Below are 115,343 nucleotides of genomic sequence, written 5' to 3'. Positions count from 1 at the left end.
ATACTCATAGCCACATACGGGATACCTTCTTTAAGTTTCATATCCATATGACCGGACGCTCCGGGATAAAGCTGCTCTGTCTCGTTAGGGCCAAGAGGCTGCCAGCTTTGTGCGTAGGTCCTGGGTAAAGCAAGGGTAAACAGGCAGATTAACGCTGCAAAGAATACTATTTTCAAGGGAATACAGATATAATACGAGGAAAGGAACTATTAAGCTTATAAAAATAAATGTTTTTTTTGAAAACATGCCCAGTTATAATATATAAGGCTATTATAATACTCTTTTAGCAAGTAATGAGTATGTAAACAAGGCATCAAAAACTTGTTTCCGATTATACTAAGCAGGGAGGCAAGGTTACCGCATGGTTTGAAGAATACCTCTTCGTAGGAAACGCTTTTCTATGACTTAGTCCGGTCGTAAAATGGTAAATTCTGGAAATGAATTTGTGTATCCGCACACTGGCTAAGCATGCTCCGGCAATCGCCTTGCCTTGAATATCGTACCTATACCCATGGTAATGGCTTTCACCGGCACATTCTTCTTTCCGCCAAAATCTTTTGCCGCATCCCGCCTCGTGAGGTCAGCTAAAGTGACGAGCCGGCTGCCGGAATCAGGGCCAGAACCGGGTTCGTTGAACCCAATATGGCCGGTGCGTCCAATATCTGATAACTGTATGTCAATTCCGCCAAAGGCGCTGATTTTATATTCATACTAAAGGCAAAATAATTCTATCAGTTCCTTGGAAAGTGTTCCGTCCGGAATATGAATGTTTTCACGATTGATATCAATGTGGTTAAACAACTGCTCGTTCATAAACTGAACATAACTTTGTTCGGCATCGGGTTGCATAGGGTAATACTCATCCAGGTTAAATGTAACGACATTGCGAAAACTCAAGCCCTCATCCTTGTGTAACCGTATTAACTCGCTGTAAACGCCTACGGGAGTTGCTCCTGTCGCCAGGCCTAAAACAGCAGTTTCATTTTTTGCTGCTTTTCAATAACAATTTCCGTAATTCGCCGGGCAACCACGAAGCAGGCATCGGATGGAGTGGCAAATACTTTAACGGGAAGCTTTTCAAATCGCGTCTCTTCAAGGAGGTTTAGTCGTAACATAAACGTGTATACAAAAGTGTAGATTATTGCTGTGCTCTAGCAGGATCAGTAATTTGTTCAGGTGTAAGCGGTTCTGGCGTCAGTTTAGGGTTCTGCCTTTCATAATAATAGATCCCTGCTTCCCGATACAGCCTACTATGCATGGCTACACGGTTGTAAAAGTTTTGAAGGTCTTTTCGCGCATCCTGCGTCCAGCCTGTTTCGGCCAGGGCGGTGATACGCGGGAAAAGCATATATTGCAGTTTAGCTTTTGATGGAATAAATTCTGTCCAAATGCCGGCTTGCACACCTAGTATATGGGATTGCTGCTTTTCGCTTAGTTGCAGATCATTTAAGTTGAAACCATAAAGTTTATCCAGAGAAACGAAAGCCTTTCCCCATGTTCTTCCATAACGTTGCGTGCTGTCCTGCTTGAAGTCAAAATAAAACGGTAACCGCGGGCAAAGGACAGTCGCAAAACCCTTGTCAAGGGCCTTTTTCAGTTGCTCCGGGTGGTCGTGCCGCCACCAGAAAATTTGGGTTTTATCACGTGGTAAATTAGTATCAGCGGCTTCATCCCACAACAGAACTTTATTATTGAGCTTATACAGGGTATCTGCCATACGAGCACTAAAGTAATGCTCAACGGCAATTAAATCGCGCAAGCGCTGACTGTTCATAAGCTTTTTTACTTCGAGGATGCTATTCCATTTTTCATTTCCAAAGCTTACTTCATCACCGCCTATGTGCACCATGTTAGAAGGAAAAAGAGCATCTGCCTCCCTTAAAATGCTGCTTAAGTACCTGTAAGTTGTATCCAAGCCAGGATTAAAAGTAAATTCTGGATGTTTGGATGAACCACCACCGCTGAAAGCTGGATAGGCTCGGTTAGCGGCCGCTGCGTGACCCGGCATATCAATCTCCGGGATGACGTCAATGAAACGTGCGCCCGCATAAGCTACAATTTCTTTGATCTGTTCTTGGGTATAATAATTAGCTGGAGCCAACGGGTCGTCGAAACTACCTGTGCTGCCTACCTGTGTGAGTTTGGGATAAGATTTAATCTCAATCCGCCAAGCCGGCTCATCCGTTAAGTGCCAGTGAAACTTATTTAATTTATAAAAAGCCATCCAATCCAGCAGCTCTTTAACGGTGCTCATTCCAAAAAAATGCCTGGATTCATCTAAAAGGATGCCCCGCCATTCGAAACGTGGTTCGTCGTTAATTTCCCAACCCGCTATCCGGATAGTCTTTTTTCCCGCATTCTTCTGGCCAAGACGGATTAGTTGCAGGAAGGAGTTTATTCCGTTGAATAAGCCGTGGGAAGATGTAGCTGAAATGGTGGTTCCTTTTCTGCCAACGGTCAAGACATAGGCTTCGCCTGTCTGAGCCCGGAGCTTCTTGACCAATTCAAGGTGAATCCCGCCGCTAACTCTCAATTTCCCTATTATAGCTGTTTGCCCTACAGATTTTAACAAATCCGCCTGTAAGAAATTTGCCAACGGTTGAATTTCAACGCCATTGTAGCTGATGACGGTTCCTTCCGTTAAAGTAAATTCCTCTGTAATTGCTTTAGCCGAATTAGGTTGTGGAATGATAGGGCATGGCTGCGCAAGGGCAGCCATGCCAATCAGCATGTAAATAGAAAAGTAAAGGAACTTCATATTAATAGTTGCCTGAATTGGTAATGCCCGCTTTTAATAAGACATAGCCAGCAGCTGTATCATTGTTATAAACACCGCCACCGGCAGCGTTAAAATCAGTTATGTTGATCTTAGTATCATTAGCCACAATACTGCCGTTTGGCAAAATGTTGTCGCTGATCTTTATGGAATATTCTGAGTCAGTTGTATTATCCCGGTAATAGCCAATACCATGATAGAGATCACTGGCAGGACTGCTTACATTAATGGTATTGCTCATTACAACCACGTTTTTAAGAAAAGGAAAGGCTGGCAAGTTTGAGTATTCATACAGCAACACTCCTGATCCATTCATAGTATTATTACTGATCGTCACGTTTTGTCCATTACGTACTTTGACACTGCCGCCACTTCCATTAGTTGGCCAGCCGGTTATGGTGTTATTACTGATAGTTAGACCATTGAAACTATGTCCGTAAATACCATGATCAGTTAAGGCATCATTTGCATTTAAGGCTGTATTCCGATTGATAATATTACCGTCTACAAGGGAATTACTTTGGCTGTTATCATTAATGGCACAAACGAAATATCCGGTCGTTCCGCCATTGCCAAAGGTATTATTCAACACTTTAGTATCCGTCGCTCCTTTAACCCAAACACCTCTACCAGGGTCTGTTGAACGATGCATGAAATTGCAATTAGAAACTAGGGCGTTGTTCGTGTTGATATATTCCAGATAGTCATCTTTTAAGTTATTTGACTTATCAGTATTTGCCGCCCGCTTACCGTAATCGAACAGACAGTATTTCACTTGCGGCGCACTTGCACCACTAATCTGCATCCGGATATTCCAAAAGGTAATGCCTGATAAGGTCACATTGCTCATATCAGTTGTATAATTCAGGGTCAGAATTGAAGCTAAACTGGTTGCATCGAAAATAGGGTTGGTTGTTGTTTGCTTGACCAGTGAAACACCCGCTTTCATGTTAATTTTCCCGGTAATTGTATATGTACCGGGCTGTACTAAAACAGTTTGACCAGCCGTTGCACCGGCAATAACAGCGTTAATTTGCGCGAGCGTCATTCCCGTTTCAATAACATGGTCAGCAACAGAGCTACCTCTGACTTTCTCCGTTCCAGTTTGGTCTGATACATCTTTAGATTCCTGGTTGTTTTTCTTGCAGCTTGTAACCGCAATTACGCTTACCAGTGCAGCAATCATCAATTTGGTTTTCATAATGGTTATGTATTGGTTAATGGTTTGATGAAGGGTACTGTTTGATGAAGTCTTTGACAGCTTTCAGCCATCCGGCATTCTCATCTACAAATATTTTTGTTCCATCCGGATTACGGGTTTTGCTGCTCGTCCACAATAAGCAGCCGTCTGCGCCTAAGTCATATAGTACTTTGAGACGATACCACATTTGTTCATAGGTTAAGAATGTGGTTTGATCACCATTCCAAACCTCAGGCGTGATATACGGTAATATTTGCTTTCCGGAAAAGCTATACTTATGGCAGGCTTCTAAGTTGAAAACAGCAGCTTTGTACCAGTCCAGACTATCTACGCCTTTGTAATTGTAAAGGGAAGGACTGTAATAATCCACTACAGCAGCTACAGGTCGATAAGCCTTGTTTAACCGCTCATAAAGTTGCTGGTCTTTTGGAAAACCATAGGTGTCCTGCGGCACCGTGGCATAAAATCCAAGAGGTGAAACTTTGTTAATCCGGCGAAAAGATTTTATGGCGTCTAACATGCGGTGTACTGTTCTGGATGTGTCAAATCGGTTCCATCCTTCAAGGTCGAGGCTTACCAAACCAGTAGGTTCATTAACCGCTAATGCGGCTAATGAATCCATCCGATTTAGATTAATTGTTCCGTTCTTTTTATCTCCATTGGGATAATCCAGCACCTTATGTTCGTAAATCAAGTTATACTTTCCAATACCTATGGACTGCAAATAATTTTGCAGTTGCGACATTGAATTTTGTTGCTTCACACCTTGCTTAATATACCCTGCATAGACAATGAAGCCGTAGATGTTGAATGGGTGCCTCTTAGCATCCTGAGCGTTCCCGCTCTTGATACTCATCATGAAAAACAAACCAATCAGTAACAGTAACATCCCATAATTCCGCATGGTTCTCATTTTAAGGATTAACGGTTAAACTGGCTGTACGATTTAAGCTCCTGCTTTCGTCCGATGTAGCATTCACGGCAACAAACACAGCATTATATTTGCCTGGCGCAGCATAATTGTATTGATATGATGGCAGTTTCGCCGTTATATTTTTGATGCTGGTACCAGCATCTGGAGTCACGCGGGTCAAATCAATTGGTCCAGTGATTGCCCATGCTTCTACTCCGGCAGTAGCAGCGGCGGCTGTGGCGGCGCCAGTGATGACAAGTGATGTCTTGTCGGTATAAACCCATCCAATGTTATTAGTATTCTTGGCGGGGTCAAAGGAGACAGCCCAACCAGGGCCAAAGGTATTTACTCCATAGTTACTAATGGCGCTGGCAGGCCCATTTAGGTTAGCGATGGTGTAAGATGTATTGTCACTTAAAACGTTGGTAATAGCGAAATTGGTAATGGTCCATTTATTTTGAATAGAGCCGGGCGCAGCGGTGTATTTGAACGCCAAAAAAACCAGTTGGCCCTTTGAAAACTCTGAAAGGTTGATAGTGCCGGAAGATACAGCCGCAGCTGCACCTGTAGAAAGCGTCGCACGGCCAGTAATATCGGTCCAGGTAGCAGCGGCTATATTGGCGTTGGTTCCTGCCGTGTCGCGTGTAAAAACGCCATTGACTAACCCCGCTTTAGCTCCCTTGAAATCAGTAGAAATTAACAAGGACAAACTCCCTGCCTGAGAACCATTGGCACGAAGGCTACTGAACTGAAGCTGGGGAGTACCCGTTGCATTCGTACGGGAGATATACTCGTATCGTTTGCCGACCTCGCCGGAGTAAAAGGTAATCATATCAGGATTACCCGAAAATTTAAAAATAACTGTATCCTGCCGCCCGAAAGCAGAGGTTGAAGTGCCATTCACCTTTGTTGTGGTGACGTCAAAGCTTATAGGCTCTGCTTCGTTTTTCTTGCTACATCCATAGAAACCCAGCAAAAGCGCTGCCACCATAGGGGTAATGAACTGGAATATTTTTATTTTAATTGACATGATTGCATAGATTAATTACCAACCTGGATTTTGAGTAGCCGCATTATTTACCGTCAGCTCCGAAGCTGGAATTGGGTAAAGCAGATTACGGCTGGTTATGTTAGAGCCGGCTAAAGCGCCATATGCAAAAGACCCTCCGTTTGCCCGGATCTCCGCAGCCACGTTATTCATGGTCTGTACCCAAATACCCCAACGGATCAAATCCGGTTTCCGTTGGGCTTCATAACAGAGCTCCCGAGCCCGCTCATCCTGAAGCGCTAATTGAAATTGATCTTTTGTTAGACCGCCTAGGTCTACCGGAGATGAAGCAATGGTCACGGTTGCCGTTGCACGTTGGCCCGCGTAAGTAAATACGGCACCTGTAGTTGCAGCAGTTGATGCACCAGCTGTTTGCGTAGGGCCCATAGCCGTAGAAGTTCCTGACGTAGTAACTGTATAGAGGTTATTTCCATTATAAACCTGGGTTCCGGTAGTGTAGGCTGTATTGGGCTGCCAGGCGTTACCAATGTTGACGGTTGGTGCAGAAGTATAACCCGATCCCGGGTTTAGAATAGCAACAGCCGTAACCTTACCGGTGGTAGCCACAACGGCCATACCTGTTGCTCCGGTACCACCACCCCCGGTAAACGTAACAGGGATATTCACATTGGTGGTCAAATAGCCGGTATTTCCTGTGGTGGCTAAAGTCACAGTGTTTAACACGTTCTGCGTTACACCTGCAGTGGCGGGATCAAGGCCGAACCCTCTCCTTCGCACTTGATTAATGGCATCATAAGCAACTGCCGTCGGACCGTTAATATGGTTTTCAGCTTCCGCGATCATAAGCAGAACATCAGCATAGCGTAGAACCGGAAAATTAATTGGCGTATAATTTTTTGCTTTTACAGCAGACAGCTCATATTCTCTCCGCCATTTACTCGCATTCCGGTTATAGATCTGCGCCGGTGTAAAATAATTGTAGCTGACCGGATTTGTGGTAGTGTTATAACTGAATGGAGCAATATTCCAATCACGTCTGAGGTCACCTGGTTGGTATAAGTTAAATAATTTGGCGGTGGTGTTCACAAAACCATAACTATAACCCACTTGGTCAAAATTTGCCGAGAGGGCAATACCATTCGTATTTCCTAGGCGATTCTGATTACCTGAACCATCGGCACCCGTTCCCTTATAGTCCATTTCCCACATACTCTCCTTAATATCATACAAGTCCTGGTGCATGTTGATGAAAAGCTGGCGATAGCTTTTATTCAAAGCATGTTCACCCGATGCTTGTACCATTTTTGCCCATTTCAATGCCTCGGCATATTTGGATTCATCGTTCAAAGGATAACCAGCCATTTGCAAGCAGACTCTGGCGAGAATACCTTCTACTGTAGTTTTCGATACCCGGCTTGGAGAGCCCAAAACAGTCGCTGTGCTAACCTTTGCTTCTGCAGCCTGCATATCTGCCAATATTTGGTCATAAACTTGTTTCGAGGGCGTTCTTGGAATATTGACCCCAGAAACTGAAGGCGTTGGTTCTGTCTTAAGAGGAACATCACCAAAATAAGTGACCAACAGATAATAATAATAGCCTCTAAGGAACAGCGCTTCACCCAAAATAACCTGGCGCTTACTCTCGTCCATTTGTGCAATATTGATATTCTTAATTAGGAGATTAGCTCTTTCTACTCCTCTGAACAGGGTATTCCAAAAGTTACTGAGGTCTGCGTTACCATAGTCAAAGTTGTATACCATTGTTCCGGTTGTTTGCCCGGAACGAGCATAAAAACCTTCATCTGTTGGTGCACCTAGGGCGTCAAAAAGGGCATCGCCATAAACGCCTGGTGAGCTCAGCGGCTGATAAACACCTGCTAGTGCGTTGATTAACTTAGCTTCGGTATCATAATAATTATCCGGCACCAGTTGATCAGTGGGTACCGTATCTAAAAATTTCTTACAGGAAACCACACCCATACAGAGTACGGTTAATATGAGACAGATAATCTTTTTCATAATCATGTTTATTTTGTGGTTTAAAAAGTAACATTGGCACCAAAGGCGAGAGTCCGTGGACGCGGATAGGCACTATAATCAAATCCACCAGTTAATGCTGAATTATAAGTGCTTACTTCTGGATCCAAACCTGTGTACTTGGTCCATGTATAAAGGTTTTGCCCTGAAACATAGATGCGCAGCGAGGTTATTTTAACCTTATCGAGCCACTTTTTAGGAAGGTTATACCCGAACTGAACGGTTTTTAGCCGAAGGTATGAGCCGTCTTCAATTGTTCTTGTTGAATATCCACCGCCAAAGAAGCCATTGACACGGTAATTTGCAGAAGCTGTATTGTTTGGCATCCAATGATCTGTGTAGCTGTCAAATTGTTCCAAGAAGGTCTTATTAAGCGCATTTCCTTCAAAAACCATACGGCTGGTATTTTGCAGCTGATTGCCGTAAGACCATTGAAAAAAGACGTTTAGATCAAAGTTCTTATATACAAAGTTGTTATTGAAACCTCCAATATGCACCGGCAGGGAATGACCGATAATTGTATAGTCAGCGGTATTTACGACACCATCTCCATTGATATCCTTGTATTTGATGTCGCCTGGCTGTATAGAGGAGCGGGCATTGCCGTTAGACGGTACATTATCTCTAAGCAGGTAGGTATCAGTTGACGTCTTTGTAAAGTCACTGTACTGATAGTTTCCGTCCCATACATAACCATACATCAACCCTAGTGGCTGGCCAATCTTGGCAATGTAAGCTGGGATTCCAGACCAGTTGTTATCCCAAGAAATACCGGTTAATAAAGTCTGTTGGTTGTTAGCCAAGGATAATATCTTGTTTTGATTAAAAGATATATTAAAGCTTGAGCTCCATTGAAAATTTTGGTTACTGATGTTAACGGTATTCAGCGTAATTTCTAAACCTTGGTTTTGAACGCTGCCAATGTTTTCAATTGCACTGCCGTATCCGGACGAAGCAGGCAGGGTAGCATTTAGGAGCAGGTTAGACGTTTTTTTGCGGTAAATATCCACAGTCAGGTTAACGCGACTTTTTAAAAAGGCTAAATCTAAACCGGCGTCATACTGATCTGTGGTCTCCCATTTTAGATCCGGGTTGGCAATCGTTAAAGGCACAATAATAGGCACATAGGCGTTATTGAAAACATAGCTGGATCCCGGTTGAACGGCATATCTGGCCAGGTAAGAGAAGTCGCCAACCCTGTTGTTGCCTGTTCTACCGTAACTTGCTCTGATCTTACCGTCAGTAAGAATATTCTTATTTTTAAAAAATCCTTCTTCGGTAAAACGCCAGGCTAATGCACCGGACGGGAAATAGCTCCAATGATTATTACTACTAAACTTGGAAGAGCCATCCGCCCTGTAAGATCCTGTGAAATAGTACTTAGACTTGTAATTGTAGGCAACACGTCCCAAAAAGGAAGCAGCATTCCAGAGAGAACTGCTGGCACGTGTTGAGGCAGGAGCCAACGTTCCTTCATCCAATCCGCTAACGCCTAAAGATTCGTTCGGCAAAAAATTGGCGCCAAATCCCCTTACACTAGACGTGTTCCCCTGCTGTGTAAACCCAACCAGGACATTCAGGTTATGGGATTGGGCGAATGTCTTATTGTAAGTAAGTGTATTTTCGTTCGCCCAATTATTCACTTTCGTAGTCATGACAGACCCGTTCACGCCATTGGTCAAACCAGCGTTACTGGTTGGGCTACCATAGTAAGTACGTGTGTTGTTAAAATTTTCGTTCTCTGTAACCGTATTGTTGATCACACCAGTGGCCTTAAACACCAGTTCCGGGGTGATGTTGTAAGTTAAATACGTATTTACGTTTAGATTATTAGTATATACATCACGAACAAGGTTCATTTGATTCAACACGGGGTTGAACTTATAATCATTAGATGTATTAGTTGTAGGGTCTAAGCTATCATCCTCCGTGAAAGTACTTAAGGGACTATATCCCCAAACACTGTATAGAATATTCGTAGTCCCACTGTTGGTAGAGGTCGAGGCGGCATTACCATACTGCTTCAAACGGGCGTAATTGGCGTTGATCCCGACCTTTAGTTTAGAGTTGACCGTCTGATCGAGGGTAACCCGACCCTGATAGCGCTGATAACCGGTTGCGATGATCGTCCCGGTTTGATCATCAATAGAGCCGGAAACAGAATACAAGGTTTGCGCCGTTCCGCCTCGTAAAGCTAGGGAGTAATTACTTAATCTGCCTGTTTTGAAAAATGGCGACTGCCAGTCCGTAGATTCATAATTTCTGTAATCTGCAAGAGTCCTGTTCGGCTGAGTCAGATAAATGTAGGTGGGTGTCGGGTTCAAAGCATTGCCTAAAGTACCGTCACGTTCCAGGTTGTAGGACAGGAAATCGTAGGCATTCATTAACTTCATCCTTTTGATGTTGGCATTGTAGCTTTGAGTTGTAGTGAAGTTAATTTTAGGCGTACCGGTAACACCTTTTTTAGTGTTGATGATAACGACGCCATTAGCACCACGAGCTCCATAGATTGCTGTTGAAGACGCATCTTTAAGTACTTCAATTGATTGGATATCCTGTGGGTTAAAGGTATTCAGGTTGAACCCCTCAATTGGAAAACCGTCAACCACATATAAAGGCGAATTATCCTGAGTGATGGAATTAGGGCCACGAATTACGATATTCGCTTGCGAGCCGGGCTGACCATCACTAGAGTTAATTTGCACACCGGCCACACGTCCAGCAAGCGATTCATCAATTGACCGGACAGGTGCTTTGGTCATGTCAGTAACGGGAACTTGTCCAACTGACCCTGTCAAATCCTTTTTCCGGGCCGTTCCGTAGCCGATGACAACAACTTCATTCAGGTCAGACTTTTGTTCCACTAAGGCAACTGTGATCTGTTCGCGGTTACCAATAGCTTGTTCTTGTGTTACAAAACCGATGTAACTGAAAACCAATGTAGCTTGTGGATTTGGCACATTGATCGTGAACCTACCTTGTACATCGGTGACTGTACCGGCTGGTCCGTTCTTAACTTTCACTGTAACCCCTGTTAAAGGTTCGCCTTTAGCGCCTGTCACAGCGCCCGAAATCTTCCGAACCTGTGCAAATGCACTATAGAAACCGGAATTGAGCAAGAGGAAGAAGACAAGGAATCTTAAACAACTGCCCCGTCGGTAGGCATCAATATGAGAATGTAGAATTTTTTTCATAATGGTTTAAATTGGTTTACTGGAGCATTCGTCATGTTCATAATTGTTGGTTATTTATTGGTTATTGGCGCAACTAATACTATGTTGTTAAAAATGGCTGGTTATAGCTTTATGAATGATTTTTATGTTAGCTATTGGATCGTGAACTTTCCTTCCAGTCGAATATCCTGAGAAGAACTGCCGACCATAACCTTGAAGTCCCCGGGTTCAAGCACATATTTCATTTCTCGGTTGAAAAGTTTGAGATCATCTGCAACAAGGGAAAAACTAACCGGCTTGCTTTCTCCCGGCTTAAGCGTAATCCGGTCAAAGCCCCGAAGTACTTTCTCGTAAGTTGTAACCGAACTCAACAAGTCGCGTATGTACAACTGCGGTATCTCGTCGCCGCTCACTTTGCCATTGTTGGTAATTGTAAACGAAACAGTTACCTGCCCTTCGTCGCCACGCAGGTTATTTGTTAATTTCAGGTCTTTATATACAAATGAGGTATAGCTCAAGCCAAAGCCAAACGGGTACAGTAAGCCTTTAACTTTAGCCAATTCTCCTTCATCAGTTTGAGAATTAGGTTTAGCAGGAAAATTTAAGGGCAGCTGTCCTACAGATTTAGGAAAGGTTAGCGTAAGCTTGCCGCCTGGGTTGTAGTCTCCGAATAATACATCTGCGATAGCGGCACCTCCCTGAGCGCCGGGGTATCCAGCATATATTATTCCGTCAATCTGTTGGTCAATCCAATTGATTGTCATCGGCTGAGAACCAATCAATACCACTACAACCGGCTTGCCTGACGCTTTGATAGCTTTGACCAATCGCAACTGAAATCCGGGTAGATCCAGACTGGTTCGACTTTTATTTTCACCGGCAGTTAAAGTATTGCCACCCAATGCAACAACGGCAACATCAGCCTGACGGGCCACTTGAACGGCGCTATCTATGGCGGCCTGTTCAGCAGCTGTTGGGTCTACCGGCATGATCTCACTTTCGGGCCAGTGCTTGTCCACCAAGGTACAGCCTTGAGCGTAAGAAACATTAGCCCTGCCTATTTTAGCAATAATTCCTTGCAGAATATTTGTACTTTCTGACTTAAGGGGACCGTAGTGGCCGTGCGCATAGGCATCATTAGCCGCGTTTGGACCAATTACTGCAACTTTTTGCTGTTTAGCCAATGGAAGTACCCGGTTGCGGTTCTTTAGGAGGACAATGCTTTCTTTAGATGCTCTTAAAGCAACAGCCTGGTTGCCTTTACTATTGACAAGAAGAGCAGAAGCTTTTGCGTTTAACACATATGGGTGGTCAAATAAACCCAGCTTGAACTTGACGCGTAATACATCCCGTACCCTGCTATTCAGCGTATCTATAGGAAGGCGTCCTTCTTTCACTAATTCACGGGCATAGAGTATGATACTGTCAGGCTCTTTGAAAGTCGTCCGCACGTTCATTCCTGCCATAAATGCTTGATAAACGGCTTCTTTAAGATTAGCAGCAACATGGTGTTTACGATACAAATACTCCAGAGCATCACTGTCACTGACCACATAACCTTTGAAGCCCATTTCTTGCCTTAATCGCTGAATAAGCCAATAACTACTTCCCGACACAGGTATGCCATCGTAATCGTTATAAGAGCTCATGACTCCCATTATTCCAGCTTCCTTGATTACTTTTTTAAACGGGTAAAGCAAAATGTTTTCAACTTCACGAGGCGCAATCTGTGGGTCAGTTCGTGCCAATCCTTCTCTAGCTCCTTTATTGGCACTGTAAACGGCAAAATGTTTAGCTGTAGCAGCTATTTGGTTATTGTGTTGCATCCCGGTTGCCATTTCTACACCTAGACGTGCAACCAAGTACGGATCCTCACCAAATACTTCCTCCAAGCGCCCCCAGCGCTGATCGCGCGCCACATCCAGAATAGGCGCATAAACATTGGTATAACCCAGTGCTCGTGCTTCCATTCCGGTAATCAATCCTTCCTGCCGAACAAGTTCTTTATCCCATGTCATTCCCATATTCAGTTGTGTAGGGAAAGCGGTAGCCTGGTAAGCTTCTACACCTCTTATGCCTTCGTCTGTGAAGTCCGCCGGAATGCCTAACCTGGTTTGTTCAATAAAAAACCGTTGTGCTTCGTTCATCGCCCATACATGTTTTTCGATATCTGTTACATAAGGGCTGGAGGAGATTTTATCCCAATTAACAAAACCATTCAGGTGTTCATCAATATTGGCAATACCATCTTTCCAGATTTTCTCTTTCCATGCTGGTGTAGGAAGAGAATCCTTTAAGATACGATCGTATCCATACAGGGTGGCCATTTGGCAAGTTTTTTCGTTTAGATTCATTTGCGCTATGAGGTTATCAAGGCGCTGCTCAATCGGTTGCTCTGAATCTTCGTACAAATCTTTTTTGCCGTTTTTATTCAGGTCAATCCAACCTTTTTTATAAATGTTAGGCTTAGGTCGGAAAGCAATAGAGGTAAATAAGAGGAATAATAAAATTACACGTAGTAGAGTACGGGTCATATAAATAGTTTTGAATATAATCAGTTTTGGTTTTCATGCGCCGTACATGCATGCAAGATCAAACTGTCGATGCGTTCCGGCAAAGACGAAGATGGGATGCAATACACTTTTTTAGAGGGTAAAATGCCGCCGAAATAGGGGTAAGGAATCGGCTATGTTAAGAAATAAGAAAAGGAGGGTTAAAAATCAACTTAAACCTCGTGGGTAAGCACTTGGGCTACATAATCAGATGGAGACTTGCCAAACTGCTTTTTAAATTCCTTACTAAAATACTTCCGATCATTAAAGCCGACTGCATAAGCAACTTCTGCGATCGTCAATTTATTTTGCACAAGCAAGGCGGCAGCTTGCTTTAACCTTACCGATTTGATAAAATCAGAGATTGCCATTCCGGAAAGAGCCTTAATTTTACGGTATAATACAGTTTGACTCATGCCAGCCTTATCAACAAGCATCGCAACATCAAAGTCTGGGTTTTCAAGATGTGACTCGGTAATTCGCATTAATTTATTTAAGAAAGTTTCATCCGGTGAATCAATCACACGGCTAGTTGGCATCAGCAACATCTGTTGCGAAAATTTCTGGCGCATGGCCTGCCTCACCGACAGTAAATTACGAATATGCTGCTGCAGGATATTGACGCTGAATGGCTTCGTAATGTATACATCTGCTCCCCTCTTTAAGCCGTCTAGCTGGTTGTTTTGATCGGCTTTGGCGGTTAAAAGAATAACCGGAATGTGATTGGTACGTTCATCCGCTTTTATATTCCCACATAAGGCATAGCCGTCCATAATGGGCATAGCTACATCACTAATGACAAGATCAGGTATTGTTTTAAGCGCAGCCTCCCAGCCTTCCTTACCATTTTCACTTTCATGTATTTGATAGTCACGGCATAAAGTAACTTTTAAGAAATCGCGGACTTCCTGATTATCCTCAACAAGCAACAGCACAGGCTTTTCAACTTGCAATTCGGGTTCATGGCCCAGTGTAGGAAGGCTAACCGGACTCAGGATTTCCTCGTTTTCGATTTTCAATGAATTCAAAGACTTGGCAAACTGGTCTGCTGAAAAGTGGGAGAATCCGCGAGCAAGAATAACCTTGAAGGTAGTTGTACCGCTATGCTTTTCTGTAGCTTGTACACTATCGACAGTAATCTCACCTTTATGCAAGTCAACAATATTTTTTGCCAGCGCCAATCCTATACCCCAGCCTGATGCGTCGGCTGCGCCTTTATCCTGGTAAAAATTTTCAAAAATATGTTCCTGCCCCTCTTTACTAATACCGGGTCCATTATCAGTTATGTGGATTTCTACATTACTAGATCCCGTTTTTAAAGCAACAAGGACGGTACCGTTATCAGGCGTAAATTTAAAAGCGTTAGACAAGATATTGAAAAGTACCTTTTCCAATTGGGAAGCGTCGAAATACAATGGTATAGAATGCTCATCTGCTTCAAATAAATAAGTAATATTTCTGGAGGCAGCCAGACCAGCAAAAGACTCAAAAATATCTTTGCAGAAAGCTGAAATATCCTGCTCTGCTACCCGGAGCTTTAAAAACCCGTTTTCTGCTTTCCTAAAGTCTAATAACTCGTTCACCAGCCGCATCAGTCGGTTTGCGTTCTGCTTTACATATTGTAAATGCTGACGAAGAACTATATTTCCCTTTTCTGCCTCGAGTAAACTTTCTACAGGAGCTAGGATCAATGAAAGTGGAGTTCGTATTTCGTGAGAAATCTTTGTAAAGAAGTCCAATTTTAACTGATGTACTTCCTGTTGCCGCTCGTAATTCAGATGTTCATAATACAAGTCACGTTCCAGGCGTGCTTGCCGGCGAAAAAATCTTATTACTAGATAAAGTGTAACACCAAAAATAATGAGGTAAGCCAGGTAAGCCCACCATGTTAGCCAAAATGGTGGTAATATACGTATGTGCAGCTTCTTAATAGTTTTGCTCCAAACACCATCATTGTTGCTGCCACGAAGCAAGAAGTCATATTCTCCAGCTGGCAGATTTGTGTAAGTTGCTGTAGGCACACTAACATAATTCCATTTTTTTTCAAAACCATCCAATTTAAACATGAATCGGTTACGGTCGGGCTTGTCAAAATTGAGAGAAGTGAAGTCGATACTGAATACGTTCTGGTTGTGGTTAAAAGTAATTTCTTTAGTTAGACTTATATCTTGGTGAAGAAGACCAGTTTTGTCACCGATCGCTACGGGTTCGTTGAACAGCTTCAATCCCGATAGCTGAACAACCGGCTCAATCTCGTTGGATTTTATTTCTCGGGGATTAAAGCTAACTAGGCCGTTATAGGTACCAAAAAACAGGTTACCCCTTTCATCTTTGAACGAAGAGTTATAGTTAAATTCATTTGTCGGCAAGCCATCTTTTACCGTAAAGCTCTTGGATTTATATGAGCGTAAGTCAAAACTAACTAAGCCATTGTCGGTACTGATCCATAGCGTATTGGCATCGCCCTGTTGTATATTCAATACATTATCGCTCGGCAGCCCCTGTGAAATGCCGTAAGTTATGAAAGCCCCTTTGGAAGGAATATAACGGCTCAGGCCACCGTGAAAAGAGCCTACCCAGACGTTTCCCTGGCTATCTTCCTTTATGCAATTGATGTACCCGACCTTTAAACTGTTTGGATTACGTTCATTGGCCATGAACCATTTAAACGAAGCAGACGTTGGTCTAAGCAGATTTAATCCTACGGTTGTACCAACCCAAATATTATGTTTAGAATCTTCATAAATACATCGAACACTTTCTTTTGTCAGCCTGAATGGTTTAACCGGATCCGACAAGTACGTTCTGAACCTTTGAGACTGCTGATCTAATATATTCAACCCGTTTGAGGTGCCGACCCAAAAGCGCCCCCGACTGTCTTCAAGTAAACTGCTGACAATATCGCTGCTTATAGATGCAGCATTATTGGGATCGTGCCGGAAGTGCTTAAAATTCTCCCCTGCCGGCTGAAACAGTTCCAGACCGCCCTGATGCAAACCTACCCAAAGGTTATCCTTGCTATCGCGGTATACTGCTTTCACAAAATTTGTCGATAAGCTTTGCTTGTTGGCAGACTGGTTTTTGTAATGTTTGAATTCGCCAGAGACAGTGTTAAACTGGTTTAGGCCGTAACCCTCTGTTCCAATCCATAAGTTTCCTTTCGGGCCGGCAATTATAGCACTTATGATATTGCCACTAATGCTATTTTTGAATTTATTGGCTTGATAAACCTTGAAAGGTATATTGTCCGGATGAACCACATTTACACCACCATAGGTAGTACCAATCCAGATACTGCCATTTTGGTCCTGGTAAATATCTTTTATAGAATTATCACTTAAACTCCTACGATTTTCTGCATCATGCTCATAACGCACGAACGTTTGCGTTTCGGGATTCAGGATATTAAGTCCGTTAATTGTGCCGACCCAAAGCTGACCAGTTTTGTCTAGTATAATTTTCCTTACGTCATTGTGACTCAAGCTGTTTTGATTTAGCGGATCATGTTTGAAGTGCGTAAAAGAAGCAGTTTCCGGGTTATAAAGGTTCAGCCCCCCGGTTTCCGTGCCGAACCAGAGGCGGTGCTGGCGGTCTTCAGTTATCGTCCTCACGGCATTACCATGAAGGCTGTCGGGATCATTACCCGTACTAGGAAAAACTAAATACTGGTACTTCCCTTTTGCGTACGAAATTTTGGTTAGACCGTTGCTGCCACCTACCCATATATTACCGGCATAATCTTCATAGATGGCATATACCTGATTACTGGACAAGCCGGGTTGACCCATCTTCGCTTTGAAGAAGTGCATGAATTCTCGAGAGGCGGAGTTTGCCAAGAGATTCAAGCCGTTGTTCGTCCCAATCCATATTCTACCTTTTCGATCGTTGTAGATACAGTAAACATTATCATCACTGATAGAATGCTTTTTTGCTGGATTGTGCAGAAAATGTTCAAAGGAATTATTCTCGGGCCGGTACCGGTTTAGCCCTTTAACGGTGCCAACCCAAAGGTTCTTTTTGCTGTCTTCAATAATTGAGAACACATAATCACTGCAGCTGATGCTGCCTGGATCTTTGTAATCGTGGTTAAAGGTTTTAATCGAACGCGCGTCATAGCGGTTTAGGCGATCGCGGGTCCCGAACCACATATAACCTCTACTATCCTTGCATATCGAGATCACCGAACTTTGCGATAGTCCGTTAGCTACGGTCAGGTGATCAAAAGAAAGCTGAGGATAAGCTGCTGAACAGGCTAACAACAACAAAATCACGCACCAAAACTTCCTCATCGTCTATTAAATCCTAAATGTAACTTTTTTTTGCAGAAAATGTCAATCGTTAGGTGCCTAAAAGAAAGGGCATTACACTTCATGCTACCACTTGGCAACAGGCAAGTGTAAGCAGCTACTCTTGACGTATCCTTGCAAAGAAATTGTTTATAATCGGAATACAAATGAAGCAAGTATCTACAATATTATTTAGGGATAACACACTAAAGACTAATTATTACCCCTGAAATAACCGAAAATTACCCTCAAGAGCTATAAAAATGCCGGTAGTTTTGGACTTTAACTCATCACGTGATCATTACGAGGTGGGCTTTACAGACCAATTCATGTCCTCACAATTTTTGATGTAGGGTTTATTGCTGGTGAAAACCTTTGTAATAAAATAGTTGAAGAGAAAATTTCATTACCAGTCGTTCTACCTCAAACTAGGATTACTGCTATGTAGACAGCATGAGTGCAGAAATTATTATGAAGAACAAAAAAATATTTATTGCTCTTGTCACGTCCCTGTCTTTAGGAGTAGCACAAGCCAAAAATTTATCGGGTGGAGTTCGGGATTCTATGGATGTGTTGAAAACAGTGGCTCCTCTCATACCGCTAGACATGAAACGGGTTACGCAAATAGCAGAGCTGCTTCCGCCCGCACCTCAAGGTTTAGGTGAAAACTATCACAACCGTACAGTTTGGAATAAACTCTATCAAGATCCTGCTTATACTAGAGTTCTTGAAAAAGCAGTTTCGCTGTTAGGCAAACCGTTCCCCGCGTGGAATGATGAACGATATTTAATGTACTTCACGAAAGGTACACGCACCGAAGGTGAACGGATGATGAGCGCTAGGTCAAGCTGGCTAATACCATTGGTTTGGGCAGAATGCTTGGAAAATAAAGGGCGGTTCACTGGCACTATCCAGATGGTGTTAACCGAATTAATCCACCAAAAATCTTGGTCGCTGCCGGCACATGACAAAACCAAACAAAACATTGAGGGTCGCTATTACACGGTGGATTTAGGGGCATCCGTTCTTGCGCAAAACATTGCACAAGCCTTATATCTACTCGATGACAAAATACCGCCATCGTTGCGTAAGGAAGTCCTTGTTCAAATGAACAAGCATATTTTTGAACCAGTGCTGACCTCTTTAAGAACGGGAAACAATTACCATTACTGGCTCACCTGGACCAACAACTGGAATTCCGTTTGCCTGGCGGGCGTTACCGGCGCTGCATTGGCACTAATTCCAGAACCTAAAGAACGCGCAAAATTTGTCGCCATCGCAGAACGTTACTCGAAAAATAGTATAGCTGGATTTACAGATGAAGGTTATTGTACAGAAGGTCTCGGGTATTACGCATACGGATTTGGACACTATATACTTCTGCGTGAGAGTGTTTTCAAAGCAACTAACGGGCATATTGACTTGTTTGCAAATCCGAAAATCAAACGGATTGCCGCTTATGCGCCTAACTTAGAAATTATCAACGATGTTTATCCCTATATTGCTGATTGCCATGTTGGGCTTAAGGCTCCTGCGAATATATTGTGGTACTGCAGCCGCACTCTGGGACTTGGATTAACAAAATATGACACTTTAAGCTTTAAAGGGCAAACGGCTGACCTAATTGAAGATATCATGCAGGTTTTCCCAAACTCAGCTTCCGAAAGTCAGATTAAGGCGGTAAATTCATCACTATCGCCTGGCTTGAGGTCTTATTTCAAGGAGGCTGGCGTGTTGATCGTTAGACCGCTTCCTGGCACTCGTGGCAAAATGGGAGCCGCCCTCAAAGGCGGCAACAATAATGAAATCCACAATCACAACGATGTAGGATCGTTTAGCGTAGTTGTGGGTAATGAGATGCTCATGGGAGATCCTGGCGGCCCCTTCGTTTACTCAGCTAAAACATTTGGACCTGAACGCTATACTTTTAAATCCATTGGGTCATACGGGCACCCTGTTCCTTTAGTTGCTGGAAAGGACCAGCAAGCTGGAGCTGCAGCCCAAGCTGTCATCTCAAAAGCAAACTTTACGGATCAGCGAGATGAATTCACCATGGATATATCTTCAGCATACAAGGTGCCTAACCTTACTCAATTAAAGCGAACATTTCTGTACGACCGACAAGATTTGAGTTCTTTGACGGTAAAGGACGACTTTCAGTTCAAAGCTAAAGCAAACTTCGAGTTCGTATTGATCACGCGGGCCGGATGGCGTCAAACCGGACCTGACAGCATTGAGTTCGATGGTGAAAAAGAAAAGATGGTAGCCATCATCAAGACCCCAAAAGGCTTTCACATCACATCCGAAAAAATCGAAGAAAATTCACCATCATTCACCCGTATAGGAATTGTGCTGGACCCTTCGGAATCTGGCTCCATCACGGTCACTTTCAAGCCAATTACATCACTTTAACATGAGTATGCATAACAACTTCCATCATCAAAAAACCAATTATTTAAAAGTTAGCATGACTATATATTTTAAACGTTCTTTTCGCTTTTTTCTAACACTTGTTCTGTTATGGAGTACTACTATTTCATTTGCAAAAGAAAGTGTTGGGCCACTTTCTAAAGACAGTATAAAAAACATCATGCAACGCGTTGCTGACTGGCAATGGAGAGATATAGAAGTTCATGGCTGGAAAAATCCTCCCAAAGATTGGACAAGCGGTGCAATGTTTACCGGAATGGTCGCTTGGGCTAAAATTGCACCGGATAAGAAATATTGGAATAAATTGGTGCAGGTGGGTGAATTAAATCAATGGAAAATCGGTCCTCGACGTCGCTTTGCCGACGATTATTGTGTCGGACAAATGTATTCGCTATTGTACAAAAAATTCAAAAACCCAGACTATATTGCCGATTTCAGGTCATTAGCTGATACCTTAGCCATTATTCCTCACACAGAACCATTGCTTTGGGTGAACAGTATTTATTTGCGGGAATGGGCTTGGTGTGACGCTCTATTTATGGCGCCACCTGCTCTAGCTTACTTGTCAGATGCTACTAAGGACAAAAAATATCTGAATCTCGCCAGCCGATTGTGGTGGAAAACAAGTGACTACCTGTACAGCAATGAAGAACATCTTTTCTTTAGAGATAGCCGATACTTTACCCAAAAAGAGAAAAATGGGAAACCTGTCTTTTGGAGCAGGGGGAACGGCTGGGTATTAGGAGGCATAGCAAACGTGCTATCCGTTATGCCTGCAAGGCATCCTGACAGAGCCCGTTTCATCAAACAGTTCAAGGAGATGGCCGAGCGAATTGCTGGATTGCAACAGCCGGATGGTACATGGCATGCGAGCCTGCTGGATCCCGAAAGTTATCCGGTAAAGGAGACCAGCGGAACTGCCTTTTTCTGTTATGCTCTGGCTTGGGGAATCAATCATCACATTCTACCTCATGACAAATATTATCCCGTAGCAGTTAAAGCTTGGCAGTCACTTGTTGCCTGTGTACATCCCGACGGCAAACTTGGCTACGTACAGCCACAGGGAGTATCCCCAGAAAAAGTGACCTCCGACGATACCGAATATTACGGTGTAGGTGCTTTCCTGCTAGCAGGGACAGAGATGGTCAAATTGAAGAGCAAATAAATCTTTGTATAACGCTGTTCGTCAAGCTCACGATTGAAGACGTGCGGGCGTATTTTAAAGACAATAAGGATGCAGCAAGTAAAGTTGAACCCGATGTTAATAGCCTACGCGAGGCAATCGAAAAAGCTAATTTAATTTGTAACCTGGTTACTCCACTTTGGCGATGCACAGTTTTACATCAAGTAAAACACTTGATGTATGAAAGCAAAACGGGTAAAAAACAAATTGACTGTAATAATTAAAAAGAGAGACGAAACATTAGCTTGGGTATAGGTTCTTAGTCAGACTGCCATGATCTTGAAAGCTATTTGAAAAAGTTATAAAGCTATTAAATTGATAACGGCTCGTTTTGCGTGCCGCAAAACGTTCAATAACCAAGATATAGATATTGCCTTATTATCTTTTATTGTCGTATTTTTAATACATAAAAGGCGTTACACGGTGTAACGTCAGGCTGTCTTGGCCACATCGTTATTTTCCGTCTTGTTTAAACATTGTTCAACAGAAAAAGAAAGGCAGTTACTTGTTATTGTAACTGCTTTATCCTCAGGTAACGGCAGCAGGACTTAATTAAATTGCGTTAAGGCGAATAAATACCTTATTTGTAGTTCCATTTAAGTTCACTTACGCGAAAGTCAAACACGTATGTGGATCGGGCCGCGCTTCATGAAATGTATTAGCGCTCGTTTTCTCAATATTTTTTGGGAGGAGTAACCGTTAGAACACATTCAACTAACGCTGTGTCTGCCGACTTTAGTTTGGATATAAATGCATTTGCAGAGTCAATAAACATTGTATCATTATTCCCATCAGTTGTTGGTGAACAAGTAAACACTTGAGGTTCCTCTTTATCAAATCTTACACGGACTGTTAAATCATGATCATCTGCTATATAGAAAGCTCCACTTGCTGTCGGTATTGGAAAAGCTACTGAAACCATTACTTCATTAACATCGCCATTATTTCTGATCTGCAATTCAGGATATACACGTGTATAGTTGGCATAACTGAAATAAAATGGCTCCTCAGCTTCAAGAGTAGCATAATAAGTTTTTGAAGAAGACATAGCATCTTCTACTTCCTCATATTTCCATTAGAAGTAGTGCTTTCTTCAACGGTGTCCTGTTCTATGTTATCGCAGGAGCTTAAAACAAGTAATAAAATTATATACAATAATATTTTTTTTCATTTTGAGATTAATCAAGTACAACTTTTTATGAAAAAGGATTTAGTTACAATAAGAAGCCCCTGATTTTCATCAGAGGCTTCCTGAGTAGCGGGAGCATGGCAAAATAATCAAGCTTAATCTTTACTAATATGATGTATGCTTGTTAAAGGCTTATTAAAATAAAAAGTCCAGCTATGAGGCACTAATTCACCATCCGCGTTTTTTTGTTTGAATGAGTAGTCAAGTTTATATCCTGAAAATTTGCGGATTTTAATATTTTTAATATAATCTTCATATGACTCTTGACTTAATGACCTAAGTGCCTCCCCAACTGCGAGTGAATCTAAACTGATAAATACTGAATCTGGTCCAAATGAGCTTTCCTTTTCGTATGAATCACTACTAAAATGACCTTTCATATAATTGTTAACAAGCGAATGAGCTTTCCCTGTATTAGATTGATCTAATGCGTCACAACTACACAAAACAATTGATATTGCGATAAAGATTAATAAGGTTTTCATTTGTTAAACATAAGAAAATAAGTTTAAGTTATTTAGCTTAAGACATTTCGTCATACTATTAACAAATGTCTTAAAAAAGAAAAGCCTCTGATTTTCATCAGAGGCTTCATTTGTAGAAGGAAGCGGACTATACGATATTTGTTTTCCTGGATAGTATACTTAGGGTGTGCAGTTAACAAATTTGCTTTTTTAGTTTTAATTATTTTGTTTATTTATTTCGTTTACTGGTGGCAAGCCATTCGCCGGAAAGCATATTCGATGTTGGAGGAAATAGCAGAAACTATAACTATAAATTAACAAATTTCTAGTATATGCAAATGCCCTTCTACTACACAAATATGTCGGCTTGGTAGCACAGAGGCTTTGTATAACCATGATGATTTTCTCGCTCCAACACCACAAGCTGCGCTTATCTATTTGCTTGAAAGTAATCTTGCCTTTGCGTGTTGGATAAAGCCGTAAAAGGAATAGATGATATGTTCTCTGTTGATTTATCTAGTGATTTGCAAAATTGTCTAAATCAAAGCAATAGAAAAGAATAAAAGCATTCCCTGTTGTAAGCAATTACTCATTTGAAAAAGAGGCAAATACATGGGCACCAAATTACGCCGACAATCAGTCCTAAGAAGATAATAATAAGCCGTTTCATCATGCTGCTTAACGCGGTTGTTTTGTGTTCAACTTCTTCGATGTACTGCTTTGATATGCGGGCGAAGAAGTAATCTAACTGATTGATTTCCTCACCAACTTTAACCAGTTGGATCATCTTCGGTGGGTAAACAACGAAATTACTCATGCTATGATGCAATGATCCGCCTTTAAGTATTTCGGCTAATGAGCTTTTGATATTATAGAAGCCAATCATTTCCCGTATGAGGGCTATCGCTTAAAAGAATGGTTACTGGCTTGGTCTGCAAAAAGCCCTAAAACTTGGTTAAGGCAAAGAGAGTATGCGACGTAAAAATATTTTCATCCACCCGCTACATTTTAACACAATAACAGATGCGCAGTGTTGGTTGGCAAAGCTTCTACAGATCTTATCCACAACCTGTGGATAACTTAAACGCTAATTTTATTAGCATTTAAGTTAAGTCTAATTTAACTTTGAGTAAAATCCGAACTACCAATGGCAGCAAACAACATGCTGATTGAAGTAAGCGCCTACGCAGGTTTTGCAGGTGCTTTGCTCACGCAAATAATCAATGCAACAATTATCTACTTTACCGATAAAAGAAAATACCGAACAGAGGTCAAGAATTTATACCGGGACAAGAAGATTGACATCGGTGAGAACTTTTATTACTTGAGTGGTGAAAGTATGACTATGCTCAAGAAAAGCATCACTTTCTGGAAAAACAGAAGCAATGCACAAAGCGAAATGAGCCTTGCATTCTTGAATAAGGAAAGAAAAAAAATAGAAGAACAAACGTTAAAGCTGAATTCAGAGAATTGGCGGTACAACCTGATCAGTCTTTACTTTAATGTTTCCTTATCATTTAGCGATGTACAGGAATACAATGCCAAAGCGCAATCCTGCTTTCTAAAAATCCTTGACCTTGCTGATCGGTTAAATAAGGCAGGTGAAGAAGAAAAAGATTTGTTATGTGGCGTGTATGCCGTGCATGTCTTTGATTTATGTTCGTTGTACGAGGATATGTATAAACGAATTGAAAAAGACACGAATGTTGTCAGAGATGAGTTGCGTGAGGAGTTTGTGGCACTGCCCAAAAAGAAAAAACTTAAGCCGACCATTGTATCACCTCAAGTTTTAGGTTAGACAACAATCTTATGGTAGACAGTTCAATCTATTAAATACCCATGTTTTATAGTGCTTTCTTGAATTACTTGCTTCTCACTTTCTTAGACTGTATAAGGGTAATGATGATTGATGCAAAGCTTATTACAGAGCGAAATACCAATATTTTAACAAAAACCTCCAGTTTTTCTCTCAATTTGTTTCAGTCATTAGTTGATACCTTAAGGCTATATCGACTAAATAAGATAGTAAGGATAGTACAAAAACATTAATCGTTTGAGAAGTTAAAAATAATCTCAAGATGATTTTATTTGGTATAATCAATCGTACTTGACTCAGTGGCGAACAGCACTACAAACTACCATATAAATAGCTGATCTTAATCGCTTGAAATTAATACTTAATTAGGTCAAGATCTTATATAAGTATGATAGTAATACATACATATGTCATAGTAATTGTTAGCCTTTTTGAGCTTTAGTTATTGGCCCTATATTTTTTGTTGACGGCACTTTTAAGCTTCTCTATTTCCTCTTGCTGCCTGATTAGATACAAGGTAAGTTCCTCCACTTTCTTTAAAAGTAGCTTATTCATCTCACCTAATTTGACTCCGTTTTTTGCAACGGTTGTCTTTGAGGGCATTTCGGGCAGATGCTGGTTTTTATCAATGTAAGCCTTAACGGATGTAAGGGATGGTAGTTTATACGTTGGCTTAAAAACATAATCGGGCCATGGTCCGGCTTCTACTTTAATCTCTTGGGCCCTAATATTGCCGTTTACAGCAAGCCGGAAACCATGGGCATTTGTCGTTCCAATGGCAAGATTGCCATTACTTAAAAACGAGGTGCCACTGGCATTTTCAGTAAAAAATGCATATTTGCCAAGTAGGGTCCCTCCTGTAAAGTCACCATTATAATTTAGAGTGAGCCGGTTATCGAAATCATGTACGATTGCCCTGCCTCCTGTTCCTCTTTCACTAAATTTGAGCACCACATCTGCGGCGTTGTATAAGAAATAATTGCTGTTGTTATTAGTGAAAACTTTAAAGCTTCCATTTACCGTGAGGCTGCAGTCTGGTGTTGATGTCCCAATCCCAACAAGTCCCCCAGCTGTAATCCGCAAGCTTTCATGCCAGCCGCTTTCGGCGGCATTAAAGAATTGAAACTGCCCTTGATGGGATTGTATGAGTGCCCCATAGATGGTACTTTCCTCGCCGAACTGTATACATGGGCTATAGCCTACTACCGGACTTGTTGATGTCCTTCCAATAAAGAAGTCACTTCCCTGATAAGTTCCAGAGTTCCCCTTTATGCTAATGCCACCCAAATTATTAGTTAGAACTGATAATTTATTGATAGGCGTTTGGGTACCAATTCCCACATTATCATTTGTAGTAGTATTACCTAGCACTGCGGTGGAGAATTGTGCGTAAGATGAATTGCATGCAAGTACGAGTGCAATTAAGGTGACGTAAGTTTTAATCATTTTGTTAAATTGTGATAGTTGATTCGGTCCAATGGAACATTAAGATCCCATGCAGCCAAAAAGGCTGTTCCAGATTTAGAGGATTCCGCGGATTACTGGTTAAGTTGCGTGACGTTTCCAGTTGAGTTGATGAAGCATTGTGATAAATGTCGTATAGGTGAATTGATTACCAAGTTAATCACTTATTATTAAAAAGCAAATTTCTATTTATTAGTAATCATATTGCAATATGTCATGGAAGAACTGCAGGGATGGTCATCTCAAGTAAAATACTGCAATATATATCCACAGAAACCACATTTAAAAGTGCGGGCTTTTTTTCCCTTCTTTTTAGTACTAGTTTTATAGTTTAACATCTGTTCCTACTTAGTAATTTTTGATTGGTGTTCTATCAGAAAATACTAAACAAGGTGAGTGCAAGGTGCCACTATAAGCCCCCTGAGAGGTCCGCTACCGGAAAGCGTAGTTTTATATGATAGTGATAAGTTAGAAGACTTAGAGTTATCGTTAAGGCGAAAGCAATATAAATCCACAAATAAATAGCACAAAGCATATTAAATATTTTCAACAAGGCCTTCATCACATTAATACATAACTTTAGCGTACCAAACTATATTACATGATAAAATTAATAATCATCTCACTCTTAAGCATTTTAAGTTTATCCGCTTATGCTCAAAACACTAACTTTGGCGAGCCTGCCGCAGGATCTCAGGCATTGAGCGATGTATTTCATTACAACGGCAATACCGTCGGGCATTACAGCCTGGGCTGGTATTATAATCAGGGCCTGTACAATCCACCCACCGCTTATTTAGCCGGCTTCAGCGGGATCAACATGTTCACTGAAGGCCAGCTCCGTATGCTGGTAAGCCGGGCTGGGCATGTCGGTATCGGTACAAACGCTCCCCTTAGCCGTCTGCATGTCAGCACCCCGCAATCCGCAGATTTCAGCGCTGCGGCACTTCGCCTGGAACAACCTTATACAGAGCTAAGTGGCGCAAATCTATTGGGGCCATCTGCCCTGTTTTCAACTAATAATGGAAATACTGCCTGGCTGCTTGGTGCAGTAGCCGGTACAGTAGGTACACCCGGCAATTTTGGCGGCTATCCCGGTGGGCTTTCCTTTTATACTAAGGCAGGTGACGGAAATTCCGTTAGCTTACCACTGGAACGCATGCGCATCGACCAAAACGGCAATGTCGGTGTAGGCACATTTTCACCAGATGCCCGGCTGACTGTAAACGGCACTGTACATGCGAGAGAAGTAAAAGTTGATTTGGCCTTTCCAGCGCCTGATTTTGTGTTCGAACCTAAATATCGCCTGCCCACACTACAGGAGGTAGAACGATATGTTAAATTGAACAGACACCTGCCGGAGGTACCATCCGCAGCAGAATTGGCCGCAGGCGGCATGCAAGTAGGCGAAATGAACCTTAAATTGTTACAGAAGGTGGAAGAGATTACATTACACCTTATCGCCATGCAAAAAGAAAATACAACCAGTAAAATTCAGAATCGACGGATCATTCAAAAACAACAACAACAGATCAAAGCCCTACAGCAGAAAATAGCTTCCCTTCTGCAAAAATAAAGAAGAGAACCTTTGACTGCTAATCCCATAAATGGGGACAGTCCTGTCTTAGGGCAGCAACGTTCAAGTGGATATTAATTAACGCTTCTTTGTCTTTGTATAGCGTCTGAGCTGGTTAATTTCCTTTTGCTGTCGGTCATTTTCTTTTTTTAGGTCAATAACGTATAACGTGAGCTCTTCTATTTTTTGCAGCAGTTTACTGTTCATATCTCCTAAATTTATTCCATCGGCTTTCACTTCCTTTGCAGATGGCAAGTCTGGCAAATGGCGATTCATGGACAAGTACTTTTCCAGTCGACTTAAGGACCGTAACGGGTAGGTTGGTCGAAATACAAAGTCGGGCCACGGACCTGCTTCAACTCTGATCTCCTGTGCGCGGACATTGCCGTGTACAGCCAGTTTATAGCCGTAAGTATTTCCACCGCCGATGGCAACCTCCCCCAAACCATTAATCAGAAATTTAGTACCATCGATATTCTGATATTTAACAAAATTGTAATGGGCTCCGGATCCACCGACCGTCCGTATCCCTGAAATCGTTGCATTGCCACCATATGAGACATTAGTGTTGTCAATAAGTAAAAAGGACCCTTCGGAATTACTACCTTCGCCCATAACGGTCAGTTTACTGGTCGGTTCGGTAGTGCCGATGCCGACAGCCCCCTGAAAAAAGCTGCGGCCACCTACTGTAGCGCTCAGCGAAACATTTGGATTTAACGTGGCCCAAACTGAAAATTAAATATGTCGTTTGTATTAGAAATCCTTGAAGCACTGGCAGCAGACCACCACATGATACTGGCATCATGACGGACTCCCAGATTGGCATCGCTTCCGATCACAATATCGGCACCATAGGGATTTGAGATATTAATAAGATTGTTACCGGTAGTGACAACCTGCGGTTGACCGGATACACGAATACATATCCCGGTGATTAAGCAGAATGATAACAATGAAATTTTCATATGAAAGGGTTAAGGTTTGATTTGCAAATTTGGAAGGTGTGAATAGCCTCGGTATAAAGCCTAATGCTTGATGGAAGAGTGATGGCTTCTAGCTTTCATTGTTCGCTCCAGCTTTGCCAAACGATGCGCAAGGTCAGCATTTTTTTTATGCTCTTGTAATAAATATAGCGTCAGTTCTTCAATCTTTTTCGTTTGTAGCCTCACCATCTCACCTAGATTTACACCATTTTCAGCGAGTGCTTTCGCCGCAGGTAAACCCGGCAGGTGTTGGGTAGACCGGATATACCGCTGGAGACTTTCCAGAGGAAGCAATTTGTAACCCTGCGCAAAGACGAAGTCTGGCCACTGGCCCTGTAGTTTGACCGTTACCGATTCGGCAATCATATCTCCACCTACCGCCAGGCGATAACCATGAGGATTGGTTGTGCCAATGGCCACATTGCCAAGCGGGCTGCCATCAGTCTTAGTTGCCAATACGGTATTACCATTAAATGACTTGATGATATCAAGGTCGCCGCCATTCGCATTTAAGCTGACTCCGTTACCATGCTGATAAACGCCTCGGATAGCCCAATTTTGGGCACCGGTGATGCCTGAAGTACCGAGACCAACTAAAGTAACGACATTTTTCGCTGGGTAATTTTGATCCAGGATACTTTTTATATTGCCATTTACAACTAAACGCTGGTCAGGAGTGATCGTGCCTACGCCCAAGTAACCGTCTGAATTGATCATAATCTGCCCTCCTCCTGTCGTAAATCGGATTCCAGGAAAACCTGCCAGTTGAACGATATTTGTGTTGTTATTTAAAACGCCTAAACCATACCATGGCGCACCGTTGACATTATCGCCTAAACCGCCGGCAACTCTAAAAGCAGCGGCGCGTGTTTCGCCATTAATATCCAAGGGCGTTCCAGGCGAAGCCGTCCCAATTCCCACAAAACCAGTATTGATATGTATGGTATGATTACCGGAAGTTATCCATTGCGCACTAGCCGGTAACGTAACGAGCAGCAATAGCAGTAAAAAATAGGGTTTCATGTGTTAGGATTAAGTTTTTGCTTCTAAAATACTTATATTCTTTTGAATCTTACGACGTTGTTTAATAAAAGTAAGGCCTCCTTTGGCAACAAACGCACTTCAAGGCACATAACTATTGATCTGGTTAAATATAAAGATTAGTAAGCTTTACCATGCACTTTGTTACCTCTCCGGAAGACCAGTTTAATGAGTTGACTCACAGAATTTATAAAATTTCTAAGAGCTAAAAGTTAGAATATCTTTAAAAGTCGCTATCTTAGAACACCATGAAACCTGTCACCGTCATTAGTGTCTTTATTAGCTTATTGCTATCACTGTCCAGCCTTTCCGGCTGTAAAGATTTTATAGACCCCGACATCACTGACAGTGAACTGCAGCTACAGGCCCCTGCTGATCAGTTTCAAAGCAAATCCTATACTATTGGTTTTTGGTGGGAAGAGGTGGATGATGCGCTGACCTACCGGTTGCAAGTGGTGACGCCTGGTTTTGATAGTCCGGCAGGACTTGTTGCTGATACGCTCGTGAAAGGACATACTTTTTCGCTAAACCTTTCGCCTGGTGAATATGCTTGGCGAATGCGGGCTGAGAATGGTAGCACGAGGACTACCTGGTCTGCATCCCGGGAATTTTCTGTATTATTTTCTTCCATCAAGCAGCAAAAAGTACCGCTTGCCGCACCTGCTAATAATGCACAGACGACTACAGGCAACACAACGTTTCGCTGGGGCAGCCTGTATGGCGCCATCCAGTATCGTTTGCAGGTTGACACCAATAACTTTTCCAGTAATGGAAAGGTAGTCTACGAACAGGTCACACCAGCTTTGCAGTCCAGCTTTACGCTTCCAAAGGATCAAAATTACCAATGGCGCGTCCGGGCAGAGAATGATACGGCACAAGCACAATGGTCAGCTGTTCACGTATTGAGTTATGATCATACACCACCAGCCATCGTAGGTCTAACTGCTCCACAAGCGAATCAAACTGTAAGCTTGCCTGTGAGCTTGCAATGGAATGCTTCGGCCACCGCAACCCAATATAAATTGTATGTTTATAGAAGTGATATGGTCACACCTTATAGCAATACATTCCCCTTGCTCCTGAATACCCGCACCTATTCATTCAACACAGGCACTTTCGGTGAGCAGGTCTACTGGACGGTAACCGCAATAGATGCAGCCGGAAACGAAAGTACGTCTGCTCCGTTAAGAAGTTTCAACTTACAGTAATATGGCGGCTAAAAAAAATAAAGCACTCGTCTATGTTCTGGTCATCCTTGTGGCAGTGATCTGGGGTATTATTATCTACAAGGTAGTAGCTGCCTTAAGTGGAGACGATGATACTGCCTTTTACCCGGCTGCTCCCGTAGCGCGACAAAAGGTCGCTCTGAACGACTATGCCTGGTCAAGGGATACCGCAACGCTGACGCTTAATTATCCCGATCCTTTTGGCGCCGACAAAACCATCCCGGCATTAAAAGATACGCAACAGATACCCCTGAAAAAGCTTATACAGGTTCAGACGCCGTCAGCCCGAACGACGGTTCGCAAGCCCGTTATCAACTGGAACATCATTCGCTACAGCGGCTTTATACGTAACCCACACAGCAAGAAGCTATTGGCGCTCATTACCATGAATGGCAAAAGCCTCATGCTGAGTGAAGGCGAAACCGCAGGAGAGCTCAAACTCCTTAAGAATCTGCGTGACTCCATTAAAGTTTCCTACCATCAGCAAACTGCTTTTATACCTGTTAATCCCGGCTCATGACGAAAACTTATCTTACCTTACTGGCACTGCTGAGCACGCTAACCCTTTATGCGCAAAAATGGCCGGAATATGGCTTGTCCCAGGTACGCATCATTGAAGCAGACCGGACCATAGTTGCTCGTATTGAGCCCTCGGGTAAACCAGATATTTATACAGGCCGGCAGTACTACTGGTACAGTAGCAATACCATACAGACCACGCAGGGTGGGTTCAGCGGCCGCCTGCTGCATGGCATTTACCAGGAATTTTACATTTCGAAAAACCTAAAAACGCAAGGTTACTTCAAAAAGGGGCTTAAAGACGGTGTTTGGAAATCCTGGAACGAGAACGGTACGCTAATTGAAACGGAGACCTGGCAGCAAGGGTCAAAAAATGGTGAATTCACCACCTACGATGCACTAGGTCGGCAAAAGCAGCAAGGAAATTATAAGGATGGGTTCCGGGAAGGAAAAGTGCGTAGCTACCAAGGCCCGGATTCGGTGACGACTGTACGGTACAAGGCTGGGCAGCCTGTGAAAGCGGCACCTGCATCGCCGACCGTGTGGCAAAAACTGAAGGAGTTCCGTTTATGGAAGAAGCATAGTCCTAAAACAACAGCCTGACATGATCCGTGCTTCTGCACTATATATCGCAATCATCATCGCCCTGGTCATGGCCGTAATCTGCTCTTCGTTGATTACCGCTGCCTATTTTTACCGTTTGCAGTACCAGCGTACGTTCCGCTTTCAAGCCTTGCAGAACAACCTGGTTTCTGCAGAAAACCTGCTGCTGGAAAGTACCGGTGATTTTCAAGAGGTGCAGAAACGTACCCTTTTCGGGTTGGCTAATGATACGGTGATGCTGCAACGCCAGCCCTGGGGAGTATATGAAGTTGGCGTGGCACGCGCTTTTATACAAGCGGACACCCTATCGCGCGTGTTCTCCATGGGTCATGGCCTGGATTCAGCTAAATGGTCTGCATTGTATATCATAGACGAAGACCGCAACATCTCAGTAAGCGGAAAGACTAGCATTACCGGTACAGCATACCTGCCTAAAGCCGGTATCAAGGAAGCATATATCAACAGCCAGGCTTACCAGGGTGACAAGCGCCTGGTTGCAGGGGAAAAGCGCAATAGCAGCCGGACGCTGCCAGCCTTAAACGGCCTATTGCTAGCCAACTTGGAGCATTACCTCTCTCAAACTGGCCAAGCTAATTCTGGCGTATCCCAGCTGCAAGACAGCATTAACCGTTCTTTCTTGCAGCCTACACTAACGTTGAATCTTGGGAAGCAAGTCTATACGCTCCACCAACGGCTTAGCGGAAATGTGATTTTGCATTCCGACACCACTCTAATCATTGATAGTACAGCCCGGCTTGAAAACGTATTGGTTTTCGCCAAAGCCATCGTAGTTCGAAGCGGCTTTCGGGGAGCCTGCCAGCTTTTTGCAACGGATTCGCTGCGGATTGAACAGCACTGCCAGTTCAATTATCCTTCTACTATAGGTGTGATGAATTTCGATTTGGAGGCACGCGGTCAGCGGAAGCTCAGCCTTGGTCAGCACTCAACAGTTGGTGGCATACTGCTAACCTATGAGCGGGCTAAAAACGAACTGTTACCCGTTTTGGATTTAGGCAAAGGTACCACCATAACAGGGCAGGTCTATGCCCAAGGCCTGCTGAATTATCAAGATGGCACCGCAATTCAGGGCAGTGTTCACGCCAGCCGCTTTTTATACCAGACTGCCCACACCCGCTATGAAAACTACCTGATCAATATCCGTTTAGATGCCCAGGCGCTATCCCGAAATTATCTCACCAGCGAGCTGCTGCCCGTCAGTAAGCCCAATAGAAAACTAATGCAATGGCTAAATTAGGGTTAAAGAAATTACCAGCCTCCTCTATTTTGGAGGTGGTTGTTGCCCTGGTTGTTATTTTACTGGTGCTGAGCCTGTCGCTGACCATTTATAGCAATGTTATGCGGCAGTCGCTATCTGCCCGTAAGCTGCAAGCACAGTTCCGCCTTCAGGAAGCGCTTGTACAGTTAAAGCATGATCGCAGCTTGGATCTTCCAGTTCAGGATGGACTTGTGATCGAGAAGACTTTGGCTCCATACGAGAATAACAGCCGCTTAACCCTAGTGTATCTGAAGGCTTATGACGATACCCATCGGCTACTGGCGGAGACCCGGCAAATTATAATCCTAACCGATGAAAAATAAACACCGCTTTGCCGCCTTTACCATTATGGAACTCATGGTTGCCATGCTGATCTCAGCACTGGTTATCACGATCACTTATACAGCCTACGGTATTGCCAGCCGCGCGTACAGCAGCTACAATCAAAAGCATTTGGAAATGGCCGGACTGATACGCTTGGATGAATTGCTGCGCCGCGATACAGAGAAAGCAACGTTGATCCTACATGGTGCAGGTACCCTGCATTTTAGTAAACCAAAGGACACCGTCGTGTACCGCTTTGAGCCGGATAAGATTCTGCGGGTAGCTGGCATAACCGACACTTTTCGCGTAAAAGCAGATGGGTTGAGCTACCAGTTCGAAAACCAGCCACTGGCCAGTCAAGAGTCAATAGAAATAACGGACGAAATTTCTTTTTCGGTACAGCTTAGAGCGCGGATTTTTCCGTATCATTATCATAAGCGTTACAGCGCAGCAGACCTTTTAAATTTACCGCCTCATGCCCAGCATTGATATCAGCCGCTATGCTAACAAAAAGCCAGCCCGTCCGGCGGAGATTGGCACACCGTCAGCCGAAAACAAGTTACTAGCAATATTGAATAAAGACATCAGTTTTGGGAACCCCGAACTGAGCGATAAGAAGAAAGAATACCTGTACCTAGAATTAGGTTCGCTGCTTCAGGCCGGGATTAACCTGAAAAGCAGCTTTGAACTGATCCTGGCTGATCAGCGCAAGGCAAAGGATAAGCTGCTGTTTGAAACCATACAGCAAGCGGTGCTGGGTGGCACCACTTTTTCGCATGCACTAAAGCAAAGCGGTAAATTTTCGCTGTACGAGGTATACAGTCTGCAAATTGGGGAGGAAACCGGAAAAATGATCGAAGTACTGCAGGATCTGGCTAAGTTCTACCAAAACAAGATCAAACAGCGTCGCAAGATCGTTTCTGCGCTGACCTATCCCTGCATTGTGATGTCTGCTGCTTTGGGCGCGGTCTTTTTTATGCTCAAGTTTATTGTGCCCATGTTTGGCGAAGTATTCCGCCGGTTTGGCGGCCAATTGCCCTGGATCACAGAGAAGATTATTCGAATGTCGGAGGCTTTGGAAAAGCATTTCTTACCAGTGGTTCTGGGAGTTTCGGCTATTACACTTTTACTGATCAGTCAGCGTAAAAAAATATGGTTCCGTAAATGGTCGGCTAGGCTGCTACTGAGGCTGCCAGTAGTTGGTAACCTGGTGCAAAAGATTTACCTGGCCCGCTTTGCAAATGCCATGCGGCTGCTAATCAGTGCTCGTTTACCGTTGTTGCGGGCTATTGCCCTTATACGGGAAATGATCGGCTTCTACCCCATCGAAAGCTCTTTAGCAGAAATAGAGTCCGAGATACTTAAAGGCCGATCACTGTATCAGAGCATGAGTAGTTTCAGTGTTTACCCGCCGAAGATGGTCCAACTGGTTAAGGTCGGCGAGGAAACTAACCAATTAGATTACTTTTTCGCCCGCATATCAGAGCAATATATCGAAGAAGTAGAATATAGGACGACCTCGCTGAGCAGCATGATGGAACCGCTTATCATCATTTTTTTAGGACTGATTGTAGGAGTTATCCTGGTGTCAATGTATTTGCCCCTATTTCAGATGAGTAATAGCTTTCAGTAGCGCGTTAATAAAATCATTAACGTAATATTGAACAACTTCTCTAATCCGTACATGCACTGATACTGCATTTATGGTTGATTTATACGTTCATGAGCTTCGCCAATCCACTTACGCTATTTAAAAGTCGACAAGAACTATCACAGTCTGGACTTGCTGCAAAGGTTGGTATACATATTAACGTGTTAGGCAGGTATGAGCGTGGCGACGCTGTGCCCTCGGTAGAGGTTGCAGCCAAAATCGCAGGAGCCTTAAGCACTTCCTTGGACTATCTTACGGGCTTGACAGATATTGAGTTTGATTCCAATACCTTGAATCGGATCAATGAGATAGCATCCTTGTTAAACGAAGATCATGAGCACGTCTTCAAAGTAGTAGATGCACTCATTCGTGATGCCAAAGCTGAGAAATAGAAAAACCCAGCTTGTGGTCTGGGCTTATTAAGGCACAAGTAACTTAAGCACATCTCTGCCCAACATACCTTCATCAGGTTTGGACAGTCTTAGTATTGTTTGATTGAAATTAAATACTATTTTTTCTAAGCTCAAGATTTAATTAATATGGAATTATAAAAATGTGCTTTGTCAATTGCATTTTCAGTGTTTTGTAAATTCCAAAATTCAAACGCATATAAATTATCATTTATTACAAAAAAAACCGCGAAACGCTTTTGATTATAATTTATACCCTTAGTTGAAGATGAATAAGTAACCTCTCTTCCAATATACTTCCCTAACTTTAAAGTTTTGACAGATATACTGGTGTAATTTCCTGATGATATTTTACCTTTGACCACATCATCCAAAAATAAATCAACAACTTTTGTTTTGTCATATATATTTTGCTTAGATCTATAATCTATAAAATGTGTTTTAGAAATCCCAACCATTATTGCATATTTAAGGGACTTATAAAAATACATTTCCTTATCTTCAAACTCCTTTCTGACTGGCAGTTTAGGAAATTCCACTGAAACTTCATCATTTATTACCAATCTTTTCCAAGAATCAACGCTACCCCTCCAACAATTAGTAATTATTACAAGTATCATTATATTTTTCAATATCATTTTTGGAAAGTTATTTCTCTAAAGTATAAAGTTCATTCGGTTTAAGCCATTTTCTATTGTAGGAGGCTTCTATATCTCTTATGCCTCTATATCCCCATTTACCTAAGACCTGCTCCTGTATATTAAAATACCGATTATTATGGTCAACAACTTTTGTAAGAACAATTTCCGTTATAGGATTTAGTAATTGCTTAATTTTAAGTTTAGCCCAACTAATACTATCAGCACGATGTTTGTTTGAAATATAGCTTCCAACTAAAACTGTGAAGTTCAGTTTAAACTTTATAAATGTCTTCCTCTTTTTTAAAACCGAATAGACATCATCAATTTTGGATGAATCATCTAAATTATTCAAATCGCTTCCAATATGTTTAGATAGCTCTTCAATTAATATTTTTTCAAATTCCTTAATATTATCTATCTTTTCTTTATTACCGAAATAAAATTTGTTAACATCCTCGTCTGTTGGGAAATAACTGTCAAAAATCCACTTATCTAAAAGATCTCTATTTTTTGTGACCAGACATTTAGCAAAAGGATTAATAGGCATTACGACATATTTACCATCAATTAACTGATATACTACGCCATTGTTATACTCTATATTCATTACTATTTTGCTACCAGGTTGAGCCTTTAAGTCATTGGCAACAGGCCATTCTGTAATAGTATAATCGGACTGCATATTTAAAATATTTGAAGTTATTATCCCCCATATTGTTAGCAACAATAAGTTTTTCATTTCTTTGCTGGTGTATAATTTGTTTTCATAACTCCTCTTTCCATTCGGTATTGAGCCCAGTAATGAGTTAGCGAAATGCCATTGTTTTGTGCATATTTTTCCAGTTGTTTACTTAATTTCACACCATATGTTGTTACAAAAACAATTTCTTTAACCTTGGCTTTTTTTGCTGCTTGAATTTGAACTTTTAATTGACCATCAAACGCGCCTACGCCAATATTATTTTTAGTTGCCTTAAGCTCATAGAAACTTTCAAGTTCATAAAATGTAGTCACACCTGCGCCTGGCTTTCCCCTAATATCATACTTTACGCCTAAAAAATCCGGAACTGTATAGTCAAATTCTCCGGGAAACTTATTATTTAGAGGATTCTTTACGACCCTGATGTTATCAAAATTAAAATTCTCGTCTATGTATTCTTCAAATAGATCTTCAAATATTGCACCAGTTTTATTTTGTAAGCTACCAGGCCCACAGCCTGTGCAGTTGGTTATCTGTACATAATTTAACAGTGTTGACTTATATAATGGCTGCCATCTTATACCTGAAGATTGATCATTTTCTTCTTCCTCTTTAGCTTTATATACAGTTGTTAAATCATCATCGGTTACCCCATGGTCTTTCTTCCACTCTTCCGTAGAGTACATTCCATCAGGATCTACATATCTAATTGGATTATCTAGAGCATACTCATATGGTGACTGACGCCTACCTAACTCTGCTAATGGGTCAACACTCGTCCATCTGCCTATTACCGGATCATAGAACCTTGCGCCATAATCGTACTGGTTCAGGTCCAGCTCCGTCTGCAGTTCCTTGCCATTGTACTTATAACGGTTCTCGGGCGAGCTTGTTGTCTGGACAGCACGTGCCACCTGCAGACCGAACGGGTAATAGTCACTCGTTTCCAGTACCAAACCATTGTGCTTCAATTGAACACGGGTGTTACCCAAATGGTCTTTTAAGTAATAGTCATAAGTATAATTGCCTCCTCCTGCTGGTACGGCCCTGCCCTCCTCGGTCTGGATGAACTCGATCTGACCGTTGTTGTACTCAATGCCCCCTACATAGTCCCTGGTAATTCCGCCGCTTACTACTTTCCTGGTTTTTACACCACTGGCTAACCACTGGTTAGTCATCGTTTGTGCACCTTTGGTAATTGTCTGCGGCAGGTTGAGCAGGTTGTAGGCAATTGTGATACCTTTAGTGTTATCCTTCTTCTGGTTACCATTCTCATCATACTCATAAGTGCCATTGACAAAGCCATCAATGGAGGTCAGCTGATTACCGCCATAGTGGTAGTTGTTTGTCCCCATGGGGCTGCGCGTGAGCTGAGTAATGTTACCCATCACATCGTAACTCAGCTGCTCATTAAAGTTCTCATCAGAGGTGCCTTCAGTTAACCGGTTGAGCTTGTCATAGTGGTAATCATAGTGATGCTGACTGGTATTCGCGGCCGGTCCCCATACCTGGGCGCTGATATTGCCGTTCCACTGCTTATAGGCTGCATTAGGATGGTCCTGGTAGTTCAGCGACAGATTGAACCGTGGCGCGTTCTGACTTTTAAGCCAGCCCCGCTCATTATAGGCGTACTGCATTGTTTCCAACCCGTTGCCGATACTTTTAGTTTTGAGCTGACCAACCTCGTTGTATTCTAGCTTGGATAGTAGTACCTCGTTTGCAGCATTGTTGATCCATTGACGTGTTTCCAGCTTTCTGCCCATGTGGTCATAATTGTACGTATTGGCAATGGTCGTGGTGTTACTACCAACGGTATGTACCCGCGTGCTGCTTAACAGCTCATCCGTAAAGCTGTAGGTGTTATTGACAATGTCCGTGCCCTGCAAATGGTTCCGGCTCTTGCTCTGAACTACCCTGCCCTCCTCATCATAGTAATTGACCGAAAGCAGGCCATTTCCTGTGCCCAATATGTTGATCAATGTTCCCGTCAGCAGGCCTTTGACGTTCTTGCTTTGCGGACTTACCGGCGCTCCAAAGTTGCCGGTATTAAGAGCACTGACTGTAGGATTACCTAAAAAGGTATAATCGTCATAATAGTTTACCGTTAGCGCTTGACGACTGGCTCCGGTCGGGAAAGCCGTATTGGTGTAACCCAGGTCACCCGATGTCTGCGGCACCTCCCATTGCGTAAAGCCGGATTGTGGATTGTCGTACTGCTCATTAACCGCCTGCTGCAAGACCATCATCGAAGCTTCAGCATGCCCCGGCTCAATACCGGTCATGATCACCCGTCCCAGTGCATCATATTTGACGAAACTTACCTCCTGGCGGGCCTTCTGGTTGGCATCCTGTGAGAAGATCACCTGGTCGAGCTTATTATACACCATGCCCTCCCAGCCCTTGCCCGGCAGCTTCTTTTCGATTAACCGGTTTCGGTGGTCATAACGGTACTGGTAACAAAAAGCGTCCTGTGTGGCTTGGATGGGTACGGTGTTATCGGGGATACATCCAGGTGGCAGTACAAAGCTTAGGTTACCTAAATCGTCGTAAACGTAGTAAGTACTCAGCGTTTCTATTGTATTATCTGGAGCTGGCTTTTTGTTAAAGATACGTTTGAGCACCACCCGGCCTTCCTTATCTTTATACTCATGCGTCTGTCCGGCTAAACCATCTGCTGTTACCCAGTTCTCGTCCTTTAAAATATTAAGATAGAGCTCGTTCGCATCATAGTTCTTAATACTGGTCAGCTCCCGCTTGTATTCCTGCCCTGCAGCGTTTACTACCTTTGCATTGTACAGCTTTACGGTATGGAAGGCATCAGCGTTCGTATTGGTCCCATATTCCATCCTTACCGTATGGCCGCTTCCTGGCTGCCAATCGTTACCCGGCGCACCTTGTTCCACTGGGCGATTCAGCGGGGACGCTTCAAATACCGTTGCTGCATATGGCGTCGGAATATGAGGCAACCCGCCCGGGAGTTGCGTTACTGTTGCCGCAGTACCCACCGGGTGATAGAACGAGAGTTGGTCTGCGATCGCACTTTCCCGGTAACTACCGGCAATGCCTGCACTGGTAGTATAAGGTAGATATTTCACCGCTTCCCTGCCGAACTGGTCATAGGCCACAGGTTGTACCAGGTCTTTAGTAGCATCAGGGTTACCTTTCACCTGCACGGTTTGCATTGGTCTACCTAAGCCGTCAAAGTACTTAATAGTCTGCATTTCGTCACAAACCGAGGCAGTTGCTGCAGTAGGATCGAGTACGCCTGATTTTCGTGATGTATAAGTAATGACATAGTTCTGGTTATTACTTGGCGTTGCTGCAAGTGGGACGCAACCACTTATATACAGACGCAAACTGTTACCATGCGTCGCCGCAAAGTGAAAACCGTCTTGGAGCGTGATGCTCGAGGGATGGTAATATTCGCCCATAGTAGGTGTACCCGTCATCTGGCCGTTCGGCACCAACGTTTGAGCCCTAAGATTTCCATAACATAGCGTTATTATGCTGAAAACAATGAGGTACTTATATTTTTTTTCCATGAATGATTTTACCGATGTTTTTCAATTATTCTTTTGCTCATTCTTAAGACCGTGGACATTGCATATTTTGGATAGTCCTCAGATTACTGTTCAATGGACACCGTAACGTTAAAAGTGCTTAGATTTACGCTTACAAATGTGGCACTCGTGCCCGACATAGTAAGACCATCAGCACTGAAATTATAAACGGTACTCGTGTTGTACGGGTTGTAAATATTAATCGTGTAAGGTCCGGGTGGAATAGTTGCCAATGTTGCGGCTATCAGATCATACTCGTAAACTACATTGTTTTGAAGATTAGTGAGCTTAACCTTAAAGTTTGGAATTGCATTTGAATTACTTCCAATAATCGTTACAGAACCAGGTACACAGCCACGTTCATTCGCATAAGATTGAGCAAAATATCTCGCTCTTATATTTGCATCTTCTTTGGAAATTGCTGATTCATAAACATTCGCTGGAGAACTAACATAAACAGTTGTAGCATTGAAACCTTCAGGACAACCAACTGCTGTGTAATTCCCACTTTGATCATCGTTATAATACTTACAAGTCCCTATATTATTTACATATGATTGTCCGTAAGTATCTATGATACTTTGCGCACGGGCATCGGCCTCACCTGGTATATAAGAGCTGAACGTCTTCGCACTGACCGTATACCTAATTGTTTCTCCTGTTTGGCCTATTAAACAATTGCTTTTAGTAAAAGATCTTGATTTTTCAGAATTATAAATTAGTTGCTGATTACAGTTGATGGTTGCCGTATCAGCATAATTATATGCTATTCTTTTAGTGATATTGCCACTATTGTCTTTTACAATAATTAAACGCCCCAAAACGTCATATTCAAATGTTGTAACTCTGTTTGCTTCATCACAGGTTGAATTTATTCCGTATAAAGGGTGATAAGAAAACGTTTGCATGGTGCTATTTTCCGGATGTAGCCGCAGTTCGTCAATAAGTCCAGAACCAGTCACTGTACAAGATGAAGCACCTGAAATTTTATGTTCATATAAAGTCCAGCCGTTTATTGTATAAAGCGGATTGGCTGTACTCCCATTTACTTGATAAGCGCCAGCTTTACTCCAGTAGGTAATGATATAGCCTTTAGTTACATTAAGCCCACTTTTAGAAACTGAATAATTAGAAGAAAGACTAAATGATCGCTGCCCGGTTCTTGCAGAATCTATAACGATACTTGCATTATTGTACTGCCAATTACCAAAACCGTCAACCTCAAAAGAGGTATAAGCAATATCCTCTGGGTTTGCATTTTTAACTTCTGCTGTTGGCCTTAACGACCGATTGTCCCAGATATAACTTGTCTTAATTCCATTTTCCTTAGAAACAGATAAAATGCCACCATCGGCGTTTAGTTCGTGATACCTTACTCTTGCCTCTGGGGTGCCGTTTTCTTTAAATTTAGTTTTAATTATTTCTGGTGCGAAGACAGTCTGGTCGCCTAACCAATCTTTGTAAACGGTAAAGATAGAACTTAGCTCCGTTTCGTTTTTAAATTGCTTCGTTTCTATAACCGGAGTTAAAATATGGCGATCTGTCATATATGTATAGGGTGCGATTGAATAATTAAAGGGATAAGTGTAAGTGGTGGACATTGTGTCCCCTTTACTGCTTACTAGCGATTCTTTAATTTTGTATTTATGAAGCGGTTCATAATTATAGGTATATACCTGCTGCTGGCCTATGCTTTGCTGCTTATCAAAATTTGTGATAGTTTTCTTATCCAAACGACACCATCCATAAGGGACTTTATACAGTGCATAATAAAAATCCAGCTCCCTACGTTGTTCAAGAATAGCTAACGCTGGTACGTTACCAAGTTCTTCCATGGTATATTCGTATGCTTCAGATGTGAGAATTTTTCCGTATAGATCGCGCGAGTCCTTATTTATCAATAAACCGCGTTTCCAGTCGTTATCTTTCATTGGAAAATAAGGGTAGCTAAGATTAGATGAAAACAGCAATTCTCGCTCAACGATATAGTTTTGATAGAAAGGGTCTCTGAATATGTAGGTTAAATTTGTAGAATTATGTTCATCGGGATGCGAAAGCGGACTTGTATAGGTATATGTTGTACTTCCATTTCCAACCTCAACTTCTCTAACAATATTGTAACCTATTGAAGAACCTTTTGTAGCACCTGGAAATGTAAAGGAGCCTGGATTTATAGTTACATACAAATGTTTATCGATATATGGATCTCCATTGGGATTATTGGTACAAATTTGCATTACACCGGGCTGACTTCCGTTGGGCTCTCCTAACCCATTATTATACGTGTAAGTGCGGTATTTAGGAAAATGTGTCAGCCCACCTTCTGCATATTCATATTCTTTTTTGCTGAGAATTTCGTTACATGGGCTAAGCGATGTGATACTTTTGACTCTTAAACCTCCTACTATTCCTGAGTATTTAATGGTTACATCTTGACTTTCGAAACGACCATAGTGTGCTTCAAAATCAAACTCAGTTAGACCCCCTGTAGGATAGTGAATTGATTTTATTGTGCCAGCTCTCATTGATGGAAATGAAGAACTACGGTCACCGGTTAGGCCCGCGTATGAATAATCATAATTTTCTAAGTAATCATTTACTGAACATATTGGTAGAAATGCATCAAACTGCGGGTCATGCTCACCTGTCTGATAATTATAACCGAAAGGTCCATGGTATGCAGGGGTCAGGGATCCATTACTATTTTTACCATTATAATATCCCCAATGGTCCTGCGCAAAGGATACCCGATGTGGTAATAAATCTTTACCATTCGCATCTCTGTCAAAATAGGTAAAGATATAGGGCGGCTTTGAAAGCGCTTCATTAGCGCTCAACTCTGTAACACTTTTTAAATACAATCGCCAATTAATATATTCAGCGTTACCATAAGTGGGGTTATTAAGTGGGAATCGTATTGAGGTTTCAATATCTTCTGTTTCAAAACGAAATTTCTTTACCATTTCATTTTGAGAGGTGTATATTTCAATATCTTTTAATGCATAGGCATAAGTGCCGAGATCTTTTCTAGCTTGAGTCTGGGGAACAAATACAATCTTTCCTAAAGTATTCGTATTTATCTCCTTGAGTCTTTTCCCATGAATAACTGTTTCAGCATTATCCCAAGGGCGGATTGTTCCTGCACCTGTTCCCAAACTTGTGTAGATAGAGTGCCTTTCCGCTGTGTGGTAGCCAAATTGCTCATTTTCGTAAACTAAATTGAACACTTCTCTGCCTGAAGCTGAAGTTATTGTTGTTAGAAACCACGAACTCGGCTCTTCACTTTGAGAACTGGTTTCCCGCTCATTAAATTTATATACGGTACCATTACCTGTTGTAATGATAAATTGTCCATACCAGCCATGCCCTGGTACATTTACAGATCGCTCATATCTGATTTTTAAATCATCAAATTGGTTAAACCTTGCAACTCCCGAGCGGTCAAACACAAAACTTCCAGACTTTCCATTAAAATTATAATTAAAGACATCCGGTTCCATATCAACAACTCCTTTCATATAGCTATAATACTGAATGGTGTCGTATCTCATAAGATTTGATGCTGGTAATGGCAATATTGGACGCGATTGTAAACCGTTTTGAAAATCTGGTTTATCTCTTATAACTCGAGTTATTACACCACCTGCGTTTAGGGACCATCCCATCCCTACCCATGAGGCATTATCTTCTACCTTAACACCGGATGCCCTGTAACTTAAAGATACATCAAAATCGATTTCCCGGCCTTTTAAATTCCATAATGGTATACTGATATTTGGCAAGCCGGTATATAAACTTATAGGAATGTTGCCGTATTCTCCTAATCCTGCAGCATTGGGCGAGGTTGGCATTATTTTCGGTAGCTCTAGTGCATTTTGGGCCTGAATTGTATTAAAAGAACTCAGTAATATGGTAGTTATTAAGTATATTCTCCATATGAAATTTTGATGATGCATTGTATGATTTAACTTTATAAGTGTGGTTTAAGCGATTATTTTCTTTCTTACCTTCTATCAGGTATGGACGGTCATTGTGCTAGTAGTTCTCAAAATCTGTCTTGTTGTGCCCGGCTAAAACCCCAGCTTGTAGGACTGGGCTTAGTAGTATCAATCATCCGTAATTCGGGTTAAAGTCGCTAAAACATACGTTGAATTGATGGGAATTTTGAACTGCTTTGGGGTAAATATTGTAACTAAAGAGTCTTTATAATTTAAAAGCGATTTTAGATCAATAGCAATTTCAGAATTTTTGTCTTTGTTAAAGTATATAAATTCAGGTGGCTTTTTACATAAGTCAAATACATATGTGGTGTCGACATATTTTACTGTTTTGCAAACATATAGAGTAGCAATTTTTTTTTTAAATTACATTCTACTTCAACTGGATAGGTACTGATAAGTTCGATCGGCATATACCTTTCGACCGTATCTAAGGTTATCATCTTAAGATCAGTAAGTTGAATATTGGCTTCTCCACTATCGCTTCTATAGTAACACCCTAACAATAAAACGTTAAATACGCATCCTATCAAATAAGCTTTTACTTTCATTTTTCAAAAGGTTGAATATCTTTCCTATTTAACTGGCCAGACTTATATAATCTGTAGCAAACTCACCTCGGTAGCGGAGTAAAATGCAAATTCGGTACTGTTAATGCACTTTCTGTCTTGTAAGAATCAACTTTTTCAGTTGACGAATTTCCTTTTGCTGATTAATCTGCGTGCGCTTCATCTTGGCTTTCAATGCTTTCATCTCCTTGTCTTGATCGCATAAATACAATGTCAGCTCTTCTACTTTTCTTAATAGCACCTTATTCATTTCCCCCAAGTTGATACCCATCTCAGAGACTTCAACTGCAGAAGGAACATCTGGCAAGTGATAATTTTTATCAACGTAGGCCCTCAACGCTGCCAATGGCGGTAAATAATACGATGGCTTAAAAACGTAATCTGGCCAGGCAGACTGTAGCTTCACAGTAATGGATTCAGCAATGGCGTTGCCAGCTATAGCTAACTTATAACCCACCGGGACGCTTGCTGTATTCACGCCAACCGAGCCATTAGTAAAAACGAAAAAATTGTCGTTCGAATTAATTGCTTTATTAGCCACAGCACTGTTAAATCCTTGAATTCGTAGGATTCCCAGATCGGTTGACGGGTTCGAATAGATATTATTACCCATCCCACTATGTTTTAAAACCAATAAAGGATTATCACTGCCCCACCCATCGCTATTTTTCATTATACTGAGCGGTATATTCCACTTGTCTGCACCTGCGCCGATAATTGCATTAAAACTGACGTCGAGTGTAGCCTGCGGGGATAGCGTACCAATACCAATATTTCCGGTCTGAGGGAATGGAAATGTATTTTGGCCATGGGCGATTGAAGTGACCAATGAGGCTATAACTACTATTAAGAATTTCTTCATATAAAAACAATGCAGAGGTAAGCGCCTATATCTTTCATACATATGAACTGAAAATAGATATGGTTCATATATCTTTAGGATCCCACCCGTCTTGGAACCATTTAAAGAAGTTTAATTGATCAACCGCGATTTTATCGCCAACACCACCCTCGGCATTCCTGAGAAAATCGTCATGACAGCAGAATAAAATTTATACATACTTGAAATTTGACATAAGTTTCAAGCAATGCGATATTTTACTACCCAAGCCCGGTAGCATTAAATTTTCGTAAGTTTAGAGATGGGACTAGATGGTCAGCCAGAATAAGTGAAGACTAATTGCATAAGGTTGGGGCAGTTATTGATTTTTTTAAATTGTGAATTGATCCACAATTTAGCCAACTTAAAATTATTCTGCAATATTTAAAGCCCATTATTTTCAATTAACCATGCGGTCAATAAAGACACTTTAACGATAATAACTTTCCAGAAAATGAGCCTTTATAACTGAATTTCCAGGAAGAGGTCCAAGCGGAGTAGCCGGTCTGTTCCGTTGCTGGTACGCTGCTCCTTTACGCTGTACAGTGCAGAGCGTATGCGGCCTATCTTCGCTGTGGCCTGCAACTCATTGTACAAGCGCGTGACCTGTGCAAAGCTACCTTGCAGCCCGATTTTTTGTACCTGGTATACCGATGTGCGATTATAAGGGTTGTCGATATCCGATGGCAGTTCGATCACCTTTACCTGGTGCTTTTGCGCCAGTGCGGATAAGCTGGTCAGTACCTGGCTCCTGAAGGTTAGTGAATCTACCTGGTAGAGTGTAAGAATAGTGTCAAGATTGCGGCTTTTGCGGTGCAGGTAGGCCGGCGAGTAAGCCATCCCCACGGGGCTTTGCAATTGGGTGCTGAGCCGCTGATTGATCTGACGAGCCTTAAAAGTTGGCAGGAAGGCCAGCTTAATGCTCAGCAGGGACAGCAGAATCGTAATGCCTGCCAGCAAATACGCTTTTTTGATGGGAAGCAACTGTTGCATATTAATACTGTATGATCAGCGTAAAATCGCCGCTGTTGCGTTCGGGGTTGTAATTATATTGCTCCAAACGAACTTCTTTTACCCAGGGCAGTATCTTGACCCGGCCCATCCACTCATTTACCGGGGTGATCTGCGCCGAGGTTCCGCGTACACGTACGTGACGACTTTGAAAGTGGATGGGTTTTTCAGCGCCGCCACTAGCTTCCTCCGGATTCACTGCGAGTTCCTGCCAGCGTACTTCAGGCGGAAGTAGCCGGGCAAGCCGATCAACGCGGATACTTTGATTTATTCCGCCCTCCCAGCCCAGTGAGTCCAGCAAGGCTTCTTTCCTTTGAATCTGTGCACTAAGCTTTTCCAGTTCGGCTGAGTTTTGTGCGGTTTGCCCAGCCTGCATCGCTAGGCGCCCGTTCTCGCCGTTGTAATAAGAAAATAGCCCGAAATTAATCAGCAAGAGTATAAAAAGCACCCCGAGGCCCGCGATGCTCCAAACCGTAACTTTACGCTCGCGAAGTACGGCATCTCGCGTGGCCAATAATACAGCTACCGTCGCTTCTATCGGCGGAATTTCGGCTGCCAGAACCAGCCCAAGTGCTGCAGCGTAGGGCAGAATAAGCTTTTCGTCTAATTTTTCATTTTCGAGCTTTATAGGAAAAACAGCCGTTAGAACCGGATCGAAATGGTAAGCGGTCCAGTTGCCACCAGCATCCCGCCCAACCTGGTGCCCATCAAAAATGAGCTCCTCTCCATAGGAGTTAAGCTGACCCTGCACCTGGCTGACCGGAAAAGGTCCTAGACTGAGCATTAGCACACCCGGTTTCACTTTGGCGAGCAAAGCGAGCCACTTATCCGCTTCTGATTTCCTGATCACCGCGACATATTGCTGGCTACCCGATGTCCAGTTCTGCACGTAAAAGTCTTCTTCTTTGGCATTGGGCAATACCTGGCCGAAATCCAAAGGCTTCCCTTCCTGCTGAACTGGTATTTGTCTGATCAAAACGCCTTTGCCACTCATATTCAGCGCTACTGGAGCACCTTCGGGCAACGCTTTGATGAGGGCCTCTATAGTGGTGAGACCGGCTTTCTTGTCACTAATATCCAGCTGGTTTCCCTGTACTTTTAGGGCACACAGGTGGTAGACAGGCGTTCCATCCGCCTGGATCACTAAACTGACCCCTGCTGCGCTGCTTACCCGGAAAAATGGCTTGAGTAACTGCATTGTTTACCGGATAATCGTAGGTTTAATAAAGACCACCGTTACCACTTTGCCTTTTGTCTTCGTCCGGCTGCTGAATAACCATTTGAGTACAGGAATGCGGGAAAGCAACGGAATACCTGAGCCGTTTTCACTGCTTTCATTGCGTTCAATACCACCCAACACGATCATGTCATCGTTGTGCACCCTAAGAATGGACTCGAACTTACTGTTCGAAGTCGGTGGCGGTGCATTATTGGGTGGTATGCCGATAAAGTCTGATATATCCACTTTGATTTTAAGGGTTACCTGGTCATCGCCTGAGACGATTGGGGTAACCCCAATGGCCAGGTTGGCTTCTACTTCCTTAAATTGGTTAGTAAAGATATTGGTCGGATTTGACAGTGAGGGAATAACATTCTGTGTCCTGATTTCATAGTAGCGCTTTTGCCCGATACTGAATACTGCGGGGTGACCATTCAGTGTCGACAGTTTGGGTACAGAACGCACCTCTACGTTGTCGCTCGTTTCAAGGGCCGTTAGTGTTGCATAAAAGTTAGGCGTCACATGGCCCAGGTTGGTTGAGGTAATCTTACCTACCTTGTTCAAAAAGTCATTGATGGATCGTGAGCCGAAGGTATAGTCGATGCCAGGTAGCACCGTTCCTCCCGTTTTTATACTGTCAGATATGCCAGCCTTGATACCAGTCGAGGTCGTCCGGTTCTTACGGATGTCTAGTAGCGTCACTTCGATCAATACCATGGGCACCAATAAGTCGATCTGCTTGACCAGCGACTCGATCTCGGCAATCTGCGGGCGTGAGCCTGATAATAATAAAGTATTCTGTTCCCGGAACTCCTTGATCTCAACCCCTCTTTTCCATTCCGTAGGGATCATCGCCAGTACCGTGTCTATCGAGCGGTTCTGCAATTGAATAACTTTGTTGGTGCGCAACCCTTCCAGTTTACGTTCGCCGATCAGGTAAATGCCTTTATCCAGGCTGAAGGTGTACTCTGTTCCCTTAAAAAGTGCCGACAAAAAGTTCTCATAGGTTACATCGGTCACATGCATACTGATCGTCCCTTTCAGATCGGAATACAAAAAGTAGCTTTTACCCGTTTGCAGTGAAGCCGACTTAACCATGTCCAACACAGATGCGCCGCTGGCATCGGCCGAGATTAGCTTTTGACCGCCAGCTGCCGTGCGAACATTTAAACCGGCCTGACTCGCTGTATTGGCACCCGCAGGTTTGAAGGCGCGACGAACGGCTGTATTCTTATCCCCGTTCACGTACAGCTGCTCACCGTCTTCCAGTGGTTCAAACAGATAAAAATTATCGTTGGTACGTTGTAACTTTAATTCGTTGGCATAGGCCAGTTTTTCCAGCGCCTCGGCAAAAGGCGCATTACTGATAAAACCCGAGACCTGCTTACTTTGCAGTGCCACGGGCGCCACTACATTCTTGCCGGACACCTGGGTGATCTTACGGGCCACCGCAGTTAAGGTATCATTGTTCAATTCCAGGCTAAGCTGACCGGTTAGCTGGTTATATCGCGCCACAATCTCTTTGGTAGTAGGGCCTCTCAGCAAAGCGGGATCTTGGTAAGCACTCACCTGCAAAATAGAACCCACCGGCGTGATTTCCAGGTTATACTGCCTGGCTAGAAAAACCAATATGTTCTGAGCGGTCACATTATTGAAATTGTTGTTGACCCGGTAGTTTAGTTTTGGATCGACACTGATACTAAGGCCATTGGACTTGCTCAGGGCCGTCAAAAAGTCCTGCAGCGAAGCGCCTAAAATGGAAAGTTGTACCTGATCCTTTAGGCCCGGAACAATGGCCGACAGGTTCTCCAGCCTCTGCTCCAGTACCTGAATGCGGTCCCCGGTCTGCGCCAGGACACCAAATGGCACAGCTAGCAGAAAGGCCAGGAACAGTAATAACAGCGAATATCTTTTTGCCATAGTGGGCTTAGGTCAATAGTTCAATAATAAGGGATAAATTTCTTCCAGTGAGGTGAGCCCTTCGCTGAACAGGGCAAAGGCATTCTCCGCAAGCGTTCGCACGCCGCGCTCCTGCAAATGGCTTTGAATATACATGTTTCCGCTCTTAATTTCCAGTGCTAGTTCCTGATCCAGCGGAATAACTTCATAAACAGCTTTGCGCCCCTTATACCCGGTATAGTAGCACTGTTCACAGCCTTCCGGTGTATAATGCATCTCGACTGTCCCGAATGGCTTAAATTGCCGCGGGTATAACTTGCTCTCAAACGCTGCGCTTTGCTTACAATGCGGACAAAGTAAACGAACCAGCCGCTGTGCGGCGGTGGTATTGAGCGTACTGGCCACCAGAAATGGCGGAATGCCCATATCCATTAAACGCGATACCGTACCCCAGGCGGAATTCGTATGGATGGTCGATAGCACCAGGTGCCCGGTCAGGGCCGCTCGTATAGCCATATTAGCTGTTTCCGGATCCCGAATTTCCCCTACCATAATCACATCTGGGTCCTGCCGCAGAAACGTCCGCATGGCCGAGGCAAAACCTAAGCCAATGGATTCTTTGAGCTGCACCTGGTTAATACCTTCCAGCGTGTATTCCACCGGGTCTTCAATGGTCAATATATTCCGGGTCTCTTTGTTAAGCAGCTTGAGCGTTGCATACAGTGTGGTTGTTTTCCCGGAGCCGGTAGGTCCGCTGATCAGCAGGATGCCGTTCGGCCGCCTGACGCCCTGCAGATAATTATTCAGGTCGAACTCAGAAAAACCTAATTTATACAGGTCAATGTCCGTCGCGTCGTTATTTAGCAAGCGAAGCACAACTTTTTCGCCATGCAGTGTAGGCAGCACCGAAACCCGGATATCAAACTGTTGTTCCTGAACCTTGAAGTTGATCCGGCCATCCTGGGGCAGGCGCTTTTCGGCTATATCTAGATTCGATAAGATCTTGATTTTATTAATGAGCGCCGGGTAATCTTCCCGCTTCAACAGGTAGCGCTCCACCATCATACCATCAATGCGAATGCGTACCCTGCATTTATGCTCATAGCTTTCGATATGAATATCACTGCTGTGCAGGCCTTTCGCCTCAGCGATTAAACGTTGTAAAAAATCATCAGCATTAGTAGCGCCCTGCAACTGCACGTTGCCCTGAACGGCGTTGTCCTTGATATAATATTTGGACAACAGGCGCGCAATCTGAGTTGACGGCAAAGGCTCCAGCACAATTTCGTAGCCGGTCAGGATCTCCATCTCCTCGGCAAGCTGCGCTGGCGAAACGGATTGGTCATAATACAGGCGTAACCGGTTACCCACCTGCCCCAGCGGCAATATACGATAATGCCAGGCTTGCTCCTTGGTTAGCAAGTGTACCTGGTCAGGTGATAAAAGAATATCTTCGGTTACATCCATGTGGTCATCCAGCTCAGTAAAACAGTTTCATTGGTGAGGGCAAAGTCCGGGTAAAGCCCGCCGGTAATCAAAACGGCTGCAAACAGCAGTGCTTGTAATCCTGCCAGGGGAATCGTTTTCTCGCCAGCCGGTCTGCGCCGCCATACGATCCAGCCTAATAATATCAGCACCAGGCTGGCTACATAAAAAGCGATGAAATTCAAAAGCGGGAGATAGAGTGCCAGGCAGAACAAAAGCAGCACGTCACCCCAGCCCAGCAACCCTGCTGTGATATTCACCCATTGCCGGGCTTTGAGCGAAAAGTACAAGGAAACCAGCAGCAATTGAATAAGCAGAAAGCTGATGGAAAGGGCCCCCGACAGCCCGATGGCCGGCCAAGTATCTCCCTGTATCAAGCGGATAGCCATGAAGGCAACGGCCAGTACCGGAAACCAGAACCAGTGCACCGAACGGCTGCGCAGATCCTCCCACCCGATCACCAGCAACACCGACAGCGTGAATAATTGAACTAGCAACAAATTAATCCGGTGTAACTTCCCTGAGTGTTTTATTCTGATTGATTTCCCATACGTTAAACGTACCGTTGCCGTTGAAATCCACTACTGCAGACGCTTTGGCGGTAAAGCCGGTATTGGTAGCGCTGGTAATTTCGATGCGGTAGTTGGCCCGGCCATCCTTTGCCTCTGTCGTCAGCTTCTCCTGGATAAAGCCAATCTCAGTCAGATCTGTACTGTACTTGGAAAATTCATAGAAATGATTTTTCTCCATCGTATGCACGTGCTCCAATTGGAGTTTGGCTTCCGTACTTTTCGCCTTAGTGATCAGCGGTAGCAGGTTAGGTAAAGCGATCAGGACAATGATCCCGATGATCACTAGCACCACGAGAATTTCAGTGAGTGTATACGCGTCCAGGCGTTTTTGGAGTAGCGGTTCTTTAGGTTTCATTATGTGATAAAGCAATTCTCTAACTTAAGATTAATTTACAATGCCGTCAAGTAAAATTTACACACACATTTATGGCGATTTTCACTGCCTTTTATCTACCATTTAATTTATGTTTTGCATGATAACTTTTTTCGCAGATCACTTAATTCGGCTTGCTGCCGCTTTAGGGCTTTTTCCTGGCGGATACTGCGGGCTTTCTGTTCGAGGAGTTGCTTATTCTGGTCGATCAGGTATAAAGTAAGCTCTTCGATCTTTTTAAGCAGCAAGGCGTTGGTTTCTCCGACTTGTATCCCATTCTTAGCAACCTCTGCAGCAGAAGGCACCTCTGGCAGGTGCCCATTGGCCTTGATATGATCTCCCACTTCCTGGAGTGACCTCAGGCGATATCCCGGTAGAAATACGTAATCTGCCCATCCCGTCTCTACTTTGATTTCCTTTGCACGTAGCTTGCCATTAACAGAAAGTTTAAACTGATTGTCAGGGGTAGCCGTATTGATACCGATGTTGCCATCATGATCGGTAATAAAAACAGGCTGGATATTCAGCGGCGTAATTTCTGTCAGTCCTGATGGTAGATTAGCTGATACCGTATTTTCAACCAATTGCGTTGGGTTGTTGCCGATAACGCAGGACTTAACTGCAATTGCCGTCCAACTGTTGGTTTGCAAATAGAAATCCATGCCATTGTTTGCATTTGTATACCCTTTTAAGCTATAACGTCCAGCATTCATACTGCCTTGGGTGACTTGCTTAATGATTAGCTCATTACGATTAGCGATGAAGAAGGTTGTTTCACCTGATGCAAATGATTCCCAAGCACCTCCAAAAATGTCTACCTTAATTTTAGAATAGTTATTAGCGTCACTTTGAGGCAAAGTCCCCAGATAAACATAGACAGGGTCGCTTGGACCACTGATCACCTGCTTGCCGTATTGCGCTTCGGCAATAAATGGCAACATCAACAGACATAAAATCGATAGTTTTAAACGCATATTATTACCTTTTAGAATGTTTATTTATTTTGGAGTCTAGGTTTTGCAATCTTGCGGCTAGGGAACGGATCTGGCGCTTTTGCAACCGGTTCGTATTCTGCTCGGATTGCAATTGCCGGTCCTTCTCGATAAGGTAAAGGGTCAGTTCTTCCACTTTTTGAAGAAGTTTCATATTCATAACGCCCAGATCAAACCCTTCTCTTTCCATAACCTTAGCTGCAGGAACTCCGGGCAGGTGTTTATTTGATTTCAGGAATTTATCCAGCGCTGACAGGGACAACAATGCATACTTTTTTTCGAATACATAATCCGGCGCTGGAACGGAAAGATCGATCTTCACCTCCTCTGCATGGATCCTCCCCTTGACGGCGAGTTTGGCATCTGGAATTGTCGTACCGACGCCGACGTTACCTGAACCATCAACAACCAAATCGTCGCCGTAGTTCCAATCTTGACCAGTGCCTGTCCCTTTATTGAACATTCTTCGGGTACCAAGAATTAGCTTTCCAGTTGCATCGCCGCTGTTTCCATTTCCCGCAACAGTGATAATTCGTGCTTGTCCCCAAGGGGTTTCTCCGTCAGCATTGGCCGGAATAACGAATTCAATTGAGGCACCGGAATTAAAACTTCTCCCGCCCGAGTTTCCTTGAATGATCAAGTCGCCGCTAAAAGCATTTGTAGGATTAACTGAAGAGCTTCCTGAAACCAAGTGAAGTTTAGATTGTGGATTCTTTGTCCCTAATCCCAGGCTACCGCTGAACATGGATCTTACCGAATAAATCATCAATTCGTCGAGATTTCCGTCCACAGTACCATATTTGTCAATTACAAGTTTCGGCGCTGCGGCACCTCCAGCTTGCAGTAAGCATAACCTGTGGCATGTCCACCATGAATAGTGAAAGCTGGCATCACTGAATTTTGGAGGTCACCAACCATAAAGGTCTGACCACCTCCAAAGACATGCAAGCCAGCTAGGGGATTTGTTGTTCCCACGCCCACGCCACCGGCGTTAGTATTATAAATTATGTTTCCGGAATTTGCCCATTGCGCGAATGAGGGAAGTGCAGCTATCATAGCGTACAGGCACAGTAGAATTTTTTTCATGTGATAAGGATTAGGAATGCAATATAGCAGTTTTCTGCATTAGACACTTAAGTATACTAATATAACCATAAGCAAACCATTTCATCGTGGATCGAACTGCCTGCTGGCTTTTCAAATGCTAACTTACAGTAAGAATGACAACAATTAACTAATTCTGTCGGTGTACCGAATAGCGCACCAAATTCAATATGTTTCCAAAACAAAAAAGCCTCTCAGATTTCTCTAAGAGGCTTTTTACTTATTTGGGTAGCGGGAGCAGGACTCGAACCTACGACCTTCGGGTTATGAGCCCGACGAGCTACCAACTGCTCCATCCCGCACTATGTTTGTTTTTTTATTGGACTGCAAAGATATAATTCGTTTCTTTGTACTCCAAATTTTATTTTAAATATTTTTTCTATATGAGTCACCGGGCCGGATTTGTGAGCATTATTGGTAAGCCTAACGCAGGTAAATCCACCCTGATGAATGCGTTTGTAGGCGAAAAGATGTCTATCATCACACCTAAAGCACAAACTACACGTCACCGCATTATGGGTATTGTTAATGCCGACAATTACCAAATCGTTTTTTCGGATACTCCGGGCGTTATCAAGCCGCATTATTTATTGCAAGAAAGCATGATGCACCAGGTATCCGGCTCTATTGTAGATGCTGACCTGATACTGTTCGTAACTGACATTAACGAAGCACATGACGAAGGTGACGTGTTAGAGAAATTGCAAAACTCGCAGGCACCGGTAGTAGTGCTTATTAACAAAATTGATAAAAGTGATGCCGAAACGGTAAAAGCCAAGGTTGATTACTGGCAGGAAAAACTGAACCCTAAAGCCATCTTTGCCATATCGGCGCTAATGGACCATAACATACGCGGCGTTATGGATTTTGTAGTAGAAAACTTGCCTGAGCATCCGCCCTATTATGAGAAGGATTTTTTGACCGACCGTAATGACCGCTTCTTTGCTGCCGAAATGATACGGGAGCAAGTGTTTAAACAGTATAAAAAGGAAATACCCTATAGTACCGAGGTAATCATCACTGCGTTTGAAGAAAGCGATACGTTATACAAAATCAGTGCTGAAATTATTGTAGAGCGCGACTCGCAAAAAAATATCCTGATTGGTAAAAACGGCGAAATGCTTAAAATTGTTGGCACTTATGCACGCCGTAGTATGGAAGACTTTTTTCAACGTAAAGTTTTTCTGCAAACGTTTGTAAAGGTTATTAGCGATTGGCGCAGCAAGAAAAATTATCTGAAGCAATTTGGGTACGAAGACTAAAATTTAGATGTATGCTGTGTGATACGAGACTGGAACGTTATAGTATGTTCCTCTTCATCTCATAGCTCACATCTCATATCTTAACATACATATGAGTAATATAGTAGCTATTGTGGGCCGCCCTAATGTAGGCAAATCCACTTTATATAATAGATTAACTGAAAGCCGCAAAGCCATTGTAGATGACTTTAGCGGCGTTACGCGCGACCGCCATTACGGTATTGCCGAGTGGGTGGGTCGCACGTTTAACGTAATTGATACAGGCGGCTACGTGGCCAATTCTGAAGACGTTTTTGAAGCTGCCATACGTGAGCAGGTTGTTATTGCCATTGAAGAAGCCACGTCCATTTTATTTGTGGTTGATGTAACCACCGGCATAACCGATTTAGACGATGAAATTGCATCTATACTACGCAAAGGTAAAAAGCCTGTTTTTGTGGTAGTAAATAAGGTAGACAATAATTCGCAGCAAAGCGATGCCACTGAGTTTTACGCTTTAGGTTTGGGTGAGATTTACAACATTTCATCCATGACCGGATCTGGCACTGGTGAACTGCTGGATGAGGTTATTAAAACCTTTGATGAAGAACCGGTAGAAGAAAACACCTTACCCAAATACGCCATTGTAGGTCGTCCTAACGTAGGTAAATCTTCTATCATTAATGCCTTAATTGGTCAGGAGCGTAATATTGTTACGCCTATTGCAGGTACCACGCGCGATTCTATTCACATTCACTACAACCGCTATGGTCACGAGTTTATGCTGATTGACACCGCCGGACTGCGCAAAAAAACCAAAGTAAGGGAGAACATTGAGTTTTACTCGGTGATGCGTACCATAAAAGCGTTGGAAGAGGCAGATGTAGTTATACTGATGGTAGATGCGGTAGAGGGGCTAGAATCACAGGATATCAACATTTTTCACCTTGCAGAGAAAAACAAGAAAGGCCTCGTAATAGTGGTAAACAAATGGGATTTGATTGAAAAGAACAACAAAACCGTTAAAGTTTTTGAAGAGCAAATACAAGAAAAAATTGCGCCTTTTACAGATGTGCCTATTGTTTTCACCTCCGTATTAGAAAAGCAGCGCTTACTAAAAGTACTTGAAACTGCCCAGGAGGTTTATAATAACCGTAGCAAAAAAGTTCCTACCTCAAAACTGAATGATGTGATGCTACCTATTATTGAAAGCTACCCGCCACCATCTATCAAAGGCAAGCACGTAAAAATAAAGTATGCTACGCAGATAAATGGCACGTCGCCTATGTTTGCGTTCTTTTGTAATTTACCGCAGTACATTAAAGAGCCTTACCGCCGCTTTATTGAAAACAAGCTGCGCGAAAACTTCGACTTTGGCGGCGTACCCGTACAAATATTTTTCAGACAGAAATAAGCAATGGCAGATTAGAAATAATCTGCTGTTAGGATACTTTCATAAAACACAAAAGCCGCGTCTTTTAAGCAAGAAGCGGCTTTTGTGTTTTTAATATAATAAATTTAGCTTGCTACCAATATGTAGTAGCAAATTTTATTGGTATGTGTATTTAAGGAGGCTAACAGTCGGGTTAGCCTGGCCGGGTGCTGTAGTTTTCTTTTCAGCTTGTACAGGGTATCCATTGCTATTGTAGGTATAGATGTAAGTAGTGGTTTGAACTAAATTTCCTTCTTTATCGGTATGAGTATCTTTCACCGGGTTGTGTTTAGATGGTATTTCGAACGATACCTGGTATATTTCGCCCAGTGCTGCTAACGGATTAGTTTTAGTATCATACTCATAAGTATGCATTTCTGCTAACTCAAATTCTTCGGTTATAACATTAAACATGTATTCTTTCTGCACTTTTATATCGCCGTTGGCATAATATTCATACGCCAGTTTTACAATGGGCAAGGGTTCGGCATTACCCGGAAAATAAGCAGTAGTGATTATGCTGTTTAAAACATTGTTTTGATAGGCAAACACCATGTGGCCGGCAGCCGGCGTTTGCAGCGAACCATCGTGCAAATCCACCTTATCAAGCTGGTTGGCGGCATTGTAATTAAACTTCATGGCATTATTGGCCGATGCGGCGCTTGCTATCCTGTTATTTGCATAGGTCAAACTGATTTCTTTGGCTATGCCGCCTTCTACCGCTTTCATTCTATTGAGCGAGCCGTTTGCATTGTACTCAAACGTGGTATAATTACTGGCCGATTGCTCTAATTTAACAAGTTTAGAATTAGGTTCATCTGGCTTTTGCACCGGATCTTTTTTACATGAAGTGGTAAATAAAGCAGCCGAAGCCAGTGTAAGCGTTAAGAAACGATGGAAAATTGTGAATGATTTCATTGTGACTAATTGTGTGGTTTTAAGGTTTTTATTTTTTTGATGAAGTTGGCTTTGACATTAAAAGGGCAATACACATTCATGGCTATGCATAAGCAACACCTCAAGTAAATGCAAAGTCGGTAGCTTTAAATTACCAGCAGATTTTAAATAATCCAGGGAGGCAGCATGCTGGTTGTTGGAGCGCCGGTGTTAGCCGGCGCCTTAACAGGTGATATAGGGTTTAGATAAAGTGACAATTTTAGTATGTTTAGGTTGAGTGCTTAAATACAATATGAACACCAGACGTAAGGCCGCTTGTTTTTGTTACAAGCTGCATTTTGTTTTTAAGGCTGTTTGCATAGGCCCAAAGGCTCACATTATTCAAAAGCACTTTTTAGAGCCAGTTCTCTGTATAAGGTTTAATACTCAATTAAAAAAAGTATCTGATACATTACTTTCTGTGCGGTGGCTTTATGTTATATTTAGCTGCATACAGTTCCATTTATGAAGAAAGCCCTACTTTTTGCCCTCTTGTTCACACAAGTGTATTGCGCATTTGCCCAGCAGGGCGCCGAACTGGTTCAAGTAACCGACCTTACCCGCATCAAACAGATAAGCGGCCTCAGCCTTTCACACGACGGTAAGAAAGTGGCCTTTACAGTGAACGCCATAGTGCCCGACAAAAAGAATCCTCAAGATTACACCTACAAAACGCAGGTATGGGTAGCCCCTACCGATCATAGTTCGGCCCCACGCCTGTTGACCGATAGCGCAGCAAGTCAGGCGGCATGGTCTGCCGATGACCAGTGGATCGCCTTTATAAGTTCGATAAAAGGCAAGCCACAGCTTTTTGTAGTTGGCGCGTTTGGAGGCAAGCCCGTACAAATTACCAATAGCCAATACGGCGTATCTGCACCGCAATGGGCGCCCAAAGGCAGGCAACTCTTATACAGCAGCAATTTAAGCCTTACTGAGTTACTGAAAGATTCTCTTCTGAATGCCAGCAAGCAAGTACCGGCATGGAATACCGAGAAGCCCGGTTTTAACCGGTACACCAAGTATAACCATGTAAAGCCTTATGCAAATGGCAACATAGAAGCAATACGCAGTTATTTGGCCCAAGATGAAGCCGACCGTAAAGTGGTTAAAGTATTTAACAAGCTTAATTTTGAAGGCGAAGCCTCTACCGAGCCCGACTACCGCTTTACCCATTATTTTATTACGCAACCCGTTGCCGGCGCTGTTTCCAGACCCCTAACCAGTGGCTTTTACAGCTTCGGTAACGCCCAGTTTATGCCCGATGGACAGTCGGTTGTTTTAACGTCAGCCATGGACCCGGTGAACAACCCCGACCGTGTCATGCAATCGGCCATTTACAGCATCTCCTTAAAGGATGGCAACCTAACTCAACTAATAAGCCGGGCTGGGCTTTCGCTGGCTAATGCTGCTGTATCGGCGAACGGCCGCTACATGGTGTATACAGTAAGTAAGGGCCTGGAAATTAATATTCCGGCTATTTATATTCATGATTTTAAAGAGCCGGCAAAATCTATCACCATTCCGCTTGATCGCAACGCCTCCAACTTCACCTGGTCGGCCGATAGTAAGCACCTGTACTTTACGGCACAATCAAACGGTGGCATACCTATTTACCGGGTAAGTATTGCAACCCTTAAGCCTGAACGGTTAAGCACGTTTGATGCTGGCATGAGTGCGTTAGACGTAGGCAAAAACCTGCTGGCTTATGTTAAAACCGAGGTAGCCAACCCGTACGAGATTTATACCAGCGATTTAGCCAACAAGCAACCTAAACGCCTTACCTCGTTTAATTACGGCTGGGTGAAAAATAAAAAGCTCAGTTTCCCCGAAAAGAAATATTATACGAACAGCAAAGGCATGCAGGTGGAGTACTGGATAATGAAGCCCACCAACTTTGATCCGGCCAAAAAGCACCCCGTAATGTTGCAAATACACGGCGGACCAACCGCCATGTGGGGTCCGGGTGAGGCCAGCATGTGGCACGAGTACCAGTATTTTTGTGCACAGGGCTACGGAATTGTGTATTCCAACCCGCGTGGCTCGGGTGGCTATGGCATAAATTTTCTGAAAGGTAATTACCAGGACTGGGGAGCCGGACCAAGCGAAGATGTACTGGCCGCATTAGACGGCACGCTGGCCCAGGGCTGGGCTGATCCATCTAAAACTGTAGTAACCGGCGGTTCATACGCCGGGTATTTGACTGCCTGGCTGGTAGGGCATACCAACCGTTTTACAGCGGCCTCAGCGCAGCGCGGCGTTTACGATTTAAATACATTTTTTGGCGAAGGCAATGCCTGGCGCTTAGTGCCTATGTATTTTGGCGGTTATCCGTGGGATGAACAGGTAAAGCCTATTTTGGCCCGCGAATCGCCGTTTACGTATGTAAACAGGATTAGTACGCCATTTTTGATACTGCATGGCGAAACAGATTTACGCACAGGTATTGTGCAGGGCGAAATGATGTACAAAGCCCTGAAAGTATTAAACCGCCCGGTAGAATATGTACAACACCCCGGCGCTACCCACGAGCTTACCCGCTCGGGCAACATTAAACAGCGTATAGACCAAATGTTGCGTATTTATGAGTTTTTTGGAAGGTATGTAGAGAAATGATGCCAAACATGCCTCTTATAGATTATATTCCTTCATTGAATAATATTTTATCTTTATTATAATTTCAACCTATTCTTATTAAACGTCTTTATTATTTGTTAACATTATTGTTTTGCGTTTACGGCTGTAAGAATTATTGAGTCTGAAAATACAGTTAATGAGCAACCTGTACAAAAACAACTCGGTACAAAAACTTTCGGGCTGTACAGAAGAAAATCTGTATGTAGTTGTGAAGTTTACCTACGATGTAGAAACCGGTGAAATATTAAATATGCAAGTAATCGGCTTTATTTGCTTAGATAACGATCCTTATCTTCCGGGCGAAGGCGGCACAACACCGGTTAGCAATATTGCCCTGCACAAGGCACTTATGAAAAGCAACTCTTGCCTGGATAGTACGCAAACCCGTAAACTTGAAACGGCAGTAAATTCGTTTTATGATCAAGGCTGCATGAACCAGCTTATATACCGTTATTTAACCGGCAACGGCATTCAGTTCAAAATATGTGCCGACTCAACCAGTGCCGGTTGGACAACCAATGTATCCGCTGCCTACAACCCGTTTGATAAGTCCATCAATGTCCGTAACTCGCGGTTGGCCGATTTTGGCACTTTAGAGGAGGAGTTTTTTCATGCTTTTCAGGATTATACTTACACGGGGGGCACATCCCAATATGCCGCCACAGCCAACGGTAATTTAGAGTTTGAATATCGCTTTTGTGAAGACGTAATAACTGGAAACGGAAGCAATACTTTTACAGATCCTGAAATTAGACAGAAATACATAGCTTATATTGATGCTCTAACGCAAGAAGGCACAATTCTTTCCCAATCAGAACTTGATTTAGCAGTTCCAGGTCAGCAAAGTTATTATTACTTTGTAGAGAAGTAAATAGAAAAATTTAAACCAAGGTACGCAAAGCAATTTCTATCATTACAGCCCCCTTTGTGAAGCCCGAGGCGGCAGTATACATGTTCGACCATTATACACCTAACTGTTAAAATTTAAAATAATGAAACAAGCATTTACGTTGTCTTTTCTACTTTTGCTATACCTTTATACAGCGTATTCACAAAATGTCCCTAAACTTAAGGTAATCAAGAAAGATGTAATTAAAGCTAACCATTCTAAATATGATGTTACCTATTGGAGTATGGGAGGACTAGATTTAATCAATCACAATTTTAATCTACCAAAAATAAAAAATGAGGATCAAATTCTATTCGATCAAGAGTCCAGGAACGTACGTGTAGACAGAGACGCAATAGCCGATGCAGTAGCCCGGGTAATTACACAAAACAAGTCAAAAATAAATAAAAGCGAATTTAAGCGTGGCATGAACATTGGCATGCGTTTTTTTGTCGATAGCAATAATTTTGGGTTGCTATTTATTGAATTTTACGTTAAAGTTGACCAATATACAGACCTGCACTTTTTTAAGGAATTGGAAGATGGGCTCAAATCCGAACCAGTCGGCAAACTGATGCGTATCACTGGTAATATTATACCCCGCATCAAGGCTTACGGCTATTTAACTTCCGGTACCACTATTAGGTATGACATGCTTAAAGACAAAGTAGAACTGTGAAAAAGACACTTACATCAACTTTTCTGCTTTTGTTGAGCCTGTATACAGCATATCCACAAGGTGTTCCAGTACCTAAGATAGTCAAGAAAGACGTCATTAAAGCCAAACACACTAAGTATGATGCTACATACCTGAGCAGCGGAACTGCTTACCTGCTTGATCATAGTTTTAATTTGCCGGAAATAAAGAACGAAGACCAGATTTTGTTCGATCAGGAATCGAGGAATGTGCGTGTTGACAGATCTGCCGTTGCTGATGCAGTGGCCCGAGTAATGATGAAAAGCAGGTCAAAAATTAAGAAGAGTAAGTTTAAACCTGGTATGTACATTGGTATGCGCTTTTTTGTCGACAATAAAACCTCTAAAGTACTTTTTACAGAATTTTCAATTAAACATGATCAATATAATGATTTAGGTTTCTTCAGGGATTTAGAAGACGAATTCCAATCGGCCCAAGCAGGTAAGTTGATGCGTATAATTGGTAATGTTATACCCCGGATAAAAACTTACGGTTACCTGACGTCGAGCGCTACGGTCACCTATTATATGCTTAAAGACAAAGTGGAACTGTGAAAAAAATACTTATAGATACTTATATTATATTTTCTGCTTTTGTTGAGCCTATATACAGCAAAGCATAAAAAATGCATTTCTCGTGAAATAAATGGCTTGATTAATTCTCGTTAAATTAGTCTACTAAAAATAACATTTGTTAAACACCGTCTCCCGGTTGCCGGGCTTCAGGTAAATACCGATAGATATTTCGTGAGAGCCATAGTTGTAGTTTCGCAGAGGGGTTAACGAGTAATCGAACGCGTAACCCACGCGGAGCCTGTCTGTGGCAAATATTTCAATAATGCCAACAACGGCATTTGATTTTTGCAGCGTGTTTTGCAAATGCTGCTTTTTGTATAGAGGTACTGCCGTACGGTAAGTGCCTCCAATCCAAACCCGTTCGCCCAACAGGGTAAAAGCATTTACATCTAAACTGGTAGGTCCGCCTATATCGTCTTTTAATAAAATTGAGGGCTTAAACTTGGTTTGGTCATTAATATCAAACAAGGCCCCAGCCGTAAAGTACACATGCGGGACCGGTACAGGCGCTAAAGCAAATTTATCGCGCGTACCCGTCAGCTTACGGGCAAGCAAATTATCTGCCGATGCACCCACAAAAAAATGATCATTAGTGTATAAAACGCCAATCCGCGCATCGGGCACTAAATTACTTTGAAAGCCCGTGGGTATGTAGCTATCCCCTTCATCAACCGCATTAAGCTTCGAGCCATCTATACCATTTTGAACCAGCCCGGCGCCAATACCAAAAGCCAGGCGGCTGTTTTCGTTATACCCAATTTGTAAGCGATAAGCATAATTGCCATACACAGCCAAATTACTTTGCGCACCAATCCGATCATGCGAAATCAGAACGCCAAGCCCTACTTTCGCGTCGTTTACTGCTCCATCTGCCGCTAATGAGAACGTTTGTGGGGCACCTTGCAAACCCGCCCATTGTGAGCGGTAAAAGGCATTCACGTAAACATCCTGCTTATAGCCTGCGTAGGCCGGGTTAATGTATAAACCGTTAAATGTGTACTGGCTAAATTGCGCGTCTTGCTGCGCCTGTGCAGCAAAGCAAATGCTTATGCATAAAAAAGTTAACCAGCCCGCCTTTTTTCTAGTATATCTTCTCAATTTCATGTATGCTTCAGCTAAAATTTTATATTACGCTTATTGCTTAGTTCGCAGCAGGGTAACGTAACCCTTATATGCCTCCCATACATCCTTATTAGTCTTCACTCTGAATATGTAGAAGTAAGTACCTTCATTCAAACCCTCGCCGGTCCATTCGTTATGGTAATTCCTTTTCTCATACACACTATTACCCCAGCGGTTCACTATGGTAATTTCATTTTCGGCAAAGCCGTCCAGACCCGGAATCTCAAAAACATCGTTCTTACCATCACCGTTGGGGGTAAACACATTAGGAATACTCAGTCCCATTATCTGCTTGGTATCTGATGCACTATTATTGGCCAGATTCAGATCGGCCTCAGCCGAGTTTACCATAACCGAGTTAACGATGGTCCCATTTTGTACTGCTTTAACCAGCAACTTCAGTTCGGCATAACCGTTCAGGTCAACATCGCCAATCTCCCAGGTAAGCACCCGTGTAGCGGCATCAAACCGTGGATTACCAACCGAAACGCTTTTTATACTTACATATTCAAGCCCTTCAGGCAAAGCATCTTTGAGTTGTACACTGGTTGCTGGTGCCGGGCCTTTATTTACCACCCTAAGCAAATACTCAAACGGCTCACCGGTACGTACCTGCCGTGTTTCTGACTGCTTGGTAACAGCCAGATCTACCTGTATGGCGGCCAGCCTAACTACCATTTCATCTGACAAAGGTGATGGACACGACTCTATATTAAAAGCACGAACCGTGTACACTCCAGGCTCGCTGATCACATAAGTCCGGTTTGTAGCGCCCGATATTATTTTTCCGTTTTTATACCACTGGTAGGCCGCCGCTGCTGCACTGGCAGGTATACTCATGGTAACAGATTTGCCGGGTGCAATTGTTAATACTTGCTGCCCCCAGGCCTTACCCGGAAGCAGGGCAAAGCCTGTTACTACTAAAAGCAGTAACAGGCCTAACCTATATGTATTAAACTTTTGCAATTACAATAGCCTTAATTACCTACCGCCATTAGCCATCCGGCCGTATTAGTTACCAATTTGAATAGTTGGTTTAGTTGGAACTGGGATAACCGTAATTGGCTTATCGGCAGCTGTTTTAGTACACGAGGCATTTAAAGTGTAAGCCACTTTAACGGCATACTTATATGTTCCGGCTGTTTGTTCAGTAACTGTGTAAGTAGCGCTGGTAGCGTTGGTGGCTATGTCAGTACCCTCTCTGGTCCACTGGTAAGTATAGGTAAAGCGGCTATCCAATCCGGTTATCGATAATGCAGAATTGGTTTGCGCCTTCTCGCAGACAGAACCGTTACCATCAACAACTGGATTCAATGCCGGCAATACATACAAGTTGAATGGATCAGACGGGTCGGAAATACAGTTGTTAGAGTTTACCATAACCAATTGGTAAGTGTAGTAACCATCACCTGTTGATGTTTCTGAGTAGGCATTGTCTTTATTAATACCTTCTTTAACCAGCTTTTTAACACCTGCATTATCTGTTTTGTACCATTGATATTTAATAGTACCTGTAGCATCTGCCGGACCTTTAAGCAGTATTTGGCTGCCCGAGCACAGTACCTGGGCTACGGCAGTTGCCGTGGTGGGTGGCGCCGTAGTGGCATCGCTCGGACCTGAAAACGGCGTTTGGGCGGCCGCACTGAACGACAATGCCGAAAACAAGACGATGATTACAGTTTTGATTAGCGTAGATTTATTTTTCATATAATTATTAAGGCTATTTGTGCTTATAGTGAAATAGAGGGCTTTGGCGGGTTAGAATACAGGTTAACGTTAAACGTATTACGGCACACCGGGGAGAAAGTGATATCATCCAGGGCAAAGTCATTACCGTAAGCTATGGTGTTTTGGTTTACAATACCAATTACAGCGCTTGTGCTGTTACCCGAACTCCACCTCACCGTAAAATTTTTCCAGTCGGGCAAACCGGCTGTAAGCAGAATGGGATTTCCCAGCGATGTGTTATTGATAGAAAAGCTCAGTTGCCCCGGATTGGCTGAATTGGCAGAGGTAAACCAAACCGAAAAAATATAATCGGTATTAGGCTGTACGGTGATAGACTGACGCCATATTGTTTTTCCAGCAGTTGGTGCACCATTAACTACCATCATATTGCGGGCTCCGGTTGTGTTGGCTGTGTGGTCCGGAAAGTCTGCAAAATTGTTATGAACTGTTTTAGGGCTGGCAACAACGGAATAACGGCCCTCGGCAGTAAGGGCGCCAGCACCACCGGTAGAAGTGCCCGGGGCCTGGTAAATATAATCACTGGTAAAGCCGGTATTATCGTTAGTAAAGTCGCCGTTGGTTACTTTGTTATTGGTTAAGTCTGTAGTTTCCCACCAATAACTTCCAGAAGCGGTTACGGTAATAGAAGGTGTTGTAGCGCCTGTACTCCAACTATAATTAGGTTGGTTGGGCTCGGCGTTCAGCTGCATACTTGAGCTACAGGCCGATAAATTAGTAACAGTACCGCAGGCAGGAAATTGAAATGTAGAAAGTGCAGTACTTGTGTTGCTTTTCTTGAAATTATAAAGCGCACGGGTGTTTACTGTAACCAGTAAACCGGCTAAAGCAAAAAAGGCAAAATTTATAATAGGTATCCGTTTAATATAATAGCCCCACATATCAGCACTCTATAGTTTAATTCGCTAGGCAATAAGAATTAGGTAAGCGCTTTTACGAAAAACTATCTTATAGGTTGCTCCAATGTGCTATTATATAATATGTTAAAAATAAGCTTGTAGTTAAGAAAGCTAAAAAGATGTCGATATTTTATACAAGCGCTCTTTTAAAAGCCATCCCGAAAAATAAACCACAAAAAAAGCCGCCCTTTGGAGGCGGCTTAAATCTTTATAATTGAGTTATCCTTTCTTTACTTCCTTGGCCCAGGCGTCCTTCAATGTTACGGTGCGGTTAAACACCAGCTTGCTATCGGTTGAAAGCCTATCGAGCGTAAAGTAACCTTTGCGAATAAACTGGTAACCTTTGCCAGGCAAAGCAGTAGCCAGATCAGGCTCAACAAAGGCAGTTATCACCTGCAGGCTGTTAGGGTTCAAATCATCTTTAAAATCACCTTCTTCGGCCGAAGGATTTTCAGATTTGAACAGGCGGTCGTACAGTCTTACCTCGGCAGTTTTAGCATCAGGTACGCTCACCCAATGAATAGTACCCTTTACATTGATGCCGCTGGTATCCTGGCCTGATTTGGATTCAGGAATGTAAGTACAGTGCACCTCAGTAATATTACCATCGGCATCCTTTACAAAATCTTCGCATTTAACAATATAGGCATGCTTTAAGCGTACCATAAGGCCAACGCCCAAACGGAAAAATTTCTTAGGCGGAACTTCCATAAAGTCTTCGCGCTCTATATAAATTTCGCGGCTAAACGGAATATCACGGCCACCTTCGCCACCTTCGGCTTCGGGGTTGTTCTCGCCGTGCAATATTTCGGTTTGCCCTTCTGGGTAGTTGGTCACGATCAGTTTAATCGGATCGAGCACAGCCATACGACGCCAGGCGGTTTTATTCAGGTCTTCGCGTATACAAAATTCCAGCAAGCCTACGTCAATCAGGTTCTCGCGTTTGGCTACACCAATGCGCTCACAAAACTCACGAACAGAGGCCGGCGTATAACCACGGCGGCGCAAACCGCTAATGGTTGGCATACGCGGGTCATCCCAATCCTCCACATGGCCTTCATTCACCAATTGCAGCAGCTTACGCTTGCTCATTACGGTATACGTAAGGTTTAATCGGGCCATTTCATATTGCCGCGACGGAAATATTTCCAGCTTATCTATAAACCACTCATACAACGGGCGGTGTGGTATAAATTCCAACGTACAAATGGAATGTGTAATTTCCTCAATAGCGTCACTTTGCCCATGGGCAAAATCATACATAGGGTAAATGCACCATTTATTGCCGGTACGGTGGTGGTGTGCATGCTTAATACGGTACATGATAGGATCGCGCATGTGCATGTTGGGCGATGCCATATCAATTTTAGCACGCAGTACTTTAGCGCCGTCGGGGTATTTGCCGGCTTTCATTTCCTCAAACAGCTGCACGTTTTCTTCAATGCTGCGGTTTCGGTAGTCATTAGCTATACCCGGCTCGGTTGGTGTGCCTTTTTGTGCAGCTATTTCCTCAGGTGTGCTATCATCAACATATGCCATACCCTGCTTAATCAGGTTAAGGGCAAAAGCATATAATATGTCAAAGTAATCGGATGCGTACAACTCGTTGGCCCATTCAAAACCCAGCCAGCGTACGTCCTCTTTAATGCTTTCAACATACTCTGTATCTTCAGTAACCGGGTTGGTATCATCAAAACGCAAGTTGGTTTTACCATTGTAGCGTTGTGCCAGCCCAAAATTAAGGCATATGGATTTAGCATGCCCAATATGCAGGTAACCATTAGGTTCGGGCGGAAAACGCGTATGCACCCGGCCGTTATGCTTGCCTGATGATAAATCGTCTTCTACTATTTCTTCTATAAAATTTAACGCTCTTTCTTCGCTCATATGCAGTACTATCAAAACAAAAGTAGCAAAAAATAGCACTTTTGAGCGGTTAACATATGATATGTTTGGACAACAAAACGTAAAAATTGTACGTAAAAAGGGTATTGCGGGTAATGATTTTATTGTTTAAGCCCCTAAAATAAATGGGCTTACATTACTATTATGTTACAAAATTTACCATTTTTGTAACAATAGCTACCTGCTAAAAATAGCAAACCCTAAGAGTAATCTGCAGATATGAATAAAATACTCATCATAGATGATGAAGTGAATACCGCGCTGTTGCTGTCGAAATTTTTGACCAGAAACGGGTTTGAGGTCACTACGGCCTCTAGCGGTGGCAACGGGTTGGAGCAACTCAAAAGCAACGATTTTAACCTGGTTCTTTGCGATTACCGCCTGGAAGATACCGACGGCCGCGAAATACTGAAAACTATAAAAACGCAATATCCCAAAACCGGTGTAATTATTATAACCGGCTATTCGGATATTAAGATGGCTGTTGAACTGATTAAGATGGGAGCTTATGATTATATCACCAAGCCGCTTTACCCAGACGAAATCTTAACCACGATTAATAAAGCCATTGAAACGCACCACGCCTTGCTTGAGGCAGCTGAACAGGAAACATCTCCTGCCGCCAGCAGCAGCAAAACAGGCACTAAGGAGACCCGTAAACAGGTATTCTCGAACGAGTTTGTGAGTGGTAACAGCCGGCCGTCTAAAGAACTATCGCGCCAGATTGAGTTGGTTGCCCCTACCAATTACAGCGTAATTATTATGGGCGAAAGTGGTACCGGCAAAGAGTCGGTAGCTAAAAGCATTCACCTTAACAGCCCCCGCCGCGACCAGCCTTTTATTGCAATGGACTGTGGCTCATTAACCAAAGAACTGGCACAGAGCGAATTCTTCGGTCACGAGAAAGGTTCATTTACAGGCGCACTCTACACCAAAATAGGCCATTTTGAAATGGCCAACGGCGGCACCTTGTTTTTAGATGAGGTAGGCAATCTGTCTTATGATATACAGGCTGCCTTATTGCGTACCGTGCAGGAGCGTAAAGTAAAGCGTATAGGCTCAACCAAAGAGATTGACCTGGATGTGCGCATTATTGTAGCTACTAACGAGAATTTGCAGGATGCCATTCAAAAAGGGCGCTTTCGCGAAGACTTGTATCACCGCTTTAACGAGTTTAGCATATACATGCCGCCACTGCGTGAGCGTGGTAATGATGTCATGCAACTGGCTTCACATTTCTTAAAAAGTGCCAATCAGGAGTTGGGCCGCAGCGTATCTGATTTTTCGATGGAGGTAGTAGAGTGTTTTATGAACTACCGCTGGCAGGGTAACATACGCGAATTAAAAAACGTGGTGCGCCGTGCCACCCTGCTTACCGAGGGCGATGAGATACAGATGAAAGCCCTTCCGCTCGAAATGCTGGCCTACAGCAAAGCGCCAGCAACCGAAAGTTCACTGGACGGCAACACGGCTACAGTAGTAAGAGAAACCCGGCACGATCTAAAAAATGCAGCCCTGGAGGCCGAGTACGATACTATTTTAAAAGTACTGCGCGAGGTAAACTTCAATAAAACCAAGGCGGCCGAAATTTTAAAGATTGACCGCAAAACGCTTTACAACAAAATGAAGGCGATAAACTTAGGCAGATAATTTTATGGGATTGCCCGAAGAAAATCAATCCGCCCATGAACAGGCCCTGCATATGCTAAAGCACGATGTTAAAAATCAGCTATCTAACATACACCTGGCCATTGAGCAGTTGCGCTATGAGGTTGAAAACCCATCAACCGACTGCATTTTTTACATGGATACGATTGCTACGAGCTGTACCCAGATTAACAACCTGCTAAATACTATAGATTAGGTGCCTTAGCCTATAGCTAAAATATCATTGATAAAGCGCCGAACATTTTGGCGCTTTTTTGTTTATTAATTGTCCGCAATCAGCCATGTCCGTATTTAGCCATCAGCAACGTAATAACATTATACTGGTAAGCATTATTGTGCTGGGCTGCTTTTTGTTGTATGCACTGAGCGAAATTTTTAGCGCCATATTGGGCGCCATTGTGCTGTATGTGATGTTCAGGCCACTGTTTCTTTATTTAACCGAAAAGCGCAGGTGGAATGCAGCTATTTCAGCATTGCTCATTATCGTCCTCTCGCTCATTGTCATTGTAATTCCATTCCTTTTGCTGAGTTTTATGGTGATAGAAAAAATCATCAGCTTTAAAACCAGCACGCTGCCCATTGACTCATGGGTTGATAAAATTGACATGTTTACGGCCGAGCATTTTAACCAGCCCCGCTTTGCCGAAGAAACCTTACAAAAGCTAGGCGGCTACGCGGCCGATCTTTTCCCCTCATTGCTTGGTAGTGCAGCCAACATTATTTTAACGCTGCTGGTGCTCTACTTCATCCTGTACTTTATGTTTGCCCAACTGCGCGAGTTTGAGGCCGGCTTACTCCGGTATGCCCCTTTTAGCGAGCAACATGCATTAAAGTTTGCTGTGGCCCTGCGTAACGCAACGTATTCTAACGTGCTTGGCCAGGGTATCATATCGCTGGTGCAGGGCGTACTACTGGCCAACGGCTTTTGGATAGTAGGCATACCCGACGCTGTTTTTTGGGGCGTTATTGCCACTTTTATATCCTTCCTGCCCGTAGTGGGCGCACCAACGCTATCTATACCCGCCGGTATTTACCTCATACTGCTGGGCCGCAACTGGGCCGGTATCGGTATTATGATATACGGCCTTTTGTTTATCGGCAACCTCGACCATGTGTTGCGCATGGTAATTAACAAACGTATTGCCAATACGCATCCCATTATTTCTATAATAGGCGTGTTTATAGGCTTGCCGTTATTTGGTATCTTGGGCTTGGTATTTGGCCCGGTATTACTGTCATATTTTATACTGATGACAGAAATTTACCAAACCAACCGGCTGGCTGCCGACAGGCTGGAACGGGTACGCACAGCACCCGATGAGTAACAAAATTTTAAAGCCGCTAAACAAACCCTTAGCTTAGCCGTTAATTACTATAACTGATTACAACAACATAAATTTTAATCACCATGAGCACACAAGACGTTTCAAACCTGATCAAAAAAATACCAAGCCTAACCAGCAAATTTAAAAAAGATGAAGGGATGGGCGATGGCGCCAAAGTAGCCTTGGCCTTATTGGCCGGTTTAGCTGCAGGTGCTGCAATAGGTATTTTGTTTGCCCCAAGCAAAGGTACCGAAACCCGCGATAAACTATCAGAATCATTAAGCAACTTAAGCGATAGTATTAAAGAGACTGCTGCTGCCGAGATTGACCGCCTGGCAAGCTTAAAAACCAAAGTGGTTGACAACATTAAAACCAAGATAAGCGGTGAGGAGCCTGAATATCAGGACGATTTAGAACACGCATAAATAACCATTTAGTGGCGTAAGCTGCTTGCATTAATACCCAGTTAGATGGAAGAGACAAAAGAAGCTGAACAACCGCAACAACCAAACGTACTGGACCAGTTAAAGGAATACGCGGAAACCCGCTTTAAACTGGCCAAGTATAAAACGATTGAGAAGAGCACATCTGTAGCAGCCAGTTTAGTTACCGTTGTAGTTGTTGCTTTCAGCGCAATCATGACTTTCATGTTCTTCACCTTTACCATAGCGCTGCTGTTAGGCGATGTGTTGGGTGCAGCATGGAAAGGTTTTGGCATTGTAACCTTGTTTTATTTGCTGATTGCGATTATTGCGATAGCTGCTAAATCAACTATCGAGAAGCCGATTGTTAACTTGCTTATCAGCAAAATATTTAAGTAACCATGGATATACCCGTTAAAAACGTACTCGACCTGCAGTCAGAGATCATACGGCTGGAAAAGCTGAAGCAGGAGCAGGAGATGGTTTTAAAGCATCGCTTTAGCAGTCCATCGGCTATTTTCCAATCCATCAAATCTATCTTCCCTAAATCGCCAGAGGGCGAAGCAGGTGCTGGTGGAGGCGGTATCGGTTCGCTTTTCTCGCCTGATATTGTAAGCTTAATATCCCGCTTTGTATTACCCATTGCGCTTAACAAAACTTTGTTTAAACGTTCGGGCTTTATTGTAAAAACGGTGGTTGGACTATTGTCACAAAAGGCATCCACCTATATCAGCGAAGATTCTGTTACCTCGGTTTGGGGCCGTGTTAAATCGCTGTTCGGCAAAAAGCCTAAAACTGCGGTTAAGGCTGCTACTGTAAAAGAGCCCTTAGTAAGGCCTGTATAAAAAATCTGTTAAAGTGCTGCCGATCAATCCGGCAGATGAAGGTGACGTAGGGATACGTCACCTTTTTTATTTCGGGCGTATCAGGCGCTTATGTTAATTTACATCAGCTCCTTGTAGGGTTCCTCTTTTGATACTTGGCGCTTGATGCTCATTTAACTATTTTTGCAGCTTTAATTTTAAAAGTGGGAAAAGATAAATTAAGGCGCTTTGCTGAAATAGCCACCTTCAGCAACGTAGTTGAGTTACAAGCCGGTATACCGTATAAAGGCCAGTGGGCCAATACGTTTTTTAAGAACAGCAACCCGGTTGTACTCGAACTTGCCTGCGGCAAAGGCGAATACACGGTTAACCTGGCACAACTGTTTCCGGATAAAAATTTTATTGGTATCGACTACAAAGGCAACCGCATATGGCGCGGCGCTAAAACCGCCGTTGAGGAAGGTATAGCCAACGTAGGTTTTTTACGCATCCAGATAGAAACTTTAATGGATTATTTTGGCGAACACGAGGTAGACGAGATTTGGATTACCTTTCCTGATCCGCAGCCGCAAGACAGCCGGGAAAAGAAGCGCCTCACCTTCCCCCGCTTTTTAGAAAAATACAAGCACGTGCTTAAACCGGGCGGTTTCATTAATTTAAAAACCGACAATGATGACCTGCACGCTTACACGGCCGAAAAGATTGAACAGTTGGGTTTGAAATTGCATGTTAAAACTGAAGACCTGTATCACTCTCCATACGCCAATGAAGTGCTGAACATTAAAACTTACTACGAAAAGAAATATTTACAGGACAATAAGAACATTAATTACCTTAAATTTTCGTTTGAATAAATAATGACCGACGCCCTCTTTTACGAACACGTGTTTGAAGTTGTACGCCAGATACCGGTTGGCCGTGTAACATCATACGGCGCTATCGCTAAATTTTTAGGCGTGGGCAACTGGTCGCGTAAGGTAGGGCATGCCATGGGCGAGGTTGGCGGCGTTGAGCCTCCCGTTCCATTTCAGCGGGTAGTAAACAGCCAGGGCCTGCTCACCGGCGGCACCTCGGGTATTGAGCACCGCAAGGAGTTGTTAGCCGCCGAGGGCGTAACGGTTATTGGTAACAAAGTACAAGATTATAAAAACGTGTTTTGGGATCCGGCCAAAGAGCTGAATTATTAACAAATATTAATTCGTTCCCAAAATTTACGTATTCAAAACTCATTATTCACTCATTAAAACCATGGGCAAACTAGTAGATGATTTTAACGACTATCGTACCAAAATGAACGATAGGATCATGGAATCGGCCAATACCAATATTAAACGCTTTTTTGCATTGGATACCACCACTTATGCCGATGGTGCCCTTGATGTAAAAACCAAAGAAATGCTTGGCCTGGTAGCCAGCATGGTACTGCGCTGCGACGATTGCATTAAGTACCACCTGGGCAAATGCCATGAGGCTGGGGTAAACCATGCCGAAATGAACGAGATCTTTATGATTGCCAACCTGGTGGGTGGCTCTATAGTCATCCCGCATTACCGCCGTGCGGTAGAGTACTGGGATGAATTGAACGAGCAAGCTTAAGCCCTTTCAGCACATGTACGCATCCGCCCAGGAAACGGTAATCCCCAAATATCCCTTTGAGCCCGATGAGGCTACCGGGAATCCTATGTTCCGGGTTCAACAATATAATTGTGTTGTTAACTACAAGCAGTCTGACTTTTTAATACCCCACCGCAAAGACTATTATTTTTTGGCTTTGGTAAAGCGCGGCAGCAGCCGGGGTTGGGTGGATACAGTACCTTATGTATTAAAGCCCAATTCCTTTTATTTTACTGTTCCGCGCCAGGTGCTTTTAAAGGAAGACATCAGCGAGCTAACCAGTATAAGTATTAGCTTTACCGACGAATTTTTAGCACTTGATGAAAGCGGCTCGCTCAAGAATTTGCCTATTATTCAGAACCCTGATAACGGACATGAATTGGTATTAAGTGATGCTGATCTTATTTTTGTTGAAGACCTGCTTGAAAAAATACAGGCGGAGTACGAGGCAAAAAACAACTGGCAGCATAACATGTTACTGGCCTATACCAAGGTATTACTTATTTATTTAAGCCGGCTATACCAGCAGCAAATAAGCGCTGTTGCACCCCAGCCCAATAGGGTGCTTCTTAAAAGCTACCTTTCTAAGATAGATGAATGGTACACTCAGTTACATGAAGTTACGGCCTATGCCGATATCATGAATATTTCGGCCGGGCATTTAAGTGAGGTGGTGAAAGAACAGAGCGGCAAACCGGCCATTGTGCACATTCATGAGCGCCTCATTGTAGAAGCCAAACGCCTGCTTTTTCATACCAACCAATCTATTAAAGAAATAGCTTTTGCACTTGGCTTTGAAGATGCTTCGTACTTTAACCGCTTCTTTAAACGCCTTACCGACTATACGCCCGTAAGCTATCGCACCACCATCCGCGAAATGTACCATTGATTCCGATTAGAGTGCTGTTGAGATGAGCAAGTGGGCCATTACCTTTGCTTTTAAACAATGGAAAACATGAAAACAGTGCTCATAACAGGAGCTAACAAAAGCATTGGCTTTGAAACAGCCAGAATTTTAGCACAAAAAGGATATTACGTGTACGTAGGCAGCCGCGATTTAAGCAAAGGGCAGCAGGCAGTTGAGCTGCTTAAAGCCGATGGCTTAACTAACCTGGAAGCTGTGCAAATAGATGTTACCGATAAAGCATCCATCACTGCAGCACAAAACTACATCAGCCAAAAAGATGGCAGGTTAGATGTGCTCATAAACAATGCAGGCATCAGTGGCAGCATGCCGCAAAGCGCCGAATCGCTTGATGTGGCCGTTATTCGTGAAGTATACGATACCAACTTTTTTGGTGTGATTGAAGTTACCCAAACCTTTTTGCCATTGCTAAAACAGGCAGACGCTGCAGTTATTGTAAACGTAAGTTCTGGCTTGGGCTCGCTTACCCTGCATATCGACCCCACCTGGAAGTATTATCCGGTAAAATCGGCCGCATATGGTACATCTAAAACAGCGCTGAACGCCTACACTATAGTATTGGCTTATGAGCTGCGCGAAACAACGATACGAGTAAATGCAATAGACCCTGGTTACACCGCAACCGACTTTAACCACCACCAAGGCCCGCTAAAGGTAGAAGATTCTGCTGCTTTTGTGGCCCAATATGCTACAATTGGTGCTGATGGACCTACGGGCAAGTTCTTCAGTCATGATACCGAGACACCTAACAACGAAAGTCCTTGGTAGTCTTAAAATATCCATTCATAAGGCAGTTCTAAAAAGAGCTGCCTTTTTTGTTTTTGATAAAAATTTTAGCAATTTGCAACCTACCTTTCACGCTGTTTATGCACGCAACATCCAATAATCAACACCAACCCATTAAACGCTGCTCCTGGTGCGGAACCGACCCGCTTTACATGAAATACCATGATGAAGAGTGGGGCAAGGAAGTGCATGATGATAAAGTATTATTTGAGTTTCTGGTACTTGAATCGGCACAGGCCGGTTTAAGCTGGATCACCATTTTGCGCCGCCGTGATAACTACCGCCGCGCTTTTGCCAATTTTGATGTTCAAAAAGTTGCCGCTATGGGTGCTGATGATGTGGAACGCCTGATGCAGGACGAGGGCATCATTCGTAACCGTCTAAAAATTGCATCCACCATTACCAATGCACAACTCTTTATTGCGGTCCAAAAAGAGTTCGGTTCTTTTGATCAATACCTGTACAGCTTTATGCCTAATGGCAAGCCCATCAACAACCAGCCCGGCACAGTTCCGGCCCGTACAGAAATATCTGATGCCATCAGCAAAGACATGAAAAAGCGTGGTTTTAAGTTTTTTGGCACCACTATTTGTTACGCTCACATGCAGGCTACCGGCATGGTTAATGATCATGTGGTGGGGTGCGCGTTTAAGTAAGTGTTTTAAATCTAAATTCACTTAATTTTATAATTTTCAGAATTCAGTAAAGTATGTTGTATTTACATAACAGCTTTAAGCTTAAATTCTATTTTTGTGCTAAAGGATTTATAGTTGCCATATTCTGATAATTCTTAATCCTGTAAATTCTGATCAATGAAGAAATTATTCTTGTTAGACGGCATGGCCCTGATGTACCGGGCACATTTTGCATTGAGCAAAAACCCGCGCTTTACGTCGGGGGGCTTAAATACGTCGGCCGTAATGGGCTTTACCAATACCCTGTTAGATGTGATACGCAAGGAGAAACCTACACACATGGCCGTAGTGTTTGATACCGATGCCCCTACTGAACGGCATACCGATTTTACCGATTATAAAGCACACCGCCAGGCCATGCCGGAGGATCTCTCTATGGCGATGCCTTACGTTATAAAGTTGATTCTGGGCTTTAATATCCCTGTTATTACCTCTGATGGTTTTGAGGCCGATGACATTATTGGCACGCTGGCCAAAAAGGCCGAGCAGCGCGGATACCAGGTTTATTGCATGACGCCCGATAAAGATTTTGCCCAGCTGGTGTCACCCAACATCTTTATTTACAAACCGGCCCGCATGGGTAACGATATGGAAATATTGGGGGTTAAAGAGGTAAAAGAGAAGTGGGAGGTTGAGGATGTTTGCCAGGTAATTGATATTTTAGGCTTATGGGGAGATGCCGTTGATAACATTCCAGGAATACCGGGTATAGGCGAAAAAACCGCTAAATCATTAATAAAGCAATATGGTTCGGTTGAAAACATCATTAAAAATAGCCACGAATTAAAAGGCAAGTTGCGCGAAAACGTTGAAAACTTCGCGGAGCAAGGTATCATGTCTAAAAAGCTGGCAACCATTATACTGGATGCGCCGGTTGAACTGGATGAAGCCGGATTGGAACTATGTGGTCCGAGTCGCGAATTGCTGGAGCCGCTTTTTGCCGAATTGGAATTCCGTACGCTGGGCCGCCGCGTATTTAGCGACGATTTCAGCATTACCGAATACAAAGCATCACCTAATGGCCAGCAGGATTTGTTTGGAAACCCAGTGGCAGGTACCGTACGTACCCTAGCCGTTGATGTGACCGATATAGCCGAGCCTGAAGTACAATTGCCTGCCAAAAATATTAACAACGTACCACACGATTATCACCTGGTAGAAACCGCCGAACAACGCGCCGAGCTGCTTGCCCTGTTGTTACAGCAAACCGAAATTACCTTTGATACCGAAACCACCGGTATTGATGCAAATAATTGCGAGTTGGTTGGCTTATCATTTGCCATTAAACCTGGCGAGGCCTGGTATATACCGGTACCGGCAACATACGAGGAAGCTAAGGCTATCGCCCACGAGTTTAAACCAGTGCTCGAGAACGAAGCTATTGGAAAAGTAGGCCAGAACGTAAAGTATGATATACTGGTGTTGAAGTGGTATGACATTGAAGTAAAAGGTCAGCTGTTTGATACCATGATGGCCCACTATATTCTGGATCCGGATACCCGCCACAACATGGATATCCTCTCTGAAAATTACCTGGGTTACACGCCGGTATCCATCACCGAGTTGATTGGCCCCAAAGGCAAGAACCAGCTAACCATGCGCGATGTACCGGTGGAGAAAGTAAAGGATTACGCAGGTGAAGATGCCGATGTAACTTTGCAGCTTAAGGCGGTATTTGAGCCTAAATTACAGGCCGTTGAAGCCGAAGATTTAGTTAACAAAATTGAGCACCCGCTCATCTACGTACTGGCCGATGTGGAATTTGAAGGTGTGCGCATAGATGAAAACACTCTTAAAGATATATCAAAAGAACTGGAAACAGACATAAACCGGCTTGAACAAACCGTTTATGAGAAGGCAGGCGTAAAGTTCAATATTTCATCTCCAAAACAACTGGGAGAGGTGTTGTTCGAAAAACTCATGCTGGATCCTAAGGCCAAGAAGACCAAAACCGGCCAATACCAAACCGGTGAGGATGTGCTGCTGGCGCTGGCCAGCAAAAGTGATATTGTGCGCGATATATTGGATTTCCGCCAGCTGCTGAAATTAAAATCTACCTATGTGGATGCACTGCCACTTATGGTGAATCCAAAAACCGGCCGCATACACACGAATTATAACCAGGCCGTGGCCGCAACAGGACGTTTAAGCTCGCAAAACCCTAACCTGCAAAATATCCCGATACGTACCGAGCGTGGCCGCGAGGTGCGGAAGGCTTTTATACCGAGGGATGAAAACCACATCCTGCTATCGGCAGATTACTCTCAGATTGAGCTACGCATTATTGCTGAAATAAGCCAGGACCCTAATATGTTGGATGCCTTTGCCAAGAACCTGGACATTCACACCGCTACGGCGGCCAATGTATACGGCGTACCGCTGGAAGAAGTAACAAGCGATCAGCGCCGTAATGCCAAGGCCGTAAACTTTGGTATCATATACGGGCAGTCGTCATTTGGCTTATCACAAAGCTTGGGTATTCCGCGTAAAGAGGCTAATGATATTATTGAGCAGTACTTTGTGCAGTATGCCGGCATCAAAAACTACATGAGCGATACCATGAACTTTGCCCGCGAAAACGGCTATGTGAAAACGCTGATGGGTCGCCGCCGTTACCTGCGCGATATAAACTCGGCCAATGCAACCGTACGCGGCTTTGCCGAGCGAAACGCCATTAATGCCCCTATACAGGGCTCGGCTGCCGATATGATTAAGATAGCCATGATCAACATCCACCGGGAGTTTAAAGCCAAAAAACTGGATACCCGCATGACCATGCAGGTGCATGATGAGTTGGTGTTTGATGTACCCAAACACGAATTAGAAACCGTTAAACCCATTATTGCTCATCACATGAAAAGTGCCATCAAAACCGAGGTGCCCATCATGGTAGAAATGGGAACCGGCTCCAACTGGCTCGAAGCGCATTAAGATTATAGTTTAAACAAAAACGCCTGCTATAAGCAGGCGTTTTTGTTACTAGGCTTGCGTTTGATTACGCTCTAAAATAAACGCGAGCAGGTCATCAATAGGGTGCCTGATAACTTTGCCTACCGATACTCCATTTTCGGCGCACAACTCTTTTAGCTCATCGCCAAAAAAGTAGGCAATAGATCCCACAAAATGGCAGGTATACTGGTGGTATTCGGTGTATGATTTAACGTTGGTTTCAATAAACTCTAACATGCCCTGGCGTATAAGCTGCCGGCCGTAATCGGTGTGTTTAATATCGGTTAAAAAACGTGCAAACGAAGCCAGGTAAGAGTTAGCACCACGTTTCAAGTATACATTGTTAATCACATCGTCTTTGGTAAGGTTAAATGTGTTTTTAAAACGGCTGTACACATCGGCTGGCATATTACCATACATGTAATGTGTTACCAGCGCCTTGCCAAACCAAGTACCCGAACCTTCATCACCCAGTATATAACCCAAACCGTGTTTGCCCACTGTTATATCTTCGCCATCAAAAAAAGAGATATTTGAACCGGTACCCAACACGCAAACTATCCCTTTGCGGTGGCCACAGGTGGCATATGCCGATCCCAGCAAATCGCTATCAACACTGATAAACGCCCGGGGGAAAATCTGTGAAAGGGCATTAGAAACCATTTCGCGCCTGTCGGGGCTGGAACAGCCGGCGCCAAAGAAGTAAATTTCTTCAATTAAAGGAAAATGGTTCACCATCACAGGGGCTTCATCCTGAATGATTTTAATGATTTCCTTTTCAGATAAAAAATAAGGATTTAACCCTCCTGTACTAAACTTAACCGGCTTTTGTTTATCTGACGCCAGCACCCAATCGGTTTTAGAAGATCCGCTATCGGCAACTAATATCATGCAGTCAGTCCGTCCAGAATTTTTTGGGTAAGAGGTTTGTGTATAAACTGTGTAATGTATTTATTTTGATCAGAACGCTTAACGTCAACAGGGTCAAGTGAGGAAGAAAGCATGAAAATTTTAGCGGCAGTTTTATCCTGCTCCTTCAGCTTATCATACTCCTGCAAAAACTCAAACCCGTTCATTAAAGGCATGCGCAAATCCAGAAATATTACATCGGGCTTTAAAGAGCCTTCCCTTATAGCAGTGATTGCATCAGTGGCCGATTGCTGTACAATAATAGTTTCAGCAAAATGACTGGATTCCAGTATTCTGCGGGTAACGAAATTATCTATGTAATTATCGTCAATGAGCAAACATGTTTTAAAGCCACTATACATTACGTTCAAATTTAGGCTTTTAACCTTATAAAAAAAACAACCGTAAACAATTTACTGGATGTTTATACTGCCTGTTATTTGCTTTAACGTAGTTTCGGCTACTTTAGATTGATACTGGGCATTATAAAACACAGCCTGTGCATCCAGGTAGTTGCGCTGTGCTTCGCGTATCTCTAAAGGGGTAATGGTACCCAGTCTGTATTTCTCCAGAGAAATGTCGAGGCTTTTACGCGCCAACTCAACACTCGATTGACCAATTTTGATCAGTTGCAGACCCGAAAGGTAGCTGCTGAACAAGTTGGAAATCTGCGCTTCGACCTCTATACGTGTTTGCTCGGCATTAAGTTTCGAATTATCTATCTGTAATTTAGCATTGCGCTCGCGCCGCCATTGGTTAAAGCCGTCGAATATGTTAATAGTAGCTGCCAAACCATAGTTTAAGCCGTTAGACCGCTGCACACGGGCAAAGCCAGCCGGGTTAGTACTATTGCTCCACACATAGCCTGTATTAACTGATACCTGCGGGTAGCGGGTAGACCGTACCTGTTTTAATGTAAGCTCCGACAACCGCTGGCTTATGTTTGCCGAAAGGATAGCCGGGTTTTGAGTTTGTGCCTGATTGATGATGTTAGCCAAAATCAGTTTATCATCTACCACAATCGTGTCGGCCACGTTAAACTCAGTTTGAGGATCGCGAGACATAATGCGGTTCAATTCTATCTTACTGGCCTTAAACGTTTGCTGCTGTGCTATAAGGGCTGCTGTATCGGTATTTAAAGCCACCTGAGCGTTGTATACATCCAGCCGGGCAACACGGCCTACCTGGAACCGATCGTTAGCATAGCGAAGCTGTGTACGCGATATAGCAATTACACTTTGTAAAGCCTCAATTTGCTTTTGCTGATTAATGAGGTCAAAGTAAGTGTTCACAAGGCCGGCCACCGTGCGCTGGATGGTATCCTGCAAACGGATCTGCCCTAATTTGTTGCGCTCTTTTAAGGCATCATAAGTGGCAAACATGTTAAAGCCGTCAAAAATGGTCCAGTTAAGGCTTACACCATAGTTGCTGCCGGTGTTGTTAGCCCTGGTTATTTGGTTAACCGTACTGTCGGACCGGGTTTGGGTGGTACTTTGTATACTATTGCTTGCCGTATAGTTACCCGAAACACTTGGCAATATGCCTGCATTACCTAAGGTAACATTGTTACTGGCTATAGTTGATGTGTTTCTGGACAGCCGTATGTCATAATTGTTTTGAAGCGCAATTTCAACCGCCTCACGTAACGTTAAAACGGGTGCATTGGGCACCTTGTTATCTTGTGCATTTACAGTGTTGATTCCTATAAAGCATCCCATAACAAGGTATATTACTTTCCTTATACTCATTTGTTGCTTACAGGTTTTCAATTAATAAAGGTTCTTTTTTAGGTTCTTCTTCCTCAATTTCTTCGTCGGGGTTATGCCGGGTTTTGGAAGCCAGCAATACATACATCATAGGTATTACATAAAGCGTGAGTATGAGCGAGAACATCATACCGCCCATAATTACAATACCTAATGATACACGGCTTTTTGCACCTGCTCCTAACGCAAATGCAATAGGCACCGCACCCAACACCACGGCCAAGCTGGTCATGAGGATGGGGCGCAAACGAGCGGTAGCCGCTTCAACAACAGCCTCATATTTGGCCAGACCCTGCTCCATACGCTGGTTGGCAAACTCCACAATCAAAATACCATTTTTGGTTACCAACCCTACTAAGGTAATCATACCAATCTCACTAAAAATGTTGAGCGTTTGGTTAAACAGCCAAAGCGATACAAAGGCACCGGCAATAGCCAACGGTACGGTAAGCATCACAATTACCGGGTCCATAAAACTCTCAAATTGTGCGGCGAGTACCAGATATATCAATAACAGCGCAAAGCCAAATGCGAAAAGGATATTAGACGAGCTTTCGGCATAGTCACGTGAGGGGCCGCTCAGGGCGGTACTAAAGCTTGGATCGAGCATTTTATTTGATATGCGCTGCATTTCATCAATGCCATCGCCAATAGTATAGCCGGGGGCTAAGCCTGCCTGCACCGTGGCCGACTTATAACGGTTAAAGTGATAAATGGCCGGTGGAGCCGCACTTTCTTCAACCTTAACCACGTTGTCAAGCTGCACCAGGGTGCCCTTATCACTACGCACATAAACCGATTTCAGGTCAAGCGGTTGATCGCGGTTGGCGCGATCAACCTGTGCAATCACCTGGTATTGCTTACCGCTCATTAAAAAATAATCTAAACGGCCGGCACTATAATAAAGCTGCAAGGTTTGCGAAATAGCCGCTACCGATACACCCAAATCCCGTGCACGGTCGCGGTCAGTAGTTATGCGCAACTCGGGCTTGGTAAATTTCAAGTTCACATCGGAGCTGGAGAATACCGGGCTTTTGCTCACCTCAGAGAAGAACTCGGGCAGTACCTTACGTATTTTTTCAAAATCCTGATTCTGAATTACGAACTGTACCGGTAGTGATGTACGCGCTCCGCTACCACCACCGCTTATGGTTTGCTCCTGCACAACCAGGGCCCGTGCATCGGGCATACGTTTGAGCTTGGCGTTGAGCCAGTCAGCAATCTGGGCCTGTGTTCGGGTACGTTCATCAGGTGCAACCAAGCCTATACGGCCAAAGCCGGAGTTGGTTGAGCCCGCCCCACCAAAGCCCGGCGATACGATCTCGATATTAATTTTTGCTTCCGGAATAGAATCTTCCACCAGTTGAGATACCTTGTCCATGTACTTGGTCATGTACTCGTAGGTAGCACCTTCTGATGCCGTTGCGGTGTAACGCAATAAGCTGCGGTCATCCAACGGGGCAAGTTCTGAAGGGATTACTTTTACCAGCACGCCAACCAGCACAATAGAAACAACCAGTATCACTACCGATACCCATTTACGTTTCATGAACGTAATCAGCGTTTCGGTGTAGGCTGTGTTCATACGCACAAAAAACGGCTCAGTTTTTTCATAAAAAGCCGACTTTTTGTGGTTTTTGCGCACCAGTTTTACGTTCAGCATTGGTGTTAAGGACAGTGAAACAAAGGCTGATATTAATACCGCGCCTGCCACTACAACCGCAAACTCGCGAAACAGCCTTCCGGTAAATCCTTGCAAAAACACAATGGGTAAAAACACTGCAGCTAACGTTACCGATGTAGATATTACCGCAAAAAATATCTCGGCCGAACCCTCAAAAGCAGCCTTGCGTATTGGCATGCCCTCCTCTATTTTCTTGTAGATATTTTCTGTCACAACGATACCGTCATCCACCACTAATCCTGTTGCCAGTACAATGCCCAGCAGGGTAAGAATATTGATAGAGAAGCCACATACATACATGATAAAAAATGCCCCGATCAATGATACCGGAATATCTATCAGCGGACGGAAAGCAATGAGCCAGTCGCGGAAGAAAAGGTAAATGATGATTACCACCAGTACGAAAGAAATAATCAGCGTTTCTTCCACCTCCTCTATCGATTGATTAATGAAACGGGTATTATCCAGCGCCACCTGTACCTGAATATCGGGCGGCAAATCTTTTTTTACCTGCTCCAGGCGTTTGTAAAAGTCTTTGGCTATTTGTACGTAATTAGCGCCAGGCTGCGGTATAACAGCCAAACCCACCTGTGGTACGCCCGATTCCTTAAAAGCAGTTTGCTCATTGGCCGAACCTAAAACGGCATAACCCACATCGCTCAGGCGAATAACACGGTTACTATCCGACCGGATAATGAGGTTATTAAAATCTTGCTCGGTTACCAGTTTACCCAGGGCGCGTACGGTTACCTCGGTATTGTTACCCTCAATTTTACCCGCAGGCAGTTCCACGTTTTCCTGAGCCAGTGCGGCACTGATGTCTGAAGCGGTAAGGCTTAAGGCCGATAGCTTGTTAGGATCAATCCACAAGCGCATAGCATACTGGCGCTGCCCCTGCAGGTTGATGGCGCTTACCCCTGGTATGGTTTGCAGAGCTTCCTGTAATACGTTCTCAGCATAATCATTTATCTGCGTAATGTTACGGGTGTTACTGCTTACGGTAAGGGTAATAATGTTATCGGCATTGGCATCGGCCTTGCTCACTACCGGCGGGGCATTAATATCTTGCGGTAGCTGGCGCTGTGCCTGCGATACCTTATCACGCACGTCGTTCGCTGCTGTTTCAAGGTCGGCATCGAGGTTAAACTCTACCGTAATGTTACTTGAACCAACCGAACTGGTTGATGAAATATTACGGATGCCCTGTACGCCATTAATGGCCTTTTCGAGCGGCTCGGTAATCTGCGACTCAATAACATCAGCATTAGCACCCGAGTAGCTGGTACTTACACTAACAATGGGAGGATCTACGGACGGGAAATCGCGTATACCTAAAAACTTATAGCCTATGACCCCAAACACCACAATAATGACCGACATTACCGTGGCCAGTACCGGCCGTTTTATACTTACTGAGGATAAACTCATTGAATATGCTTAATGAAGAACTTTAATAATTTTTAACGGCACCTTAGGGCGCATCTGGATAATACCCGATACGATTAAGCTATCGCCGGGCTTTAAACCCTCGGTTACCTCAATGGCAACATCGGTACGGTTATCTGTTTTTACCGGTACTGCTATGGCCGTATCATTACGGGCAAGAAATACCTTGCTTGATTTAAGATCGGGCACTACGCACTGGGTAGGTACCATAATGGCGCGGGGCGATTGCTCCAGCACCAGGTTAATTTTTGCAAAACCACCGGCCGTGATCTCGTTGCGCGGATTAGCCGCCCGGGCCCTTACCGTAACGGTTCGGGTTGAGGGGTCAACGGAGGGGTCTATAGCATAAACCGTTGCCGAAAAGTTGTTGCGGGAACTGGCAATGGTAAAGTTCACTTTACTGCCTGGTTTTACAAACGACCTGTAACGCTCGGGTATCGAAAACGTCACCTTCATTGGATCGGTATTTACCAGCGTAGCAATCGCTGTTGAGGGCGACAGATAACCGCCCGGGCTTACATTACGCAAGCCAATTACACCGCTAAAGGGGGCTCTTACCACCGTACGGGCAATTTGTGCCTTTATGACATCGCCCTGTGCTTTTAATGTATTGTAACTCGATAAAGACGTATCATACTCCTGGCGGCTTACAGCTTCCTTTTGTAGCAAAACGCGGTTTCGGTATTCGTTTTCTTTTGCCAGTGCAATTTGATACTGGTTTTGCTTTAAAGTAGCCTGCAAATCCTGATCATATACCTTCACCAGTACCTGCCCCTTGGTAACGTGCCCGCCTTCGGTAAAGTAGATGCCGGTTATATTGCCGGCCGTTTGGCTAATTAAATTAACACGCTCGTTGGCGTCAACAGTACCGGTTAAATTAATGGTATTGGTCATTACCGTATCCTTAACTATTTGAACAGTTACCGGTATAGGGCCGCCTTTGCGCTTACCGTCTTTACCGCCGCCGGCACCACCGGTGGCTTGGCCCTGCCCCTCCTTACCCTTATCACCATGAAGTTTGTTGTAAACCAGGTAACCAACAATCAAAGCTATTGCTATATAAACTATGTATCTGATCTTCATGAACTAATAATTACCGGTATGCTTTTTTGTGTTTAATGATCTCAAAATTGTTTTAGCTAGGTAAATTCATACAACCTTCCGTTTTATAAATTTGGTAAATGCCATGTTTAGCTTACATGCTACATTTATATTGCACACAATTTATAATGAAAATAAATATGCGTACGAAATAAGGGCTGATTGTGTTTATACCTTAACTAACAGGCAAAATAAGCCGTTATTACTAACTCCCGATGTATGTATCAACCATTTTACAACTTGTATATGAAGGCTTAAACAAAGCTTAGCCACCAAATTTTTCTATTTTGGCGGCATGAAAAAGTGGCAACTGAATATTCTTGTTTTATTTTATTTTGTACTCATGAGCACAACAAGCCAGGCAGCGGGTACGCTGCAAATAGCCTATACCGTTAGTTTTCCCGAAGCACAGGCACATTATGCTGATATTGAAATGGAGATCAAGGGCCTGGCGCAAAGTAAGCTGAACCTGAAATTACCGGTATGGACACCCGGCTCCTACCTTGTCCGTGAGTTTTCTAAAAACGTGGAATCGTTTACGGCACAAAGCGGCAGCAAGCCAGTTAGTGTAACCAAAACCCGTAAAAATGTCTGGCAGCTAAACACCCAGGGCTTATCATCAGTAAAAGTAAAATATCGCTTTTATGCCTTCGAGATATCGGTACGTACGGCGTTTATTGATGTAACGCACGCATTCCTGTCTACCTCTGGCATGTTCTTTTACCCCGAAGGTGGTCTTAACCTGCCATCAACCATTAAAATTAAACCTTACAAAAACTGGAATAAAGTATCAACCAGTTTGGAGATGGTGAATAATGATCCGTTCACGGTTAAATCGCCCAACTATGATATTCTGTTCGACTCGCCAATTGAAGTAGGTACACAGGATGTATTTGATTTTAAAGTAGGCGATACGCACTACGAGGTAGCTATGTATGGAGAGGCTAATTATGACGCCGAACGCTTAAAGAAAGACATGGCCAAAGTAATTGCCGAGGAAGTAGCCATATTTGGCGAAAACCCTAACAAGCGCTATGTTTTTATTGTGCATAACTATGCCAAAGGCAGCGGAGGCCTGGAACATTTAAGTTCTACCGTTTTGGGTGCTGCACGTGATGGATACGCTAAAGAGTCGACTTATGAAGGCTTTTTAAGCCTGGTAGCGCATGAGCATTTCCATTTGTGGAACGTTAAGCGCCTGCGCCCAATTGCTTTAGGTCCGTTTGACTATGATAACGAGAATTATACCACCAACCTGTGGATTGCCGAAGGTTTTACCGCTTATTACGACAACCTAATAGTAAGGCGTACGCAGCTGTTCCCGGTTGATCATTACTTTACGGCACTTACCGGTGATTTTGGAATTATTGAAAACACGCCTGGCACTAAAATACAGCCCCTTTCGCAAGCCAGCTTTGATGCTTGGATAAAAAGTTACCGCCCCGATGAAAACACCATTAACACCAGTATTTCATACTACAACAAGGGCTCGGTAATTGGCATGATGATGGACCTGGAAATCATAAATGCCACTAACGGCAGGCAATCATTAGATGATGTGATGCGCTATATGTATAACGAGTATTACAAAGTAAAAAAACGCGGCTACACCGACGCTGAATTTAAAGCTGCGGTAGAAAAGTTTGCCGGCAAAAAAATGGACGACTTTTACCGTAAATACATCAATGGTGTAGAGCCGCTGGATTATAATAAGTATCTGGCATATGCCGGCTACCATCTCTTTAACGAAAACGAGAACCTGAACCAGCCTGATCTGGGTATTCGCACCGTAGCGCTGGCCGGCGGCCGATTAAAAGTAAGCGGAGTTTTGCGTGGTACATCGGCCTGGGTGGACGGCGTTAACGTGAACGATGAGCTGGTATCAATTGACGGTATACCTGCAACCGACCCTAAGAACCTGATACCGGGTAAGCAAGTTGGAGACCGAGTACAGGTAGCCGTAATACGCGATGGGCTTCCGCTGGTAATACCGGTAACCTTGTTAAAAAGCACTATTGTTAGGTACAACATACAAAGCCGCACCGACCTTACACCACAACAACTGGCGGTACGCAAAAAATGGCTAAAAATATAATTCGGCAAAAAAATTAAAATAATAGCAACCTGTTTAAGATTATGCCCGTACAATAGAGCATCTATCTATAAAAAACAAGGGGGCTATTATCATGATGAGAATATTATTTTTTTTAACAGCGGCTATATGCCTTACCGGATGGGCTGTTAGCGTATTTGTATATAATGCAACTGATTTGATTCACTCACTACTGGCATTTGCAGCCATATTTGGTGTAATGGGTGCTATGGGTACAGAGCAGGCCGGGCCAGTATCACGCCCAGAATTATTTTAGCATATTTTTTAGTTTAGTTAGTCATAGTTGCCCGGTTCTTATTGAGAGCCGGGCTTTTTTTTGTTAGGATCTTGGGCACCGATAAAATAATAGCAATTCACAGCTTACTAGGAAGGGTGAACCGTGATCGATTGATGCGTAACTGTCCATTATAATAATTAGGATCAAGCCTGCTTGAATTGTTCCTACCAATCTACCGCCTTTAGCGCAGTAATTATTCCGTTAATGCAGTTGTTCACATTCGCCATACTTTTAACCGGAAATGGTGTAACGGCAACATGCTCGATAGAGTTAACACCCGATAAGTGAATGGCTTCCCGGGCATACTTTTCTATTGTTTTTAATGAGATGATTACCAGGCGAGGTTGCATTTCAGCAATCCTGTCTGCCAGCGGCTGAACCCCTTTTTGCCGGGCAATAGTTTGCTCCTTAGGTGGCAGATATTTGATAGGCTCTACCGTTAGGCTATCAAAGTAGGCCCCCATTTCCTGAAAGGCCGTCAAAAATCCGTCATTAGAATCAAAGTCGCCAAAGGCCTGCGTAAAAGCGTCTTTTACCGCCCTGAACATACTAGAGTTTTTGAGGTAGAAATATCTGTTGTTAACCGGCATGCCATCGGCAATAAAAAGGATCTCTACCTTATTAGGTTTGTATTGTTGTTTCAGCGCTAAAAACTCCGTTTCGTTCATAATGTAAGCAACAAAATAACTCAGCTTTAGATTTATTTCAGACGACTATAAAAATCAAATTATATATAGACAAAAGCTATACAACATCAATTAAAAAAATACTGCAACCAACTAATCTTCCTTATATTTGTAAAAAATCTAACAAAAGATACATTATGATAACAGTTGGTGAAAAATTTCCTTCTTTTAATAAAAAAGCTGTAGTTAGCATTGAAAAAGGAAAAGAGTTTGAAGACATAACTTCTGATTTTTTGATAAACGATGATAACGTTTGGACTGTAATGTTCTGGTGGCCAAAAGACTTTACTTTTGTTTGCCCTACTGAGATCGCTGAGTTTAACAAAAATTACGGTGAGTTCCGCGACCGCGACGCTCGTTTAATCGGTGCTTCTACCGACTCTGAGTTTGTACACGCAGCCTGGAGAAAAAATCATGATGATTTACGTGACCTGAAATTCCCAATGCTGGCTGATACTTCTAAATCATTAGCTGAAGATCTGGGTATTTTAGAGCCTACCGAAAAAATCGCTTACCGTGCTACTTTCATTATCGATCCTACTGGTGTTGTACGTTGGGTTTGTGTTAACGACCTGAACGTTGGCCGTAACGTTAAAGAAGTTTTACGTGTATTAGACGGTTTACAAACTGACGAGCTTTGCCCTTGTAACTGGGAAAAAGGTCAGGAAACATTAACTGCATAACACTATAATTAATCCCCGTAATGTATCTCATTACGGGGATTGTTGTTTTTAATCCATTCTAAATTAAATACGAAAATGAGCGAAAGCACCGATATCATAGAAGAATTACTGCAAAGCGTTGCTGTAGACAAAGATTACCGTACAGAAAGTTTAACGCTGCTTGAGAAAGGCGAATCACGCTACCTGCGCGATTTAAAACTGAACCTGACCAGCACCTTAACTTCTGAGCATTTAAACACCAAAGAGTGCGCTTTAATTGCTTTAAGTACGGCTATAAACAATAATAACAAACCGTTAACCCAGTACTTCACTAAATACGCTGAAGAGCAGGGTGCTACAGCCGCAGAAACCGGTGAAGCCGCTGGCTGCGCATCATTACTGGCATCAAACAACATCTTTTACCGTTTCCGTCACTTCACACAAAAGGAGAAATACACACAGATACCTGCACGCATACGCATGCAGCTGATGATGAAGCCTGTAACCGGTAAAGAGTTTTTTGAGTTGATGAGCCTGGCTATTTCGGCTGTTAACGGTTGCGAAATGTGCGTTAACGCACATGAAGATTCGTTAATTAAGTTAGGAACTACCGAAGAGCGCATTTTTGATGCGGTACGTATTGCATCATTAGTTACTGCCACTGGTAAGATTATATTCTAAATATTTACAACTAAAATAAAAGGGCAGATAATTGATTTATCTGCCCTTTTATTTTTTATTTAAAAAAGTTTGCTTTTAATTAAAGGGTTCCTTAAATTAGAAGCAAGATTAAACACACTTAGGGCGCAAGGTAATTTTAAAATTCAACCCTCTAAAATTACTGCCTTAAGGGTAATACAAAAAACAATTTAATTGTACTTAAAGCCGTTCTGCTGACTCCAGAACGGCTTTTGTTATTTAGTGCACATCTGCAGCGGGCTTCAAATTCTTTTTGAATGGCTGCAGGTATAATAGCGGTATAGAGAACAACATTACTAAACCGGTAAGCCAATAAGCATCATCATACGTTAAAAGCATAGCCTGGCGGGTAATCGTTCCTTCCATTGAGGCATAAGCCATCTTGGTTGCATCCATCAACGAGCGGCCATGCGCCATGAAGTTATGAATCATACCTTGCAACCGCTCATTAAACGCCGGGTTATACTGATTAATGTTAATCAGTAAGTTATTACGATGCCCTTGCTGCCGTATGTGAATTAGCGTAGTTAATGCTGCAATACCGAATGAACCGCCTAATTGGCGCATCATATTGTTCAAACCAGCACCCTGTCCAATTTCGGCGCCTTTAAGATCTGATATAGCCAGTGTAGTTAACGGTACGAACAGTAACGCCATACCTACACCGCGTATAGCCAGCGGCCAAAAGAAATCACTTTCGCCGGTTTGCAGCGTTGAGTTGCTCAGGATGTGGGTAAACACAAAGAACAGGAACATACCAACCGTTGCCATAAACTGCGCCGGCACACCTTTATTTAACATCCTGCCCACAAAAGGCATCATAAATATGGTAAATAATCCACCTGGGAAGAGCAACTCCCCTGTTTGCTGGGCTGAAAAGCCTAACAATGCCTGACAAAATACCGGGAACACGAATACCGAACCATACAAGCCGAAGCCCAAAATGAAAGAGGTGAACATCCCAATGGAAAAACTCCGGTGCCGCATGATCTTAAAGTTCACAATGGGGTGGTCGGTACTCATTTCGCGCCATATAAACAGCAATACGCCAACTATTGAAGTTGCTGTAAGCGCTGTAATGTACGGTGTAGCAAACCAATCTTCCGATTCACCCTTTTCCAAAATGGTTTGTAAACTGCCAACCGCTATGGCCAACAATGCAATGCCCCACCAGTCGATAGGCTTATTGCGCCCCTCGGGTGCGGTGGGCCTTACATACATAATGGTAAATATGGCTGCCAATATACCTACCGGTATATTTACATAAAATATCCAGGGCCATGAGTAATGGTCGGTTATGTAACCACCAATGGTTGGGCCTACTGTAGGGCCAACAACCGCACCTAAACCAAACAAGGCAGTAGCCGTACCCACTTGCTCGCGGGGCCAGGTTTCTAACAAGATAGCCTGCGAGGTTGATATTAGCCCACCACCGGCCATACCCTGCAAAATACGGAACAGGATTAGCTCGGTTAGTGTAGTAGCGTTACCGCACAAAAACGAGGCGATGGTAAAGATGACGATAGAAGCCAGAAAATAATTTTTACGGCCAAAAAAGCTACCTAACCAGCCCGACATAGGCAGGATGATTACGTTAGCTACCGCATAACCGGTGGTAATCCAGGCTACGTCTTCTAACGTGGCACCCAAGTTACCTTGTATCGTTGGCAAGGATACGTTTACAATGGTGGTATCAATCAGCTCCAGTAGCGAAGCTGTAATTACCGTGATGGTAATGATCCACTTTTTAAATCCTACTTCTGCCATTATAAATTAGTCTTTTATAGAAACCGAAACGTTTACGCTCATGCCGGCGCGCAGCTTATCTAAAGTTTCTTTATTGCCGTTTATTTTAATTTTAACCGGTACACGTTGTACAACTTTTACAAAGTTACCAGTAGCATTATCAGGAGGCAGCAGAGAGAAACGGGCACCTGTGGCAGGCGAGAAGTTATAAACTGAGCCCTCTAATTCCAGATCAGGGAACGCATCAACTTCAATTTTCACTTTTTGTCCATTGCGTAAGTGCTCTAACTGGGTCTCTTTAAAGTTAGCGGTAACATATAAGCTGTTATCGTTTACTACCGAGAACAAAGTTTGACCTGCTTGTACCAACTGGCCCAATTGTACGCTCTTTTTAGAGGTGATACCGCTTGCAGGAGCTTTAATGGTTGTATAAGTTAACTGCAGCTTAGCAAAGTCAACGTCGGCCTGGCGCTGGTTAACACCGGTATTGGTAACTTTTAACTGGTTACGGGTTGTGCCTACTTGTTGCTGAGCAGCTTTATATTGGTCAACAGCTGCCTGATAGTTAGCGCGGGCTACGTCTAGATCAGATTTAGCCTGATCAAATTGTTGCTGCGTAATAGAGCCGTCTTTAATCAGATTAGCGTAACGGGCATAATCCTTTTGCATTTTCTCTAAACGGGCAGCAGCCGAAGTAACCTGAGCCTTAGCGCTTGCTGAATTAGCTGCAGTGGCATAAATCTGCGATTCGCTTACGCCTACAGTTGCACCTGCACCTTGTTGTGCGGCCTGTGCCTGCTCTAATTTCACGTTGTAATCGCGGTCGTCAATTTTAACCAATTCCTGTCCTTTTTGAACGTGCTGATTGTCTTCAAAATAAATACTGTCTACATAACCGCCTACACGGGCTACTACCGGGCTTATGTCTGCATCAATTTGCGCATCGTCGGTGTCTTCGTGTTTGGTAGAGTAGATATATTCTTTTACACCGAAAATTAATCCGGCTATTACGATAATGCCCAGTATAATAGGAATAACCCTATTAGGCTTTTTCTTTTCCTGTTGTTGGATGTCTTGTTCTTGTGCCATTGTTATAATAGTAGAGTTGTATTGAGTTATTATTTAGTAAGTTTTCCGGTTGCTTTAAGCAAATTGTAGTAGGCTAGTCCGGCATCGGCTCTTGCTAACTCCAGATTAATTTGTGCCTGGTATAGTAAAGTTTCGGCATCAGCACGCTCAGTAGCTGTTGCTGTAGCATTTGAATACCGGGATGCTTGCAAACGGTTATTTTCGGTAGCCTGCTCAATAGAGGTTTCCAGCAGCTTGATCTTGTTTACCGCAGTAAGATAGTTTTGATAGCTTTGATTCACCTCATTTTTAACATTATCGGTAGTAATCCCCTTGTCGATAATGGTTTGCTCGCGCTCTATACGAGCTTCAGCTACCTTGTTTTTGTTGTTCCATAACGAACCAAAGTTCCATGATAAGGCTAAGCCGGCGGTAAGCGGCGTAATAAACTTACCACTGTTAGGAAACGGATTAGCCGATGCATTAACATAATATAAACCAGCAGTTGCGGCTAGCGTAGGCAGTTTATTGGCCTCTGTATTTTTTATATTAGTTTCGGCAACACGCGTGCGCAAATCCAGTGTCCGCAATTCCTGACGGGCGGCCAGTGCCGTATCCTGGTAAGCCGATAAAGGCGCTACCTGTAAACTGGCGTTATCAAGCTGGTTGATATTGATTTGTGTAGTTTCAGGCAAGCCTAACAAAATGTTCAGGCTGTAATTAATAACCTGGCGGTTGTTCTCCAGTTCCAGGCCGTTAAGCTCCACGTTCGACCGCTGTAGCTGAAAACGCAACACATCGTTACGGGTAACCAGGCCCTGCTCAAAAAAGCGCTGTGATTGGTGTATTTGCTGGTCAATCGATTTTAAGTTTTGCTCAACCACGCGTTTGCTTTGCAATACCCTGTATAAATTATAATAAGAGTTTACTACGTTATAAGCAATCTGCTCCTTATCTCTATCAGCATCTAACCGGGCAACCTGTATAAGCAAATCGGTTGATTCTTTAGCGTAGCGCAAACGGCCACCACCGTAAATAACCTCTTCAACAGACACAATACCTAAGTTGGCATTGGCGCTTTTAGGCAGGCTGAATGATTGATCGGGGCCCAAGTCCAACTTATTGGCTGGAATTTGTGCGCGGCTATACATAAAGCTGGCCGAACCTGTTGGCAATGCCTGGTCTTTAGCCTGGTTATACTGTGATACCGCCCTATCAATTTTCGATTGCGAGTACTTAAGTGTTTTACTGTTTTCGACGCCGAGTTTAATGGCCTCGTCAAGCGTAATGGTTCTGTCTTGCGCGTTGGCAGCATTGCCTAACAACACAGCCGACAATAATGCTGCAACACCTAAACGCCATGGTTTAGGCCGCAGCCCTTTAAGGGTGTGTGAATGATTGGTTGTATTAATTAGCGTTGTCATTTTCAACAAGTAAATAAGCTTTTAGTAGTTTTTTAAGGTAGGTAGTAATTCTGGGCTTTAATTTTTCCTGAATATTCTGCGTATCCTGCGTATCGTAACCTAACATAAGGCTGGATATATGATGGGAATTAACTATTTGGGTTTTCAGGCCAAATACGGTAGCTACAGCCATATCGGTATCAATATCTCTTCCAAATTCGCCCTTTTCAATGCCTTCGTGTAATATCTTTCGGAATTCAACAACGTTCTGCATCACCATCTCAGTTATCTTATCCGACAATTCTCCGGTGCGCCTCACAGCCAATTCCTGGTAAATTACTTTTTGAAAACAGTTATTATTAAAAACCCTGTCCATATAGGCATCTACATATTCTTCCACCTTTTGCCAGGAAGTTGTATTTTCATTATTGCCAATACCTTTAATAAGACTATGAAATTTCGATGTTCTACGTTCGAAGATGGAAAGCAGTAACCCTTCCTTAGAACCGAAGTAATAATTAAGCATGGCCATATTCACCCCTGCTTCACCCGAAATCATCCGGGTGGAAGCACCGTCAAAACCATGTTCTGCAAATACCCTCTCGGCTACATCCAGAATATGATCTTTTTTATCAACTTTTTCCTTTTCCATTACTTTTTCGTTGTGCAAAATTAATCAAACGATTGATTAATTTTTAAAAATTATGTAATGAATATGTAAAATGCTTGTCATCAATATACATAAACCATCGGAATTAATTCAGTTTTAAAGGCTTAAGTGCCCGGTTTGCTTATTTGTTTTGAATATTTGTACATTCATCTGGTCAAAGCAGTGAAACTTTTATGAGAATAATTAAATTACTTATTACTATTCCCTTCATTATTAACTTAGCCCAGGCGCAAACCGCTCCACCTGCCGATATAGCCACCATAAAGCAAAGCTTTAAAAAGCTGAGTGTACTGGGTAGCGTGCTGTACGTTGCAGCTCACCCCGATGATGAGAACACCCGCCTGCTGGCTTATCTGGCACGCGAAAAAGGTTATCGTACCGGCTACCTGGCCCTTACCCGCGGCGACGGCGGCCAAAACCTAATTGGTAACGAACAAGCCGAACTATTAGGCTTAATTAGAACACAAGAGCTGTTAGCAGCACGCCGTGTTGACGGTGCCGAACAGTTTTTTACGCGTGCCAATGATTTCGGATTTTCGAAAGGACCGGAAGAAACCCTGAGATTTTGGGACCGCGACAAAGTTTTAGGCGATATGGTTTGGGTAATACGCCGGTTTAAACCCGATGTGATGATATGCCGTTTCCCAACAACTGGTGAGGGCGGCCACGGGCATCATACGTCGTCGGCTATTTTAGCGCAGGAAGCCTTTACTGCGGCGGCCGACCCTAAACGTTACCCCGAGCAATTAAAATATGTACAACCATGGCAGGCCAAGCGCCTGCTGTGGAATACCTTTAATTTTGGCAGCACCAATACCACCGCTGCCGATCAGTTTAAGATTGACGTTGGCGTTTATAACCCAGTGCTGGGCAAAGGCTACGGCGAAATTGCAGCCGAGAGCCGTTCCAATCATAAATCGCAGGGCTTTGGCACGGCCAAACAAAGGGGCCAATCGTTCGAGTACTTTAAAAACCTTTTGGGGGAGGCTCCGCAAACCGACCTGCTTGACGGGGTTACCGCCAATTGGAAACGGGTTAAAAACGGCGATGACATTGCTAATAACATTACCACTGCCGGCAAAAATTATGACAGTGAAAATCCGGAAAAATCTGTTCCTGCACTTATTCAACTCCGCAATAAGATTGAAAAAGTAACCGATGTTTACTGGCGTACTCAAAAGTTGAGAGAGCTGGACGACCTGATTGCTGCTTGTGCTGGCCTGTGGTTTGAAAGCTATGCTACTGAAGCTACTTATGCGCTTGGTGATAGCATAACTGTGAGGTCTCAAGTTTTAAACCGCTATAGTGATAAAGTAAGGCTTGCAGGCATCAGTACACAAAATTTTGCCAACGGTGGCCAGTCTTTGCCGGCTAATCAGCTTCAGCAGTTCACTTCGCATAGCTATGCTAACAAAATAACACAACCTTACTGGCTCAATGCGCCGCATGGTATTGGTGCTTATACTTTACCGAATGATACCCTTGCCGGAAACCCTGAGAATCCGGATGCGTTAAAGATCAACTATGATTTTATTATTGAAGGTAAACTATTGCGCTATGAACGCCAATTGGCCTACAAATATGTGGACCCGGTACGTGGTGAGGTTTACCAGCCGGTGGAGATAGCGCCGCCAGTAACTGCTACCATTGAAAGCAAGGCTTTAATATTTAGCGCCGGTAAGCCGCAAATGCTTCAACTTAAGTTAAAATGCTTTAAACTTACCACGGGCCGCATTTCTATTAAACCGGTTGGGGGCTGGCAAATAAGCCCGTCTTCAATTGATTTTAAAGACAAACGAAAAGGCGACGAATGGACGGCTGATTTTACCATAACGCCGGCACCAAATGCTAAGAGTAGCGTAGCCGAAGTGCAGGTAACTGCAGGTGGGCAAATTTACACCAACGGAATACAGCATATACAATACGAGCATATTCCTAACATTACCCTTTTCCCACCAGCACAAACCAGGCTGGTTAATCTCGATTTGAAAACTGCCGGCAAAAAGATAGGCTACATTACAGGTGCAGGTGATTTTGTACCAGATGCGTTACGCCAAATTGGTTATGAAGTGCATTTATTAACCGAGGGTGAGATCATGAATACTGACCTGTCAGTTTATGATGCTATAGTAACCGGTGTGCGTGCCTACAATGTTGATGCACGCCTGGCTTATGAACAGCCCAAGTTAATGGAATATGTTAAAAATGGAGGCAACCTGGTAGTGCAATACAACAATTTTGCCGGACTTGTAGTGCAGCAAATTGGCCCCTACCCTTTCCGGGTGGTTAATGAGCGCGTAACCGACGAGCTGGCTAAAGTAACATTTACCAACGCGCAAAGCCCTTTGCTAAACTATCCTAACAAAATTACACAGGCCGATTTTGATGGCTGGGTACAGGAGCGCGGCTTATATTTTGTAAGCGATATTGCACCAGAGTACCAGGCCACTTTTGAAATGAACGATGCTGGTGAATCCAGCAAGAAAGGATCTTTGATTACGGCCAACTTTGGCAAGGGTAGGTTCGTTTATACTTCGTTGGCTTTCTTTCGTCAGTTGCCTGCTGGTGTACCGGGCGCCTACCGGCTATTTGTAAATTTGCTGAGTAAACCTTTACGATAGCGTTAAGAGCCAGGATAATATCCGATTATAAAACCGTTTTCACCTCAAAATTTATAATGATGCCTTTTTATAAAAGCCCTCCCTTTAAGGGAGGGCTTTACGGGCCGCTAGGCGGTAAATGCGGTCAACCCTTTTTCTATTCTGGCAATAACCTCGTCTTTGCCTAACGCGGCGGCAATATCAAAAACATGTGGGCCAAACTTGCCCCCAACCAGCATAATCCGGAAAGGTAGCATGGCGTCGCCTGGCTTTAAGCCTTTCTCAGTTAGCAGCACTTTAAAGCTATTTTCCAAATCAACAGCATTCCAATCAGCAGTTTGCTGTAATTGGGTAATCAATGTTTGGAAAAATTCGGTTTTAGCTTCATTCCATTTTGGCTTTACCGAATTAAGGTCATACTCATCGGGTTGTTTAAAAAAGTACCAGGCATGCTCATATATATCGGTTAGCAATACCAAACGGTCTTTAACCAGTTCGGTTACCGTTTGCAGATAGCTGTTATCGGTAACAGTAACACCTTTAGCAGTTAAAACGGCCTTGGTTTCTTTTATTAATCTTTCGGCATCCAGCTTTTTGATCCACTCGGCGTTGTACCACTTGGCTTTTTCAAAGTCAAACTTAGCGCCTGCTTTGCTAATGCGCTCCATCGAAAATTTTTCAACCAATTCATCCAGTGAAAAGATTTCCTGATCGGTACCATCGTTCCAGCCGAGCATCGCCAGCAGGTTTATAAATGCTTCGGGCAAAAAGCCAATCTCGCGAAAGCCTTCTGTTTGTTCGCCGCTTTTAGCATCATCCCAGGTCATGGCATATACGGGGAAGCCTAAGCGCGCGCCATCGCGTTTGCTCAGTTTACCATGGCCGTCTGGTTTAAGTATAAGTGGTAAATGTGCCCATTGCGGCATGCTGTCCTTCCAACCCAGGTATTCCCACAACAGCATGTGAACCGGGGCCGATGGCAGCCACTCCTCACCCCTGAAAGCGTGCGATATCTGCATTAAAAAATCGTCGACCACCACGGCTAAATGGTATGTAGGCATACCATCGGCCTTCAGCAGTACTTTATCATCAACAGTATTGGTGTCAAAAGACACATAACCGCGTATCATGTCATTAAAGGATATGGTTTCATCCTCCGGCATTTTAATACGGATTACATGCGGCGTGCCGGCATCAAGCAACTGATCTACTTCATGCTCAGGCAGTGATAGCGAATTGCGCATTTCATTACGGTGTGCCATTCCATACTGAAAGTTAGGCACATCCTTACGCTTTTGTTCCAATTCTTCGGGCGTATCAAATGCATAATAAGCATGGCCATGCATTACCAGTTTTTCGGCATACTCGCGGTAAAGCGCCTTGCGCTCACTTTGGCGGTATGGGGCAAACGGACCACCAACAACCGGACTTTCATCTGCATTCAGTCCGCACCATTTTAAGCACTCTATAATATATTCTTCGGCACCTTCCACATAGCGGTTTTGGTCAGTGTCTTCTATTCTCAGTATAAATGTTCCGTTGTGCTTTTTAGCAAACAGGTAATTAAACAGCACGGTACGCACACCACCCAGGTGCAAACCACCAGTTGGGCTGGGCGCAAAGCGCACTCTTACATTTGGATTTAACATGCCGCAAATATAGTAAGTGGAGCAGTGAATGAGAGAATGAGTGTATAGTTATTACCTGGCAATTACCTGATTAATGCGCCAATTAGTATATAATTAACGCCAATAATCAGTCATAGTAAAACAGGATGAACGTTTTTGCACTTATTTAGTACTTTGATATGCGCAAAAACTTTCATCCACCCACTCATTCACTCATCCACTCACTATATTTGAGCAGTTTATGAGCAACCCCTACCAACGCAAAAAACGCTGGAAATACCTTTTACTTTTTTTTGCCGTAATTATAGCCGGCAGTTCGTTGCTGTACACCAAGTATCTGGTTAAAAACATAGCCAAGTCTGAACGTACCCGTGCTCAAGTGTGGGCACAAACCATGAAACAGGTTTTTTCTACAGTAGATGAAGATCAGCTCAATTACGTTTTTCTGGTGCGTGACAGCCTAACCGTACCTGCTCTGATAACCGATGAAAAAGGCGACTTTAAATTTCAGCGTGGTTTAGACTCAACCAAAACCTTCATAGAGATGCCGCCTGAGCCCGGTGTGGATAAAAAGAAACAGCCCGTATATGACCCAGCCTATTTTGAAAATGAGCTGGCTACAATGAAATCGCAACACGAGCCTATTAAAATTAACGTACCGGGCTTCAATAACAGTTATTGGCTGGTATATTATAAAGACTCTCCTTTATTAACCCAGCTACGGGTATTCCCTTATATACAGCTCACCATTATCGCTATATTTTTAATGGTGGCTTACTCTGCCTTCAGTTCATCGCGCAAGTCTGAACAGAACCAGGTTTGGGTAGGTTTGGCAAAAGAAACGGCTCATCAGTTGGGAACGCCCATCTCATCATTGCTGGCATGGATAGAGTTGTTAAAAGACAAATTTGATGCAGAAGATGATACGTTGATAAACGAAATGGCCAATGATGTAAAACGGCTGGAAGTAGTAGCAGATCGTTTTTCTAAAATTGGCTCAAAACCGGTGCTTGAGCCCCATTCCGTTTACGAGGTGGTAAAAGATTTTGTGGATTACTTTAAAGTTCGCGTGTCTGACAAGATCAGCTTTGAGCTTAACGGCGATCGCTACCTTAAAGCCGGCATTAACGTGCCGCTGTTTGATTGGGTGATTGAAAACCTGTTAAAAAATGCAGTAAATGCTATACAAGCCCCCGGCAGCATTAAGATAGATGTTATGGCCAGCAAAACACGAAGCCATATTTATATTGACGTAACCGATACGGGCAAAGGTATACCCCGTTCAAAATTTGTTACCGTTTTTAGGCCGGGCTACACTACACGTAAACGTGGCTGGGGCCTGGGACTTTCGCTCACCAAGCGCATGGTAGAAAATTACCATAACGGGCAAATTTTTGTTAAAGATTCTGAACTGGGCAAAGGCACTACTTTCAGAATTGTACTTAAAAATATAGAAGATGATAATTAAGCCTGAGCCTGGCGAGTACGCGCCGTTTTATGCCGGCTATGTAGAGAAGGCTATAGCGCACAGCGATGTTCTGCAAACGCTTACGCAATTAAAGGAAAGTACCTATCAGTTTTTTACAGCGCTGCCTGCCGAAAAGGAAAACTACGCTTATGCAGCAGGCAAGTGGACCATTAAACAACTGTTGAGCCATATGATTGATGCAGAGCGGGTATTCGCTTATCGTATTCTATGCTTCTCGCGACAGGATCAGAATCCTTTGCCAGGTTTTGATGAGAATGATTATGTAGAAAAGGCATTGTTACATACGAGAACGTTGGCCAACTTAGCTGCCGAGTTTAGGGCGTTAAGAGAAGCCAATTTGTTTCTATTCAGGTCTGTTACGGATAAACAACTATTATACAACGGTACGGCCAGTGGTCAAACGGTTTCAGTTAGAGCGCTGCTATACATTACCGCCGGCCACGAGTTGCACCACCTGGACATCATTAAACAACGTTACCTGTAAACAGCAAAAAGCCTCTCCGTTTACAGAAGATGCTTTTTTGTGATAAATGGGCTTGCTTTTTATATTTATACCACGTCTTTCTCGTGAATATAAGCAGCTGGGGCTTCTTTATCAATGGTTTCTTTCTTTTCGATACGATAAGATAAGAAAAGGCCCAGGCCGCCAAACATGGCTATCAAACCAAAGTAAACGGCTTCGTTATCTTTCATGCGGGCAAAAACCGTTGCATCCAGTACATAAGCTAAAAACAAACCCAAACCTGCACCTATAAGCAGTAAACCCCATTTAAGGTTCTGAAACGGAGCCGATTGTGGTTTATACCGGCGTGGATCCATACCACGCTCAATCATGGCCATTTTTTCACGTTTCTGTAAGTATACAATTCCAAAGATCATAGCAAATAAGCCAAGTGGTACTAAGATGGGTACTAATAATTGTGCGCCTTCCATGTTATTTAATTTTTAAAGTTATTGATTTGTTATCGAACGCCTCACCAACTGCGGTGATTTGTAAGCTATGACCACACGTTTTGTAAGCAGGTTACAGGTTTATCTTACTTTTTTTTAAAAAAAGGTAACAGGTTACCAAATGGACAGGCTAGTACAACATTTTGTACACCTCATATATATATAACTAATGCTTGCCACCAACAATAGGAAGTTGGGCACTCCGCTTATTTTTATAATTTTATTGCTAAACGCTGTAACCTGGTTTCAATTACTGTGGTCATAGTTATTGTAAAATGCAAAGCAAGCTTTCAGATATAGAACTAATTGAACAAACCCTCGCGGGCGACCAATCGGCTTATGCGCACTTGGTTAAACGGCATCAGAGGTTTGTATTCACGCTGGCTGTGCGTTTTACCAAAACCCGCGAAGATGCCGAGGAGGTAGCACAGGATAGTTTCATTAAGGCTTATCGTTCATTGCAAAACTTCGCAGGTAACAGCAAGTTCAGTACGTGGCTATACAGTATTGTATATACCACGGCCATGACATTTTTGCGCAAGAAACGGTTGGATACTTCATCTATTGATGATGAAACCAATCATATACAGGTTGAGAACCACAGCAGCGGGTTAGAAAACAACATGGCCGAAAATAAATCACGGTCGTTTTATGTGAACCAGGCCATTGAACAGTTATCGGCTGATGACGCCATGATCGTCACCTTATTTTATAAAGGCGAGCAGTCATTAGAAGAAATTGCCGTAACTTTAGGCATTGAGCCTAACAATGTTAAAGTGAAACTATTTAGAGCACGCCAGCGTTTGAAAGAGAAGCTTGAGCGTAATTTAAAGCATGAAGTTAAGGAACTGATATGAACAACATTGAGGAAAAACTGTGGAATTTTATGGACGGTTCTTGCTCACCAAAGGAGCACGAGGACATCGCCAGGCTTATTGCCACAGATGAAATTTACCGGCAGAAATATGAGGAGATACTGGCATTTAACCAGGAGCTGCAAAGCATAGAACTGGAGATGCCGCCCATGGCCTTCACCTATAAAGTAATGGAAGGCATACGCACCGAGGAGGCCAGCAAGCCATTAAAAGCCACAATTGATACACGCATTATTAAAGGCATTGCCGCATTTTTTATATTAACCATTGTAGCTTTATTAGGCATTGCCCTGGTTAATACCGATTGGAGCATTAGTAGCAATAATGGCTTTCAATTGCCTGCAAGCGCCAAACTGCCCGAAATTGAGCACTATTTTAGCGGGCCGGCTTTAAAGGCATTTCTGTTTTTTGATGTGGTGTTAGCCCTGTTTTTATTTGACGGTTACCTGCGCAAACGTCATAATACACAACAAGCCTAAAAAAACTGACACTTTTGTACACAATGCTGAACATTAGTGTCTGTCATCCCTGATAGCTTGTCATGAAACAAACTATCTTCATTAACTCACTCTATTTGAAAATCAGCCGAAAAGAAATTTTGTAAAAATATGTGTTCTAACACAATTTTTGGTACAACAATTGTGTTAGTATATATGAATTGGTAAACTTACCAATTTAATTGTGATAAGGTTTAGGTTGAAAGTCCCCCGGTGCAAGACTGGGGGGCTTTTTATTTATAGCCATTTTTCACTTTCTTTAACTGCTTCCCGAGCATATTACTTTTTTCTGGTCAATAAGTTTCGTCGTAACTATTTATACCTTTGGTGCATCTAATTATAGATCATCATGAAAAAAATTTACATCTTAATTTTAGCTGTTATAGTAGCAGGCAGCACCTTTTCTGCCCAGGCACAGGGCTTTAAAATGCCACAAGCCAGTTCGGCACAAACCCTTGTACAAGAATTTGGCTTAGGCAAGATCACTTTAAACTACTCGCGTCCCAATACTAAAGGCCGTAAAATATTTGGCGCATTAGAGCCATATGGTAAGGTTTGGCGTACCGGCGCAAACAATGCCACCGTAATTACCTTTACCGATGACGTTACGATTGAGGGCAACAAAGTGCCGGCCGGCGAATATGCCTTTTTTTCGATTCCTGATGCCAATGAGTGGACCATCATCCTGAACAAAACCACTAAACAATGGGGCGCTTATGAATATAAGCAGGCCGACGACTTTTTACGTTTTAAAGTAAAAGCTGCCAAAACTGCCGCACCTGTTGAAACTTTTACCATGCAATTTGCTAATGTTTTACCAACCACCGCCGAATTGCAATTAATGTGGGAACGTACTGCTATCAATTTGCATTTAGCAACCGATATTGATAGCCGGGTTATGGCCGGTATTGAAACCGCCATGAAGGGCGAAAAGAAGCCTTATTTTGCTGCTGTACAGTATTACTACGAAAACGGTAAAGATTTAAATAAGGCCTTGGAGTGGATTACCGAAGCTGAAAAAACAGCGCCCAAAGCCCCTTATTACAAATTATGGAAGGCGCGTATTCAATTGAAAATGGGAAACAAGGCTGCGGCTATTGCCACAGCTGAAGAAGGTGCACGCCTGGCAAGAGAAGAAAAGAATGATGAATACATTCGCTTAAACGAAGGAGTTATAAAACAAGCGAAGGGATAATTCTTTGCCTTAAGAAATACATCAAAGCCCGGCCTGAGTGTCGGGCTTTTTGTTTAAGAACGGATTGACAACCAGTGCTATTAACACCAATGCAATACAGCCCAAGGCATTAAGCCATAAATAAGCTACTTTATCAGTATACCCTACGTATACTACAACGGCTTCGGCCAGTATTGCTGCTAAGAAGACGGCACTGCCTTTAATATGTTTCAGGTAAAAGGCAACCACAAACACGCCCAATATAACGCCATAAATGTACGAACCCAGTTTATTAACCGCCTCAAGCAGGTTGCCCAATTGCCCGGCGTACAGCGCCATAATTAGGCAAATAACACCCCAAAAAACTGTAGCCCAACGCGAGGCGGTTACATAGCTCTTATCACTGGCATTTTTATTAATCACCCGTTTATAAATATCAACCACAGTGGTCGACGCCAGCGAATTAAGCGCACTGGCCGTTGATCCCATAGAGGCCAGGAACACAATAGCGATCAGCAAGCCGATTAACCCTTTAGGCAAATAATGCGTTACAAAATTCAGGAAAACGTAGTTGGTATCATTCACATCGGCCAGGGCATTGTTTTGCTTCATTAAAGCAATTCCTTGTTTTCGCAGCGTATCGGCCTCGGTAGTGGCTTGTTGCAGCCTGCTTTGGGCAGCATCTATCCCCTTTTTATCCTTGCTATCTAAAGCATTTAACAAAGCTTCACTCTTCTCCTTTTTACTTTTAAATGCCTGGGCATATTGGGTTTCCAGCCGTTGGTATTGCACAGCGTAGCGGCTGGTCTTTATTTGTTCAACCTCGTTACGGTTAAAAAACATGGGCGGCTGTGTAAACTGATAAAATGCAAACACCAGTATCCCAATAAGCAGTATCAGAAATTGCATCGGTATTTTAATGAGGCCGTTCATGAGCAAGCCAATGCGGCTTTGCCCCGCCGAACTGCCCGTTAAGTAACGCCCAACCTGGCTTTGGTCTGTACCAAAATAAGATAACTGCAAAAAGAATCCACCTACTAAACCGCTCCAAACACTGTACTGATTTTTAGGATCAAAATGCCAATCAATTACGTTCATGCGGCCAAGTTTGCCTGCCAGTTGCAGCGAGTTTTTAAATCCAACACCATCTGGCAGTAACATTACTACTGTCACCCCGGCTAAAAACATGCCGGCAAATATGATGCTCATTTGCAGCATTTGCGTGTAAGACACCGCCTTAGTTCCTCCGTAAACCGTATATACAATAACCAGCGTACCAATAAACAGTGTGGTATAAACCACATTAATTTGAAGGATAGCTGACAAAATTATAGAGGGCGCATATATGGTGATTCCTGTTGACAAGCCGCGTTGCAATAAAAACAAAAAAGCAGTTAAAGCACGGGTTTTCAAATCAAAGCGCTGCTCCAGAAACTCGTAGGCGGTATAAACTTTTAACCGATGAAAAATGGGTACGAAAGTGATACAGAGCACAATCATGGCCAGGGGCAGACCAAAGTAAAACTGCACAAAGCGCATCCCGTCTGAATAAGCCAGACCAGGTGCCGAAAGAAAGGTAATAGCACTGGCCTGTGTGGCCATAACCGATAAACCGATGTGGTACCACGGCAGCGAGCGGCCGCCTACCAGGTACTGATCCAGATTTTTGCTCCCCCTGCTTTTATAAATGCCGTAAGTAATTATTACAGACAGGGTAACAGCTAAAACAATCCAATCGGTAAGGCTCATTTAAAACTAATGGTAATGAGCCAAAATACAAAAATTAGAAGAACCAGCCATACGATAACAATACCGTAAAACTGGTTCCAGTTGCGTATAAATGGAGGCAGGTCTTGCCGATCAGGCACTTTGACGGCCTTTAACCAATACTTTTAAAAATAAGGCTGCAGTAAGTAAGCCCAACACACCGCCAATGGGAATGTAAATTAAGCCCTGGTTTACAACAGCGCCGGTGAACAAGCCAGCTACTAGGCCAATGATGTAAAAATATGAATCGTTGTTTTCTTCTTCTTTATGATGATGTGCCATAACGTTTATATATCTATATGCGCAAAAGTAGCTGATTAACCTTTGGATACAAAACTTTGTTCGGCATAACTTTCAAATAATGATGTATTAAAGCAGTGTAAAAACCATGTAAGGCTGTATATTTCTTATAATTGTAAACCAGTTACCTTAAATTTATAACACCATGCATAAAGCAGGTATATATATTCTGGCCATTGCTGCCTTTGTGATTGCCTTAAACGCCCGGGCACAAACCAATCCGGTATCCAAAACCTGGGTTGCCGATAAAGGCAATGGCACCTATCAAAACCCGATCTTGTATGCCGACTATTCGGACCCTGATGCCATACGGGTTGGCAATGATTACTATATGACGGCTTCCAGCTTTAACTGCACGCCCGGCCTACCCATTCTACACTCAAAAGATCTGGTAAACTGGCGACTGATTAATTATGCATTGCCTAAGCAAGTTCCGGCCGATGTATTTAGCCAGCCACAACATGGTAAAGGCGTTTGGGCGCCTTGTATCCGCTTTCATAACAACGAGTTTTATATTTACTATCCGGATCCTGACTTTGGTATATACGTTATTAAAACCAAGAACCCGGCGGGTGAATGGTCGAAACCGCAAATTGTATTACCCGGCAAAGGATATATTGATCCTACTCCACTTTGGGACGATGACGGCAAAGTTTACCTGGCCATAGGCTGGGCCGGTAGTCGTGCCGGTGTAAAAAGCCTGCTCACTGTTTTCAGGATGAATAGCGCAGGTACTAAGGTTGTTAATGATGGCCGCCATGTGTTTGACGGGCACGAAAGCCACCCTACTATTGAAGGCCCTAAGTTTTACAAACGCAATGGTTATTACTATCTGTTTGCACCTGCCGGTGGTGTAGGCACGGGCTGGCAGTTAGTACTTCGCTCTAAAAACGTATATGGCCCTTACGAAGAAAAAATTGTGATGGATCAGGGCAAATCATCTGTCAACGGCCCGCACCAGGGGGCCTGGGTGGAAACGCAAACCGGCGAATCGTGGTTCATTCACTTTCAGGACAAGGGCGCTTATGGCCGCATTACACATTTGCAACCCATGCGCTGGGTAAACAACTGGCCCGTTATAGGTGCCGACCCTGATGGCGATGGCAAGGGCGAACCGGTATTGGTTTATAAAAAGCCCAATGTTGGTAAAACGTATGCTATTGTTACACCACCAGAGAGTGATGAATTTAATACCGACAGTTTAGGACTTCAGTGGCAATGGCATGCCAATCCGCGATTAGAATGGAGTGCCAAAATACCAGGCAAAGGTTACCTGCGTCTCTTTGCCTACGCTACCGAAAAAGGGGCGCAAAGCCTGTGGCCAGTGCCTAATTTATTGATGCAAAAACTGCCTGCACCCGCTTTTACTGCTACCACCAAAGTTAAATACACCGTTGAGCAGGATGCCTGGCAAGATAAAAAAGCAGGTTTGCTGATGATGGGTAACGATTACGCCTATATAAGCATCAGCAAAGACGAAAAAGGCTATAAAATTAGCCAGGTGACTTGCAAAGGTGCGGTTAACGGTGCTGGAGAGAACACGATTGATGAAAAAAGGATAAGCAGCAATGCAGCCTGGCTGCGCATGCAGGTAATTGCCCCTGATGCCAAATGCAGTTTTAGCTATAGCGAGGACGGCATCAATTTTAAACCCATTGGTGAGACATTTACCGCCGCCCCCGACAAATGGATAGGCGCTAAAATGGGATTATTTTGCATTAGCAAACCGGAGGCACGCACCGGTGGATATGCCGATTTTGACTGGTTCAGGGTAGAGAAATAAATATGGCTTTATCATACCATCTATAAAAGAACACCTTACATTTGCAATGCACCTTTTACTATTAAAGAATAAACCAAACCATAATTATACAAGACCTTTTAACATGAAGAAATTTAGTCTAATTAATCTTGCTATCATTCTGCTCATGATCACCACTACCCTATCTTCTAAGGCACAAAAACAGCCAAGAGCTAATGCCAAAAAAGCTGTCGAAGAAGCTGTTGAAAAGCTGCGTACGCTAATGGTTAACCCCGATAGTGCAGCACTTTCAGCAATGGCGTCTGAAAAATTAACTTTCGGTCATTCGAGCGGTAAGATTCAAAATAAGCAGGAGTTTTTGCATTCATTCATCTCGGGCGATACTGATTTTACCAGCCTTGAATTTAGCGATCAAACTATAACAGTATCTGGAAGTACAGCTATTGTACGGCACACCCTAACCGGTGCCACAAATGATAAAGGCAAAGCACCTGGTACAGCTAAACTACTTATTATACTGGTTTGGCAAAAAGTAAAAGGTCAATGGGTGCTGTTAGCCCGTCAGGCAGTAAAACCTCCGGTTGCATAAATTAAAAGTATCAAACAATCAACAACAACACATGAGTAATTCATCTAACTTGTTTAATCTGCAGGGTAAAACGGCGCTGGTTACCGGCGGCAATAAAGGCATAGGTAAAGGCATGGCAATTGGTTTGGCCGAAGCTGGTGCCGATATTATTGTCGTATCGGGCTCAGTTGAACTGCAAGGCAGCGAAATTGAAAAGGAAGTAACCGCTTTAGGTCGCAAATTTAAGGCATACCAGGCCAACCTGGGCAACCGCGAAGGTTTGTACGACTTTGTGAATAAAGTACTGGCCGAGAATCCACAGATAGATATCCTGATAAACAATGCCGGCACCATTATGCGTAAACCAGCAGCCGAACATCCTGACGAATGGTGGGACAGCGTACTTTCTTTAAACCTCGACGCGCCTTTTATACTGGCCCGCGAAATAGGCAAGCACATGATTGAGCGTGGTAGTGGCAAAATTATATTCACCTGTTCGTTATTAAGCTTTCAGGGCGGCATTAATGTACCCGGTTATGCAGCCAGCAAAGGTGCATTGGCCAGCCTGGTTAAAGCGCTGGCTAACGAATGGGCATCTAAAGGCATTAACGTTAACGGTATTGCACCTGGCTATATCGCTACCGACAACACCGAGGCCCTGCGTAATGATCCCGACCGCAGCAAGAGCATTTTAGACCGCATACCGGCAGCACGCTGGGGCGAGTCTGAAGACTTTAAAGGGCCGGCTGTATTTTTATCATCAGATGCTGGCAGCTATGTAAACGGCCACCTGCTTACCGTTGACGGTGGCTGGATGGGAAGGTAAACCTACACCAAGAACCAGGACTTTAAACACATCGAATAGTCTGAATAAGGGCTTAATGCAAGTGGTCACAGACAACTGATAACAGAAACCGGCCTTAGGCCACATACAACTGAAAACTATGGAAATAAGATTTGAGCATAGCAAGAAAGAGGTAAGCCGCATGACCACCGAGGAGCTTAGAGAGGCTTTTTTAGTGGAGAACCTAATGCAAGCTGACAAATTAACCTCGGTTTACTCGCATTACGACCGCACTATTGTTGGCGGTGTAAAACCGGTTAACAGCGCCGTTACCTTAGACAATCATCCCGAACTACGTGCCGAGTACTTTCTGGAGCGCCGCGAAATAGGCATCATTAACGTGGGAGGCAACGGCGTTGTAATAGCCGACGGACAAACTTACGAACTGGATAAAATGAGCTGCTTGTACCTGGGAAAAGGCACTAAAGACGTAAGTTTTAAAAGCACAGATGGCAACAACCCTGCCGTATATTACCTGCTGTCGAACCCTGCCCATGCAAATTATCCTAACCGTTTAATGACCAAGGAAGAAGCAGCACCGGTACAACTGGGCGATATTACCACCTCAAACAAGCGCACTATTTACAAATATATTCACCTAGATGGCATACGCAGCTGCCAACTGGTTATGGGCTTAACTGTACTGGAAACCGGCAGTGTATGGAACTCGGTACCGCCGCATACACACACCCGCCGCACCGAAGTATATTTTTACTTCGATTTGCCCGAAAACCAACGCCTGTTCCATTTTATGGGCGAGCCACAGGCCACCCGTAATATTGTGATGCAAAATCATGACGCGGTGATATCTCCGCCATGGTCTGTACACTTTGGCTGCGGTACAAGCAACTACGCCTTCATTTGGGGCATGGCCGGCGAAAACCAGGTTTACACCGATATGGATCCGCTAGCGGTTGTTGAGGTTAAATAACTTCTGCTAAGACAAAAAAGCCGGCTAATTAGCCGGCTTTTTTTATACAGGTTTTTCTGCAGGTATAATTTCTGATCTTCGCCTAAATGGTGTAAGATTTGATAGCCTGGTTAAACTGCTGTTTTTTTAGATACCCTTTACTACTTATGCCCAAAAAAAGAACAACGTTGCCTAAAGATTTTGAAGAACTTTTAAGTAAAAAAAGTTTGCAGGAACTTAAAGACATTTTTAACCAATGCGAGGTTGATGCTCATGGAGGATATGAAAAGCAAACCGCGTTAGCTTTTGATAATTGCCCTCATGAATTGGCAGAATGGCTGATTGAACAAGGGGCCGATTTACAAGCAACCGATACCTGGGGAAATACGCCTCTTCATACAAGAGCACGTAGCACATCAGGCAATATAGAAAGCTTGTTAAAGTTAGGAGCCGACATAAACAACAAAAGCAACTCAACAGGCACACCCCTCCATGCAGCTGCAGATGCTCACAATGTTGAAAACACAAAGCTTTTGCTAGCCCACGGAGCGAAAGCTGATGAACTTAATGCCGATGGATATACACCATTAGAAGTAGCACTCAGCACCTGTAATAATATAGACATTGTTGAAACTGCAGAAATATCCGGAATTTACCTGAATGCAGGTGTGCAAACTACTTCAAGGATGAAGGATCTGGTTGCCAAAATAGGTAGCACTTTTGAGTTTCATAGAGCCAATTTTGATCAAGATACGGTAGCTGAAGTAAGTGAAGCTTTAGAAGAATTATACAGACTGTTCAATGTGGTACCGGTATCCAAACGTATTTTGCACGATGGTAAATCTCCGATAATTACCACCGCAGTAACCTGGCAAAAACAACATCAGGACCTTTGGGAACAACTGGTTCCTTCAAGTGGCCATGCCGCAACTATTCAGGGTGAAGTTATCCGCATTACAGGTCGGATTGCCCGTGAATTAGAAGACAACGGCGGTGTAAACTGGGACGGAGAATACAAAAAGATGACCGATGCGCTACTTGCATACTTGAAGCAAGGTAAGCAACTGCCTTCGATTGAATTGGCGGAAGTGGAAGATCTTGTTAAAGAAGTTAAACAAAAATCAGGCAATACCGCCCGGTTGTGCGAACTTAGCGTTAAGTGGGTAACAGAAAACACGCTGCCTTTAACGCTTTCCTCTATATCTTATAAGCGATAACTAATCTGTTTTTTGCCCTTAACTACATCAAACTATACACAAAGGTGTATAAAAAAGCCGTTTCGGTAGACTAAAACGGCTTTTCTTAGTCGGGATGGCAGGATTTGAACCTACGACCTCCAGCACGCCATGATTGCGATATACTGTCGTTAATGTTGTTAAATCTGTTAATAAACGCACTATTTGCAGTTATACGATAGTGTCAACCATATACATCACCGTATACAAAATGATGTCTGCTACTCAAAGATACTTGATTCATGTTATATGAGGTTAAGTGAATGAAATAATTATGATGCCCTCACACGCTTATAGCAATCAAGTGCAAGATGGAAAAGGAATAAATGGATAGTGCGGTTGTATTGAGCGTTTATGCCGGAAGCTCTTGCACGCTACAGCAGCTATGAGCGTAAATTTGCTGAATAATTCTATTCTTCGCTCTTCCTTCCAATTCAGAAATATTGAAATTCCTTAGTTTATAGAGGTGCTATAAATTCTGAATTGCTTATTGTTGAAAGGTGTATATATCTCCCGCACACTCATTATACATCCGTTTTGGTAATGAACTTAACAATACGTTATAAGTACAGTCATCCTTCACTGATTTGAAGACTAATTGATTATTTAGGAGTTTGATTGGCAAGTCCTCAATCGTTGTGACATTGTAGTTCCCAATGTACTTGTTGTTAGAGTTGTAAACCAAGATACGGTTTGTCGCTCTGTGAGACTGTCCCCATATCCACACTGATGTAAGTATTTTGTACTTCAGCCCGGTCTTTGTTTGAACGGCTCCTAAATACCTAAGGGAAGTTGTTGAGCCACCTTCGTTACTGTATTGATATTCCTTTCCTATATTAGCTGACCGCAAGACCCTTACAATTTGTTTAGTAGCCTTACTACTCTGTGCCTGTAGATTAGTATGCGCTTGTAAGCATAACATGATGAGCACACATATACGGATTAAAGGTCGAAGCATGTTTGCAATGATTTAATTCAGAAAATCTTAAATTCTTTACTTTATAGAGGCTACACAAATTCTGAATTAGGCAACTAAGCTAATGTGCTCTCGTGTAAGATATGGTATTACCATCATAGTCAAAGACGTATTTACTAAACTCAAAGTCAATGGCAACAATACTATCTTCTAGCAGTAAAAGATTACTGTCTCCATGTGGTGTTACAAAGATGTCTGCGCCGCTTTGTTGCCAAACGATGTTACCCGATCTGTCCAATCTTGAAAGCTCAACTTCTCCATGAATGATATAGTCCTGTTTATATTTATAGATTGCAAAGCAAGTAGCCCAGTCTGCTTTTGTTTTCCAAAGCAGCTCTAATGAGGTGGCACAAAGACAGAAGACTGAATCAGAACAGCAAGTAACTAGTCGGTCGCCATCTAACAAGGCTGTATTGGCATACACTCCTGTTCCTCCACCATTCGCACCCAGTACTATACTTTTTAGTAGTACTCCATCACTATGTAGATGGATAGCCTGCATTGAGGTAGGCTTGTAACCGTCATCATTGATATACACCACATCAAATCCTGAAAGGTTGTCCAAGTCTCGAGATATAGCATCTTTGACTGTTATAGTGTACTGATTGACATTAAAAGTTAGCATAGCGTGAACAGGCTTTCAATTCAGGAAAGTTAAGAATTTATGTTTTATAGAGGGTGTTGAAAGTTTGAATGAATGGCTTGACTTTTAAAAGAATAGTTACCTGTATCTTTAAAAGTTAACATAGGCAAGTCTGCACTCAAGTAGCTGCACATTTCTAATTCAATACTACTTATACTATACCATGTGTTCTGAAAATGTGCAGATTTTAATCGCCTGTTGTCACAGATTGGTACTTGCCATCTTTCCAGTAGTAAGTCTCTGCTGAAGCCTCAAAGTTTGAAACCTGTATGGCCTGATGCTTTAAATCCAGTGTCTTGATGTCATCTGCACCTTCATCCATACTTAGGTAGTTCAACTTGCCTTTATCAATCAACTCTAATCCTATCTTGAGCGGCAAAGTTGCCTCGTTAAGTTCTAACAACCGGACTGCCTTGCAATCATTACCATCTGACTGTAATACCCAAACAATGAAAGCCTATTCCTAAAACAAATTAACGTACACCAAGGTTTTGGTCATCAATCC

99 protein-coding genes, 1 tRNA gene and 1 pseudogene (2 of these 101 cut by a window edge) are annotated in these 115,343 nt (G+C 43.3%); 46 read left to right on the top strand and 55 right to left on the bottom strand.

Annotation, left to right across the window (positions count from 1 at the left end; all coding sequences use genetic code 11):
- The 10 genes and pseudogenes from ABDD94_RS00755 to ABDD94_RS00710 form a co-directional block, all read right to left on the bottom strand.
- Positions 1–176, bottom strand: the 5' portion of a protein-coding gene (locus tag ABDD94_RS00755; RefSeq protein ID WP_345954267.1) for an IPT/TIG domain-containing protein. Its footprint begins 5,068 nt before the window's first position; 176 of the gene's 5,244 nt are visible here — the first part of the coding sequence; the start codon lies at positions 174–176; the stop codon falls past the left edge of the window.
- A 307-nt stretch (positions 177–483) separates the two neighbouring features.
- A pseudogene (locus ABDD94_RS00750) lies at positions 484–1,115 on the bottom strand (6-phosphogluconolactonase); the annotation flags it as partial.
- Between the two features lie 23 nt (positions 1,116–1,138).
- Complete coding sequence (locus ABDD94_RS00745; protein WP_345954266.1) at positions 1,139–2,758, bottom strand: beta-N-acetylhexosaminidase; 1,620 nt, start codon at positions 2,756–2,758, stop codon at positions 1,139–1,141.
- A gap of 1 nt (position 2,759) precedes the next feature.
- Entirely contained in the window at positions 2,760–3,977 is a 1,218-nt protein-coding gene (locus ABDD94_RS00740; protein ID WP_345954265.1) for a right-handed parallel beta-helix repeat-containing protein, read from the bottom strand.
- 16 nt (positions 3,978–3,993) lie between these two features.
- Complete coding sequence (locus tag ABDD94_RS00735) at positions 3,994–4,890, bottom strand: hypothetical protein (protein ID WP_345954264.1); 897 nt, start codon at positions 4,888–4,890, stop codon at positions 3,994–3,996.
- A 1-nt stretch (position 4,891) separates the two neighbouring features.
- Positions 4,892–5,920: a DUF5017 domain-containing protein gene (locus ABDD94_RS00730; RefSeq protein ID WP_345954263.1), complete on the bottom strand. Its 1,029-nt coding sequence runs from the start codon at positions 5,918–5,920 to the stop codon at positions 4,892–4,894.
- A 15-nt stretch (positions 5,921–5,935) separates the two neighbouring features.
- Positions 5,936–7,918: a RagB/SusD family nutrient uptake outer membrane protein gene (locus ABDD94_RS00725; protein WP_345954262.1), complete on the bottom strand. Its 1,983-nt coding sequence runs from the start codon at positions 7,916–7,918 to the stop codon at positions 5,936–5,938.
- 20 nt (positions 7,919–7,938) lie between these two features.
- On the bottom strand, positions 7,939–11,130 hold the full coding sequence (locus tag ABDD94_RS00720; protein WP_345954261.1) for a TonB-dependent receptor: 3,192 nt from the start codon (positions 11,128–11,130) through the stop codon (positions 7,939–7,941).
- Positions 11,131–11,261: 131 nt separating this feature from the next.
- On the bottom strand, positions 11,262–13,643 hold the full coding sequence (locus ABDD94_RS00715; protein WP_345954260.1) for a glycoside hydrolase family 3 N-terminal domain-containing protein: 2,382 nt from the start codon (positions 13,641–13,643) through the stop codon (positions 11,262–11,264).
- A gap of 191 nt (positions 13,644–13,834) precedes the next feature.
- Entirely contained in the window at positions 13,835–17,950 is a 4,116-nt protein-coding gene (locus ABDD94_RS00710) for a two-component regulator propeller domain-containing protein (RefSeq protein WP_345954259.1), read from the bottom strand.
- Positions 17,951–18,400: 450 nt separating this feature from the next.
- On the opposite strand from ABDD94_RS00710, the gene ABDD94_RS00705 reads away from it, so the two are divergent.
- Both ABDD94_RS00705 and ABDD94_RS00700 read left to right on the top strand, forming a co-directional pair.
- Positions 18,401–20,359, top strand: coding sequence for a heparinase II/III family protein (locus ABDD94_RS00705; protein ID WP_345954258.1), 1,959 nt, complete (start codon positions 18,401–18,403; stop codon positions 20,357–20,359).
- A gap of 1 nt (position 20,360) precedes the next feature.
- The gene (locus ABDD94_RS00700; protein ID WP_345954257.1) at positions 20,361–21,542 is read left to right on the top strand and encodes a glycoside hydrolase family 88 protein; all 1,182 of its coding nucleotides are present in this window, start codon (positions 20,361–20,363) and stop codon (positions 21,540–21,542) included.
- A 691-nt stretch (positions 21,543–22,233) separates the two neighbouring features.
- On the opposite strand, the gene ABDD94_RS00695 is transcribed toward ABDD94_RS00700, so the two are convergent.
- The 3 genes from ABDD94_RS00695 to ABDD94_RS00685 form a co-directional block, all read right to left on the bottom strand.
- The gene (locus tag ABDD94_RS00695) at positions 22,234–22,608 is read right to left on the bottom strand and encodes a hypothetical protein (RefSeq protein ID WP_345954256.1); all 375 of its coding nucleotides are present in this window, start codon (positions 22,606–22,608) and stop codon (positions 22,234–22,236) included.
- Positions 22,609–22,844: 236 nt separating this feature from the next.
- Positions 22,845–23,234, bottom strand: a complete 390-nt coding sequence (locus tag ABDD94_RS00690; protein ID WP_345954255.1) for a hypothetical protein — start codon at positions 23,232–23,234, stop codon at positions 22,845–22,847.
- A gap of 568 nt (positions 23,235–23,802) precedes the next feature.
- On the bottom strand, positions 23,803–24,099 hold the full coding sequence (locus ABDD94_RS00685; RefSeq protein ID WP_345954254.1) for a type II secretion system F family protein: 297 nt from the start codon (positions 24,097–24,099) through the stop codon (positions 23,803–23,805).
- A gap of 261 nt (positions 24,100–24,360) precedes the next feature.
- Here ABDD94_RS00685 and ABDD94_RS00680 point away from each other — a divergent pair, with 261 nt between their 5' ends.
- The gene (locus ABDD94_RS00680) at positions 24,361–25,011 is read left to right on the top strand and encodes a hypothetical protein (RefSeq protein WP_345954253.1); all 651 of its coding nucleotides are present in this window, start codon (positions 24,361–24,363) and stop codon (positions 25,009–25,011) included.
- Between the two features lie 456 nt (positions 25,012–25,467).
- Here the strand turns inward: ABDD94_RS00680 and ABDD94_RS00675 are convergent, their stop codons facing one another.
- A complete protein-coding gene (locus tag ABDD94_RS00675) occupies positions 25,468–26,475 on the bottom strand; it encodes a hypothetical protein (RefSeq protein ID WP_345954252.1) in 1,008 nt (335 codons plus the stop codon).
- A 619-nt stretch (positions 26,476–27,094) separates the two neighbouring features.
- Between ABDD94_RS00675 and ABDD94_RS00670 the strand changes: the two genes are divergently transcribed.
- Positions 27,095–28,069 (top strand): hypothetical protein, encoded by a 975-nt coding sequence (locus ABDD94_RS00670; protein ID WP_345954251.1) that lies wholly within the window; start codon positions 27,095–27,097, stop codon positions 28,067–28,069.
- A 78-nt stretch (positions 28,070–28,147) separates the two neighbouring features.
- On the opposite strand, the gene ABDD94_RS00665 is transcribed toward ABDD94_RS00670, so the two are convergent.
- From ABDD94_RS00665 to ABDD94_RS00655, 3 genes are all read right to left on the bottom strand, one after another.
- Positions 28,148–28,684 (bottom strand): hypothetical protein, encoded by a 537-nt coding sequence (locus ABDD94_RS00665; RefSeq protein ID WP_345954250.1) that lies wholly within the window; start codon positions 28,682–28,684, stop codon positions 28,148–28,150.
- Between the two features lie 98 nt (positions 28,685–28,782).
- The gene (locus ABDD94_RS00660; protein ID WP_345954249.1) at positions 28,783–29,034 is read right to left on the bottom strand and encodes a hypothetical protein; all 252 of its coding nucleotides are present in this window, start codon (positions 29,032–29,034) and stop codon (positions 28,783–28,785) included.
- Between the two features lie 60 nt (positions 29,035–29,094).
- Entirely contained in the window at positions 29,095–30,075 is a 981-nt protein-coding gene (locus tag ABDD94_RS00655; protein ID WP_345954248.1) for a hypothetical protein, read from the bottom strand.
- A gap of 266 nt (positions 30,076–30,341) precedes the next feature.
- Here ABDD94_RS00655 and ABDD94_RS00650 point away from each other — a divergent pair, with 266 nt between their 5' ends.
- The 8 genes from ABDD94_RS00650 (at position 30,342) to ABDD94_RS00615 (ending at position 36,084) form a co-directional block, all read left to right on the top strand.
- The gene (locus ABDD94_RS00650) at positions 30,342–31,301 is read left to right on the top strand and encodes a hypothetical protein (RefSeq protein WP_345954247.1); all 960 of its coding nucleotides are present in this window, start codon (positions 30,342–30,344) and stop codon (positions 31,299–31,301) included.
- 49 nt (positions 31,302–31,350) lie between these two features.
- Positions 31,351–31,839 (top strand): hypothetical protein, encoded by a 489-nt coding sequence (locus tag ABDD94_RS00645; protein WP_345954246.1) that lies wholly within the window; start codon positions 31,351–31,353, stop codon positions 31,837–31,839.
- Complete coding sequence (locus ABDD94_RS00640; protein ID WP_345954245.1) at positions 31,836–32,441, top strand: hypothetical protein; 606 nt, start codon at positions 31,836–31,838, stop codon at positions 32,439–32,441. Before ABDD94_RS00645 ends, ABDD94_RS00640 begins: the two co-directional genes overlap by 4 nt.
- Position 32,442: 1 nt before the next feature.
- The gene (locus tag ABDD94_RS00635; protein ID WP_345954244.1) at positions 32,443–33,696 is read left to right on the top strand and encodes a hypothetical protein; all 1,254 of its coding nucleotides are present in this window, start codon (positions 32,443–32,445) and stop codon (positions 33,694–33,696) included.
- Positions 33,684–34,040, top strand: coding sequence for a hypothetical protein (locus tag ABDD94_RS00630; protein WP_345954243.1), 357 nt, complete (start codon positions 33,684–33,686; stop codon positions 34,038–34,040). Before ABDD94_RS00635 ends, ABDD94_RS00630 begins: the two co-directional genes overlap by 13 nt.
- A complete protein-coding gene (locus ABDD94_RS00625; RefSeq protein ID WP_345954242.1) occupies positions 34,030–34,530 on the top strand; it encodes a prepilin-type N-terminal cleavage/methylation domain-containing protein in 501 nt (166 codons plus the stop codon). Before ABDD94_RS00630 ends, ABDD94_RS00625 begins: the two co-directional genes overlap by 11 nt.
- Positions 34,517–35,674 carry a type II secretion system F family protein gene (locus ABDD94_RS00620; protein WP_345954241.1) on the top strand — a complete coding sequence of 386 codons (1,158 nt, stop codon included), beginning with the start codon at positions 34,517–34,519 and terminating at the stop codon, positions 35,672–35,674. The genes ABDD94_RS00625 and ABDD94_RS00620 overlap by 14 nt, the downstream gene beginning before the upstream one ends.
- 89 nt (positions 35,675–35,763) lie before the next feature.
- Complete coding sequence (locus tag ABDD94_RS00615; protein ID WP_345954240.1) at positions 35,764–36,084, top strand: helix-turn-helix transcriptional regulator; 321 nt, start codon at positions 35,764–35,766, stop codon at positions 36,082–36,084.
- A gap of 131 nt (positions 36,085–36,215) precedes the next feature.
- Here ABDD94_RS00615 and ABDD94_RS00610 read toward each other — a convergent pair whose 3' ends face one another.
- The 15 genes from ABDD94_RS00610 to ABDD94_RS00540 form a co-directional block, all read right to left on the bottom strand.
- Entirely contained in the window at positions 36,216–36,740 is a 525-nt protein-coding gene (locus ABDD94_RS00610; protein ID WP_345954239.1) for a hypothetical protein, read from the bottom strand.
- A gap of 10 nt (positions 36,741–36,750) precedes the next feature.
- Complete coding sequence (locus tag ABDD94_RS00605; protein WP_345954238.1) at positions 36,751–37,482, bottom strand: hypothetical protein; 732 nt, start codon at positions 37,480–37,482, stop codon at positions 36,751–36,753.
- Positions 37,479–40,985 carry a DUF6443 domain-containing protein gene (locus ABDD94_RS00600; RefSeq protein ID WP_345954237.1) on the bottom strand — a complete coding sequence of 1,169 codons (3,507 nt, stop codon included), beginning with the start codon at positions 40,983–40,985 and terminating at the stop codon, positions 37,479–37,481. Before ABDD94_RS00600 ends, ABDD94_RS00605 begins: the two co-directional genes overlap by 4 nt.
- 83 nt (positions 40,986–41,068) lie before the next feature.
- On the bottom strand, positions 41,069–44,854 hold the full coding sequence (locus ABDD94_RS00595; RefSeq protein ID WP_345954236.1) for a DUF5977 domain-containing protein: 3,786 nt from the start codon (positions 44,852–44,854) through the stop codon (positions 41,069–41,071).
- 798 nt (positions 44,855–45,652) lie between these two features.
- Positions 45,653–46,432, bottom strand: a complete 780-nt coding sequence (locus ABDD94_RS00590; protein WP_345954235.1) for a hypothetical protein — start codon at positions 46,430–46,432, stop codon at positions 45,653–45,655.
- Between the two features lie 480 nt (positions 46,433–46,912).
- Complete coding sequence (locus ABDD94_RS00585; protein WP_345954234.1) at positions 46,913–47,443, bottom strand: hypothetical protein; 531 nt, start codon at positions 47,441–47,443, stop codon at positions 46,913–46,915.
- 1 nt (position 47,444) lies between these two features.
- Positions 47,445–48,605, bottom strand: coding sequence for a hypothetical protein (locus ABDD94_RS00580; protein WP_345954233.1), 1,161 nt, complete (start codon positions 48,603–48,605; stop codon positions 47,445–47,447).
- Positions 48,606–48,662: 57 nt separating this feature from the next.
- A complete protein-coding gene (locus ABDD94_RS00575) occupies positions 48,663–50,600 on the bottom strand; it encodes a hypothetical protein (RefSeq protein WP_345954232.1) in 1,938 nt (645 codons plus the stop codon).
- Between the two features lie 12 nt (positions 50,601–50,612).
- Positions 50,613–52,046 carry a GspE/PulE family protein gene (locus ABDD94_RS00570; protein WP_345954231.1) on the bottom strand — a complete coding sequence of 478 codons (1,434 nt, stop codon included), beginning with the start codon at positions 52,044–52,046 and terminating at the stop codon, positions 50,613–50,615.
- On the bottom strand, positions 52,037–52,561 hold the full coding sequence (locus ABDD94_RS00565) for a hypothetical protein (RefSeq protein WP_345954230.1): 525 nt from the start codon (positions 52,559–52,561) through the stop codon (positions 52,037–52,039). The genes ABDD94_RS00570 and ABDD94_RS00565 overlap by 10 nt, the downstream gene beginning before the upstream one ends.
- Positions 52,562–52,565: 4 nt before the next feature.
- Positions 52,566–52,991, bottom strand: a complete 426-nt coding sequence (locus ABDD94_RS00560; RefSeq protein WP_345954229.1) for a prepilin-type N-terminal cleavage/methylation domain-containing protein — start codon at positions 52,989–52,991, stop codon at positions 52,566–52,568.
- A gap of 107 nt (positions 52,992–53,098) precedes the next feature.
- The gene (locus tag ABDD94_RS00555) at positions 53,099–53,983 is read right to left on the bottom strand and encodes a hypothetical protein (RefSeq protein WP_345954228.1); all 885 of its coding nucleotides are present in this window, start codon (positions 53,981–53,983) and stop codon (positions 53,099–53,101) included.
- A gap of 4 nt (positions 53,984–53,987) precedes the next feature.
- On the bottom strand, positions 53,988–54,791 hold the full coding sequence (locus ABDD94_RS00550; RefSeq protein ID WP_345954227.1) for a hypothetical protein: 804 nt from the start codon (positions 54,789–54,791) through the stop codon (positions 53,988–53,990).
- Between the two features lie 17 nt (positions 54,792–54,808).
- Complete coding sequence (locus tag ABDD94_RS00545) at positions 54,809–55,087, bottom strand: hypothetical protein (protein ID WP_345954226.1); 279 nt, start codon at positions 55,085–55,087, stop codon at positions 54,809–54,811.
- 243 nt (positions 55,088–55,330) lie between these two features.
- A tRNA-Met gene (locus tag ABDD94_RS00540) sits at positions 55,331–55,407 on the bottom strand.
- Positions 55,408–55,488: 81 nt separating this feature from the next.
- Here ABDD94_RS00540 and era point away from each other — a divergent pair.
- Both era and der read left to right on the top strand, forming a co-directional pair.
- Positions 55,489–56,367, top strand: a complete 879-nt coding sequence (era, locus tag ABDD94_RS00535) for a GTPase Era (protein ID WP_345949749.1) — start codon at positions 55,489–55,491, stop codon at positions 56,365–56,367.
- A gap of 91 nt (positions 56,368–56,458) precedes the next feature.
- Complete coding sequence (der, locus tag ABDD94_RS00530; RefSeq protein WP_345954225.1) at positions 56,459–57,760, top strand: ribosome biogenesis GTPase Der; 1,302 nt, start codon at positions 56,459–56,461, stop codon at positions 57,758–57,760.
- A 135-nt stretch (positions 57,761–57,895) separates the two neighbouring features.
- Here the strand turns inward: der and ABDD94_RS00525 are convergent, their stop codons facing one another.
- Positions 57,896–58,696 carry a hypothetical protein gene (locus tag ABDD94_RS00525; protein ID WP_345954224.1) on the bottom strand — a complete coding sequence of 267 codons (801 nt, stop codon included), beginning with the start codon at positions 58,694–58,696 and terminating at the stop codon, positions 57,896–57,898.
- A 483-nt stretch (positions 58,697–59,179) separates the two neighbouring features.
- On the opposite strand from ABDD94_RS00525, the gene ABDD94_RS00520 reads away from it, so the two are divergent.
- The 4 genes from ABDD94_RS00520 to ABDD94_RS00505 all read left to right on the top strand — a co-directional run bounded on the left by ABDD94_RS00520 (position 59,180) and on the right by ABDD94_RS00505 (position 63,488).
- Entirely contained in the window at positions 59,180–61,327 is a 2,148-nt protein-coding gene (locus ABDD94_RS00520; RefSeq protein WP_345954223.1) for a prolyl oligopeptidase family serine peptidase, read from the top strand.
- Between the two features lie 157 nt (positions 61,328–61,484).
- Positions 61,485–62,219 carry a hypothetical protein gene (locus tag ABDD94_RS00515; protein ID WP_345954222.1) on the top strand — a complete coding sequence of 245 codons (735 nt, stop codon included), beginning with the start codon at positions 61,485–61,487 and terminating at the stop codon, positions 62,217–62,219.
- 121 nt (positions 62,220–62,340) lie between these two features.
- Positions 62,341–62,916, top strand: coding sequence for a hypothetical protein (locus ABDD94_RS00510; protein ID WP_345954221.1), 576 nt, complete (start codon positions 62,341–62,343; stop codon positions 62,914–62,916).
- Entirely contained in the window at positions 62,913–63,488 is a 576-nt protein-coding gene (locus ABDD94_RS00505) for a hypothetical protein (protein WP_345954220.1), read from the top strand. The genes ABDD94_RS00510 and ABDD94_RS00505 overlap by 4 nt, the downstream gene beginning before the upstream one ends.
- 123 nt (positions 63,489–63,611) lie before the next feature.
- On the opposite strand, the gene ABDD94_RS00500 is transcribed toward ABDD94_RS00505, so the two are convergent.
- The 5 genes from ABDD94_RS00500 to ABDD94_RS00480 all read right to left on the bottom strand — a co-directional run bounded on the left by ABDD94_RS00500 (position 63,612) and on the right by ABDD94_RS00480 (position 69,163).
- Positions 63,612–64,613: a type IX secretion system membrane protein PorP/SprF gene (locus ABDD94_RS00500; RefSeq protein WP_345954219.1), complete on the bottom strand. Its 1,002-nt coding sequence runs from the start codon at positions 64,611–64,613 to the stop codon at positions 63,612–63,614.
- 30 nt (positions 64,614–64,643) lie between these two features.
- Positions 64,644–65,597 carry a gliding motility-associated C-terminal domain-containing protein gene (locus ABDD94_RS00495; RefSeq protein ID WP_345954218.1) on the bottom strand — a complete coding sequence of 318 codons (954 nt, stop codon included), beginning with the start codon at positions 65,595–65,597 and terminating at the stop codon, positions 64,644–64,646.
- A 45-nt stretch (positions 65,598–65,642) separates the two neighbouring features.
- Complete coding sequence (locus tag ABDD94_RS00490) at positions 65,643–66,338, bottom strand: hypothetical protein (protein WP_345954217.1); 696 nt, start codon at positions 66,336–66,338, stop codon at positions 65,643–65,645.
- Positions 66,339–66,361: 23 nt separating this feature from the next.
- A complete protein-coding gene (locus ABDD94_RS00485) occupies positions 66,362–67,258 on the bottom strand; it encodes a hypothetical protein (RefSeq protein ID WP_345954216.1) in 897 nt (298 codons plus the stop codon).
- Positions 67,259–67,495: 237 nt separating this feature from the next.
- Positions 67,496–69,163 carry a glutamine--tRNA ligase/YqeY domain fusion protein gene (locus ABDD94_RS00480; protein WP_345954215.1) on the bottom strand — a complete coding sequence of 556 codons (1,668 nt, stop codon included), beginning with the start codon at positions 69,161–69,163 and terminating at the stop codon, positions 67,496–67,498.
- Positions 69,164–69,400: 237 nt separating this feature from the next.
- Here ABDD94_RS00480 and ABDD94_RS00475 point away from each other — a divergent pair, with 237 nt between their 5' ends.
- The 13 genes from ABDD94_RS00475 to polA all read left to right on the top strand — a co-directional run bounded on the left by ABDD94_RS00475 (position 69,401) and on the right by polA (position 80,371).
- A complete protein-coding gene (locus ABDD94_RS00475) occupies positions 69,401–70,831 on the top strand; it encodes a sigma-54 dependent transcriptional regulator (protein ID WP_345954214.1) in 1,431 nt (476 codons plus the stop codon).
- 4 nt (positions 70,832–70,835) lie between these two features.
- On the top strand, positions 70,836–71,045 hold the full coding sequence (locus tag ABDD94_RS00470; protein WP_345954213.1) for a hypothetical protein: 210 nt from the start codon (positions 70,836–70,838) through the stop codon (positions 71,043–71,045).
- A gap of 85 nt (positions 71,046–71,130) precedes the next feature.
- Positions 71,131–72,174, top strand: a complete 1,044-nt coding sequence (locus tag ABDD94_RS00465; protein ID WP_345949764.1) for an AI-2E family transporter — start codon at positions 71,131–71,133, stop codon at positions 72,172–72,174.
- A gap of 83 nt (positions 72,175–72,257) precedes the next feature.
- Entirely contained in the window at positions 72,258–72,599 is a 342-nt protein-coding gene (locus tag ABDD94_RS00460) for a YtxH domain-containing protein (RefSeq protein ID WP_345949765.1), read from the top strand.
- A 45-nt stretch (positions 72,600–72,644) separates the two neighbouring features.
- Positions 72,645–72,995 (top strand): phage holin family protein, encoded by a 351-nt coding sequence (locus ABDD94_RS00455; RefSeq protein WP_345954212.1) that lies wholly within the window; start codon positions 72,645–72,647, stop codon positions 72,993–72,995.
- A 2-nt stretch (positions 72,996–72,997) separates the two neighbouring features.
- Complete coding sequence (locus ABDD94_RS00450) at positions 72,998–73,441, top strand: hypothetical protein (RefSeq protein WP_345954211.1); 444 nt, start codon at positions 72,998–73,000, stop codon at positions 73,439–73,441.
- 182 nt (positions 73,442–73,623) lie between these two features.
- Positions 73,624–74,274, top strand: a complete 651-nt coding sequence (gene trmB, locus ABDD94_RS00445) for a tRNA (guanosine(46)-N7)-methyltransferase TrmB (RefSeq protein WP_345954210.1) — start codon at positions 73,624–73,626, stop codon at positions 74,272–74,274.
- A 3-nt stretch (positions 74,275–74,277) separates the two neighbouring features.
- A complete protein-coding gene (locus ABDD94_RS00440; RefSeq protein WP_345954209.1) occupies positions 74,278–74,607 on the top strand; it encodes an MGMT family protein in 330 nt (109 codons plus the stop codon).
- Between the two features lie 61 nt (positions 74,608–74,668).
- Positions 74,669–75,016, top strand: a complete 348-nt coding sequence (locus ABDD94_RS00435) for a carboxymuconolactone decarboxylase family protein (RefSeq protein WP_345954208.1) — start codon at positions 74,669–74,671, stop codon at positions 75,014–75,016.
- Positions 75,017–75,029: 13 nt separating this feature from the next.
- The gene (locus ABDD94_RS00430) at positions 75,030–75,923 is read left to right on the top strand and encodes a helix-turn-helix transcriptional regulator (RefSeq protein WP_345954207.1); all 894 of its coding nucleotides are present in this window, start codon (positions 75,030–75,032) and stop codon (positions 75,921–75,923) included.
- 66 nt (positions 75,924–75,989) lie between these two features.
- The gene (locus ABDD94_RS00425; RefSeq protein WP_345954206.1) at positions 75,990–76,727 is read left to right on the top strand and encodes an SDR family oxidoreductase; all 738 of its coding nucleotides are present in this window, start codon (positions 75,990–75,992) and stop codon (positions 76,725–76,727) included.
- Positions 76,728–76,825: 98 nt separating this feature from the next.
- Positions 76,826–77,401: a DNA-3-methyladenine glycosylase I gene (locus ABDD94_RS00420; RefSeq protein ID WP_345954205.1), complete on the top strand. Its 576-nt coding sequence runs from the start codon at positions 76,826–76,828 to the stop codon at positions 77,399–77,401.
- Between the two features lie 156 nt (positions 77,402–77,557).
- Positions 77,558–80,371, top strand: coding sequence for a DNA polymerase I (polA, locus tag ABDD94_RS00415; RefSeq protein WP_345954204.1), 2,814 nt, complete (start codon positions 77,558–77,560; stop codon positions 80,369–80,371).
- 48 nt (positions 80,372–80,419) lie between these two features.
- Here the strand turns inward: polA and ABDD94_RS00410 are convergent, their stop codons facing one another.
- Genes ABDD94_RS00410 through ABDD94_RS00390 form a run of 5 tightly spaced genes read right to left on the bottom strand, consistent with a single transcriptional unit; the run spans position 80,420 to position 87,277 of the window.
- Positions 80,420–81,280, bottom strand: coding sequence for an N-acetylglucosamine kinase (locus ABDD94_RS00410; RefSeq protein WP_345954203.1), 861 nt, complete (start codon positions 81,278–81,280; stop codon positions 80,420–80,422).
- Positions 81,277–81,660 (bottom strand): response regulator, encoded by a 384-nt coding sequence (locus ABDD94_RS00405; RefSeq protein WP_345949776.1) that lies wholly within the window; start codon positions 81,658–81,660, stop codon positions 81,277–81,279. Before ABDD94_RS00405 ends, ABDD94_RS00410 begins: the two co-directional genes overlap by 4 nt.
- A 51-nt stretch (positions 81,661–81,711) precedes the next feature.
- Entirely contained in the window at positions 81,712–83,016 is a 1,305-nt protein-coding gene (locus ABDD94_RS00400; RefSeq protein WP_345949777.1) for a TolC family protein, read from the bottom strand.
- 37 nt (positions 83,017–83,053) lie between these two features.
- Positions 83,054–86,176 (bottom strand): efflux RND transporter permease subunit, encoded by a 3,123-nt coding sequence (locus ABDD94_RS00395; protein ID WP_345954202.1) that lies wholly within the window; start codon positions 86,174–86,176, stop codon positions 83,054–83,056.
- 9 nt (positions 86,177–86,185) lie between these two features.
- Complete coding sequence (locus tag ABDD94_RS00390; RefSeq protein WP_345954201.1) at positions 86,186–87,277, bottom strand: efflux RND transporter periplasmic adaptor subunit; 1,092 nt, start codon at positions 87,275–87,277, stop codon at positions 86,186–86,188.
- 313 nt (positions 87,278–87,590) lie between these two features.
- Here ABDD94_RS00390 and ABDD94_RS00385 point away from each other — a divergent pair, with 313 nt between their 5' ends.
- Complete coding sequence (locus ABDD94_RS00385) at positions 87,591–89,390, top strand: PDZ domain-containing protein (protein ID WP_345954200.1); 1,800 nt, start codon at positions 87,591–87,593, stop codon at positions 89,388–89,390.
- 91 nt (positions 89,391–89,481) lie between these two features.
- Positions 89,482–89,664: a hypothetical protein gene (locus ABDD94_RS00380; protein WP_345954199.1), complete on the top strand. Its 183-nt coding sequence runs from the start codon at positions 89,482–89,484 to the stop codon at positions 89,662–89,664.
- A gap of 185 nt (positions 89,665–89,849) precedes the next feature.
- Here ABDD94_RS00380 and ABDD94_RS00375 read toward each other — a convergent pair whose 3' ends face one another.
- A complete protein-coding gene (locus ABDD94_RS00375) occupies positions 89,850–90,353 on the bottom strand; it encodes a hypothetical protein (protein WP_345954198.1) in 504 nt (167 codons plus the stop codon).
- Between the two features lie 155 nt (positions 90,354–90,508).
- On the opposite strand from ABDD94_RS00375, the gene ABDD94_RS00370 reads away from it, so the two are divergent.
- Both ABDD94_RS00370 and ABDD94_RS00365 read left to right on the top strand, forming a co-directional pair.
- On the top strand, positions 90,509–91,054 hold the full coding sequence (locus tag ABDD94_RS00370) for a peroxiredoxin (RefSeq protein ID WP_345949783.1): 546 nt from the start codon (positions 90,509–90,511) through the stop codon (positions 91,052–91,054).
- 75 nt (positions 91,055–91,129) lie between these two features.
- Positions 91,130–91,714: a carboxymuconolactone decarboxylase family protein gene (locus ABDD94_RS00365; RefSeq protein WP_345949784.1), complete on the top strand. Its 585-nt coding sequence runs from the start codon at positions 91,130–91,132 to the stop codon at positions 91,712–91,714.
- 237 nt (positions 91,715–91,951) lie between these two features.
- Here the strand turns inward: ABDD94_RS00365 and ABDD94_RS00360 are convergent, their stop codons facing one another.
- The 4 genes from ABDD94_RS00360 to ABDD94_RS00345 are packed head-to-tail and all read right to left on the bottom strand — an operon-like array spanning position 91,952 to position 96,601.
- Positions 91,952–93,499, bottom strand: a complete 1,548-nt coding sequence (locus ABDD94_RS00360; protein ID WP_345954197.1) for a DHA2 family efflux MFS transporter permease subunit — start codon at positions 93,497–93,499, stop codon at positions 91,952–91,954.
- A gap of 6 nt (positions 93,500–93,505) precedes the next feature.
- Complete coding sequence (locus ABDD94_RS00355) at positions 93,506–94,567, bottom strand: HlyD family secretion protein (RefSeq protein ID WP_345949786.1); 1,062 nt, start codon at positions 94,565–94,567, stop codon at positions 93,506–93,508.
- A gap of 29 nt (positions 94,568–94,596) precedes the next feature.
- Positions 94,597–95,970, bottom strand: coding sequence for a TolC family protein (locus ABDD94_RS00350; RefSeq protein WP_345954196.1), 1,374 nt, complete (start codon positions 95,968–95,970; stop codon positions 94,597–94,599).
- A complete protein-coding gene (locus ABDD94_RS00345; protein ID WP_345949788.1) occupies positions 95,954–96,601 on the bottom strand; it encodes a TetR/AcrR family transcriptional regulator in 648 nt (215 codons plus the stop codon). Before ABDD94_RS00345 ends, ABDD94_RS00350 begins: the two co-directional genes overlap by 17 nt.
- Positions 96,602–96,792: 191 nt before the next feature.
- Here ABDD94_RS00345 and ABDD94_RS00340 point away from each other — a divergent pair, with 191 nt between their 5' ends.
- Complete coding sequence (locus ABDD94_RS00340) at positions 96,793–99,240, top strand: PIG-L family deacetylase (RefSeq protein ID WP_345954195.1); 2,448 nt, start codon at positions 96,793–96,795, stop codon at positions 99,238–99,240.
- Positions 99,241–99,347: 107 nt separating this feature from the next.
- Here ABDD94_RS00340 and gltX read toward each other — a convergent pair whose 3' ends face one another.
- Positions 99,348–100,868, bottom strand: coding sequence for a glutamate--tRNA ligase (gltX, locus tag ABDD94_RS00335; RefSeq protein ID WP_345954194.1), 1,521 nt, complete (start codon positions 100,866–100,868; stop codon positions 99,348–99,350).
- A 220-nt stretch (positions 100,869–101,088) separates the two neighbouring features.
- Between gltX and ABDD94_RS00330 the strand changes: the two genes are divergently transcribed.
- Both ABDD94_RS00330 and ABDD94_RS00325 read left to right on the top strand, forming a co-directional pair.
- Positions 101,089–102,315 (top strand): HAMP domain-containing sensor histidine kinase, encoded by a 1,227-nt coding sequence (locus ABDD94_RS00330; protein ID WP_345954193.1) that lies wholly within the window; start codon positions 101,089–101,091, stop codon positions 102,313–102,315.
- Positions 102,305–102,820, top strand: coding sequence for a DinB family protein (locus ABDD94_RS00325; protein WP_345954192.1), 516 nt, complete (start codon positions 102,305–102,307; stop codon positions 102,818–102,820). The genes ABDD94_RS00330 and ABDD94_RS00325 overlap by 11 nt, the downstream gene beginning before the upstream one ends.
- Before the next feature lie 65 nt (positions 102,821–102,885).
- Here ABDD94_RS00325 and ABDD94_RS00320 read toward each other — a convergent pair whose 3' ends face one another.
- Entirely contained in the window at positions 102,886–103,269 is a 384-nt protein-coding gene (locus ABDD94_RS00320) for a DUF6249 domain-containing protein (RefSeq protein ID WP_345954191.1), read from the bottom strand.
- A gap of 293 nt (positions 103,270–103,562) precedes the next feature.
- On the opposite strand from ABDD94_RS00320, the gene ABDD94_RS00315 reads away from it, so the two are divergent.
- The 3 genes from ABDD94_RS00315 to ABDD94_RS00305 all read left to right on the top strand — a co-directional run bounded on the left by ABDD94_RS00315 (position 103,563) and on the right by ABDD94_RS00305 (position 105,854).
- On the top strand, positions 103,563–104,144 hold the full coding sequence (locus ABDD94_RS00315; protein WP_345954190.1) for a sigma-70 family RNA polymerase sigma factor: 582 nt from the start codon (positions 103,563–103,565) through the stop codon (positions 104,142–104,144).
- Positions 104,141–104,641 (top strand): hypothetical protein, encoded by a 501-nt coding sequence (locus ABDD94_RS00310; RefSeq protein ID WP_345949795.1) that lies wholly within the window; start codon positions 104,141–104,143, stop codon positions 104,639–104,641. The genes ABDD94_RS00315 and ABDD94_RS00310 overlap by 4 nt, the downstream gene beginning before the upstream one ends.
- A 367-nt stretch (positions 104,642–105,008) precedes the next feature.
- Entirely contained in the window at positions 105,009–105,854 is an 846-nt protein-coding gene (locus tag ABDD94_RS00305; protein WP_345954189.1) for a DUF2911 domain-containing protein, read from the top strand.
- Between the two features lie 21 nt (positions 105,855–105,875).
- Here the strand turns inward: ABDD94_RS00305 and ABDD94_RS00300 are convergent, their stop codons facing one another.
- Together ABDD94_RS00300 and ABDD94_RS00295 are read right to left on the bottom strand one after the other, a co-directional pair.
- Positions 105,876–107,582 (bottom strand): sodium:solute symporter, encoded by a 1,707-nt coding sequence (locus ABDD94_RS00300; protein WP_345954188.1) that lies wholly within the window; start codon positions 107,580–107,582, stop codon positions 105,876–105,878.
- Positions 107,583–107,693: 111 nt separating this feature from the next.
- Positions 107,694–107,882, bottom strand: coding sequence for a hypothetical protein (locus ABDD94_RS00295; protein ID WP_345954187.1), 189 nt, complete (start codon positions 107,880–107,882; stop codon positions 107,694–107,696).
- A 163-nt stretch (positions 107,883–108,045) separates the two neighbouring features.
- On the opposite strand from ABDD94_RS00295, the gene ABDD94_RS00290 reads away from it, so the two are divergent.
- The 5 genes from ABDD94_RS00290 (at position 108,046) to ABDD94_RS00270 (ending at position 113,201) form a co-directional block, all read left to right on the top strand.
- A complete protein-coding gene (locus tag ABDD94_RS00290; RefSeq protein WP_345954186.1) occupies positions 108,046–109,683 on the top strand; it encodes a glycoside hydrolase 43 family protein in 1,638 nt (545 codons plus the stop codon).
- 103 nt (positions 109,684–109,786) lie between these two features.
- Entirely contained in the window at positions 109,787–110,251 is a 465-nt protein-coding gene (locus ABDD94_RS00285; RefSeq protein WP_345954185.1) for a nuclear transport factor 2 family protein, read from the top strand.
- 31 nt (positions 110,252–110,282) lie between these two features.
- Positions 110,283–111,056 (top strand): SDR family oxidoreductase, encoded by a 774-nt coding sequence (locus ABDD94_RS00280; protein WP_345954184.1) that lies wholly within the window; start codon positions 110,283–110,285, stop codon positions 111,054–111,056.
- Positions 111,057–111,174: 118 nt separating this feature from the next.
- Positions 111,175–112,005: a 5-dehydro-4-deoxy-D-glucuronate isomerase gene (kduI, locus tag ABDD94_RS00275; RefSeq protein WP_345954183.1), complete on the top strand. Its 831-nt coding sequence runs from the start codon at positions 111,175–111,177 to the stop codon at positions 112,003–112,005.
- 146 nt (positions 112,006–112,151) lie between these two features.
- Positions 112,152–113,201: an ankyrin repeat domain-containing protein gene (locus ABDD94_RS00270; RefSeq protein ID WP_345954182.1), complete on the top strand. Its 1,050-nt coding sequence runs from the start codon at positions 112,152–112,154 to the stop codon at positions 113,199–113,201.
- A 1,055-nt stretch (positions 113,202–114,256) separates the two neighbouring features.
- Here ABDD94_RS00270 and ABDD94_RS00265 read toward each other — a convergent pair.
- From ABDD94_RS00265 to ABDD94_RS00255, 3 genes are all read right to left on the bottom strand, one after another.
- On the bottom strand, positions 114,257–114,820 hold the full coding sequence (locus ABDD94_RS00265; RefSeq protein ID WP_345954181.1) for a hypothetical protein: 564 nt from the start codon (positions 114,818–114,820) through the stop codon (positions 114,257–114,259).
- Positions 114,821–115,025: 205 nt separating this feature from the next.
- Positions 115,026–115,217, bottom strand: a complete 192-nt coding sequence (locus ABDD94_RS00260; protein ID WP_352432882.1) for a hypothetical protein — start codon at positions 115,215–115,217, stop codon at positions 115,026–115,028.
- 84 nt (positions 115,218–115,301) lie between these two features.
- Positions 115,302–115,343: the final stretch of a leucine-rich repeat domain-containing protein gene (locus tag ABDD94_RS00255; RefSeq protein WP_345954179.1), read on the bottom strand. Its footprint extends 1,809 nt past the window's final position; the window shows 42 of its 1,851 coding nt (coding positions 1,810–1,851); its start codon lies beyond the right edge, outside the window — the gene reads right to left on this strand; its stop codon occupies positions 115,302–115,304.

This window comes from Mucilaginibacter sp. PAMB04168, assembly GCF_039634365.2.
Classification (GTDB): Bacteria; Bacteroidota; Bacteroidia; order Sphingobacteriales; family Sphingobacteriaceae; genus Mucilaginibacter.
This window is presented reverse-complemented; position numbering and strand designations above follow the sequence as displayed.

Coding starts and splice junctions, on each gene's coding strand:
- ABDD94_RS00440 (WP_345954209.1), top strand. CDS start 74,278: ATGACCGACGCCCTCTTTTACGAACACGTGTTTGAAGTTGTACGCCAG.
- ABDD94_RS00290 (WP_345954186.1), top strand. CDS start 108,046: ATGCATAAAGCAGGTATATATATTCTGGCCATTGCTGCCTTTGTGATT.
- ABDD94_RS00520 (WP_345954223.1), top strand. CDS start 59,180: ATGAAGAAAGCCCTACTTTTTGCCCTCTTGTTCACACAAGTGTATTGC.
- ABDD94_RS00615 (WP_345954240.1), top strand. CDS start 35,764: ATGAGCTTCGCCAATCCACTTACGCTATTTAAAAGTCGACAAGAACTA.
- ABDD94_RS00400 (WP_345949777.1), bottom strand. CDS start 83,016: ATGGGATGCTTTATAGGAATCAACACTGTAAATGCACAAGATAACAAG.
- gltX (WP_345954194.1), bottom strand. CDS start 100,868: ATGTTAAATCCAAATGTAAGAGTGCGCTTTGCGCCCAGCCCAACTGGT.
- ABDD94_RS00620 (WP_345954241.1), top strand. CDS start 34,517: ATGCCCAGCATTGATATCAGCCGCTATGCTAACAAAAAGCCAGCCCGT.
- ABDD94_RS00265 (WP_345954181.1), bottom strand. CDS start 114,820: ATGCTAACTTTTAATGTCAATCAGTACACTATAACAGTCAAAGATGCT.
- ABDD94_RS00610 (WP_345954239.1), bottom strand. CDS start 36,740: ATGATATTGAAAAATATAATGATACTTGTAATAATTACTAATTGTTGG.
- ABDD94_RS00300 (WP_345954188.1), bottom strand. CDS start 107,582: ATGAGCCTTACCGATTGGATTGTTTTAGCTGTTACCCTGTCTGTAATA.
- ABDD94_RS00435 (WP_345954208.1), top strand. CDS start 74,669: ATGGGCAAACTAGTAGATGATTTTAACGACTATCGTACCAAAATGAAC.
- ABDD94_RS00725 (WP_345954262.1), bottom strand. CDS start 7,918: ATGAAAAAGATTATCTGTCTCATATTAACCGTACTCTGTATGGGTGTG.
- ABDD94_RS00500 (WP_345954219.1), bottom strand. CDS start 64,613: ATGAAATTGAGAAGATATACTAGAAAAAAGGCGGGCTGGTTAACTTTT.
- ABDD94_RS00285 (WP_345954185.1), top strand. CDS start 109,787: ATGAAGAAATTTAGTCTAATTAATCTTGCTATCATTCTGCTCATGATC.
- ABDD94_RS00710 (WP_345954259.1), bottom strand. CDS start 17,950: ATGAGGAAGTTTTGGTGCGTGATTTTGTTGTTGTTAGCCTGTTCAGCA.
- ABDD94_RS00420 (WP_345954205.1), top strand. CDS start 76,826: ATGCACGCAACATCCAATAATCAACACCAACCCATTAAACGCTGCTCC.
- ABDD94_RS00715 (WP_345954260.1), bottom strand. CDS start 13,643: ATGACCCGTACTCTACTACGTGTAATTTTATTATTCCTCTTATTTACC.
- ABDD94_RS00370 (WP_345949783.1), top strand. CDS start 90,509: ATGATAACAGTTGGTGAAAAATTTCCTTCTTTTAATAAAAAAGCTGTA.
- ABDD94_RS00350 (WP_345954196.1), bottom strand. CDS start 95,970: ATGACAACGCTAATTAATACAACCAATCATTCACACACCCTTAAAGGG.
- ABDD94_RS00670 (WP_345954251.1), top strand. CDS start 27,095: ATGATAAAATTAATAATCATCTCACTCTTAAGCATTTTAAGTTTATCC.
- ABDD94_RS00330 (WP_345954193.1), top strand. CDS start 101,089: ATGAGCAACCCCTACCAACGCAAAAAACGCTGGAAATACCTTTTACTT.
- kduI (WP_345954183.1), top strand. CDS start 111,175: ATGGAAATAAGATTTGAGCATAGCAAGAAAGAGGTAAGCCGCATGACC.
- ABDD94_RS00650 (WP_345954247.1), top strand. CDS start 30,342: ATGAAACCTGTCACCGTCATTAGTGTCTTTATTAGCTTATTGCTATCA.
- ABDD94_RS00360 (WP_345954197.1), bottom strand. CDS start 93,499: ATGGCAGAAGTAGGATTTAAAAAGTGGATCATTACCATCACGGTAATT.
- ABDD94_RS00460 (WP_345949765.1), top strand. CDS start 72,258: ATGAGCACACAAGACGTTTCAAACCTGATCAAAAAAATACCAAGCCTA.
- ABDD94_RS00655 (WP_345954248.1), bottom strand. CDS start 30,075: ATGAAACCCTATTTTTTACTGCTATTGCTGCTCGTTACGTTACCGGCT.
- ABDD94_RS00625 (WP_345954242.1), top strand. CDS start 34,030: ATGAAAAATAAACACCGCTTTGCCGCCTTTACCATTATGGAACTCATG.
- ABDD94_RS00575 (WP_345954232.1), bottom strand. CDS start 50,600: ATGGCAAAAAGATATTCGCTGTTATTACTGTTCCTGGCCTTTCTGCTA.
- ABDD94_RS00355 (WP_345949786.1), bottom strand. CDS start 94,567: ATGGCACAAGAACAAGACATCCAACAACAGGAAAAGAAAAAGCCTAAT.
- ABDD94_RS00515 (WP_345954222.1), top strand. CDS start 61,485: ATGAGCAACCTGTACAAAAACAACTCGGTACAAAAACTTTCGGGCTGT.
- ABDD94_RS00735 (WP_345954264.1), bottom strand. CDS start 4,890: ATGAGAACCATGCGGAATTATGGGATGTTACTGTTACTGATTGGTTTG.
- ABDD94_RS00395 (WP_345954202.1), bottom strand. CDS start 86,176: ATGAGTTTATCCTCAGTAAGTATAAAACGGCCGGTACTGGCCACGGTA.
- ABDD94_RS00570 (WP_345954231.1), bottom strand. CDS start 52,046: ATGGATGTAACCGAAGATATTCTTTTATCACCTGACCAGGTACACTTG.
- ABDD94_RS00510 (WP_345954221.1), top strand. CDS start 62,341: ATGAAACAAGCATTTACGTTGTCTTTTCTACTTTTGCTATACCTTTAT.
- ABDD94_RS00475 (WP_345954214.1), top strand. CDS start 69,401: ATGAATAAAATACTCATCATAGATGATGAAGTGAATACCGCGCTGTTG.
- ABDD94_RS00340 (WP_345954195.1), top strand. CDS start 96,793: ATGAGAATAATTAAATTACTTATTACTATTCCCTTCATTATTAACTTA.
- ABDD94_RS00690 (WP_345954255.1), bottom strand. CDS start 23,234: ATGAAAACCTTATTAATCTTTATCGCAATATCAATTGTTTTGTGTAGT.
- ABDD94_RS00410 (WP_345954203.1), bottom strand. CDS start 81,280: ATGATATTAGTTGCCGATAGCGGATCTTCTAAAACCGATTGGGTGCTG.
- ABDD94_RS00345 (WP_345949788.1), bottom strand. CDS start 96,601: ATGGAAAAGGAAAAAGTTGATAAAAAAGATCATATTCTGGATGTAGCC.
- ABDD94_RS00605 (WP_345954238.1), bottom strand. CDS start 37,482: ATGAAAAACTTATTGTTGCTAACAATATGGGGGATAATAACTTCAAAT.
- ABDD94_RS00315 (WP_345954190.1), top strand. CDS start 103,563: ATGCAAAGCAAGCTTTCAGATATAGAACTAATTGAACAAACCCTCGCG.
- ABDD94_RS00405 (WP_345949776.1), bottom strand. CDS start 81,660: ATGTATAGTGGCTTTAAAACATGTTTGCTCATTGACGATAATTACATA.
- ABDD94_RS00545 (WP_345954226.1), bottom strand. CDS start 55,087: ATGAAAAAAATTCTACTGTGCCTGTACGCTATGATAGCTGCACTTCCC.
- ABDD94_RS00630 (WP_345954243.1), top strand. CDS start 33,684: ATGGCTAAATTAGGGTTAAAGAAATTACCAGCCTCCTCTATTTTGGAG.
- ABDD94_RS00295 (WP_345954187.1), bottom strand. CDS start 107,882: ATGGCACATCATCATAAAGAAGAAGAAAACAACGATTCATATTTTTAC.
- ABDD94_RS00555 (WP_345954228.1), bottom strand. CDS start 53,983: ATGCGTTTAAAACTATCGATTTTATGTCTGTTGATGTTGCCATTTATT.
- ABDD94_RS00700 (WP_345954257.1), top strand. CDS start 20,361: ATGAGTATGCATAACAACTTCCATCATCAAAAAACCAATTATTTAAAA.
- ABDD94_RS00660 (WP_345954249.1), bottom strand. CDS start 29,034: ATGAAAATTTCATTGTTATCATTCTGCTTAATCACCGGGATATGTATT.
- ABDD94_RS00740 (WP_345954265.1), bottom strand. CDS start 3,977: ATGAAAACCAAATTGATGATTGCTGCACTGGTAAGCGTAATTGCGGTT.
- ABDD94_RS00745 (WP_345954266.1), bottom strand. CDS start 2,758: ATGAAGTTCCTTTACTTTTCTATTTACATGCTGATTGGCATGGCTGCC.
- ABDD94_RS00450 (WP_345954211.1), top strand. CDS start 72,998: ATGGATATACCCGTTAAAAACGTACTCGACCTGCAGTCAGAGATCATA.
- ABDD94_RS00325 (WP_345954192.1), top strand. CDS start 102,305: ATGATAATTAAGCCTGAGCCTGGCGAGTACGCGCCGTTTTATGCCGGC.
- ABDD94_RS00455 (WP_345954212.1), top strand. CDS start 72,645: ATGGAAGAGACAAAAGAAGCTGAACAACCGCAACAACCAAACGTACTG.
- ABDD94_RS00585 (WP_345954234.1), bottom strand. CDS start 47,443: ATGCAACAGTTGCTTCCCATCAAAAAAGCGTATTTGCTGGCAGGCATT.
- ABDD94_RS00380 (WP_345954199.1), top strand. CDS start 89,482: ATGATGAGAATATTATTTTTTTTAACAGCGGCTATATGCCTTACCGGA.
- ABDD94_RS00425 (WP_345954206.1), top strand. CDS start 75,990: ATGAAAACAGTGCTCATAACAGGAGCTAACAAAAGCATTGGCTTTGAA.
- ABDD94_RS00390 (WP_345954201.1), bottom strand. CDS start 87,277: ATGAAGATCAGATACATAGTTTATATAGCAATAGCTTTGATTGTTGGT.
- ABDD94_RS00560 (WP_345954229.1), bottom strand. CDS start 52,991: ATGAAACCTAAAGAACCGCTACTCCAAAAACGCCTGGACGCGTATACA.
- ABDD94_RS00430 (WP_345954207.1), top strand. CDS start 75,030: ATGTACGCATCCGCCCAGGAAACGGTAATCCCCAAATATCCCTTTGAG.
- ABDD94_RS00375 (WP_345954198.1), bottom strand. CDS start 90,353: ATGAACGAAACGGAGTTTTTAGCGCTGAAACAACAATACAAACCTAAT.
- ABDD94_RS00685 (WP_345954254.1), bottom strand. CDS start 24,099: ATGATTGGCTTCTATAATATCAAAAGCTCATTAGCCGAAATACTTAAA.
- ABDD94_RS00490 (WP_345954217.1), bottom strand. CDS start 66,338: ATGAAAAATAAATCTACGCTAATCAAAACTGTAATCATCGTCTTGTTT.
- ABDD94_RS00665 (WP_345954250.1), bottom strand. CDS start 28,684: ATGGGCGAAGGTAGTAATTCCGAAGGGTCCTTTTTACTTATTGACAAC.
- ABDD94_RS00675 (WP_345954252.1), bottom strand. CDS start 26,475: ATGATTAAAACTTACGTCACCTTAATTGCACTCGTACTTGCATGCAAT.
- ABDD94_RS00485 (WP_345954216.1), bottom strand. CDS start 67,258: ATGTGGGGCTATTATATTAAACGGATACCTATTATAAATTTTGCCTTT.
- ABDD94_RS00480 (WP_345954215.1), bottom strand. CDS start 69,163: ATGAGCGAAGAAAGAGCGTTAAATTTTATAGAAGAAATAGTAGAAGAC.
- ABDD94_RS00695 (WP_345954256.1), bottom strand. CDS start 22,608: ATGTCTTCTTCAAAAACTTATTATGCTACTCTTGAAGCTGAGGAGCCA.
- ABDD94_RS00270 (WP_345954182.1), top strand. CDS start 112,152: ATGCCCAAAAAAAGAACAACGTTGCCTAAAGATTTTGAAGAACTTTTA.
- ABDD94_RS00705 (WP_345954258.1), top strand. CDS start 18,401: ATGAGTGCAGAAATTATTATGAAGAACAAAAAAATATTTATTGCTCTT.
- era (WP_345949749.1), top strand. CDS start 55,489: ATGAGTCACCGGGCCGGATTTGTGAGCATTATTGGTAAGCCTAACGCA.
- ABDD94_RS00720 (WP_345954261.1), bottom strand. CDS start 11,130: ATGAAAAAAATTCTACATTCTCATATTGATGCCTACCGACGGGGCAGT.
- ABDD94_RS00310 (WP_345949795.1), top strand. CDS start 104,141: ATGAACAACATTGAGGAAAAACTGTGGAATTTTATGGACGGTTCTTGC.
- ABDD94_RS00305 (WP_345954189.1), top strand. CDS start 105,009: ATGAAAAAAATTTACATCTTAATTTTAGCTGTTATAGTAGCAGGCAGC.
- ABDD94_RS00465 (WP_345949764.1), top strand. CDS start 71,131: ATGTCCGTATTTAGCCATCAGCAACGTAATAACATTATACTGGTAAGC.
- ABDD94_RS00320 (WP_345954191.1), bottom strand. CDS start 103,269: ATGGAAGGCGCACAATTATTAGTACCCATCTTAGTACCACTTGGCTTA.
- polA (WP_345954204.1), top strand. CDS start 77,558: ATGAAGAAATTATTCTTGTTAGACGGCATGGCCCTGATGTACCGGGCA.
- der (WP_345954225.1), top strand. CDS start 56,459: ATGAGTAATATAGTAGCTATTGTGGGCCGCCCTAATGTAGGCAAATCC.
- ABDD94_RS00640 (WP_345954245.1), top strand. CDS start 31,836: ATGACGAAAACTTATCTTACCTTACTGGCACTGCTGAGCACGCTAACC.
- ABDD94_RS00525 (WP_345954224.1), bottom strand. CDS start 58,696: ATGAAATCATTCACAATTTTCCATCGTTTCTTAACGCTTACACTGGCT.
- ABDD94_RS00590 (WP_345954235.1), bottom strand. CDS start 46,432: ATGAAGAAATTCTTAATAGTAGTTATAGCCTCATTGGTCACTTCAATC.
- ABDD94_RS00730 (WP_345954263.1), bottom strand. CDS start 5,920: ATGTCAATTAAAATAAAAATATTCCAGTTCATTACCCCTATGGTGGCA.
- ABDD94_RS00385 (WP_345954200.1), top strand. CDS start 87,591: ATGAAAAAGTGGCAACTGAATATTCTTGTTTTATTTTATTTTGTACTC.
- ABDD94_RS00680 (WP_345954253.1), top strand. CDS start 24,361: ATGGCAGCAAACAACATGCTGATTGAAGTAAGCGCCTACGCAGGTTTT.
- ABDD94_RS00595 (WP_345954236.1), bottom strand. CDS start 44,854: ATGCCAACCTCGCCCAATGCTGCAGGATTAGGAGAATACGGCAACATT.
- ABDD94_RS00635 (WP_345954244.1), top strand. CDS start 32,443: ATGATCCGTGCTTCTGCACTATATATCGCAATCATCATCGCCCTGGTC.
- ABDD94_RS00600 (WP_345954237.1), bottom strand. CDS start 40,985: ATGGAAAAAAAATATAAGTACCTCATTGTTTTCAGCATAATAACGCTA.
- ABDD94_RS00365 (WP_345949784.1), top strand. CDS start 91,130: ATGAGCGAAAGCACCGATATCATAGAAGAATTACTGCAAAGCGTTGCT.
- ABDD94_RS00280 (WP_345954184.1), top strand. CDS start 110,283: ATGAGTAATTCATCTAACTTGTTTAATCTGCAGGGTAAAACGGCGCTG.
- ABDD94_RS00470 (WP_345954213.1), top strand. CDS start 70,836: ATGGGATTGCCCGAAGAAAATCAATCCGCCCATGAACAGGCCCTGCAT.